89 protein-coding genes and 5 tRNA genes (2 of these 94 running past the window's edge) are annotated in these 115,343 nt (G+C 42.4%); 43 read left to right on the forward strand and 51 right to left on the reverse strand.

From position 1 onward, the window contains the following. The 3 genes from QUD85_RS06505 to QUD85_RS06515 all read left to right on the forward strand — a co-directional run. Positions 1–7,094, forward strand: the 3' portion of a protein-coding gene (locus QUD85_RS06505) for a carbohydrate binding domain-containing protein (protein ID WP_286219637.1). 604 nt of this gene lie to the left of the window's left edge; only the last 7,094 of its 7,698 coding nucleotides appear in the window; its start codon lies beyond the left edge, outside the window; it ends in the stop codon at positions 7,092–7,094. Positions 7,095–7,209: 115 nt separating this feature from the next. Next, entirely contained in the window at positions 7,210–10,215 is a 3,006-nt protein-coding gene (locus QUD85_RS06510; protein ID WP_093329089.1) for a TonB-dependent receptor, read from the forward strand. A 100-nt stretch (positions 10,216–10,315) separates the two neighbouring features. Continuing rightward, positions 10,316–13,624 (forward strand): di-heme oxidoredictase family protein, encoded by a 3,309-nt coding sequence (locus QUD85_RS06515; protein ID WP_093329087.1) that lies wholly within the window; start codon positions 10,316–10,318, stop codon positions 13,622–13,624. 63 nt (positions 13,625–13,687) lie between these two features. Here the strand turns inward: QUD85_RS06515 and QUD85_RS06520 are convergent, their stop codons facing one another. The 4 genes from QUD85_RS06520 to QUD85_RS06535 are packed head-to-tail and all read right to left on the reverse strand — an operon-like array spanning position 13,688 to position 20,441. Continuing rightward, positions 13,688–14,608: a glycoside hydrolase family 17 protein gene (locus QUD85_RS06520; RefSeq protein WP_093329085.1), complete on the reverse strand. Its 921-nt coding sequence runs from the start codon at positions 14,606–14,608 to the stop codon at positions 13,688–13,690. A 40-nt stretch (positions 14,609–14,648) separates the two neighbouring features. Then, entirely contained in the window at positions 14,649–15,536 is an 888-nt protein-coding gene (locus tag QUD85_RS06525) for a glycoside hydrolase family 17 protein (RefSeq protein ID WP_093329084.1), read from the reverse strand. An 8-nt stretch (positions 15,537–15,544) separates the two neighbouring features. Continuing rightward, on the reverse strand, positions 15,545–18,988 hold the full coding sequence (locus QUD85_RS06530) for a hypothetical protein (protein WP_093329083.1): 3,444 nt from the start codon (positions 18,986–18,988) through the stop codon (positions 15,545–15,547). Between the two features lie 46 nt (positions 18,989–19,034). After that, the gene (locus QUD85_RS06535) at positions 19,035–20,441 is read right to left on the reverse strand and encodes a family 16 glycosylhydrolase (RefSeq protein ID WP_245732102.1); all 1,407 of its coding nucleotides are present in this window, start codon (positions 20,439–20,441) and stop codon (positions 19,035–19,037) included. A gap of 346 nt (positions 20,442–20,787) precedes the next feature. On the opposite strand from QUD85_RS06535, the gene QUD85_RS06540 reads away from it, so the two are divergent. Beyond that, positions 20,788–22,251 carry an MFS transporter gene (locus QUD85_RS06540; RefSeq protein WP_093329081.1) on the forward strand — a complete coding sequence of 488 codons (1,464 nt, stop codon included), beginning with the start codon at positions 20,788–20,790 and terminating at the stop codon, positions 22,249–22,251. 47 nt (positions 22,252–22,298) lie between these two features. Here the strand turns inward: QUD85_RS06540 and QUD85_RS06545 are convergent, their stop codons facing one another. Next, positions 22,299–23,942 (reverse strand): amidohydrolase family protein, encoded by a 1,644-nt coding sequence (locus QUD85_RS06545; RefSeq protein ID WP_093329080.1) that lies wholly within the window; start codon positions 23,940–23,942, stop codon positions 22,299–22,301. Between the two features lie 230 nt (positions 23,943–24,172). Between QUD85_RS06545 and QUD85_RS06550 the strand changes: the two genes are divergently transcribed. Both QUD85_RS06550 and QUD85_RS06555 read left to right on the forward strand, forming a co-directional pair. Then, the gene (locus tag QUD85_RS06550; RefSeq protein WP_093329079.1) at positions 24,173–25,774 is read left to right on the forward strand and encodes a beta-N-acetylhexosaminidase; all 1,602 of its coding nucleotides are present in this window, start codon (positions 24,173–24,175) and stop codon (positions 25,772–25,774) included. A 195-nt stretch (positions 25,775–25,969) separates the two neighbouring features. Further along, positions 25,970–28,309: a TonB-dependent receptor gene (locus QUD85_RS06555; RefSeq protein ID WP_177168877.1), complete on the forward strand. Its 2,340-nt coding sequence runs from the start codon at positions 25,970–25,972 to the stop codon at positions 28,307–28,309. Between the two features lie 6 nt (positions 28,310–28,315). Here the strand turns inward: QUD85_RS06555 and QUD85_RS06560 are convergent, their stop codons facing one another. Further along, on the reverse strand, positions 28,316–28,888 hold the full coding sequence (locus tag QUD85_RS06560; protein ID WP_093329076.1) for an aspartyl/asparaginyl beta-hydroxylase domain-containing protein: 573 nt from the start codon (positions 28,886–28,888) through the stop codon (positions 28,316–28,318). 222 nt (positions 28,889–29,110) lie between these two features. On the opposite strand from QUD85_RS06560, the gene QUD85_RS06565 reads away from it, so the two are divergent. The 4 genes from QUD85_RS06565 (at position 29,111) to QUD85_RS06580 (ending at position 35,279) form a co-directional block, all read left to right on the forward strand. After that, complete coding sequence (locus QUD85_RS06565) at positions 29,111–31,612, forward strand: TonB-dependent receptor (RefSeq protein WP_093329075.1); 2,502 nt, start codon at positions 29,111–29,113, stop codon at positions 31,610–31,612. 184 nt (positions 31,613–31,796) lie between these two features. Then, positions 31,797–32,717: a hypothetical protein gene (locus QUD85_RS06570; RefSeq protein ID WP_093329073.1), complete on the forward strand. Its 921-nt coding sequence runs from the start codon at positions 31,797–31,799 to the stop codon at positions 32,715–32,717. Continuing rightward, complete coding sequence (locus tag QUD85_RS06575; protein ID WP_093329072.1) at positions 32,705–33,598, forward strand: alpha/beta hydrolase; 894 nt, start codon at positions 32,705–32,707, stop codon at positions 33,596–33,598. Before QUD85_RS06570 ends, QUD85_RS06575 begins: the two co-directional genes overlap by 13 nt. Positions 33,599–33,734: 136 nt before the next feature. Next, a complete protein-coding gene (locus tag QUD85_RS06580) occupies positions 33,735–35,279 on the forward strand; it encodes a GDSL-type esterase/lipase family protein (RefSeq protein ID WP_093329070.1) in 1,545 nt (514 codons plus the stop codon). 59 nt (positions 35,280–35,338) lie between these two features. Here QUD85_RS06580 and QUD85_RS06585 read toward each other — a convergent pair whose 3' ends face one another. The 10 genes from QUD85_RS06585 to QUD85_RS06630 all read right to left on the reverse strand — a co-directional run bounded on the left by QUD85_RS06585 (position 35,339) and on the right by QUD85_RS06630 (position 53,696). Then, positions 35,339–37,162 (reverse strand): CocE/NonD family hydrolase, encoded by a 1,824-nt coding sequence (locus tag QUD85_RS06585; RefSeq protein WP_093329069.1) that lies wholly within the window; start codon positions 37,160–37,162, stop codon positions 35,339–35,341. A 49-nt stretch (positions 37,163–37,211) separates the two neighbouring features. Next, entirely contained in the window at positions 37,212–40,367 is a 3,156-nt protein-coding gene (locus QUD85_RS06590) for a glycoside hydrolase family 2 TIM barrel-domain containing protein (protein WP_093329068.1), read from the reverse strand. A 9-nt stretch (positions 40,368–40,376) separates the two neighbouring features. Continuing rightward, on the reverse strand, positions 40,377–42,401 hold the full coding sequence (locus QUD85_RS06595) for a tetratricopeptide repeat-containing sulfotransferase family protein (RefSeq protein WP_093329066.1): 2,025 nt from the start codon (positions 42,399–42,401) through the stop codon (positions 40,377–40,379). A 2-nt stretch (positions 42,402–42,403) separates the two neighbouring features. Beyond that, on the reverse strand, positions 42,404–43,924 hold the full coding sequence (locus QUD85_RS06600; RefSeq protein ID WP_093329065.1) for a GDSL-type esterase/lipase family protein: 1,521 nt from the start codon (positions 43,922–43,924) through the stop codon (positions 42,404–42,406). A 231-nt stretch (positions 43,925–44,155) separates the two neighbouring features. Further along, a complete protein-coding gene (locus QUD85_RS06605) occupies positions 44,156–45,694 on the reverse strand; it encodes a BCCT family transporter (protein ID WP_093329064.1) in 1,539 nt (512 codons plus the stop codon). Between the two features lie 27 nt (positions 45,695–45,721). After that, entirely contained in the window at positions 45,722–47,278 is a 1,557-nt protein-coding gene (locus QUD85_RS06610) for a carboxylesterase/lipase family protein (protein WP_093329062.1), read from the reverse strand. Between the two features lie 20 nt (positions 47,279–47,298). Next, entirely contained in the window at positions 47,299–48,285 is a 987-nt protein-coding gene (locus QUD85_RS06615) for an NADPH:quinone reductase (RefSeq protein ID WP_093329060.1), read from the reverse strand. A 23-nt stretch (positions 48,286–48,308) separates the two neighbouring features. Beyond that, the gene (locus QUD85_RS06620; RefSeq protein WP_093329058.1) at positions 48,309–49,106 is read right to left on the reverse strand and encodes an SDR family oxidoreductase; all 798 of its coding nucleotides are present in this window, start codon (positions 49,104–49,106) and stop codon (positions 48,309–48,311) included. A 63-nt stretch (positions 49,107–49,169) separates the two neighbouring features. Then, complete coding sequence (locus QUD85_RS06625; protein WP_093329057.1) at positions 49,170–51,572, reverse strand: TonB-dependent receptor; 2,403 nt, start codon at positions 51,570–51,572, stop codon at positions 49,170–49,172. A 153-nt stretch (positions 51,573–51,725) separates the two neighbouring features. After that, positions 51,726–53,696 carry a tetratricopeptide repeat-containing sulfotransferase family protein gene (locus tag QUD85_RS06630; RefSeq protein ID WP_093329055.1) on the reverse strand — a complete coding sequence of 657 codons (1,971 nt, stop codon included), beginning with the start codon at positions 53,694–53,696 and terminating at the stop codon, positions 51,726–51,728. A gap of 126 nt (positions 53,697–53,822) precedes the next feature. On the opposite strand from QUD85_RS06630, the gene gcvA reads away from it, so the two are divergent. The 3 genes from gcvA to QUD85_RS06645 all read left to right on the forward strand — a co-directional run bounded on the left by gcvA (position 53,823) and on the right by QUD85_RS06645 (position 56,201). Next, complete coding sequence (gcvA, locus tag QUD85_RS06635) at positions 53,823–54,740, forward strand: transcriptional regulator GcvA (protein WP_093329054.1); 918 nt, start codon at positions 53,823–53,825, stop codon at positions 54,738–54,740. Positions 54,741–54,833: 93 nt separating this feature from the next. Then, positions 54,834–55,535: a CoA transferase subunit A gene (locus QUD85_RS06640; protein WP_093329053.1), complete on the forward strand. Its 702-nt coding sequence runs from the start codon at positions 54,834–54,836 to the stop codon at positions 55,533–55,535. Between the two features lie 9 nt (positions 55,536–55,544). After that, positions 55,545–56,201, forward strand: a complete 657-nt coding sequence (locus QUD85_RS06645) for a 3-oxoacid CoA-transferase subunit B (protein WP_093329051.1) — start codon at positions 55,545–55,547, stop codon at positions 56,199–56,201. 885 nt (positions 56,202–57,086) lie between these two features. On the opposite strand, the gene QUD85_RS06650 is transcribed toward QUD85_RS06645, so the two are convergent. The 3 genes from QUD85_RS06650 to QUD85_RS06660 all read right to left on the reverse strand — a co-directional run bounded on the left by QUD85_RS06650 (position 57,087) and on the right by QUD85_RS06660 (position 59,744). Beyond that, positions 57,087–58,208: a DUF805 domain-containing protein gene (locus tag QUD85_RS06650; RefSeq protein WP_143047943.1), complete on the reverse strand. Its 1,122-nt coding sequence runs from the start codon at positions 58,206–58,208 to the stop codon at positions 57,087–57,089. 196 nt (positions 58,209–58,404) lie between these two features. Beyond that, complete coding sequence (locus QUD85_RS06655; protein ID WP_093329047.1) at positions 58,405–58,710, reverse strand: DUF3301 domain-containing protein; 306 nt, start codon at positions 58,708–58,710, stop codon at positions 58,405–58,407. 2 nt (positions 58,711–58,712) lie between these two features. Further along, complete coding sequence (locus QUD85_RS06660; protein WP_093329045.1) at positions 58,713–59,744, reverse strand: DUF3549 family protein; 1,032 nt, start codon at positions 59,742–59,744, stop codon at positions 58,713–58,715. Positions 59,745–59,878: 134 nt separating this feature from the next. Here QUD85_RS06660 and QUD85_RS06665 point away from each other — a divergent pair, with 134 nt between their 5' ends. Both QUD85_RS06665 and truC read left to right on the forward strand, forming a co-directional pair. After that, the gene (locus tag QUD85_RS06665; RefSeq protein WP_093329043.1) at positions 59,879–60,211 is read left to right on the forward strand and encodes a YqcC family protein; all 333 of its coding nucleotides are present in this window, start codon (positions 59,879–59,881) and stop codon (positions 60,209–60,211) included. Positions 60,212–60,215: 4 nt separating this feature from the next. Beyond that, the gene (gene truC / locus QUD85_RS06670; protein WP_407705094.1) at positions 60,216–60,959 is read left to right on the forward strand and encodes a tRNA pseudouridine(65) synthase TruC; all 744 of its coding nucleotides are present in this window, start codon (positions 60,216–60,218) and stop codon (positions 60,957–60,959) included. A gap of 48 nt (positions 60,960–61,007) precedes the next feature. Here the strand turns inward: truC and dapD are convergent, their stop codons facing one another. From dapD to QUD85_RS06690, 4 genes are read right to left on the reverse strand one after another with little or no spacing between them, the layout of a single operon-like run. Then, positions 61,008–61,832 carry a 2,3,4,5-tetrahydropyridine-2,6-dicarboxylate N-succinyltransferase gene (dapD, locus tag QUD85_RS06675; RefSeq protein ID WP_093329039.1) on the reverse strand — a complete coding sequence of 275 codons (825 nt, stop codon included), beginning with the start codon at positions 61,830–61,832 and terminating at the stop codon, positions 61,008–61,010. 12 nt (positions 61,833–61,844) lie between these two features. Then, positions 61,845–64,475: a [protein-PII] uridylyltransferase gene (gene glnD, locus QUD85_RS06680; protein WP_245732101.1), complete on the reverse strand. Its 2,631-nt coding sequence runs from the start codon at positions 64,473–64,475 to the stop codon at positions 61,845–61,847. 48 nt (positions 64,476–64,523) lie between these two features. Continuing rightward, positions 64,524–65,315 carry a type I methionyl aminopeptidase gene (map, locus tag QUD85_RS06685; protein ID WP_093329035.1) on the reverse strand — a complete coding sequence of 264 codons (792 nt, stop codon included), beginning with the start codon at positions 65,313–65,315 and terminating at the stop codon, positions 64,524–64,526. Between the two features lie 18 nt (positions 65,316–65,333). After that, positions 65,334–65,939, reverse strand: a complete 606-nt coding sequence (locus QUD85_RS06690; protein WP_093329033.1) for a hypothetical protein — start codon at positions 65,937–65,939, stop codon at positions 65,334–65,336. A 480-nt stretch (positions 65,940–66,419) separates the two neighbouring features. On the opposite strand from QUD85_RS06690, the gene QUD85_RS06695 reads away from it, so the two are divergent. Genes QUD85_RS06695 through QUD85_RS06720 form a run of 6 tightly spaced genes read left to right on the forward strand, consistent with a single transcriptional unit; the run spans position 66,420 to position 71,367 of the window. After that, positions 66,420–67,190 (forward strand): DUF3450 domain-containing protein, encoded by a 771-nt coding sequence (locus QUD85_RS06695; RefSeq protein ID WP_093329031.1) that lies wholly within the window; start codon positions 66,420–66,422, stop codon positions 67,188–67,190. Further along, positions 67,190–68,539 (forward strand): MotA/TolQ/ExbB proton channel family protein, encoded by a 1,350-nt coding sequence (locus QUD85_RS06700; RefSeq protein ID WP_093329029.1) that lies wholly within the window; start codon positions 67,190–67,192, stop codon positions 68,537–68,539. The genes QUD85_RS06695 and QUD85_RS06700 overlap by 1 nt, the downstream gene beginning before the upstream one ends. Next, positions 68,539–69,063 carry a MotA/TolQ/ExbB proton channel family protein gene (locus QUD85_RS06705; protein ID WP_093329028.1) on the forward strand — a complete coding sequence of 175 codons (525 nt, stop codon included), beginning with the start codon at positions 68,539–68,541 and terminating at the stop codon, positions 69,061–69,063. The genes QUD85_RS06700 and QUD85_RS06705 overlap by 1 nt, the downstream gene beginning before the upstream one ends. Before the next feature lie 12 nt (positions 69,064–69,075). After that, positions 69,076–69,477 carry an ExbD/TolR family protein gene (locus tag QUD85_RS06710; RefSeq protein WP_093329026.1) on the forward strand — a complete coding sequence of 134 codons (402 nt, stop codon included), beginning with the start codon at positions 69,076–69,078 and terminating at the stop codon, positions 69,475–69,477. A 4-nt stretch (positions 69,478–69,481) separates the two neighbouring features. After that, positions 69,482–70,099: an energy transducer TonB gene (locus tag QUD85_RS06715; protein WP_093329025.1), complete on the forward strand. Its 618-nt coding sequence runs from the start codon at positions 69,482–69,484 to the stop codon at positions 70,097–70,099. Between the two features lie 5 nt (positions 70,100–70,104). Then, a complete protein-coding gene (locus QUD85_RS06720; RefSeq protein ID WP_093329024.1) occupies positions 70,105–71,367 on the forward strand; it encodes a tetratricopeptide repeat protein in 1,263 nt (420 codons plus the stop codon). Positions 71,368–71,435: 68 nt separating this feature from the next. Here QUD85_RS06720 and QUD85_RS06725 read toward each other — a convergent pair whose 3' ends face one another. After that, entirely contained in the window at positions 71,436–71,891 is a 456-nt protein-coding gene (locus tag QUD85_RS06725) for a methylglyoxal synthase (RefSeq protein WP_093329022.1), read from the reverse strand. A gap of 133 nt (positions 71,892–72,024) precedes the next feature. Here QUD85_RS06725 and QUD85_RS06730 point away from each other — a divergent pair, with 133 nt between their 5' ends. The 3 genes from QUD85_RS06730 (at position 72,025) to QUD85_RS06740 (ending at position 74,508) form a co-directional block, all read left to right on the forward strand. Further along, complete coding sequence (locus tag QUD85_RS06730; protein WP_245732100.1) at positions 72,025–72,942, forward strand: glucosaminidase domain-containing protein; 918 nt, start codon at positions 72,025–72,027, stop codon at positions 72,940–72,942. A 63-nt stretch (positions 72,943–73,005) separates the two neighbouring features. Then, positions 73,006–74,049, forward strand: a complete 1,044-nt coding sequence (locus QUD85_RS06735; RefSeq protein ID WP_143047942.1) for a zinc-binding dehydrogenase — start codon at positions 73,006–73,008, stop codon at positions 74,047–74,049. 204 nt (positions 74,050–74,253) lie between these two features. After that, complete coding sequence (locus QUD85_RS06740) at positions 74,254–74,508, forward strand: hypothetical protein (protein ID WP_093329018.1); 255 nt, start codon at positions 74,254–74,256, stop codon at positions 74,506–74,508. 46 nt (positions 74,509–74,554) lie between these two features. On the opposite strand, the gene QUD85_RS06745 is transcribed toward QUD85_RS06740, so the two are convergent. The 6 genes from QUD85_RS06745 to metG form a co-directional block, all read right to left on the reverse strand. Then, positions 74,555–74,926, reverse strand: coding sequence for a VOC family protein (locus QUD85_RS06745; RefSeq protein ID WP_093329016.1), 372 nt, complete (start codon positions 74,924–74,926; stop codon positions 74,555–74,557). Between the two features lie 44 nt (positions 74,927–74,970). After that, positions 74,971–75,855 (reverse strand): DMT family transporter, encoded by an 885-nt coding sequence (locus QUD85_RS06750; RefSeq protein ID WP_093329015.1) that lies wholly within the window; start codon positions 75,853–75,855, stop codon positions 74,971–74,973. Continuing rightward, a complete protein-coding gene (gene tsaA, locus QUD85_RS06755) occupies positions 75,845–76,558 on the reverse strand; it encodes a tRNA (N6-threonylcarbamoyladenosine(37)-N6)-methyltransferase TrmO (RefSeq protein WP_093329013.1) in 714 nt (237 codons plus the stop codon). The genes QUD85_RS06750 and tsaA overlap by 11 nt, the downstream gene beginning before the upstream one ends. Before the next feature lie 9 nt (positions 76,559–76,567). After that, positions 76,568–76,945, reverse strand: coding sequence for an Rcs stress response system protein RcsF (rcsF, locus tag QUD85_RS06760; protein ID WP_093329011.1), 378 nt, complete (start codon positions 76,943–76,945; stop codon positions 76,568–76,570). Next, positions 76,945–79,068, reverse strand: coding sequence for a cation:dicarboxylate symporter family transporter (locus tag QUD85_RS06765; protein ID WP_093329010.1), 2,124 nt, complete (start codon positions 79,066–79,068; stop codon positions 76,945–76,947). The genes rcsF and QUD85_RS06765 overlap by 1 nt, the downstream gene beginning before the upstream one ends. A gap of 81 nt (positions 79,069–79,149) precedes the next feature. Then, the gene (metG, locus tag QUD85_RS06770; RefSeq protein ID WP_093329008.1) at positions 79,150–81,189 is read right to left on the reverse strand and encodes a methionine--tRNA ligase; all 2,040 of its coding nucleotides are present in this window, start codon (positions 81,187–81,189) and stop codon (positions 79,150–79,152) included. A 153-nt stretch (positions 81,190–81,342) separates the two neighbouring features. Here metG and apbC point away from each other — a divergent pair, with 153 nt between their 5' ends. Together apbC and dcd are read left to right on the forward strand one after the other, a co-directional pair. Then, positions 81,343–82,410, forward strand: coding sequence for an iron-sulfur cluster carrier protein ApbC (gene apbC / locus QUD85_RS06775; protein WP_093329006.1), 1,068 nt, complete (start codon positions 81,343–81,345; stop codon positions 82,408–82,410). A 13-nt stretch (positions 82,411–82,423) separates the two neighbouring features. Further along, positions 82,424–83,008 (forward strand): dCTP deaminase, encoded by a 585-nt coding sequence (dcd, locus tag QUD85_RS06780; protein WP_093329005.1) that lies wholly within the window; start codon positions 82,424–82,426, stop codon positions 83,006–83,008. A 47-nt stretch (positions 83,009–83,055) separates the two neighbouring features. Here the strand turns inward: dcd and QUD85_RS06785 are convergent, their stop codons facing one another. Next, complete coding sequence (locus QUD85_RS06785; RefSeq protein ID WP_093329003.1) at positions 83,056–83,976, reverse strand: gluconeogenesis factor YvcK family protein; 921 nt, start codon at positions 83,974–83,976, stop codon at positions 83,056–83,058. 450 nt (positions 83,977–84,426) lie between these two features. Here QUD85_RS06785 and QUD85_RS06790 point away from each other — a divergent pair. The 5 genes from QUD85_RS06790 to QUD85_RS06810 all read left to right on the forward strand — a co-directional run bounded on the left by QUD85_RS06790 (position 84,427) and on the right by QUD85_RS06810 (position 85,971). Beyond that, positions 84,427–84,502: transfer RNA gene (locus QUD85_RS06790), tRNA-Ala, on the forward strand. A gap of 245 nt (positions 84,503–84,747) precedes the next feature. Next, a tRNA-Glu gene (locus QUD85_RS06795) sits at positions 84,748–84,823 on the forward strand. A 335-nt stretch (positions 84,824–85,158) separates the two neighbouring features. Next, a tRNA-Glu gene (locus QUD85_RS06800) sits at positions 85,159–85,234 on the forward strand. 335 nt (positions 85,235–85,569) lie between these two features. Beyond that, positions 85,570–85,645, forward strand: a tRNA-Glu gene (locus QUD85_RS06805). 250 nt (positions 85,646–85,895) lie between these two features. Further along, positions 85,896–85,971 (forward strand) — tRNA-Glu (locus QUD85_RS06810). A gap of 67 nt (positions 85,972–86,038) precedes the next feature. On the opposite strand, the gene QUD85_RS06815 is transcribed toward QUD85_RS06810, so the two are convergent. After that, positions 86,039–87,604 carry a cation:proton antiporter family protein gene (locus QUD85_RS06815; RefSeq protein ID WP_093329002.1) on the reverse strand — a complete coding sequence of 522 codons (1,566 nt, stop codon included), beginning with the start codon at positions 87,602–87,604 and terminating at the stop codon, positions 86,039–86,041. 5 nt (positions 87,605–87,609) lie between these two features. Beyond that, positions 87,610–88,233 (reverse strand): arylesterase, encoded by a 624-nt coding sequence (locus tag QUD85_RS06820; protein ID WP_093329001.1) that lies wholly within the window; start codon positions 88,231–88,233, stop codon positions 87,610–87,612. Between QUD85_RS06820 and QUD85_RS06825 the strand changes: the two genes are divergently transcribed. The 4 genes from QUD85_RS06825 to QUD85_RS06840 all read left to right on the forward strand — a co-directional run bounded on the left by QUD85_RS06825 (position 88,232) and on the right by QUD85_RS06840 (position 92,976). Continuing rightward, positions 88,232–88,924, forward strand: a complete 693-nt coding sequence (locus QUD85_RS06825; protein WP_093328999.1) for an ABC transporter ATP-binding protein — start codon at positions 88,232–88,234, stop codon at positions 88,922–88,924. The two genes, QUD85_RS06820 and QUD85_RS06825, sit on opposite strands and share 2 nt — an antisense overlap. Before the next feature lie 4 nt (positions 88,925–88,928). Next, positions 88,929–91,433 carry an ABC transporter permease gene (locus QUD85_RS06830; protein ID WP_093328997.1) on the forward strand — a complete coding sequence of 835 codons (2,505 nt, stop codon included), beginning with the start codon at positions 88,929–88,931 and terminating at the stop codon, positions 91,431–91,433. Between the two features lie 35 nt (positions 91,434–91,468). Continuing rightward, a complete protein-coding gene (locus QUD85_RS06835; RefSeq protein WP_093328995.1) occupies positions 91,469–92,491 on the forward strand; it encodes an AI-2E family transporter in 1,023 nt (340 codons plus the stop codon). A 113-nt stretch (positions 92,492–92,604) separates the two neighbouring features. Continuing rightward, positions 92,605–92,976: a hypothetical protein gene (locus QUD85_RS06840; protein WP_093328994.1), complete on the forward strand. Its 372-nt coding sequence runs from the start codon at positions 92,605–92,607 to the stop codon at positions 92,974–92,976. Positions 92,977–93,017: 41 nt separating this feature from the next. Here the strand turns inward: QUD85_RS06840 and bcp are convergent, their stop codons facing one another. Next, positions 93,018–93,491: a thioredoxin-dependent thiol peroxidase gene (bcp, locus tag QUD85_RS06845; protein WP_093328992.1), complete on the reverse strand. Its 474-nt coding sequence runs from the start codon at positions 93,489–93,491 to the stop codon at positions 93,018–93,020. Positions 93,492–93,845: 354 nt separating this feature from the next. On the opposite strand from bcp, the gene bamC reads away from it, so the two are divergent. Beyond that, positions 93,846–94,913, forward strand: a complete 1,068-nt coding sequence (gene bamC, locus QUD85_RS06850; RefSeq protein ID WP_093328990.1) for an outer membrane protein assembly factor BamC — start codon at positions 93,846–93,848, stop codon at positions 94,911–94,913. 14 nt (positions 94,914–94,927) lie between these two features. Here bamC and QUD85_RS06855 read toward each other — a convergent pair whose 3' ends face one another. The 7 genes from QUD85_RS06855 to QUD85_RS06885 form a co-directional block, all read right to left on the reverse strand. Then, entirely contained in the window at positions 94,928–95,116 is a 189-nt protein-coding gene (locus QUD85_RS06855; protein WP_093328988.1) for a hypothetical protein, read from the reverse strand. Positions 95,117–95,119: 3 nt separating this feature from the next. Then, positions 95,120–95,794: a M15 family metallopeptidase gene (locus QUD85_RS06860; protein ID WP_093328986.1), complete on the reverse strand. Its 675-nt coding sequence runs from the start codon at positions 95,792–95,794 to the stop codon at positions 95,120–95,122. 2 nt (positions 95,795–95,796) lie between these two features. Then, the gene (gene dapE, locus QUD85_RS06865; RefSeq protein ID WP_093328984.1) at positions 95,797–96,933 is read right to left on the reverse strand and encodes a succinyl-diaminopimelate desuccinylase; all 1,137 of its coding nucleotides are present in this window, start codon (positions 96,931–96,933) and stop codon (positions 95,797–95,799) included. After that, the gene (locus QUD85_RS06870) at positions 96,926–97,279 is read right to left on the reverse strand and encodes a Spx/MgsR family RNA polymerase-binding regulatory protein (RefSeq protein ID WP_093328983.1); all 354 of its coding nucleotides are present in this window, start codon (positions 97,277–97,279) and stop codon (positions 96,926–96,928) included. The genes dapE and QUD85_RS06870 overlap by 8 nt, the downstream gene beginning before the upstream one ends. A 5-nt stretch (positions 97,280–97,284) precedes the next feature. Beyond that, positions 97,285–97,668 (reverse strand): ACT domain-containing protein, encoded by a 384-nt coding sequence (locus tag QUD85_RS06875; protein ID WP_093328981.1) that lies wholly within the window; start codon positions 97,666–97,668, stop codon positions 97,285–97,287. Between the two features lie 118 nt (positions 97,669–97,786). Then, a complete protein-coding gene (pta, locus tag QUD85_RS06880; RefSeq protein ID WP_093328980.1) occupies positions 97,787–99,901 on the reverse strand; it encodes a phosphate acetyltransferase in 2,115 nt (704 codons plus the stop codon). Positions 99,902–99,904: 3 nt separating this feature from the next. Next, a complete protein-coding gene (locus QUD85_RS06885; protein ID WP_093328978.1) occupies positions 99,905–101,098 on the reverse strand; it encodes an acetate/propionate family kinase in 1,194 nt (397 codons plus the stop codon). 215 nt (positions 101,099–101,313) lie between these two features. Between QUD85_RS06885 and yfbV the strand changes: the two genes are divergently transcribed. Continuing rightward, positions 101,314–101,811 (forward strand): terminus macrodomain insulation protein YfbV, encoded by a 498-nt coding sequence (gene yfbV, locus QUD85_RS06890; RefSeq protein ID WP_245732099.1) that lies wholly within the window; start codon positions 101,314–101,316, stop codon positions 101,809–101,811. Positions 101,812–101,828: 17 nt separating this feature from the next. Here yfbV and rlmA read toward each other — a convergent pair whose 3' ends face one another. Together rlmA and asnB are read right to left on the reverse strand one after the other, a co-directional pair. Then, positions 101,829–102,638 (reverse strand): 23S rRNA (guanine(745)-N(1))-methyltransferase, encoded by an 810-nt coding sequence (gene rlmA / locus QUD85_RS06895; RefSeq protein ID WP_093328976.1) that lies wholly within the window; start codon positions 102,636–102,638, stop codon positions 101,829–101,831. An 82-nt stretch (positions 102,639–102,720) separates the two neighbouring features. Further along, the gene (gene asnB, locus QUD85_RS06900) at positions 102,721–104,385 is read right to left on the reverse strand and encodes an asparagine synthase B (RefSeq protein WP_093328975.1); all 1,665 of its coding nucleotides are present in this window, start codon (positions 104,383–104,385) and stop codon (positions 102,721–102,723) included. A gap of 379 nt (positions 104,386–104,764) precedes the next feature. Here asnB and QUD85_RS06905 point away from each other — a divergent pair, with 379 nt between their 5' ends. Genes QUD85_RS06905 through QUD85_RS06915 form a run of 3 tightly spaced genes read left to right on the forward strand, consistent with a single transcriptional unit; the run spans position 104,765 to position 107,952 of the window. Then, positions 104,765–105,565 (forward strand): ABC transporter ATP-binding protein, encoded by an 801-nt coding sequence (locus QUD85_RS06905; protein ID WP_093328973.1) that lies wholly within the window; start codon positions 104,765–104,767, stop codon positions 105,563–105,565. Positions 105,566–105,567: 2 nt separating this feature from the next. After that, a complete protein-coding gene (locus QUD85_RS06910) occupies positions 105,568–106,770 on the forward strand; it encodes an ABC transporter permease (RefSeq protein WP_093328971.1) in 1,203 nt (400 codons plus the stop codon). 9 nt (positions 106,771–106,779) lie between these two features. Further along, complete coding sequence (locus tag QUD85_RS06915) at positions 106,780–107,952, forward strand: C15 family peptidase (RefSeq protein ID WP_093328969.1); 1,173 nt, start codon at positions 106,780–106,782, stop codon at positions 107,950–107,952. Here the strand turns inward: QUD85_RS06915 and QUD85_RS06920 are convergent. Beyond that, complete coding sequence (locus QUD85_RS06920; protein ID WP_093328967.1) at positions 107,936–108,619, reverse strand: NAD-dependent epimerase/dehydratase family protein; 684 nt, start codon at positions 108,617–108,619, stop codon at positions 107,936–107,938. The two genes, QUD85_RS06915 and QUD85_RS06920, sit on opposite strands and share 17 nt — an antisense overlap. An 88-nt stretch (positions 108,620–108,707) precedes the next feature. On the opposite strand from QUD85_RS06920, the gene QUD85_RS06925 reads away from it, so the two are divergent. The 3 genes from QUD85_RS06925 to QUD85_RS06935 are packed head-to-tail and all read left to right on the forward strand — an operon-like array spanning position 108,708 to position 110,654. After that, positions 108,708–109,412 (forward strand): hypothetical protein, encoded by a 705-nt coding sequence (locus tag QUD85_RS06925; protein WP_093328964.1) that lies wholly within the window; start codon positions 108,708–108,710, stop codon positions 109,410–109,412. Between the two features lie 2 nt (positions 109,413–109,414). Beyond that, positions 109,415–110,239: a M48 family metallopeptidase gene (locus QUD85_RS06930; protein ID WP_093328962.1), complete on the forward strand. Its 825-nt coding sequence runs from the start codon at positions 109,415–109,417 to the stop codon at positions 110,237–110,239. Between the two features lie 10 nt (positions 110,240–110,249). After that, on the forward strand, positions 110,250–110,654 hold the full coding sequence (locus tag QUD85_RS06935) for an MAPEG family protein (protein WP_093328961.1): 405 nt from the start codon (positions 110,250–110,252) through the stop codon (positions 110,652–110,654). 25 nt (positions 110,655–110,679) lie between these two features. Here the strand turns inward: QUD85_RS06935 and QUD85_RS06940 are convergent, their stop codons facing one another. The 7 genes from QUD85_RS06940 to hisB all read right to left on the reverse strand — a co-directional run. Further along, a complete protein-coding gene (locus QUD85_RS06940; protein WP_177168875.1) occupies positions 110,680–111,129 on the reverse strand; it encodes a GNAT family N-acetyltransferase in 450 nt (149 codons plus the stop codon). Between the two features lie 83 nt (positions 111,130–111,212). Further along, the gene (locus QUD85_RS06945) at positions 111,213–111,512 is read right to left on the reverse strand and encodes a DUF6559 family protein (protein ID WP_093328958.1); all 300 of its coding nucleotides are present in this window, start codon (positions 111,510–111,512) and stop codon (positions 111,213–111,215) included. 101 nt (positions 111,513–111,613) lie between these two features. Beyond that, on the reverse strand, positions 111,614–112,231 hold the full coding sequence (hisIE, locus tag QUD85_RS06950) for a bifunctional phosphoribosyl-AMP cyclohydrolase/phosphoribosyl-ATP diphosphatase HisIE (protein ID WP_093328957.1): 618 nt from the start codon (positions 112,229–112,231) through the stop codon (positions 111,614–111,616). Then, positions 112,228–113,001 carry an imidazole glycerol phosphate synthase subunit HisF gene (hisF, locus tag QUD85_RS06955; RefSeq protein ID WP_093328955.1) on the reverse strand — a complete coding sequence of 258 codons (774 nt, stop codon included), beginning with the start codon at positions 112,999–113,001 and terminating at the stop codon, positions 112,228–112,230. Before hisF ends, hisIE begins: the two co-directional genes overlap by 4 nt. Beyond that, on the reverse strand, positions 112,983–113,720 hold the full coding sequence (gene hisA / locus QUD85_RS06960) for a 1-(5-phosphoribosyl)-5-[(5-phosphoribosylamino)methylideneamino]imidazole-4-carboxamide isomerase (RefSeq protein WP_093328954.1): 738 nt from the start codon (positions 113,718–113,720) through the stop codon (positions 112,983–112,985). Before hisA ends, hisF begins: the two co-directional genes overlap by 19 nt. Next, positions 113,717–114,361, reverse strand: coding sequence for an imidazole glycerol phosphate synthase subunit HisH (hisH, locus tag QUD85_RS06965; RefSeq protein ID WP_093328952.1), 645 nt, complete (start codon positions 114,359–114,361; stop codon positions 113,717–113,719). Before hisH ends, hisA begins: the two co-directional genes overlap by 4 nt. Next, positions 114,361–115,343: the 3' portion of a bifunctional histidinol-phosphatase/imidazoleglycerol-phosphate dehydratase HisB gene (gene hisB, locus QUD85_RS06970; RefSeq protein WP_093328951.1), read on the reverse strand. It continues 91 nt past the right edge of the window; the window shows 983 of its 1,074 coding nt (coding positions 92–1,074); its start codon lies beyond the right edge, outside the window — the gene reads right to left on this strand; the stop codon is at positions 114,361–114,363. Before hisB ends, hisH begins: the two co-directional genes overlap by 1 nt.

A 115,343-nucleotide genomic window follows, 5' to 3' on the forward strand; every position in this document is an offset into this window, starting at 1 on the left:
GTTTTACTGGTACTGAATACGCCTTACCTAATGCTTCTCCTGCTGACGAATTCCACGTTTATGCCATAGAGTGGGAAGAAGGCGAGATTCGTTGGTACATCGATGATGTACTTTATGCCTACCAACGTGATTCAAAAGTCACTTACAGAGCGTCAGACGGCGCAGCGGCTGGTTTAAGTGAAACTGGTTGGTACACACAAATTATCAATGAAGAAGATGAGTCGGAAATCGTTTATGAAAAAGCGCCGTATGATCAAGACTTCTTCATTATCTTAAACAACGCGGTTGGTGGTAACTGGGCCGGCCGTACTCACCAAGCAGCCAATTACACAGTAGGTGATGCAAACGGCACTATCGCACGCGGTGTTGACCCTGCGGCGTATGTTGATGGTAACGCTTACCAAGTGGACTATGTACGTGTATATGAATGTGCAAAAGACCCTGTAACAGGTAAAGGTTGTGCCACGATTAGTTCTGATTACTATGCCGATACATTTGTAACAGGTGCTGCGCCGGTTCCGATCCCGCCGGTTATTCCAGTACCTGTAGGTGTTGATTTATATACGGAAGAAAAGTCTGCTTGGGACCTAGTCGGTGCTGAGTACGCTGAACTTATTGATTCAGGCGACGAAGAATACGGCGAAGTGATTGAATTCACGGTTACCGACGATACCGGTGAAATCGGTTTGTCGGGCGCTGCGTATGACGCGACATTACTGCCAGATGACGCTTTAGTTGAATTTGACTTAAGAGTAGTTTCGCAGCCTACTGACACAACAGCAGAATGGCTATTCAAAGTAGAATACGAAATGGCTGAAGACAGCGGCGAAAAATCGTTAGGTGTTGATGCAAATGACGAAGAAGCCACTGAGCTTGGCGCAGTCGTGTTAACGCTTGCAGAGAGCCTTGAGGGCATGTCACCTGAAACAGGTGTGTGGCAGCACTACTCATTTGAACTTGGCCAATTAAGAGCGCTAGGTTTAAACAGTGAAAAAGTACGTTCTGTAAAAGTATTTCCTACTGTAGGCAAAGGTAGCGGCGCGGTTTTCCAAGTAGATAACGTAACGATTGGTGCGGCTTTTGAAGGTGCCGAGCTATTGTTATTTGCTGATGAAGAAAACCCAAATTGGCCTATGTGGGACGACCAGGTATCTAAAGGCATCAGCGATGTTCCGCCGGTTGTTGTGGTTGATGAAGACGCTACATATGGCAACGTTGCTGAGTTCTATATCTATGAAAATTCAGTAGTTGGTTTCACGGTTCGTCAAGACCAAGGCGGTTCAGGTTACCCGTTTGATGCAAGTTCTTTAGCGTTGACCGGTGCGATTGAATTCGACTTGAAACTTATCGACCCACCAGCAAATCCTAATGCGCCATGGTATTTAAAATTAGAATCTAATGGTGGTACTAACCTAGGTGGTACAGCGGTAGATTACCGTTTACCAGAGCCACCTGTACAAGGTGAGTGGACGCGTTATTCAGTATCGCTAAATTCGCTTTTACAAAAAGGCTTAGACATTTCAGCCATTGATATAGCACTAGTGTTCCCACAGTGGGGTCAAGGTAATGGTGCAAGATTCCGCATTGATAACATGATCATTCACTCAACTACGGTTGAAGATGGTGGTGGAAGCGATGTAAAAGGCCCAGATACAACGGTCTATCAAGAGCTGTTTACCTTATACGATGATGCCGTACGCAGCGGTTGGACGTTATGGGATTGTTGTGCATTCTTACCTCAAGTAGAAGTTGTAGACGACGAAGAGCATAACTATGCTGTTGAATTCACTATTGGTGCGGGCCCTGAAGGCGGCACAGTAGTAGGCTTCTGGGGCAGAAGCTCTGGTGAAAAACTAGACTTATCGCCGATTACAAGTAATGGTGTGCTGCGCTTTGACCTAAAAGTCATGACAATGCCAGAAGATGAAAACACTGCTTGGTTATTAAAAGTAGAAAGTTCTAATGCTACAGGTAATACTTTTGCAGAACTTAACCTAACAGATAGTAAGCAGGGTGTTGCACCAACTTTAGGCGAATGGCAAACCTATTCATTCCCATTAGTCGATTTAGCGGGCGCAGGTTTAAACCTGACAGAAGTTGACCTATTCATGATATTCCCTGAGTGGATTAAAGGTTTAGGCTCAGTTTATCGTATCGACAACGTGTTTATTGGTATCCCTGAAGGTGACGAAAATCCTTACGGTGAAGGCACTGGCGGCGGCACTGGTGGTGGCGACGATCAAGATGATGGTGGCGACACAGGCGGTGACGACGGTGGTAACCAAGAAATCGGCGTAGAGCTTATTGAAAACTCTGACTTTAGCAGCAGCAATGGTTGGGGTGGTACAGATGGCATGGTGGAAAGCATTGCTAATGGTATCTTCTCTGCAGATGTTGCAGTGGCAGGTAACCCTTGGGATGTTAGCTTGAAGCAAAACATGGCATTACTGGCTAACGCAACATACACATTAACATTTGATGCACGTTCAGATGACAGCCGTTCAATTATCGCTGGTCTTGGTTTAGACGAAGCACCTTGGACAAACGTTGCTGAAACGGTATCACTAACACCAGAGTGGACAACTTATACCTTCACCATGACTATCGCCGAATGGGGCATCAACAATAGCCGTGTATTCTTCGATATGGGTGCAGAAGCTGGTCAGGTTCAACTAGACAATGTCAGTGTTGTATTAGTTGAAGGCGGCACAGGCGGCGACGATAATTCTGGTGAAGATCCAGTTGCAGGTGAACTATTAACTAACTCTGCATTTGATAGCAGTGACGGTTGGGGCGGTACAGACGGCATGGTAGAAAGCATTGCCAACGGTATTTTCTCTGCCGACGTAGCAGTTGCTGGTAACCCATGGGATGTTAGCTTGAAACAAAACCTAACCTTGGTTGCTGACACGGACTACGTACTAACGTTCGATGCACGTTCAGACGATAGCCGTTCAATCATTGCAGGTCTTGGCTTAGACCAAGACCCATGGACTAACGTAACTGAAACCGTAAACCTAACCACAGAGTGGGCGACTTACACCGTTAACTTAACTACGACAGGCTTTGGTGGCGAAAATAACCGTGTCTTCTTCGACATGGGTGCAGAAGCTGGTCAAGTGCAGTTAGATAACGTGAGCCTAATGGTTGCATCAGGTGACGATAATTCAGACGACGAAGGTAACGGTGACGTAGTAGTAACAGTTGCTCCAGCGTCAATCTTTGAAGAAGCTATGTTAGCGAACTGGGCTGGTTGGGACTGCTGTGCAGGCTCAACACCAAGTATCGTTGCTGACGACGAAGCGCACGGCATGGTAACCGAGTTTATGGTAAACGGTGACACTGTGCTTGGTTTCAATGGTCGTGACAATGGAGGTGCATTAGACGCAAGCGGCGTATCAACCTTTAGTTTTGATATGAAAGTTACGTCTTTGCCAACGCAAAATGACGCCCCTTGGTTACTGAAAATCGAATCAGGTGACGCAACAAGCTATGTAGAAGTTAATTTAAGCACAAGCGCTGAAGGCGTGGTGCCAAGCGAAGGCGTATGGCAAACCTACACCTTTGCTATGGCAGATTTAGCTGCAGCAGGTGTTAACTTCAATGCAGCTAACATTGACATCGTAATGGTATTCCCAGCTTGGGGCCAAGGCGCTGGCGCGGTATACCGTATCGACAATGTAAGTTTCAGCGGTGAATCAAGCGGTGACGAAGGCGGTAATGATGAAGGTGGCGAAGATCCGGCACCTGAACCAGAGCCTTCAACAGAGCTAGTAGGTAACTCATCTTTCGATAGCAGTGAAGGTTGGGGTGGTACTGACGGCATGGCAGAAAGCATTGTTGACGGTATCTTCTCAGCGAACGTAGCAGTAGCAGGTAACCCTTGGGATGTTAGCTTGAAGCAAAACCTAACCTTGGTTGCTGATACAGATTATGTATTAACGTTTGATGCACGTTCAGACGATAGCCGTTCAATCATTGCCGGTCTTGGCTTAGACCAAGACCCTTGGACGAATGTTACTGAAACAGTCAACCTAACGACTGAGTGGACTACGTATACGCTTTACCTAACAACCACTGGCTTTGGCGGCGAAAACAACCGTGTTTTCTTTGACATGGGTGCAGAAGCAGGTCAAGTGCAGTTAGACAATGTAAGCCTAATGCTTGCATCAGGTGATGATTCAGGTGATGAAGGCGGCAGTGATGTTGTTGTAACCGTTGCTCCAGCGTCTTTATTTGAAGAAGCAGTGCTTGATAACTGGGCAAGTTGGGACTGCTGTGCAGGTTCAACGCCAACTGTTGTAGCTGATGATGAAGCACACGGTATGGTGACAGAGTTCACGGTAAATGGTGACACAGTATTAGGCTTTATGGGTCGTGACAACGGTGGTGCTTTAGACGCTAGCGGTGTATCAACCTTTAGCTTTGAAATGAAAGTTACCTCTCTCCCAACACAAACAGATGCGCCTTGGTTACTGAAAATAGAATCAGGTGATGCAGCAAGCTATGTTGAAGTAAACCTAAGCACGAGTGCTGAAGGTGTAGTACCAAGCGAAGGTGTATGGCAAACCTATACCTTTGCTGTGGCAGACCTAGTAGCCGCAGGTGTTAACTTCAATCCAGCGAACATTGATGTTGTGATGGTATTCCCAGCATGGGGTCAAGGTGCAGGTGCGGTATACCGTATCGACAACGTGACCTTTAGTGGTGAAGCAAGTAACGACGATGAAGGTGATGTAGGTGGCGAAGCAGGTGCAGAATTATTAGTTAATAATGGTTTTGATAGCGCCGACAACTGGGGTGGAACAGATGGCATGGCAGAAAGTATTGCTAATGGTATCTTCTCTGCTGATGTTGCAGTTGCAGGCAACGCTTGGGACGTTAGCTTGAAGCAAAATGTTGATCTAATGGTTGATACTGCTTATGTCCTTACCTTTGATGCACGTTCAGATGACAGTCGTTCAGTGATTGCAGGTCTGGGGTTAGATGAAGCGCCTTGGAATAATGTGATTGAAACGGTTGCACTAACTACTGAGTGGGTAACATATACAGTTAACCTAACTACGAATGGCTTTGGTGGCGCAAACAACCGTGTCTTCTTTGACATGGGCGCAGAAGCTGGCCAAGTTGAATTAGACAACGTGAGCTTAGTATTAGCAGACGCTGGTGAAGGTGATGGCGGCGTAGATCCAGGTAACGACGGTTTATCTGCATACTGTCACGCGCAAGTATTCCACTTTGGCAACTCAGATATTGCTAACTCAGCAGCGCTATTAACCATTGAAAATGTTGACGCAACTACTATGAAAATTACCGTTGCTCCAGCAACAGATGATTTGATTGATGTACTAGTAATTGCCGGTGCTCATGGTGGTACGCCTGGCGCACAAGACACGTCAGTGGCAGGTACAATCAGCCAAACACTATCTTGGGATAGTGCACCAACAGAGGTTAGCTTAAACATTCTTTGGAGCCATGAATCTTTCGAAGGTAACTGGCAACTAAGTGAGTCTGACGTAACTGTGCCATTCGCAGCAAGCTGTTCTGGCGGCGGTGACGAAGGCGGTAATGATGAAGGTGGCGAAGATCCGGCACCTGAACCAGAGCCATCAGCAGAGCTACTAGGTAACTCATCTTTCGATAGTAGTGAAGGTTGGGGTGGTACTGACGGCATGGCAGAAAGCATTGTTGACGGTATCTTCTCAGCAAACGTAGCAGTAGCAGGTAACCCTTGGGATGTTAGCTTGAAGCAAAACCTAACCTTGGTTGCTGATACAGATTATGTATTAACGTTTGATGCACGTTCAGACGATAGCCGTTCAATCATTGCCGGTCTTGGCTTAGACCAAGACCCTTGGACGAATGTTACTGAAACAGTCAACCTAACGACTGAGTGGACTACGTATACGCTTTACCTAACAACCACTGGCTTTGGCGGCGAAAACAACCGTGTTTTCTTTGACATGGGTGCAGAAGCAGGTCAAGTGCAGTTAGACAATGTAAGCCTAATGCTTGCATCAGGTGATGATTCAGGTGATGAAGGCGGCAGTGATGTTGTTGTAACCGTTGCTCCAGCGTCTTTATTTGAAGAAGCAGTGCTTGATAACTGGGCAAGTTGGGACTGCTGTGCAGGTTCAACGCCAACTGTTGTAGCTGATGATGAAGCACACGGTATGGTGACAGAGTTCACGGTAAATGGTGACACAGTATTAGGCTTTATGGGTCGTGACAACGGTGGTGCTTTAGACGCTAGCGGTGTATCAACCTTTAGCTTTGAAATGAAAGTTACCTCTCTCCCAACACAAACAGATGCGCCTTGGTTACTGAAAATAGAATCAGGTGATGCAGCAAGCTATGTTGAAGTAAACCTAAGCACGAGTGCTGAAGGTGTAGTACCAAGCGAAGGTGTATGGCAAACCTATACCTTTGCTGTGGCAGACCTAGTAGCCGCAGGTGTTAACTTCAATCCAGCGAACATTGATGTTGTGATGGTATTCCCAGCATGGGGTCAAGGTGCAGGTGCGGTATACCGTATCGACAACGTGACCTTTAGTGGTGAAGCAAGTAACGACGACGAAGGCGGCGATGTAAACCCTGCGCCTTCAGGTGCAGCTGCAATCGACTTTGAAACAGTAGGCAACGCGTTTACGTGGACTACTTTTGAAAACGATTCAAACCCAGCGTTAGAAATCGTTTCTAACCCTTCTTCAGACGGCGTTAATAGCTCAGCAAATGTCGCTAAAATCACAGCACTAGCAGCGGGTCAACCGTGGGTTGGCGTTGAATCTGCGCACGGTGATTTTGGCCCATTAACGTTAGATGCTAATAACAGCACGGTAAAAATAATGGTGTACAAGTCGGTGATCAGTGATGTCGGCATTAAGTTTGCTATCGCAAACGGTGGCGCACAGCCTGAAATTAAAGTGTCAAACACTGTGGTAAATCAGTGGGAAGAATTGACCTTTGATTTCTCGCCTTACATTGGATTAACCGAAGCGATTGATATTGACCAAATTATTATCTTCCCAGATTTTGATTTATCGGGTCGAGAGCAAGATAACGTTGTGTATTTCGACAACATTAGCTTTCAGTAATTGAGTCTAGGCAACACGCCTAATGTTAATTGAACTTTGATACAACCAAGCCCCTTTGCTGTCCCGTCGGGAGAGCAAAGGGCCAAAATAAAATAAGAAGGTCATTGTGAAAAAGATGAACTTAAAAATTAATAAAATATCGTTGTCAGTGCTGTTGGCTCTTGGCTCAACCATGTTAATGCCTAGTTATGCTTTTGCGCAGGAAGAAGACGCTGCGCAGGCAGAAAATCAAGAACCAGAACTAGAGGTTATTGAAATTAAGGGTATTCGCGGCAGTATGATCCGTTCGATGGATCTTAAACGTGACGCGTCAGGTATTGTCGATGCGATATCTGCAGAAGAAATGGGTAAATTCCCAGACACTAACTTAGCTGAATCGTTAGGACGTATTACCGGTGTATCTGTTAGTCGTCAAAACGGTGAAGGTAGCCAAATCACGGTACGTGGTTTTGGACCAGAATTTAACCTTGTGACGCTAAACGGCCGTCAAATGCCAGGTACCGGTTTTACGCGTTCATTTAGTTTTGAAAACTTATCGTCTGAAGGCGTAAGTGCTTTAGAAATTCAAAAATCGGCGCGCGCTGAAACACCAACGGGTGGTTTGGGTGCAACGGTTAATATCGTGACAACAAAACCTCTGTCTAATCCGGGCACGCAAGGCTCGTTTATGGCAAAAGGTATTTACGATGAATCAAACGTAAAATATGACGATATCACGCCAGAAATTGCTGGTGTGGTTAGTAGTACCATGTTTGACGATATGTTTGGTGTGTCGTTAAGTTTTTCACACCAACGCCGCGATTTTCGTAAGCAACAAGCTAATATTCAAGGTTGGCAATACGGTGAAGTCGTTTATGAAGAAAACGATGCGGGCGACATGGTACCGGTTGAAAAGGGTATAGGTCGTTTACCTACGCTAGATGAAAGCCGATTTGTTGACCCAAGAGCGGTTGACGGTAACGGTGAACGCGTTGGCGCACATTACTTTCCAAAGGATATGAACTTTGGTTATGAAGACGTGCGTCGCGAGCGTAACAATGGTCAGTTAACACTGCAATTTGAACCGTTTGAAGGATTACGTTTTACTGCCGATTACACAGCAACGCAGGCTACTACAGCGGTAGAGTCTTATGGTTGGGGTATTTGGAACAACTTTGGCTCAAACATCATAGGTTATGAGCTCGATGCAAACGGTACGGCTGTTTATGCTGATATTGCAGGTGACGATGGTTCATTTACGGCAAGTAAGGGCACTACAGAGGTAGATAATTCGTCGCTTGGTTTCAATATGGATTGGCAGCTTACCGACAACATCAATGTGGTACTAGACTACCATGACTCAAGCAGTAAAGTAGACAATGGCGCAGATAGCGGCAGTGGTAGCCAAGGCCAAGTGATTTTAGGATCGGACAAATTGACGTCTAAAATCTTCGATTATCGAAATGGCGATATTCCACATTACACCATTAATTGGGACAACGGCACCAATGAATTAATGGCAAGCGAGATAGATTCAAACTTTAGCCAGTTTATTCATTCGCCGGGTGAATCTGAAATCGAACAAGTACAGTTGCATTTTACTTGGGCAACAGACATGGAATACCTGACGGTTGTTAAGTTTGGTGCTGCGCGCACTGACCAATCACTAACTGCACGCAATGGCTGGAGTGGCCTGCGCGGTGGCCCAGGTTTTAATCCAAGTTTCACTGCGATTTTCCCTGATGACATGTTTATCCAACAAAGCACTAGTGGCTTTTTGGATCAATTCAAAAGTGGTGGCGACAACCTAGCGCCTCATTATTTCTATACCTTTGACTTTGACGAAGCGGTATCACGTCAATTAGCGGTACTAACAGAAGACCTTATGGGTGATAACGTATACACCACGGACCCATATTTTGCTCAAGATATCTCGAGTCGCGTAGACGAAGTTACAGATAGTTTTTATGTTCAAACCGATTTTGAATTTGAAATTGGTGAGATGTACTTAGGCGTTAATGCCGGTTTACGTTACGAAACAACTGACGTGAGCAGCCCGTCAGAGGACAATGTACCTCAGCAAGTTAATTGGGTATCAGCAGGTGAGTGGATTACCATTTACCAAGCAGATCCAGTGCCAAGCTCTAATTCATCATCGTATGACATCTTGTTGCCAATGATTGACTTCAAACTAGATGTTACCGACGACATTGTGGCGCGTTTATCATTAGGTAAAACCATGACGCGCTCTGGCTTAGGTAACTTGTTAGGCGGTACTTCTTATACGGGCAGCCCGAAGATTGGTGCGCGTACAGGCTCTCGTGGTAATACAGCGCTGAAGCCGTTTGTGTCGAACAACATCGATCTTTCATTTGAATATTACTATGAAGAGGGTAGCTACCTATCGATTGGTTTGTTTAAGAAAGACGTAGACGACTGGATAGCGAGCTCTACCTTAAACACAACCTTAGATGGCGTACATGACATCTATTTAGGTGAGCGTTGGAACCAAGCCGTTAACCAAATTGAACAACGTGGTGAAGTTGCCACTGATTCAGCTATTTTCCAACAATTTTTGGTGAATGGTTACGGTAACGCCGATGGAGCAATCGAAGCCGATCCTGCGACAGACCCACTCTTAGATTGGAGCATTAGCTCGCCAGAAAACGTCGATAAACGTTCAGTACAAGGTGCTGAATTTGCGATGCAACACCTTATCGGTGATACAGGTTTTGGTTTTGCTGTGAATGCAACATTTGTTAATGGTGACGTTGAATATGACCCATATATCAATGCCGAGCAGCCAGTTCTGCCAGGTTTAAGTGATTCAGCTAACTTACAGCTGTTTTACGACCTAGACGGACTATCTGTGAAAGCAACTTACTCTTGGCGTGATAAGTACCTGATTGGTTTAGGCCAAGCACAAGGTACAACGGAGGATTCACCGCCGCAATACGCTAAGCAATATGGTCAATGGGACATCAGTGTTAACTATGACGTTACAGAAAATATCACCGTATTCTTAGAGGGCGTGAACATTAATAACGAAACGGAAGTAGGTTATGGCCGTTTTGAGAATCAGTTCTTGTACGCACGCCAATATGGACCTCGTTACGCTCTAGGCGGTAGATTCAAGTTTTAACCGTCTCTCTCACAGCCATCGCTTTGCGATGGCTTTTTTTTAACGAATATTAGCGACCAGCCAAAACAACTATGGCTGATCGCCGAAATTAGGTATTCGCATGATGTTTAAAAGCAAAGCACGAGATTTTGTGTGCATGGCAACAATTGTATTGCTATCTGGGTGTGGTGGTGGCAGTGATTCACCGCAACAAGAGGTTGAGCCAACACCAACGGTATCGCCCGATACCTTAGCTCCTGTCATTATTTTAAATGGTGATGAATATATTGAAATTACCCAAGGGGATGTATTTGAAGACCCTGGGGCAACGGTATCTGATAACCGCGATACCAATGTAACTTTAGTTGTTTCAGGGAGTGTAGACACTGATGTCGTGGGGCAGTATCAACTAACCTATAGCGCCGAAGATAGTGCCGGTAACAAGACTGAAAAAGTGCGCACTGTCGAGGTAATGGCTGCGCCAGAACCTGAACCAGAACCGGAGCCAGAACCAGAAATAGTCAATGTTATTGTGCAAGCACAAGACTATATTAACTATTCAGATTCAGATGCTGGCAATAATGGCGGTCAGTATCGCAATGATGACGTTGATATAGAAGCCACCACTGATACCAATGGTGAATACAATGTCGGTTGGACGGTAAGAGATGAATGGCTTGAATATTCTCTTGAAACCTCAAAAGCAAGCTATCAAGTGAGTGCACGAGTGGCCTCGCTTGTTGGTGGTGGTCAGTTTCGGTTAAGCATTAATGGTAAACAAATAACTTCGGAGATATTGCCTAATACTGGTGCATGGCAAACTTACCAAACGGTGCAAGTGGGCGCGTTTGCACTAGAAGAGGGTACACATACCTTAAGGCTTACCGTGATTACCGGTGATTTTAATTTAAACTGGCTAGCATTTGATGTAGTTGCAGACCAAGATGCAGATGGCGTTGCAGATACTAATGATAGTTGTCCTGATACGCAAGCAGGCGCTGATGTTAATGACATCGGTTGCCCAGATTCTGATGGTGACGGCGTTGATGATAGTGTTGATATTTGCCCTGACACTCCAGCAGACGATATCGTAGATGCCGAGGGGTGCACAGTGGTGCAACCGCAAGATGAAGTTGCTGCGCAAAACAATATATTAGTCGGCGGTGAAGATACCTCTAAACCGGGCTATAGCTTGTATGTGTTTGATAATGACTTGGGTCAAAGTGGCAGTACTTGTACTGGAGCGTGCCAGCAAAATTGGCCGCCACTATTGCTTGTAGATGACGCCCCTTCTGGTGTTAGTCAGCTTAATACGATCACCCGTAGCGATGGTTCGAAACAAGTCACTTATGACGGTAGGCCGCTATATTTTTACATTGGTGATGATAATCCCGGTGACACTAACGGTAACAGTGGCCCATGGCATATTGTTGAGCTTGGCCTAGTGGGGGATTTTGTTGCCCTATTTAATAGTGCCACCAAACTTGCCCCTGTCGCTTCATTTATGCGAGAAGACGGCGTTGCTGTTACTCGTTTAGCCGATAGAGGCCGCGATCGTCATGCCAAAGACATTACTTTCCAAGATCATTATGACCACTTTCTAGCTCATTATTGGGAGTATCGTACAGCCCGTATTCAACTGGAAGATTATACGCCGCTGGGGCAAAGTCTAATTCGCGTTACTTGGATTACCGAAGCAGAGCTTGGTGCTAGAGAATTTAGGGTATGGTACAACGGCTTAACGGCGACAGGTCAGTTTAACTTCAACCCTCAAAAAGAAGAGGAGAAAGTTAATCCGGCAGAAACTGGCACTGTGTATGTTGGACGTGGCACATGGGACGAAAACTTTGTCAAAGTGAGTGAAGAGGGGCATCAGTTTAAATACACGTTAGATATTGTTGACGAGTGGCAGTCAAATGGTCCGATTATTCCTCTGACAACTGGCAGAAGAATGGAGTTTGAAGCGAGTCAGTTCCTACTCGCACCGCCGGCAGGTACGCGTTTAAACTATTATGGTACAACGTTTTTGTACCTGACAGGTCAGCCTGGCGTACATCCGTTCGAATGGGATAGAAACGAATATGACGATAGTTACCCAATTCCAGAAAAAGGCTTATCAGGAGGCGGCACGACACTAGGTTACAACTATAGTGAAGAGCCAGCGGGTCGCTTTATGGGGATGGCGACGAATATGAGCGCGGAGAATGCTCAGCCATGGGTAGAAGGGCGCAGAGTGCATCATACTGATTTTGAAACCGGTGAGCACGATGAACGTTTAGATAACATCATTTGGACAGAGCAAATTGACAAAGCCGGTCCGCATTACATCAATCAAGCATGTGCTAATTGCCATATTCGTAATGGTCGCGCTTTAGTGGCTGATGTTGGTGGTAGTTTAGATAAATGGGTATTTAAAATTGGTGATGAAAATGGCGAGCCAGATCCTCTGAAGGGGCGCGTTCTTCAACCTGAAATAGCTGATGGCGTATCAGGCGTACCCAGTGAGGGCGATGTCACATTAGGTGCTTGGACCGAGCTTGAAAACGGCTTACGTTCGCCTAACTATGTGTTTACCGGCGGCACACCTGTTAAATTTTCTGCTCGTATCGCGCCACAACTGGTTGGTTTAGGCTTGTTGGAGGCAATTACAGAAACCGATATTTTGGCTTGGGAAGATGCTGATGATAGCGACAACGATGGTATATCTGGGCGCGTGTCTCAGGTAGCAGATCCGGTTACAGGTGATAAACGTGTTGGTCGCTTTGGTTACAAGGCAAGTACCGCAAGTTTGTTGCACCAAGTTGCTGCTGCCTTTAATACGGATATCGGTGTTATGACATCGGTTATGCCAACACCTGATTGTGGTGAAAACCAAGTGGGGTGCGGTACGGCAGGCGCAGAGCTAGACGATGAGAATCTCAACAAGCTTGTAAAATACGTGGCGTTACTTGGCGTGCCAGCAAGACGAAACTATGACGATGTGGCGGGTGAAAACCTGTTTAATCAAATAGGTTGTAATGACTGTCATCGCGCAAGCTTTACCACATCGCCTTATCATCCATTGGCAGAGTTACGCAGCCAGACAATTTATCCTTACACTGACATGTTGTTACATGACATGGGTGAAGGGTTAGCGGACAACCTTGCGGATGGCAGTGCAAGTGGCGCGGAATGGCGTACAGCACCGCTTTGGGGATTAGGTCACGCGGTTGATGTTATGGTACGAGACGACAAGGCGAACGATTCGGTGTCGTTGGCGCAAAGTGCTAGCGATATAAACCGTGTTGGCTTCTTGCATGATGGAAGAGCCAGAACTATCGAAGAAGCAATCTTATGGCATGGTGGCGAAGGTTTAGCGTCTAAACAGGCCTATGAAGCGCTGAATGATAGCGAAAAAGCTTCAGTGTTAGCGTTTTTAAACTCATTGTAATAGTAGTAGACACAAAAAAGGGAGTGCTTAGTTATCTAAGCACTCCCTTTTTTTATATTGGCGTTATGACTTTTCTCTTAATGCCAGTTTTGGTTGACGTTTTACGTCATAGATGCCCCAATGCTTCTCAGGCTCATTAACATCGTCAGAGCCTTTCCAAGGTTCATCAAATGCTTCAAAGATAAAGGTGGTAATTTGATTGTCCTTGCTCCACTGCAACAACTGCTGATAGTAGATAGATTGTAATTCTGGTGACGCATTCCATACATCGATACCACGGCCATTAGACGAGGTAGTCCAGCCAGCTTCGGTGATAACGATCTGTTTGCCTGGATACTGATTGGCGACACTTTGATAGTTTTCAATGGTGTAAGCTAACGCATTTTCTATTGTTTGATATTCCCAAGCTGGGTAGGTGTGAATAGAAATAAAATCGAGTACATCTGCAAGTGGTTGCAGCTTTTGGCACCAAGGCACGTAGTTTTCGCAAAAGGTTACGGGCTGTTTTACCTGTGATTTAACCTTTTGTGCGTAGTACACTAAGCGTTCAACTGGCACTAAATGATCTGTCCAATCAACACTTGCTTCGTTTCCAATAGACACAGCCGCAATAATGTCAGGGTAGTCATTGGCAAACATGATCAGTTTATCGATTTGCGCTTCATTGGCGGCTTGGTTGTTAGCAAGTTCATCTTCACTAAATACTGAGCCCCATGGGCAATTAGGATTGCTTTGCTCTGCACCAATGTCCGCACCTAGCATTAATTTAAAAGGTAGATTTTCTTGTTGAATCACATCGATAACGATTTGCGCGTGAGGGCCGCAATCATACAGTCTTAAGTAGCACCAATCGTTTTGTAGAATCAACAAGTCTTCTTTCACTTGTTGATATGTCGGGTAAATACCTTCTCTTGGGTTTTGACCGTCGCGATAGCCGGAGTAGCATATCGCTGACGCAAAAGGGAGTGTTGTATTGCTATTCATCTGTTGTGTACCAATATTATTATTTATTATGTTTTTTCGATTAAGCGAATTTATAGTTGCCTAGGGTATCCCATAGCCCCCAATGCGCGCCGACACCGCCTTCGTCTTCCACTTTCCAACTTTCGTTGAAAGAAGAAAAATAAAAGACATCAATATTGTCTTCGCCTGCCCATTGGTAAGTGCCAATAAAGTACTTCATCGCGTTGCTATAGCTGGGCACTGCACCCCATTCACTAGGGCCTTGATCAGGCCAACCAGTTTCAGTAATGATGACTTTTTTACCGTTAGCGATTCTTCTTGCGCGCCTGTACATGTCTTTCATGTATAAAATTGAATATTCAAGGGCGCAACCTTCCCAAAATGGGTAGCAATTTGCCAAAATAACATCGCAGTTCTTAGTAATTTCTGGATGATCTTCAAACTCATAATAGGCATCTACATAGCCTACCTCGATATCAGGTAAGGCAGCTTTAACGCGTTGAATATATTCAATAAGTTGGCTCTCAGACAGTTCTTCGCGCAGTAAAACTTCATTACCAACAGCTGCAATGTCAACGAGTCCTGCTTTTCCTAGCTTAATTAGATTGTCGATTTCTTTTTCGTTGTTTTCCAAATCATCGTCAAGCCAAGCTCCAACGAGTGTTTTTAAACCTATTTCCTTGGCAGCTTGCGGGATTAATTCGTTTCCTTTACTACAAGAAAAACTTCTAATCCACTTAACATTAGGCGCGATCATCGCCAAACGGGCTTCTATCTGCGCTTTATCTACTGGATCTCCCGGTTTTTGTTCAGGTCCGTAGGGGCTGAAAGAAATGCCGTGAATTTTCTCCTCAAGAATATCCTGAGTAAGATTTTTTAAGCGCTGCTCCGGTAGATCGATTACGTTCATTCCGGTCAGTGACATATATTTTTTCTTTTGCTTAGACATACGTATTCCTAAGGTAAAGTTAGCAAGTCTTGCTTATTAATGTGCAGCGTTACCGCGCTAATTGAACCGTCTCGTTGAAACAAGCTATGTGCTAGTTCTGTTGATAACTGTGCTTGCTCAAATGTCTGCTCGCTATTTTTGCTACTCACAATCAAACCTGATTTGTCAGTTAAGGTGTAAACAAAGGGTACTTGGCACCAAGTAAACGCCAGTGAGTGCGGTGGCAATTTGATTGTTTGCCATTGATCATTGACGTCTAGATAAGTAAATGACTGTGCCTCATCACAGAATTCACATGAACGAAGTAAAGAAGGTTCAAATGACACTGCTCCAGCGTTTACACGGATGCCGAGTTCACCAAATCGGGTGAGGACTTCTTCTTTCACTTGTCCTGTCATACCTGGTTGTTGAGCGCCGCTGTGTTTTGGCGTATGTGAATAAGGATCGACAGGGAAGGCACCATACTCTTGCGGTGTTTTGTTAAAGCCAATGCCTTCACGCACGCGATAATAATGGTTAGCAAGTTGCTGAATTTGATTACTGCTTTCATTGTGCTTAACTGCATCAAAGTAGCATTCTTGTACTGCAAGCAATAGCTTTGACACCATGTGCCAATAGATACTCCCTAAACCTTCAAATCCAAACATACCGCCTGATCGGCCGGTAAATGCCTTATGATTAAATACCTCTTCGTATAAGCTCAATAACGCGGATTTGTGTGCGTCAATTAGTGGCGCATAAGAGCTCGGCAACGCATCAAGAGCGGCTATCAAATGATCTTTATTCACTAGCGTGCTATTAAAGCGAAAATCACCATTGTCATCTTGTGCGATAACGCTCGTATTACTTGCCGAAACAAGTGCATGCACTAGTGGATTGGCCTTTGCCTTTGCTTCGTCAACCACGTTTTTGTTTAAAAATGATGGTAGCTGTCTATCTGGGTAGAGCATAAAGGTTTGTTGGTCGACGCGGTAAATATCGCTAGCAAAGAGCGCGTTTAGTACATTTGTCGCTTGCGCGGCGGATAGATAGCCGGAGCTTAGCGCTGCTACTTGACCCTCTAGCATAGGGTATAGGTTGTCGACACTAATGCTGTCGTCATCTAACGACAATAAGTTGTATGCGTGATACATACCACTTGCCATTTCATTTTCAGACAAGGTGTAGTCAATCACTTTTTGGGCGTGTTGCAACATGTCCACAATAGCGTCAACGGATACATTTGATTTACCTGAAAAGCCTTGTTTTGCGTATACCGTTTGGCGATACCAACTAGACAATTCGCCTAATTGGTTACTGATCAGCAATTGCGTTTGTGCGGTAACTATGCCCGACTGAATGTACATTGCAGCGTTAGACAAAATATCACTGGTACCTGCAATCCAAGTCGCGACTTCGTCTGACAATGCAACATCACCTTGCTCGTTTGCGAGCAAGTCTATTAAAAATGCGGTATAGCGTCGCATATAACATAAGGTAACGACCGAAATACCTTGTCCTACTAATGCATTATTGGCGTCGTTCCATTCAGGCCTTTGGGTATTTAACCAAATACCACCTCCTAAAATCAGGTTGCCAAGTTTCGCAAGCAGGCTTACACAAAGCTTTTCTAATAGGTTTACATGGTATACAGATCCGGTTGTATCTAGCACCAACTTGCCATCTGCGCCGAGCGATTCAACCTGCGTCTCAATCGTTTGAGCGAGTTCTTGGTCATAACGCACTGTGCTTTTTGCATTTTGTTTGATTTCTTCAAACGATTTAATGCGGTAGGGGACATTGGCATAACAAAATATGTCCTTGCGTAGCATTTGCGTTAACTTGTTCGGGTGAAATTGATGGCTTAACTCAAGCAATTTCAACAAGTAAATAATTTGATGATCGCCCCAGTAACCAATGTAGCTCCATGGGTCGTCTAGATCCTCTACCTCCCAGTCGATACCTTCTTTAGTAATTCTATAGGGGTTGTATCCGTCAATCGTTGAGGCGTTCACAAACTTGGAAATTACCGATTCAATATACTGTGGGTAGCTATAGGTAAGCGCCTCCCAGTTTTGGAAAATATCGCGCCAGTTGCCTTGGTATGACAAGATTTTCTCGTTGTTTTCGTCGCGCAGTTTAATTTCAAACTGGTTCCAAGGTCGGCTTGGATCGCCGTGTCGTCTACCAAATGTAATTGGTAGGTACTCCATGGTTAAACGTTCGAGTTGATAGCACTTTTGGGCGTTAACTTGATGCTGTAATTCTGACAACTCGATGCGCGCTGGTAGCGTGTTCAGCCAACGGCTGTGTTTGTAGTAAGTCGCCGAGTTAAAATGTTTTATTGTTTTAACATAGTCCTTACTATCAATATGATACTGATCGTCAAATATGCCGCCGCGTAACACGTTAAAAAGTACATTGGCATAATGGTGTGCAGACACCTGTTCTTCGTTGGTTTGTTGAAAACCATCGGCCGCAGCCATTTTGCGGGCTAGGTTATCATCGCCTGAAGCAACCGACTTATCGATCGCGCGCGCCAAAGCTTGGCTTTGTGTAAGCGCATTTAACAAGCTAACTACTTGGTTTTGGCTTTGTTCAATGTTGGTCACAAATTGCCAGGTTTTTTGGCTTGAAGGTTTCAGCGATAACTTAGTGTTGACCAAGTAAGCACCTCTAATACCTTTAATTAACGTTTCTTGTTGCAGTGTTTGCCCTTGTTTAAACGCATCGATTTGATTGGTTGACAGCAACACTCGCTTATCTTCTAATCCCAAACAAAACACAGTATTAGCATTGAGTGATTCACATGGCTCTGCGCGATCGGTGATAGCAGAAAATAAACTAAAGATGCCTAAACCAGATGTTTGTTCTAACTCTGTCCATTTATAAGCATCAACCAAGTTACTTGAATTTGTTTGCGTAAAACGCGGCGTGCCCGCAGGTAAAACGTTTTGAAAACCATCGATAAGTTCGACGTCAATGCGAGCATCTGTGGTGTTTTCGAGTTCGCAAAAGCGCACAAAGCCATATTCATCACTACTCGCCCACGTATAGCGATAGGTTAACCCTAAGGTGTGATTCACTTCTTCAAAACAAATTTTGCTACCTAATACATTCTTGTATAGGTTACGACTTAGATGAAAGCGACCATCATGCTCTTGGTTAAAAGGGTCCCAACACACAGGACTGCCATCAAGAGATGTTCTGATCAGGGTTTTACAGCCAGTATGCAGGTGACTGTCATGAATGCGGTCGACTGTTTCATAAGTAAACAGAGCGGTAGCGGGTGAAACTCGGCCAGCCGTTAGGCCTGTGCTTGATGAAATAAACATCCAGTGGTCGCTTTCTGACACTAAGGTCATGAAAAATGGCGGCATTTGATCAACATTATTTATGGCATAAAAGCGTTCACCATTAAGGTTAATAAACTCGCCATGAATCTGCGTGTGTGCCTGTGCAACTGTTTGCATGATATTCTCCGAAATTCTGGTTTTGTTCTCTAGCGCAATGCGTACGTTAGCTATTGCTGTACATGCGTACGTAATCTATTTCCATTTTGACTGGAAAAATGGTGTTATCTATCGGGCCGCCAGCGCGTCCCCACATGCCACCAATGGCTAGATTTATAATTAAGTGATAAGGGTGATCGAAAGGCCATGCTTGCCACCCTTGATGTTCGTTTTTGTAAGAAAAATAGGGGGTGCCATCCATTAGCATGGTAATGTGCTCGGGTGACCACTCTACGCTGTAAATATGAAATTCTTTGTCGGCATTAGTCGCTTGTACGGCGCCCTTGCGTTGTTCCCAATTGATCCAATAGTAGGCTTTGTTGTGCACTGTCGCGTGCACATTGTGCATATCGAAACCAACGTGTTCCATTATGTCTATTTCGCCTGAATTCGGCCAAGCGTCACAGGTCGTGCTGCCTTGCCAGTCTTCGTTTGGTTTGCAAGTGCTTGAGTATTTATAAGGGTCTGACGGTAGCATCCAGATTGCCGCCCAGGTACCTCGGCCTGCAGGCAATTTAGCTTTTACGTCAATACGGCCATAAAGCATGTCGGCTTTATCTAGGGTATGAATTCTGCCTGAGGTATATTCGCCGTTGTCATATTGTTCTTTGTGGGCTTCAATGATCAGTGTGCCATTTTCAACGCGCACGTTTTTTTGTCTGTTGGTATAGACTTGGTCTTCATCATTGACCTTACGTGCTGGCCATTGGTCGAAGTTCCACTTGCTGCTGTCTGGCGAACCTTCGTAGTCAAATTCATCTTGCCATACTAACTGCCATTGCTGAGCGTTAGCGTGATGCTTGCGGACGATTAATCCGGACACTATAGGGACACCTTTAGTTGCTTGCAGCTTAATCGACAAACTACCGTTGTTGACTTCAATCTTGCTAAACGTCTTGTCGAGCGCGCTGAATGCTTTACCGTCGCGCATACCACGTACATCAACATTTTTTAGTACGGTTTCGTTGTTGATAATCACGTCAAACACGCGCTCGCCAACGGGGGTGTCGTATGGTTCTGCAAACAACAAGGTTACGTCATAAGTGCCGTTTTCTAGTGTTCTTTCAAAATTAAAATCACCTTCAGCAAAGGTTTGATAAAGGGCTTTATCTTGTGAACCAAGCACGGTATCTGTGTGGCCTACGAGGGTTGTGAAATCTGGATTGTATGGAGAAAACAAGACACCATTAGTGGCCGTGTAAGATTCGCCACCAATATTAAACGCCCAAACGATATTGTCATGAAAGACATTATCAAAATTATCTAAGCTGGAGACCATACGACCTTTATGGCTTTTACTCATACTGTAATCCTTGTACTGCGCTACGGATGTTTGGCCTTGGTTTTGACAACCACTCAAACTCGCTGAAGACAGCACACTTAACATCACTAGTGTTGTTGTTTTAATCGACATTACTGGTTTACCTTATGCTTTATTGCAGGTACTGGCAGACCTACAAATAGATGCAATATCGCCACAATAAATTGCTGAGAAGAGATAGCAATTGAAAAAAGCTAAAGTGGACTAACACCGAGTTTAAGCGGTCTAGTTTTTGTGCAATTGCTGTTGTTTAGCTTTGGTTACAGTTATCTTGCGAGCTTTTGTGAAACGCTTCTAACGGAGGCGTATATAGAGTTGCTTTAAGATAACTTTGTCCGTGTTATCGCGCTAAAAGGGACAGGTCGGCTCATTTTTATCGAATAAATGTTTAATTGTCATACAGTAGGGAGCGATAAAAATAATGGTGTAGGGACTACGTATGACGCAAATCGAACTGTCGGCAAATGACAACGTGTTATCTGGCCAAGATAGCGTAAGGGGGAAAGTACCTCTCGCGCAAAAAACTGCTTATGGCACAGGCACGTTAGTACTTAATTTGTTACCCGCTTCTTTGGGTATTTTTGCTTTTTTCTTAATAACTGCTTTTGGTATCGACCCAGTGCTTGCAGGTTTGTTGAGTGGTTTACCTAGACTATTCGATGCGATTACCGATCCTATAATGGGCTTTATTACCGACAATACGAAATCTCGTTGGGGCAGAAGAAGACCATATATCGTGATTGGCGCAATCTTAAGTGGTACCTTTTTTGCGTTGATGTGGCAGTTAAACCCTGAATGGTCACAAGACTACACCTTTTGGTATTTTTTACTTTTCTCGCTCGCCTTCACCATAGGCAACACCATGTACGCAACGCCTTTTGTTGGCTTGGGTTATGAAATCACCTCCGATTACAATGAACGCACGCGTCTAATGGCTTATGCGCAAGTGATGGGTCAAATTGCCTGGATGATCGTGCCTTGGTTTTGGGTGTTAATAGCAAACCCAAATCTCTTCGAAAGCCAAGCTGAAGGCGTACAAACGTTGTCGCTATATGTTGCAGGTGGCTGCATGATTTTAGGTTTGATGCCGGGGTTATTTTGTAAAGGCATCGACAGCGATAATATAGAAAACCGAGCTGAAATTTCGTTTGCTACCTTATGGTCGAATTTAGTTGGTGTTGGCCGAAGCATAATACAAACCTTTAAAAACAAATCATTTGTAAGACTGTGTGCAGCGACCTTTTTAGTGTTTAATGGCTTCCAATTAGTGTCGTCGTTTAGCTACTTCATTATTGTATTTCATATGTTCGACGGAGACTACGGCGCAACAGGCACATGGCCTGCATGGTTTGCTACGCTAAGTGCATTAACTACTGCGGTATTAGTGATTCCGGTCGTCGCATGGATGGCAAATCGCTGGGGCAAGAAAAATGCGTTTATTATTGCAACCTTCTTGTCAGTAGGCGGCTATCTACTGAAGTGGTATGGCTTCAATCCAGACAACCCGTGGATGATATTTATGCCAATTCCATTGATGTCATTTGGCATTGGAGGCCTGTTTACCTTAATGTTGAGTATGACAGCTGACGTTTGCGACTTAGACGAGCTAAACAATGGTATGCCGCGAAAAGAAGGTACATTTGGCGCAATATATTGGTTGATGGTGAAACTTGGTATGGCGTTGGCTATGGTGCTTGGTGGTGTCGTATTGAAAATGGTTGGCTTTGATGCCGGCGCTGCATCTCAAACTGTAGAAACGATGACGAATTTACGTATTGTCGATATTGTGATTCCTGCTAGCACGGCTCTGCTTGCCGTTGTGGTGATGTGGCGTTACGATATTAGTGAAGAAAAAGCGCATCAAATTAAACAAGAACTGGTGCGAAGACGCGGCGAAATATAATCAAAAAGCCCAGCTTATTAGCTGGGCTTTTTTTCATCTGTTAGACGTTATAATTTGGCGATACATTCAACTTCTATTTTCGCGTTTAATGCCAAGCCAGATGCGGCAAAGGCACTACGCGCTGGAAATGCGTTCTCTTTAAAATACTTAACATAAACCTTGTTTGCCGCAGGCCAATCTTTAATATCTGCGAGCATTAAAGTGCACTTAGTGACATCGTCATAAGTGAGATTGTATTCTTGCAATACATCACCAATATTTTCCATGGTTTGCACCATTTGTTGCTCAAGTGTTGAACCAGCTAGTGTCATTGTAGAAGGTAAGTTACCTAAATTGCCCGACATCCATAGCATACCTGAAGCTTCTCTCGCGGCAGAAAAGGGCAGATTTTTGTCATTACCTCGATAGATAAATTGACCGTTTTTAATCACATGAGCAATGTCTTTACTATGGGCAATATCTATAGTTGGATCTTGATTAAGTACAACAAGGTTTGCTTTTTTGTTTGCGCTGATACTGCCAGTTGTGTCTTCAATTCCTATTACTTCAGCGCTGTTGATAGTCGCCGCTTGTATCGCTTCAATTGGTGTCATATCAGCATGCGCCACTAGCAGTGCCATTTCTTTGTGCACTAACGGATAATCAATACCATACAAATCACTCGCGCCATCTGTTCCAGTCGCAATTTTAATACCATAATTATGGGCTTCTTTAGTGAACATTTTGCCCCATTGCCACATAAGATCCGCTCGTTCATTTTGGCCTTCTCGCATACCAAATATCGTTAATGTGGGATCAAAAATGGAGCCTTGTTGCTTCATCGCTTGGAATAAGTCTTGGTAACGTTGCAGCTCTAATGACATGACTTTTTGCTGTTCGCTGATGTGCTTGTTTTGGCGGCGCAATTGATAAAAGTTCTCTACGGTATGCGCTGAAATATCAGGTGCGTGTGAAATTGTTTCTACCCCTGCATTTACAGTATCTATTGGGCGAGCAGGCCCGATAAAGACATGCGACCATACTTTTAACCCATGCTTTTTAGCCGCAGCGGTTAGTTTAGCTACTACATCAGCAGGAACTTTTGCATAAATTTTTATCCCTGTTGCGCCAGTGCCTGCTGCTCTGAGCATTACTTCGTCAAAATTGGAGTCGATATCTACTGCGCGCATCCAATCAACTTGACCTGGTACTCTTCCTTTAGCTGAAGATACGGTTCTTGGGTCGCTAAAAAACTCCTGTCCACCGATGATAACAGAATAGTAAATATCGGGTGATTGGATAACATCTATCTCAGCATTGCGTTTCATAAAAGCTAATGCTCTGTTGTCGCCACCCATGTCTCTCACACTGGTTACACCGCCTCTTAATAAGCCTTGCAGGCGCATTTTTGTTGCAGTTGCATTATCCCAAGCATCAGGGTCGGTCGCATGATGAACATGCGTGTCAATTAACCCAGGTATCGCATATTTCCCTTTCATATCTACAATAATGGCATCACTGTTTTGTTTAATCGTTCTCATTTTGCCAACAGAAACAATAAGGTCATCTTTTATTGTTATGAGTTGATTTTTTTGCAGCTGAAGTGTTTCAACATCAACCACGTTAACATTGGTTAAATAAAGTGTTTTAGCTTTGACTGGTATTAGCGTTGCAACCATTGTCATTGCAAAGAAAAGTAGCGTGTTTTTCATTATTACTTGTTGCTTGGATTAATAGTATTTGCCTAAGTGTATCTTAAAACGTGAGCTTAGCTTTAAAAATACTATCAACGGGGTTAAACGTACGTTGAAGGAACATATAAAAAAGTTAAATGTTTCATTGGTATACAGATAGTTGTGCTAGGCTAGTGAATGCGAGAAATATGATAAAGCGCACACAACAACAATAAATTAATTCAGCCATACAATAAACGAGAAACACTATGCTAAGAGTTGTAACTCACCTAACCTTGTTTTTAAGCTGTTTGACATTGCTTACAGCTTGCAGTCAGCAAGATACACAAAATGAAGCTAAGCAAGTAGATAAAGCCATTCATGTTATGCCACTCCCAGTTAGCGTTATGAAACAAGAGGGAACATTGGCGCTTGCTAACATCTCTACTATATACGTTGCAGATGAGCAGCTGACCGACATTGCAACGCAGGTTAGCGATATAGTGACGCCACTAACTAATCAGCCACTAAACATTAAAAAAAGTAGCGCTAGTTCATTAAGTGATTTGGCAGGTGCGTTGGTATTGTCGATAGATAGCGATTTAAGTGGAGGGGTGGAAGCATATAAGCTGTCGGCTAATTCACAAGGCGTAGTGATCGTTGGTGGCAGCGCCAAAGGCGTTTATTGGGGCGTCCAAACGTTTAAGCAATTATTTTTAGAACATACTTCCTTTCACAGCGATGCGCCGTTAAAGCAGGGCAGTAATGTAATGCTACCTGCAGTTTCCATTAGTGATCACCCAAGGTTTGCCCATCGTGGTTTTATGTTAGATGTCTCTCGGCAGTTTTTTACAGTGGAAGAAGTGAAGCAGGTAATTGACTATCTGGCTATGTATAAATTTAACGTACTTCATTTGCATTTAACTGATGATCAAGGGTGGCGTATCGATATTCCAAGTTGGCCAAAGCTTACAGAAATTGGTAGCAATGCTGCGGTAGGACAGACAAGCTGCAAGAACTGCTTTTATACATTAGAAGACTATGAGGAACTTGTGCATTACGCCGATTCGCGTTTTGTTACCATTATTCCTGAGATTGACGTACCGGGCCATGTTCGAGCCGCGCAAGCATCTTATCCCGATGAGCTTTATTGCGATGGTGATGCGCCAGAGTGGCCTTATACTGGGATAAAGGTAAAAATTAGCTCGTTGTGCTTTAAAAATGAAGCGACTTATCAGTTTTTTGATGATGTGGTAAAGGCTGTAGCTGCTCGTACAACGGGTGATTTTATCCATATCGGCGGTGATGAAACGCCCGACTGGGTTGCCCATGAAGACTATACCACCTTTATGCTTCGAGCCGAGCAGATTGTAAATTCACATGGCAAGACCATGATAGGTTGGACCGATGACCTAGGTAGTGTTCACGGATTAAGTGCGAATACGCTGGGGCAGCATTGGACTACGGAAACGTCCTGCTGTGAAACCACGCTTAACATGGCAAGTCGTGGTAGTCGAATCATTATGTCACACGCAAATAAAGCCTATTTAGATATTAAATATGATGAAAACGAAACATTAGGACAAGATTGGGCAGGACTAAACAGTATTCAAAATTCTTATCAATGGGACCCACAGGCGATCATACCTGGCCTTAACCCTGATGCCGTGTATGGGGTTGAAGCTGCGCTTTGGACAGAGACCATTGATTCAATGTCAGATGCTCAATATATGATGTTCCCGCGTTTGATAGGCTTAGCCGAGGTGGCATGGACGCAACAATCACAAAGGGATTGGCAAAGTTATGTGGAGCGTTTAGATGCCCAGCTTAACTTTCTATCGCGTCAGGGTATAAACTTTAAAGCGCCTTAGGGAATACATAATTAAATGAGCAACGTACGCACACGGCAATAACATTGATCGTAAATATTGCTGAGTGCGTATAAGAACTAACTGAAATTTATGCGTTTATACTTATTTACAAACGCATCTAAACGCTTACAAAGGAATTAATAGATGGCGTCCTCCTGGGTCAAACACCTGCTTAGCATATGCATTTTGATGCTCATGACATCATTCTCAACCCATGCAGAAGAAACCTCTGGTGGTATCGTTATTGAAGTGACAGATGCCAAAACAAATCGCCCCCTAAAAAATGCCTCAGTTAGTTTATCGTTGGAACAAAACGATGAGATAAAACGCGCAACTAATGAGTTAGGCAACGCGACATTTACCGATATTTTGACAGGCTTGTATCAACTTAGCGTGAACAGCGATGGCTATGTTAGCGCCATTGAAAGCAACATTCGTGTTAGCCCAAATAAAGTGACCACCTATCAAGTGAGATTGATACCCACTGATGACATCGAAGTGGTTTCCGTATTTGGTAATAATCGTAGCTACCAAACTGAAGGTGCGGTATCAAATTCTTACATGAATAGAGAGCAGCTTCGCAGTGCTGTCGGTGGTGGTAGTGATATTTTACGAGCCCTAGATGGCATGCCGGGCTTAACGTCGACAGGTGAATTTGCCAGTTTTACTGTGCGCGGCCGAGGCCCAAGAGACAATCTCATTTATGTCGACAATATGCCATTTGACAAAGTGGTGCACTTTGACGCTTCAATAGGGGAATTAGAGGATGTTGGCGGCGGCGGTCGATTTTCAATTTTTGCACCAAATTTGATTGCCGGCGCAGAGTTTTCGCCAGGTGGTTGGAATGCCGCTTATGGTGGTAAATCAGGCTCGCTTCTGCAGCTTAATGTCGCTGAAGGTAAAAGTTCACCGACAGCAAGTTTACGCGTTGATATTGCCGGCGTAGAAGTAGGTTATGAGGGGCCGAGTGGCATACACAAGGATACCACCGTTTTGTTCAATGCTCGTCAATTAGATTTTGGCCGACTGTTCGACATTATTGGTGAAAATGACATAGGTACGCCGGTATTAACCGACGTTATTTTAAAGACGGTGACTCAAATTGATGACAACAATAAGCTGTCGTTTTTAGCGCTTTATACGCCTGAAGATTATGATCGCGATATTGAAAATGTATTGGAATCAGAAGAGTTTCAGGATGTAGCTATTACCAGTGCTACACAAGATAGCGCGCTGTACGGTTTAACATGGGCAAGTTTTATTGGCGAAAAAAGCGAGGTATCAACAAACGTATACTACAGAACGAGCGATAAACTCAGTGTTGAAGGGGAAGCTTATCCTGATTTAGTACCGCCTGAAACGCCAATAGAAGATATTCCTGTTCGTGAAGGCCTGTTAACGCTTAGCGAAGTAGAAGAAGAATTCGGTTTACGCTTAGATTTTCAGTATTTTAACGATTGGGGCACGTTCACTTCGGGTGTCGAACTAAGCCGCATAGATTTATCATTTGGCCAAACACTGACCGAAGATTGGTTGCAATTCATTTATAGCGTTGACGACTTTAGACCGGATCCCACACAGCGTTATATTGTGTTAACACCTGATGAAATGAATGCTGCCTATGATGTCGATACAACAAGAGCAGCATTGTTTGCAGACCAGTTGTTTGAGTTAGATGCTTGGTCATTTAACATAGGCGTTCGTTATGAATACGATGAGCTCTCTGACCAGCACATGTATTCGCCACGCGTAGGTGCAAATTGGCTGTTTTCTGATGATTTACGTTTTAGCGCTAATGCGGGTGTTTATTATCAAGCACCGCGATTCCTTGATCAAACCTTTGCCTTAGCTGGTGAGCCACTGCAATATGAAAAAATCACTCATGTGAGCCTTGGAGGTAACTACGATTTTGCCGACAACTGGAATGTTTTGGGCGAATTTTACTACCAAGATCTTAGCGACTTAGTGGTGGGTGATACGCGTAATGAAAATGCGTTAACCAATGCCGGTACAGGGGAAGGCTATGGCTTTGATGCCGTACTAACAAGATATTTACTCGCGGGTTGGACGTTAAATGCGACTTACTCATATAACAACGGAACTAGGGACGATAACGACGGCGTTGGTGAATACGATGCTGACTTTAATCGTCCACATGTCATCACACTGGGTGCTCAGTGGGATATAAACGAACACTGGAAAGTAGGTGCGAGATGGAAGTATTTAACGGGTAATCCAACAGATTCTTATACTATCTATAGTGACGTCTTAGCGCCAAATGAACCGCTGAGGTTTTCTCAAGAATATTTTGGTCGTAACGATTTAAGAAACGATAATTTTCACCAGTTAAATGTTCGTGTTGATTACCAGAACAACATAGGGCCAGTATTGGTTATCGCATTTGTCGATATCGTAAACTTGCTCGGTACTTCTTCAAACGGTATTGCTGATTTTAACCCGAGAACGGGCAGCATTGAAGTAGAAGAGGGCGAAGCTGTACCTATCATAGGTTTGAAATTTGAAACCTCTTGGTAAGCGATATTAGTCGATAAGATTGATGCTACTCATATTTTCAGGTGGGATATAGTCGAAGATAAGGGTCACGCGTGCAGAGTTTCCCTTGTTCATTACACTATGTTTTTTTAAATTGTTTACTTCAAAAACATTGCCCACATTTAAGTGGTGAGGTTTACCATCTATCGTAAATCTCACTTTATCATTGGTTGTTATCGGCACGTGAATGCGGTGTCCGATAGCAAAAGAAGGATGTGCGTCGACATGTGGTTTTATAATCCCGCCTTGATCAAGCCTTGCAAGTACGCAACGTAATATCGTGCCGCCGGCAGGGTAGTGTTTGCTAAGTACTTCATCCATTATAGGCTTAGCTAAATGCGCGTATTTATCCCAGGCATGTTCTTTATTAATTCTAACATTTGGCCAAGCGTCGAGATCACAAAAAAGCAGTAACAGTGATTGCGTTTGATAATGTACTTCAAACTGTTGTTGCCTTAACAGATTTTCTTGCCACTCCTGTTCAGAGCATTGTTCAATCACTTCTTTCAGTTGAGATATGTCTATCTCTCCTAAGTTTTTTAGTGTCCCTGAAAAGTTCATGTTTTGTACCGTTCATTTATTGTTTTTTCTCATCCTATGGCGATTATGTTAAAAAATCTAGTGACTAGAATTAAATTAGATTTTCTCAACAGTCAGTGAGAAATTGTCACTTTATCTTTTGTTAACACTTCGTAACTATGGTATGAGAGATGTAGAGTGCCCATCGTTCGAACATCGGGCACAAGCATCCAAATAAAATAAAAATAACTATTGGAGAGCGATATGAAGAGCAAACGAAATTGGCGTTTGAGTCCAATTGCGACGGCAATTGGATTAGCGACAATGGCGTCTATGACTCCCGTCCATGCATTCGCACAAGAACAACAAGCAGCAGAAGTAGAGGCACAAGAAGCAGAAAATGCTGCAGAGCAGCAGCCAGAAGAAGAAGGCTCTTCTGGCGTTGAGCGAATCACTGTAACAGCAAACAAACGTGAACAAGATATGCAAGATGTCGCTCAAAGTGTTATGGCACTTGACGGCGATCAACTTGAAAGAATGGGTGTAAATAGCTTTGAAGATTATGCCAAGGCAATTCCTAGCTTGTCATTTGTCAGCACAACACCTGGTCGAAATGAAGTGGTGTTTAGGGGGATTAGTACGGGTAGTCAAGAATGGCGAACCGATTCTTCTACAGCCGTGTATTTAGACGACATTCCAATGACGTCGGCGGCGCAACAAGTTGACCCTCGCATGGTGGATATTCAGCGCGTAGAAGCGCTGCCAGGGCCGCAAGGCACGATTATGGGCTCAAGCTCACAGTCAGGTGCATTGCGCATTATCACCAATAAGCCGGAAGTAGACGGTGGTATTTTTGGTGCTATTGAGGCTGAGTACTCACAGGTTCAAGAAGGCGACTCTAGTCACCGTCTTGAAGGCCATATAAACATTCCTATTATTGAAGATGTATTTGCGATTCGTGTTGCCGGATTTACGGTAGAAGAAGGCGGCTACATTGACAATGTCGTTGGTGAAGATTTGTTTTTGGGCCGAACTAACGAAGATGTAGCACGTGATGATTTTAACACCTGGGGTATTGATGGTGGTCGTATTATTGCTCTTTGGCAGGTGAACGACGATTGGGATGTGCAAGCAACCTATTTGAACCAAAGTTCAAAAACTACGGGTGATTGGAAATCAGATGCAGCGTTAGATGAATTGCAAATTGTCCGCTTTCATGAAGACGTGCGTGAAGATGATTGGTGGGCAACTGCATTAACCATTACAGGTGATTTAGGCTTTGGTGTGGTGACTTATACAACGTCGCACTTAGAGCGTGAAATCTTTTACGAATTTGATGCTATGGTAAGTGACCAACTGCGTACAGCATATACATCCGTGTATAACGGCGCAGCGTATGATCTTGCCTATAACTTTGGTACAACCATCAACGATCAAATAGGTCGCCGAACAACGCATGAGCTTCGATTAGCTTCAAAAGGTGAAAATGATTTACAGTGGCTTGTGGGTGCGTTTTACGAAACAACGTTCGATGCATGGGATTGGTATTGGCAAGTGCCTAACTTAACATCAACGCCGGCCTGGACAGCGTTGAACTACTGGGCATACACCGTTCAAAATTACTACAACGTACCCAACGTATATCCAATTCCAGATACAGATAACTATTTTGGTGAAGACTTTGAACGTCAAACTGACCAAACGGCTGTGTTTGGTGAAATTGATTACAGTCTAACGGAAAAACTGTCTGTTGGTGTCGGTGTCCGTTGGTTTAAGTACGAACGAGAGCGCACAGAAATTAGTTACTGGCCAGAAGGCGTGCCGTGGGGCAACTTTGATACAGGTGGCGTCGATTATTACAAAGGCAGTGATAGCGACGTAGTTAAGAAGTTTAGCTTGAAATACAATGTCGACGACGACCGTATGGTTTATTTCACATACAGTGAGGGCTTTAGGCTAGGTGGAGATAATAATACGAGACCAGCTTCTGTTCTTCCTGACAGATACGAACCGGACAAATTGTTTAACTATGAAACGGGTCTTAAGAGTACCTGGTTAGACAACAAAATTCGTTTCAATATGGCGGTTTACTATATGTCTTGGGAAGACATGCAGCGAGAAGTGTGGGATCCAAACCTGCCGAACTCTCGAGGTCATGCCAATACTGGCGATGTAGAAACCTTGGGTACTGAGATTTCTTTTACCGCGCAGGTAACAGACAACTTCAAAATCGATTTAACGATGTTTAAAAACAATACTGAAGCGAAAGAAGATGTATGGTTTAGTGAAGTGGTACCGGATGCTGGTATTGATCCTCAAGGACCCGATGATTGGCGCATTGCCACCAAAGGTCAAGAACTCGCGATAGCACCAAGTGAGAAGGCGTGGATTGGCCTCGAATATACTTTCCCAGGAGAATTCTTAGGGGCAAATTGGTGGACGCGATATGATCACAACTATTACGGTGAACAATATCAAGATTGGGGTAGTGCACAGCTTGCAGCTGAAGGACAAGATCCACTTGTGCTAGAGGCATACCAAAATGCAAGTTTCCAGATTGGCGCATGGATAGATAACAGCTGGGAAGTCACTTTCAGTGTATGGAATGTTTGGGATGAACGCGGCGCTAGCTGGATTGATTCCGGCAATGCTTTTACGCTGCAATACTTGAACGACATAGGCACATTAAATGATAACAGATATCAATATATGCCTAACTACATTAGGCCAAGGGAAATTGGCGTAACGTTTAAGTATCACTTCTAATCTTAACTCCCAAGGTAGATGGCCCGCAGTCGAGCAAATTGATTGCCGGCCATCGTTTTTTTTATGTGCAACATGTCGATGATTTAGTCTGTTTTAGCTTACTTTTAGCTGGACATATTCGTTTGTGCTATGCACTCTAGTAGTTTACTTAGCTAAACGCAGACAAGCAAAAAGAGCAGTAATAATGACAAAAATAATAGCAACTTCTGTAGTACGTGGCTCAGAACAGGGACATAGCCACGGTGGTTTGTTTTTAATTGATCTCGAAAACCAAGCGGTTAATCAAAAATTGGATTGGAATAAAATTGACATTGATTGGCAAGGTCGAGGCTGGGACCGTGGTCTGCGAGGTATGGCGATTCACAATGATACGCTTTACGTTGTTGCCAGTGATGAACTGTTTGCCTATGACCCAGACTTCAAGCTGATCAACAGTTGGAAGAATCCTTTCTTAAAGCATTGCCATGAAATTTGTGTCTATCAGGGTAGCCTATTTATAACCTCTACCGGCTTTGACAGTATTTTGGCCTTTGACTTAACAAAACAGGCATTTCATTGGGCACTACATATCAAGACAAATGGTCATCAATTTGCCCCTGTTAGTTTTGATCCATTAGGTGATAAAGGGCCAATGTTACTCAATAAATTGCATATTAATAATGTGCATTGTAATAAAAATGGTATGTACATTAGTGGCTTAAATACAGGAGGCTTACTGCATTTTAGTGGTAAAGAAGTCAATATGAGTGTGACCTTGCCTGCTGGAACGCACAATGCTCAGCCGTTTAAAAACGGCGTGTTGTTTAACGACACTAAAGCAAATGCCGTGCGTTATATCTCACGTAACGAAGAGGAAGACGTAAGTTTTGCGGTACCACAGTTTGATTTGGCAGACCTTACAGCAACAGATCTCGATGCAACGCAAGTAGCAAGAGCTGGTTTTGGCCGAGGCTTATGTATGCTCGATGGCGATATTATTATTGCCGGTAGCTCTCCTTCAACAATCGCGTTGCACGACTTGAATCAAAAAATTACCGGGATGACAGTTACATTAACAAAAGATGTTCGACATGCCATTCATGGATTAGAAATATGGCCTTACTAGACAGTCGTCGCCTTATCTTTGGCGTGATTTTTATCTTGTCTGTGCAGCTTCCGGTATATGCTGCAGATCAATACAAATTGTGGCAAACAGGTGATATACCGCACGAAAAGCCTCACAACGTTAACGAGTATGAAGGCGTCGCGTGGGGAACGAAGGTCGTTTACAAGGTCACTGATCCCACGTTAACTGTGTATCAGGCTGAACGTAACTCGGGCATTATGGTGCTCATTATGCCTGGCGGCGGTTATAGCTTGGAAGCTATCTATCACGAAGGGCAAGATGTTGCTTTAGCACTTAATAAACAAGGCATAAATGCCGCTGTTTTAAAATACCGCATTCCTAATCCAAAGACTTCATATAAACCAGAATTAGCGCCGATAACGGATGCAAGACAGGCGTTGTCTATGCTGCATCAAATGGCGGATAAATACGACGTAAACCCAGATAAAATTGGTGTGATGGGTTTTTCGGCAGGTAGCCATTTGGCGACTGTAGCTAGCGTATGGCCTACAGAACACCAAAGCGAAAGACCGGATTTTTCCGCACTAATTTACGGTGTAAGCAGGTTGACAAAGGAAAACCAGGATTGGTTAGAAAAGGCGCTTTATTTTAGGCCTATGACGCCACAAGAAGTTAAACAAAATACATTGTTAGCACAAGTTAACAAAGCGACACCTCCAGCGTTTCTAGTACATTCTTATGATGATGATGTCTGTCATGTGAAAGAATCAACTGAATATGCAGAGCAGTTGTTTACACATCAAGTACCTGTAGAAATGCACCTTTATCAGAAAGGTGGACATGGATATGGTTTAGGCCGAAAAGAAGATGGAACCGATACTTGGCTCGCATTGTTTTCTACATGGGTAAAAAATCTGTAATATATTGATTTTAAGCCCCTTATATTTGTTCAACACAGGTTGAGTTATTTGTGTTTGTGCATTGTACCTAGCTCTTCTACGCTCAATATGTAGTTTCACTACACAGTATGAAGAATAATAAAAAGGTACAATCATAATGAAAAAAACCTATTTACAACTAGTGTCTGCGGCGTTGCTTTTGGGCGCGTCGTTTAGTTCGTTAGGACAGACATTTTCACCTGCGAGTTCGGAAATTCGCTACACGGGACGCTGGAATTTTGATAACCCAGCAAGACCATGGGTCGGGTGGCAAGGAAGTACCATGACGGTGAAGTTCACTGGCTCGTCACTTACCCTTGATTTGGACACCGGTGATACCTACGATTACTTTCAAGTGATAGTAGATGGCGTACCTCAAAATGCACCTATTCGTATAAATAAAGGCAGAAAACAAGTTCAAATCGTTTCTGGTTTAAGTACAACTGAGCCACATACAGTTACTTTTATGAAAGAAACTTTTTATGGTAGCAATTTAACTATTTATGGTTTAACCATTCCAAACGGACAACTACATAGCCTGCCTGCTCGTCCAAATATGCGTATTAGCTTCTTTGGTGACTCAAACATGGATGGAACCTCGCTATATAGTGAAAAAGACCAAGTAGGTAATGAAACCCTGTCTAAAGAGTCTGGTACCTACTATGGTTACCCAGCAACAGTAACGCGCATGTTAGGCGCAGAAATGAACTTGCAAGCGATCGGCGGTGCGACATTAACCGGAAATGGCGACAACACTGTAGCCAACTTTATTTTCTCTGAAGATTATTACACGCAAAACAGTAACTATCGTGATGGTTTTAACCCGCATGTGATTGTTGTTAATGCTGGTGCCAATGACATAAGTTCAGTTAAGGGAAAGCGTAAAACGAATAAGATGAAAAATCGTTTTAAGCAAGTGGTTAATTCTCTTCGCCAAGTATACGGTAACAGTACGCATATTGTGTTGCACAATGGCTATGGTTGGGATAGCGAAGAGCCTGCTAATTACACGCATGCATTAGCAGCTGAAATAGGCGGTAATATCTCGGCAGTGCATTACCCTTGGATGTGGGAACAATGGCATGGCTCTATGGTAGAACAAGCCGGTCAAGCCCGTTTATTGGCGCAGCATATAGCCAATTTAAATATTGGTTTCAATATTGTCCAAGACGCTGAAGTATTTGATGGCTTTGGTCGTAACTTTAACGTAGCCAATGGTAGCTTTGAAGAACAAGCTAAGAACGGCTTTAACGCTTTTGGTTGGCGTTATGTAGCCGATGGCGTGGAGCGCATTCGAAATGCAAATCAAGCTGCAGACGGTGAGTACTACATCGCATTAGATGCCGGTGAAGAAGTGCATCAAGGTACTGATGCAACGGGTGACTTTGAGCGTGGCGCAACATCTGGTAATCAAACATATGTTGTGCGTGCAATGATCAGAGCGAAAAATGGTAATGGCACAGCAACAATTAGTGCTGATTACGAAGGTCAGGGTCTATACAATCGTGGCGATAAAGAAACAGAAGTTTTCGCTGTTGAAGGCCAGTGGAAAGAGTATGTAGCAACGTTTACGGCGCCTAATGGTACCTGGAAAACCTATATTTCACTAGGTTCAAACAGCGGTACTGTAGAGTTTGATAATGTGCGAATGAGTGAAAACTAAGCATTGATAGCTATAAAAAACGGCACTAGAGTGCCGTTTTTTATTTGCTATCTATTCCACTATCTAGGAATTACAGGTAATTGGATGTATGACAAGTACTTACCACCGTGTAACACCTCGTTATTCGCTTTGATGAATTTTGTACCAAGCGCGTTGTTTTCGCCTGTGTTTAAGTTGCGTTCAAGGCGAGGGAAGTTAGAGCTTGTAATTTCAATTCTAATTTTATGTCCCTTTGCAAAGTAATTACTGCTCGCATTCAGGTCTATCTCCACTTCATAAACTTTGCCAAGTTTTATTAACGTAGCTTTGCGTAAGGAATCTTTGTAGCGCATTCTAATTGCACCTTCTTGCACGTTATAGGCACTACCATCAGGGTATACGTCAACGAGTTTCACCATAAAGTCTGTATCGCGTGCAGAGCTTCGCACAAAAAGTTTGGCCTTAATTTCGCCTGTCACTTCTATGCCTTGCTGCAGCGTTGCACTGGTATAAACAAGCACATCTTCTCTTTGTTCAATTGCTGATTGGTCGTAGCCACCAGCTTCAGTGTCCGTGCCTGTGCAGCAGGTATGTCCACCTAAAGAAGGTACTGGGTTTGCAGGGTTATATACAAAACTATCAAGCTTTTCAGTGTTAGGTGGAGCTACTTGCAATAAGCCACCGCCATTTTTGCTATTGGCATTGCTTTGGTTGGTCAAATACCACTTTTGATAGTCCGTATTGGCTAGCGGCCATTGATCAGCAGTTTTCCATTTATTCTCACCAAGTACGAAGTATGTTAAAAATGGGCGGTCTAAACTTCCATTTTTCTCATCTTTTAACCAGTAATTAAACCAGTCTAATTGCGCTTGTTGATAGGCAAACGTCGCGTTGCTGACAGGGCGGTCGCCCACGCTGACATCTTTGTCTTGCTCGGCAAAATTACAATGTGTACCTGGGCCGATAACTACATACTGATGTTGCTGGGCTGCTTTAGTTTTACCTGTTTTCCTAAATTGTTCCGCCATCATGAGCGTTTCGCGTGCGCCATAGTCATACCAATTATCAAAGAACAAGTGCGGTATAGAGACAGCGTCATTTTTGGTAACAAAATCCATTGATCTAAAGTATTCACCATCGGGCTCGCTGCCACGCCACAAGTGAAATTCATTTGGGTGCGTTTTACTACGTTCAAGTAGCGTTAATATAGGCAAGGTATTAATGTTTTTTAGGTACTCTTCAAATGGATACTCTTTAAGTAATGTCTGGCTTTTACCTACTTTACTGTTAAAGTAATCACTTCGAGCTTTACCTGTTAAATCTGGCGTATTGAATTCGCTTGAGCCGCTGCCAGCAAACCAGCCTGCTGTTTGCCCTAATTCAAAGACGCCACCGCTAAATGACTGCCATGCGCGCCCTGGGCGGTAATATCCAGATGCAGGCGCTTGTGGTTGCGCAGCAACTAGTGCAGGGTGATTCGTTGCCGATAAAATAACCTGTGTTTCACCTAAATAAGAGCAGCCACTTAAGCCCACTTTGCCATTTGACCATGCTTGGTTTGTGATCCAATCAAGCGTATCTTCGCCGTCATTACGTCTGTTATGGCCAACTTTATAGATACCTTCTGACTCATAGCGACCTCGAATATCCTGAATCACAACAGCATAGCCACTTTCGACCAATGTTTTCCATGTCGCATCCCAGACAAAAGCGTCATTTTTATTGTATACGGTTCTTACAAGCACGGTTGGTCTAGGCGTTGTTAAATCGCCTTGATAGTAGATATCCGTTGCTAAATGAACACCGTCACTCATTTCAATCATTTGGCTTCTTAAACGCTCTGTCGCTGTTGCTAGTGGTGAAACGGTCAGCGCCATTAAGCTACCTAGTATGAACTTTTTCATTTTTATTTCCTTAAAAAAGGCGCCATTTAGGCGCCTTTAATAGCTTTTATTATTCAACAATAATTTTGTAGCTATAGTGATAGTCTAACCACGGTAGTGTGTACTTAAATAGTGGTGGGCTACCCCATGAATCTGTACCGCCAACGCCTCTTTGTTTGTAATCAATATTGACCAGTATTTTGTCTTGTCTTGGCAACTGATGAGGGTGTCTATCGCGATGTGCAGCTTCCCATTTAGAATTGTCATAGTCATCTGTTGAATAAAACTGTGCACCAAAGCCAAGTAGCGGTGCACCAGCAAATGTTACTTTGTGACTACTGTTTTTATTACTAAAAGTGACATATCTCACGTCTGTACGGTAACCGTTTTCTTGAGGCCTTACATATGGCACATACATATCATCTACGGTGCTCTGGTATTGGCCAACGTGAGCAGATGTTTTTCTATCCCAATAGTTTTCGTGCGGGCCACGGCCATACCATTGAACTTGGTCTAATGATTTGTCCAAGCTAAATAAGGTACCGATACGCGGGAACTCGCCCTGTTTTTGGTGCGGCGCAGCGTAGAAGTAGATATTGACGTCAATTTGACCATTACCATTGACAACATAAGTGGTTTTTAACGTGCTTCCTATGCTACCCAGCGACTGCTCTACATGAACTTGTACTTGATTACGATTAAGTTGCTTATACGTCATGCTGTCCAACGTAGCGTTTTTACCTACCCACTGCCATGTTTTTAAGCTGTCTTGGTATTTAGCGATATCAAAGTCGTTGTCTATAGGTGCGCGCCAAAATTCAGGGTGTGCTTGACCGGCCATTAATGGAAAGTCGTCTTGATACAATTGAGTTAGCTGACCTGTTTTTCGGTCAAACACCAACTTGAAATCATCACCTGTTAGTGACAAAGCACTATCACTTTTCTTAATACGAACTCGTTTGCTTTCTTTGGCAGCAACAATATACTCCCCTGATAGTGCAACCTGATCCCAAGCAACAACGTGATCTTTTGCAAGCATTGGCTGTGCACTCGCTAGCACTACTTCAATGTTAACAAAGTATTCAGCGCCGTCTCTAAATGTTGTTTTAGGCGCGAAGCTAAAATCAGCTGACGTTTGCGGCGCAATCGCTAAACTAACATCGCTTGACGTTTCCACCACTTTTCCATTTTCAGTTATCGTCCAACGAAGAATATGGTCGTCTATTGTTTTAAAGAAGTTTTGGTTAGTCACTTGTATTGATTTACCATCTTGTGAAAGTGCGAAATCAATGTTTTGATGGACCTTTTTAACTTCCCAAAGGTACGGGTAGGGTGTGCGGTCAGCAAACACTAAGCCATTGGCTGCAAAACTATTAGATGTATCCATTGCGGGTGGCTCTAGGTCTCCACCGTAGCCCCAAAACTTCACACCGTCTTCAGTTTCCATTAAGAAGGTTTGGTCAACCCAATCCCAAATAAAACCACCTTGCGCAATTGGGTACTTTTTAAAGATATCCCAATACTCTTTGAAGTTACCTAACGAGTTACCCATTGCGTGTTCATATTCAATAAGAATAATTGGGCGGTTTTCCATGCCAAGTTCTGCTAAGTGAACAATATTCTCAATAGGCGCATACATTTGACCGTAGGCGTCTGTATGGCGACGAAGCTGTGCTTGCTCGGAAATAACTGGTTCTCCACTTTCTGCCTTTAACCAGTCATACACATATTCCAAGTTTGCGCCGTCACCCGATTCGTTTCCTAAAGAACGCATAATAACTGACGGGTTATTTTTACTGCGTTCAAACATGTTCTTAGTACGATCTAAATAAGCTGCTTTCCAGTTTGGCTTATTCACTAGGTGATGGTCTGGATTGTAGCCAGCGCCCTGATTTGCTGCGCCCATACCATGAGATTCTATGTTCGCCTCATCCATAACATACAAACCATATTTGTCTGTTAAGTAATAGAAGTAAGGATCGTTAGGGTAGTGCGCTGTGCGAACAGAGTTAATATTAAACTCCTTCATCAACTGAACGTCTTTTTCCATCGACTCACGTGATACTACATGGCCTGTAATTGGGTCATGCTCATGGCGGTTTACGCCTTTAAACAACACGGGTTGGCCGTTGACTAAGATGTTTCCGTTTTTAAGCTCAGTTGAACGGAAGCCTATTTCACGGCCTACTTGCTCGATCACGTCACCTTGCTTATTCGTTAGGGTTAACTGAAGCTTATACAGGTTAGGTGTTTCCGCGCTCCAAAACATTACATTGTCGAATACTTTCGATACGTTAAACGACTTTGTGCTTTGTTTTTTAATGCTGCCAAGCTTAACGCTATCACTATAAATGGGTTGGTCTTCTTGCGTCTTAAGTGCAATGTTTAATGTTAATCCGCTATTTGATTGCTTGCTTAAATTGCGAATATCCGCTGTTAGCTCAAGTTTACCTTTGCTGTAATTATCGACAAGCGATGTTTTTGCGCCAAAATCTTGAATGTGTGTATTGTCAGTGCTGTATAGGTACACATCACGCTCTATACCACTTAAACGCCACATATCCTGACATTCAAAATATGAGCCATCTGAATAGCGGTAAACCTCCATCGCTAATAGGTTTTCGCCTTTTTGTAGATAAGGTGTTAGGTTAAATTCTGCTGCTGTTTTTGAGTCTTGAGAATAACCAACTTTTTTACCGTTAACCCATAAATAAAATGCTGACTTTACCGCGCCAAAGTGGACAAATACTTGTTTGTTATCCCAACTTTCTGGGACCTCAAAGGATTTTCTATAACTACCAACAGGGTTATACGTCGTTGGCATTTCGCCTGAAATGGATTGCGGCTTAAAGCAGTGATGAGAGTGATAAAATGGGTCGCCATAACCTTCCACTTCCCAGTTTGCTGGGACGGGAATCGTTGACCATTTACTGTCGTCATAACCTGGTTGTTCAAAACCGGTAGGTTTGCGGCGCACTGAATTTACCCAGTTGAATGTCCATTCGCCGTTTAGCAATTTATGATTATCAAATTGCCAAGGTGTTTGCGTGAATGGGTCTTCATTTGCAGGTGTAGAAAAGAAGAAACTGCGTGCTTCCTCTTTGTTTACTCGAAAAACTTCTGGGTTTTTCCACTCATTGTTAGCAAAAGTGTTGCCACTTAATGCTACAAGTGAGCTTGTAGCGATCGCAATTACTGTTGAGCGAAACTTTTTCGCAGACGTCATTGTATATCCTTAACTGTTTATAATTTTTATGACTTCAGGAGGTAATTTATCAATTACAGGAGCAAGTTCTTGGTGCCAAAGTGAGAGTGCGTCGCCATACTGCTGAGACAAATTGAGCGCGCTTTTGTAGATAGGCTTTCTCACTTGTTCTGAGCTGGCTGTTTTTACTTGACGTTTGTTCTTATAAAATTCTACGCAGCCTTGTTCAAATTCAAGGCCGCAAAACTCCAATATACGTGAGACTTGACTTGGTAAGTCGTCGACTGTTTGTTCGTAATGTACGTCCAATATTTCACCGGGAAAGAGTGCATGCCAATGATCCATAATATCGACATAGTTTTTATAGTATTCAGCTAGCTCCAACATGTCATAGGAGAAATTCTGACCTTGTGCAAAGAGCTGTTTATACACGCCCAAACAGCTATCGATAGGGTAGCGCCTAGTATTGATAATTTTGGCATTGGGCAGAATCATTTTGATCCAACCTATGTGCATAAAATTGTTAGGCATTTTGTCGATGAAATACCGCTTGTTTAACACACGATGATGTTTTGTTTGCGAAATGTATTCGCGGCCATACGCGCCCCAATCGCGTTTGTTCGCGTCCAGTAATGCTTCTGGATAACCTTTTTGGTCACGGCGATATTTTCCCGTACTGGCCGCTATTGCGCCAATATTTGGCAACTCTGCGGTGCCTTCTACTTGGCTGTGGCTTGCGATAATTTGCTCTACAAGGGTGGAACCTGTTCTCGGCAACCCTAAAACAAAAATAGGAGCGGGATCGTCATGGCCATGGCCACCATGCTGTGCGACGAACTGCTCATTGAATACAGATTTAATCGCATCTAAATTGAGTTCAAATTCTACTGGATCATAATCCAGCAATTGACGTTGTTGTTGGTTACCCTGGTGGTAGTGATGCCAGGCCTTTTCGTATTGTTTTTTGTCCTCAAAAGCCTTTCCTAAGGAAAAATTAAAGTGAACGCGTGCTTGCGCCGATAAATCATCTGACGCTAGTTGATTTTCCATATGCGCCACTTCATCAGGCTCAAATGAAAACATTTTTAAGTTCGCCATACTCCAAAAGGCTTCGCCTAAATCAGGTTTTTGTGCGATCGATAGCCTGTATTCTTCTAGGGCTTGTGCCTGTTCGCCAACTGTTTTTAACATATGTGCATAAGCCATATGAACACCGGGAGCATTATGTCTTAGTTTAAGTGCTTTTTGGTACGCTTCTATAGAAGCTTCAGTATCACCCTCATGAGCTTTGGCGTTAGCATAACCAAGCCACGCTTGGTGATCATCTGTAGAAATATCTAACAGCTTTTTATAAGTGTTTGCAGCCTCTTGCCATTTACTTTGTTCATGCAAAATAGACCCTAGTGTATGTAGCCCTTGCTTGAAGTCTGGCGCTATTTGGAGCGCTCTTCTTAGTAACGCTTCAGCATCAGACATATTGGTGCCTTTATCAAAGTGGCAAAGCGCCATAAAACGCATCGCATCGACATTGTCTGGAAATTCAGCTAACACCTCGCGGAGGATTACCATGGCTTCGTCAAGTTGACCTTTTTTCCAAAGCTCTGCACCTTTAGCTACTTTGCCTATTGTGTCATCTCTATCTGTTAATTCACTAAAATGTTTACTCGCTTCCTCAACCTTACCCAAGGCTGTTAACGCTTGTGCCAGTTTTTGCCGGCACAGCTTTAAGTTAGGTTGGAGTTGCAACGCTTTTTCGAACATGGTGACAGCTGGCGCAAACTGTCCTTGCATCGCCAATAAACTGCCCATATCTTCGTAGGCAGGCGCATAATCTGGAGCTAAGCCAATGAGCAACTCTACTTGTTTTTGCGCTTCGCTGTAGCGCTTTTGCCTAGATAGCGCGTGTCCCAATACTTGTAACAATGGCAAACTAGACGGGGTCGATAGAAGTTGCAGACTAGCAATTTTTTCAGCGCGCGCAGGATCGCCATTTTTCATCGCTTGTATAGCTTGTTGCATGGCGTGTTGTTCAGCGGAATTACTTTCGATGTTCATATTTATTTTTCTTCTTTTTGGCTAACGCGGACATTATCAAAATCCACTATACCGCGAGTGGTGCGTAAACCGAAATAGGATTTCCAGCTGCCTGCCGGAATCAAGAATGTATGTTTAACGGTTTGCCATTCTTTAGTGGGTTGCACGGGTAAAGTCGCTATGTTTTTGCGTTGATAAAGTGCTTGAGCTTCAGCGTCAGCAAATAATTCAGCTTCTGATCCAGGCGCTGCTGCTCTAACATCGACAATGACTTCAACCAGCGTATCTTTAGTTAATTTACCGCGCTTAAAATCGCCAGTGGCATCCGTTCCTTGATGGACTTCCTGTTTTTCGCTCAATTGGATATAGTATTCGCCGTGAGGGGCGGTGCCATCTTTGATACGTTTGACGCCATCGTCGGCATAACGCCAACCAAAAGCATTGAAATTGCCAGGCGCTTTAGATTCAAAACTGCCGTTAGCAACGTCTCCATTCTCGCCAAAACCGTTAAACACGTCCGCGTCTGCAATGATAGGTAAGTCGTTAAATAGCTTAGAAATATGTTGTGCGATTAGTCGGGCTTGACCGCCATGTTCTACCATCGAACCGTGCCACTGTTCCCATATCCAAGGGTAATGTAATGCTGATACTCTATCGTCACCCAACGATTGCACAAAAGACTTAGTATAATTAGCGGGCTCGTTGTCGTTCCAACCGTATGCGTTGTACAAAACAATATAAGGCTTTGAACCGTATCTAGTGCGCAATTTGGCAACAACATCGCCAAACCGTTCTTCCATTGCCGCTTGCAACGACGCACCACTTTTACCAATTTTATATATATCGTTAGCACCGGAATTAACCACAATAACATCTGGCTGAACAACATCCTGATATCGCTCATCGTTAGTAGACTTGTCAGCTTTATCGATAAAATTAAGTACGTTATTAAAACCATTTTCGTCTAATGTTGCGCCGCCAAGTGCTTGCACTTGTACATTGGCATTCAACATTCGACCAACCATGTGCGGGTAAGCGTAATAGGCACCAGATTCACCTGAGTCTTTCTCGCTGTACAGTGACGTACCGTCCATGTTGGAATCACCGAAGTAAAAAATTGTTTTCGATTTAGGTTGCGGAGCAGGGTGAATATCGCCACCTTCAATAAAGAAGCCGTAAATGGTTGATAGGTCGCCGTAAAAAGTTTCTTTGACAAGTGTGACTTGGTGAATACGATTTCTGGGTAAATTTTCAACCAATAAAATGCGTTGCTTGCCTGGGTTTACTTTGAATGGTTCACCCACGTACTGTTGATTGAGTACAAGCCTAAAGTATTCATAATGATCGCCAGTATCTATTTCCAAAAATAGCTTTGAGCCAGTAAATTTTATATCTAGGGTACTACCAGCCCAACCAATTTGCTTTGCCGTTTTGCCCGAATCTAACCAACGTCCTTGCTCGGCTATTAACTCATGTTGAGCGGGAATATATATGCTGTTTTGTTCGTCTACTTGGGCCCCTTTGACGGTTGTTTGGCATGACATCTGCGAGAAACTGAATATGAGAACTAGTACTGGAAAAAATAAAAAACGCACGAATACGGCACCATTATTATTAGTATTTTATACGTTATAAAAGTAGGTGGTTTTAACCGACAAAACAAATCATATATTTTTAAGTATCGTTTAGTTTTTTTTAACAGAACAAGTTGTCTAGGTGAATTTTCATCAGGCCATAGCTAGGTTAGCTATGGCCTGGTAGATAGATTGTTGGTTCTACCGTTTTATTTTTGGGTTGTCCTGTTGAATCATTTTCAAGAGGGAATAACTCATTAAAGCGCCTACAATAAGCAGCGGTAAGGACACTACTATCGTCGTTGATAAAATTACTTTTATACCGCCATCTACTGACATGAGTGCGATTGGTACCACACCCAATGCACATGCCCAAAATAGCCTGTTCCAGCGCTGCGGGTTTTCGCCTTCTCGCAATGACTTTGTGGTTACGGAAGCCAATGTGTAGGAAGCAGAATCATATGTTGTCACCAAGAAAACAATCGATACGACAGCAAACAAAAACACGGCAAATTTACCAAAAGGTAACGCTAGCAATATTTGCGTAATGGCTGTAGCTTCGCCGGCTTGCGCAATAATTGTATTGATATCGAGCATCCCTGAAAGTTGCAGATTAAGCGCATAGTTGCCGAAAACAACGAAAAACAACCATGCACCTAAGCTGCCAAAACAAAGCATACCCAATATCAGTTGTTTTATTGTACGCCCTCTCGATATGCGAGTAACAAACAAACCAACAAACGGTCCATAGGCAACCCACCACGCCCAATAAAATACGGTCCAATTTTCGACAAAACTCCCTTTGTCTATGGGATCAGTCCAAAAACTCATGGCAAAAAAGTTTTGCACCATGATGCCAATACTATTGGTGCCAGTTTTTAAGATGAATAATGTAGGGCCGACGGCTAACACGAAAAAGAGTAGGGCAAACGTAATAATAAGATTGAATTCCGACAAACTTTTGAAGCCTCTATCTAGACCCAAGTAGGCACTAGTACCAAAAATGGCAACACAGAGTAATACAACGCTAATCTCTAGAATTATATCGTGATGAACACCAAGTAATTCAGCTATGTTCGCTGCTATCATGGGCGTAGACAAGCCAAGTGACGTACCGGCACCGCCAATCAGACTGAGCATATATAAGAAATCGATAATACGGCCTTTAGTGCCACCTGCTTGCTTGGCTTGTTGTTCTGTATAGAAATAACCACAGCTTGTGCTTAGACGTAAAAAAGGAACTTGGCGTTTGTAAAAGGGATAAGCGATAGCTATTGCTGGTAAACAATAGATTGCCCAAGCACTCACACCCCAGTGAAATAGCGGGTAGGTCGCTGCCCATTCTTTTGCTTTTGCAGATTCTGGATCCAAACCCATAGGTGGTGTTTTTAAATAATAAGACCATTCGATAACTGCCCAATATAGAAGGCCTGCACCAACCCCAGCGCAAAATATCATGGTGATCCATGTCAATGTACTGTAATCGGGAGTATCAGTGTCTTTGCTACTCAGTTTAATTGCGCCATATCGACTAAATGCCAGCCACAGTAAAAAGCCTAGGGCAAGCACAGCATACCATTGATAAAGCCAGCCAAATTTATTGGTTAAGCTATTGAATAAATTGGTAATAACCGGGCCTGCGGTTTCTCTAAAGATAAAAATAGGTAAGGTCACGAGTAGGATAACTCCTATCGTGGTTAAAAACATAGGACGGTCTAATTGAGAGAGATTTTTTATCATTATTATAATCCGATACTGCTGGTGTTTTTAGTTGAGATAAATGGGTTCTAATTGCTGACACAAGTTGCTGTCAGCATAGCCTGATAGTACAGATTTTTCATCAAATACGAACATGCTTGGCTGTTCAAATGTGTATGGCAACCAATCGCTCATTAATGGCATTGACTGAGGAGATCCTGTCTTTGCAAACGTAACCCACGCCTTCATCATGATATCCGTAAGAGTAGTATCTGCTTTGTTTGTTGGCAGCCAACTATCGTGGCTATCAAAAACATAGGGGATTTCAGCACCGTGATAAGCTTTAATCGCTTCGCCACCTTCGCGCACGCGATCAAATCGATACAACCAGGCTTTACCACCTTGCTGATTAACTGCGTTTGCCAAGATAGCGCTAGAGCATGCCATGTATTGAAAGTTATCAAACCAATCCAAAGCTAAACGCTTATCTTTAATCTTATTAAATTTTTCTAGTATCAGTGCTTGTGCTGTTTTACTGGATATTTTACTGTCGAACACAGGTGCTGTATCACCTGCTTCTTGATACATTAGAAATTCATTTAAGTTTGTCCCAATCAGAAGTGACTGAGAAGATTGATTAGCAAACTGCTTTTGCGGTGTATCGACAAATAACTCGTTATCGACGATCGCTCGGTAGTCATAATCTGGTGCGATCTGCTTCATTGCCTGCCAAACTGTTTCTGCAGGAACCGTTCTTAAATGCTCTATACTTGGGCTACTTAGTTGTTTAGAAAGTTTGTTACCCACGCTTTGTGCTTCACGTAAATCACTGTTCGCTAGTAATTGAAAAGCACCACTTTGGCTTATTGCTTTGTTGAATAGTTGGTTAGCTGAAGGTATTGCCATCAGATAACCTATGTTTGCAGCGCCTGCACTTTCTCCAAATAGGGTGATATTGTTGGCGTCGCCACCAAAAGCTGAAATGTTTTGTTTTATCCAATGCAGCGCTGCAATTTGATCATGCAAGGCAAAATTTGCTTTGCCATCAGACTGATTAAACTGCGAATGGGCGAGGAAACCAAATACGCCTAACCTGTAGGCAACACTAATTACGATGACATTCCCTTTTTCCGCAAGATTGTGCCCTAGGTAATTAGGTTCATAAGACCAACCAGCCTTGTTGCTACCACCGTGTATCCATACCATAACAGGTAGAGGCGAAAGGTTTGTATTAAGGGGCTTCCAAATATTTAAATACAAACAGTCTTCGCTCACGTTAGGCATCGACATAACCAGATCATTTTTACCAAAACGACTAGCAACATCCTTGTACCAATCAATATTGTAATCGTCTTGATAACATGCGCTTTTAAAGGTATCTGCTAACGTTACCTTAGGGTACTGAGAAATGGGTTGTGGCTTTTTCCAACGCAAAGGGCCAACAGGAGGCTTTGCATAAGCAATACCTTTGAAACTGATTACATTGGTATTTTGATTACTTACTTTGCCTTCATATAGGGTGTGAGCGGTGGCAACTTGTGTTTGATTTTTTTGAAGCGATTCTTGTGGAAAAACTATAGCACTAAAACATAAACCGGAAATGAGGAAAAAAGTTTTAAGTGCCATAGTTATATTACCTTTATGGATTAGTCGATGTTAACGACAACGCAGCCACCAAAACCACCGGCTTCGATTAGCTCATGTGATTTAACAATATCGTCTAAGCTCACTTCGTGAGCGATACGATGACTAAATTCATCGTTGGTCAATACTGCGTCTATATCGGCTATTGCGTCTTGTTTCGCTGATTCTGGCATTGCATACACAATCACTAAACGCAATGTTAAATCCATAAACATCATATGCTTAAATGGTAGTTGCGGTTCAGGTACTACAACAGAAGAGTAGGTCGCAATAACGCCACCAACGCGAATACAGTTGAGTACTTCTGGCAAGTTTTGACCAAATTCAACTTCAACTACGCGATCGATTTTATCACCGCCATTTGCTGTAACTACGTCAGCCGACCAGTTTTCTGAACGGTGGTTAACAACGTGGTCTGCACCTAAAGAAAGGCATAATTCTTTGTCAGCGTCGTTACTTGCTGTAGCGATAACAGTCGCTCCAGCGCGTTTTGCCCATTGAATAGCGTAGTATCCAACGCGGCCTGCACCGCCGGTAACGAGTATTGTTTGACCTTTAACATCACCATCAGCAAATACACATCGGTGTGCTGTCATTACAGGAATGCCCAATACTGCGCCTACAGCAAAAGACGCTTGCTCTGGAAGTTTTGGTGCTCTGCTAGCATCAATAGCAACATACTGCGCCGCCGTGCCTAAGCGACGGCCAAATTGGGCCTGATAAAGCCAGACGCGTTCGCCGATTCGGCCAGTATCAACGCCTTCACCGACCGCTTCAATGATACCAGCGCCATCGCTATGTGGGATCACCAATCCACCGTCTAAAAGGTTAGGGAAAGCACCATCGCGCTTTTTAGTATCTGATGGGTTTACACCTGACGTGTGCATGCGCACTAGAACTTCACCAGGGCCGGCTGTTGGCGTGTCTATTTCGCCAATGATTAGTGAATCAGCTGGTTTGCCAAAGGATTCGAACCAAGCAGCTTTCATTTTTATCTCCTACTGTGTGGTCATTAAATATTGTTAGATAAACTTTCAGTATGACCGTCAAGCCCAATCGCTTGACCTGAAATACATGCCCCTAAAGGTGATGCTAAAAATGCAATCATGTTTGCTACATCTTCAGGGCCTACAAACAATCGCATCGAGCTTTGCAATTGATAAATGTGTCTTACTTCTTCCGCCGTAGCGCCGCGCTCTTTAGCATCGCGCTCAATAACGCCATCAATTCTTGGGCCTTTTACGCTACCTGGACATACAGCATTGACTCTGATGTTGTCAGGACCAAGTTCCATCGCCCATGTTTTCGTTAGGCCAATAAGTGCCCATTTGGACGCTGTGTATGGCGAGCGCAATGGAAAACCAAAGAAGGCTGCATTAGACGAAACGTTGATAATGCTGCCACTGCCGTTTTGTTTTAACATCGGCACAGCCAGCTTAGTGAAATAAAATTGCGCATTCAAATCAACATCAATCGTTTGTTGCCAATTATCAACGTCGATATCTTCCACTTTCGCGGTAGGGCCTGCGATACCAGCATTGTTTACAAGTAAATCTAGCTTGCCATATTTGTCGTTTAAATCTCTATATACAGCTTCTACCTGTTTAAAATCAGCAACATCGCATAATGTTGCTGATGCATCAGGGTTTTTAGCTAAGAACGATTCAATAGCTTCTGCGCTTATATCGCATATATGGACGCGAGCACCCATAGATAACAAGGTTTCTGCAACAACTTTGCCAATTCCACTAGCACCAGCAGAAATTAATGCAACAAAATCTTGTTCAAATTTAATCGATGTTTCTAACATAGATTATCCTTAGAAAACTGCCACAGCGAGGGGGAGACCTCGCCGCAGCGACTACTTAACAGCTTATTCAAATAAATAACTAAACGTAACGCCAATGGTACGCGGTCGATTGACAGTAATTGTCGAATCCCAGCTCGCACCACCTTTGGTTAGTTCAGCTCGTTCATCTGTTAGGTTGTTTACATAAAGAGACGCCTTCCATGCATCTTTTTCAAAGCCCACACTTAGGTTAACTAAGTTGTATGCAGCTAACGTATCTCGGACATCGGTACTTGTGTCGCCGCCGGTATACTTAAAGATGTCATCTTGTCGTTCACCAATATGAGCAACAACAAATTGCGCATGTCCTAAATAGCTTGCTAGTTCAAAATTGTAACGACCAGTTACGTTAGCTTTAAACTCAGGCACATTAGGTAATGCGGTTCCTTTTGGTGATATATTGCTTCCTACTACAAGATCTTCTGTCAGTTCTGCTTGGTTGTAATTAGCCGCAAAACTCAACTGGAAGTCATCAGTTAATAGGTAGGTTATATCTGTTTCTATACCAAGTATGTTCGCATTTGATACATTTATTGTTAGTCCTACAGGTGAACCAAATGACGAATCAAACTTAGTTAATTGCATATCAGTCCAGTCCATTGAATAGACTGCACCGTTAAATTTCAGACGTTGATCATCGGTCATGGCTTTCCAACCAAATTCGATATTTTCAACAAAATCAGAATTGTAAACACGAGGCACGACGTTAGTTTCGTCTCGGTTCAGTCCGCCCGGGCGATAGCCCTCTGAATAAGTGAGATAAATTAATTTTCTATCGTCTAACTGATAGCTTGCATTTGCTTTTAATGTGCTGCCGCTATCATCAACGCTGCTGTCGACGGAAATGATAGGGAATCCAGGGGCAATAGCGCCATAACCGGAGACACCTGCAAGTGAACTATCATTTTTGAAGTAACGGCCACCCAAGGTGATAGATAATGCGTCTGTGACGTCATAACTTAGCTCACCAAAAATCGCGACTTGATTGTCTTCACGAACTTGATCGGTAAGATACCAAAGATCTGGCACGCCAAATTGTTCAAAGTCTGGCCCTTTTGCCATGCCTTCCATCACCCATTCTTGGCGATAGGTGTGGCTTGAATCTTCAGAGTAAAGACCAACAATGTACTGTAATGCACCTTCATAGGTGCTTTGAATACGAAGCTCATGAGTATTTCGCTTGTATTTATTATCGTCGTTGTAGGCAATCATCATATTGGTACAATCTTGCGTCGCTGTACCGTAATATTCACAGCCGTAGTATTGAATCCAGCTTGTTGAGTAGTAATCTGAGTAGTCAGAATAGTCGCTGTAGTACTCTACGTCTCGGTCCATAAATGAACCGGCATAAATTACCTCGGCACTGCCTAAATCACCAGTTACGTTGATTGACGTCTGTAAAAACTCATCTTTCATGCTATCGGGATTGAAGCGCTGTACTTCTAAATCGCCAATTTCTCCGTTAGGGTTTTCTGGATCGTGAAACCAAACACCACTTGTCTCTTGGTTTTGATAGATCGCGCCTAGGATAACTTCCCAATCGTCGGTTAGCTGTGTTTTAAACGCAGCGCGACCACCTAGATTATCCAAATCATTAAAGTCTTCTTCTACCAAAGCATCATTGGTATTTGTTGCTAGTTCAAAATTTCCGCCATTTACAAACAAACCGGACGTATGCGTGCCAGGCACGTTGTCAATAAAACCACCTTCGTGTTTGTTCCAAGCGACTAGTCTTAGTGCGGAATCTTCACCCAAAGGCAGGTTAACAAAACCCTCTACTGTGTGACTTATTTCGCCATTTGAGGTTGAACCAACATCGAGATTTGCGCCACCTTCGAAATCGTCCGCGGTTGGCTTGTTTGTAATGATACGCAATGTACCTGACTGAGAACTAGCACCAAATAGGGTACTTTGCGGGCCAGCAAGTGCTTCGACACGTTCAATGTCATAGACATGCAAATCTAGATTACGTCCAATTGCTGTAACGGGTTGCTCATCAAGATATATGGCAACACTCGGTTGCGACCCCGATGCATTGCCATCGCCACCATCAGATGCTCCGCGCATATATACTTGCGCTAAACCCGGACCTCCACTGCTATAAGATAAACTTGGTAGCATGGTTGCATAGTCTTCAAAACTTTGAATACCTAATTGTTCAAGTTGTGTCGAAGACAACGCTTGAACGCTTGTTGGTACACTTTGAATACTCTCTGAACGCTTGCGAGAGGTTACTTCGATTACTTCAATACCGTTGGTATCTTCATTCTGTACTTCTGTTTCCTGTGCAAACGAATTGGACACGGGCGCAAAAGCCATACCACCGACTAACAACGTTGAAATGGCTTTGTTGTTAAAGGATGACTTTATCGCCTGTGACAAACGGCTTTTTTCAAGCCTTTGTGCTTTGTTAAGATTGCTTTGCATGTAGCTAGCTCCCCGCGATTATTATTTTTTTTGTTGTAATATGTGCTCAGTTATTGTTTTTGTTTAAGCACAACGGTGTTTTACCGACTATAGAGACTAGCAAGATGTCGCTACTAAACAATTTCTGATTTTGCGGTGTGCGTTTAGTTTTTTTTAAGGCGATTGAATATCAATAATCTCTGACAAGAAAGGTTTGAATGGTAGCCAGGCATTCAGCCCTTTAGTATTAATAGGTTGGCGAACCTGCTCTGAACTAGCAGTGGCGACAGCACGTTTGTTTTTATGAAAATCTAAACACTGTTGTTCAAACGGCAAACCAATAAACTTGAGTATTTCTTTGATGCTTTGTTCGGTATTTTCTACAACATTTTCATATTGCACTGTTAAGACGTCTTGAGGGTATTTTTCCTGCCAAAATGCCATTAACTCCAGATAATCTTGATAATATTTCTTAAGGTCAGAAAGATCATTTGTATAAGCTTGCCCTGTTGCAAACAACTGTTTGAAGCAGCTAAAACAGGTAGCCGTTGGATCTCGCCTTGCATCAATGATTTTTGCGTTGGGCAAAATCGTTTTTATCAGACCGATGTGAAGAAAATTATTGGGCATTTTGTCAATAAAAAATGGTGCATTATTGCGATGTGGCAACGTACCATCTAAGTATGTGCTTCCTAATTCAGCTAATGCTTGCAAGGACAATGTGCCAAGGGCAGTAGGGTACATATCTTGGTCATGTTTCTTCACTCTATTACCGAGTTGGCGAGCAATAGCCATGATATCGGGCAACTCTTTAGTTCCATCTACAAGGGAATGGGAAGAGATTACTTGTTCTAACAAGGTCGACCCGGAACGAGGTAAACCAACTATAAATATTGGCGTTACCTGATTTTCTTGTTGGCTTTGCTTAGCAAAATCAGAGAAAAAAGTTTTGTTACGAGAAACCAACGATGTCGTTTGATTGGCATTATAAGGTTCAGTTTTGCGCTTGAGTGCATTGCCTTGTTGATAGTGGTAAAAAGCATCATCAATAGCTTTCTTGTTTTCCAACGCTTTACCCAAAGAAAAATGAATATGTGCTTTATCGTCTATTTGCTCGGCGTTAAGGCGCCTTAAACAGTCTTTCATTTGCGCTATTTCTTGCTCGTCAAAAACGTAAGTCTTTAAATTAGCTAGACTCCAATACGGCTCCCCATAAAGTGGATTAAGTGCAATTGCCTTTTGATATGCGGCAATGGCTTTTTCTTGATTGCCTAGGGTTTTTTCTGCGTGCCCACTGGAGCTCCATAGAGCGGGATTGCTTGGTTGCTTTTGCAATATTTCATCATATAGCTGAGCTGCTTCCCTGTAGTCGCCTAATTTGATCAATACTGCGGCTTTAACTGTCATCACAGGTAAATGATTTGGCTGATGCTTTTCGAGAATAGCTATTTGTTTGAGCGCTAGTGCACTTTTTTCACGTTTATTAAGCGTATGTGCATAGTTTAGCCTTGCTAAGTGATAGCTCGGCGCTATGGTCAAGGCGCGCTCAAGCAAGGTTTGCGCTTCACCTAATATGCCTAAGTTAATGGCTATTTCTGCTAACAAGCGTATTGCACTCACATCTTTGGGGTGTTTAACTAAATATTCCCTGACTAAACGCTCCGATTTGGCTAATTCGTTGTCAAAAAAAGCGGCTAAACTCTGTTTGAGAAGAGGGTGAGATGCGCTATGAAGTAAATAATTTTTATACGCATTGTCTGCTTTTTCATGAGCATTAGTGTGTTGTAGTGCCTTGCTAAGTTCCAACCATAATGTAGGGTGCTGTGGTGCATATTTTAAAGCTGACTGAGCGATACGTGCTGCGCTTTCATAGGCTTGATGCCTCGCATCAATTTGAATTAACAAAATGTACGCGGCAATAAAAGAGGGTTGAGTTTTTATAATCGATGCCAACGCTTTGGCAGCACTTTGGCTATCACCTTGTTTATCAAGGCAAATTGCTAAAAGCATTGTTGCGTCGATGTTACTTTTATCGTGAGTTAGCACCTCCTTTGCCTGCTCTATAGCCTCTTTATAACGCTTTTCCATAGCAAATGATTGTGCGCGTTTAAGGAGAGTATTGAGTTGGTTTGAAGATGTATTCATAGCGACTAGGCAAGATTTTTATTGTTATGATTTCTTCATATTGTCATTAGATTTTTGTTTTGACAATTCAAAATTTCACCATTACATTGAGATTTACTCAACAGTTAGGGGATTTAAAATAACAATATGCGTAAGATCCCACCTTTAAACGCACTCAAATATTTTGAAGCAACAGCAAGAAATGGCTCGTTTCACGGCGCTGCAGAGGAACTCTGTGTATCAGTGTCGGCAATTAGCCACCAGATAAAACAGCTTGAGTCATATATGAACGTTGAACTCTTTCATCGTCATGCTAGGACGATAGAGCTAACGGAAACGTCAAAGAAGTACTATCCCATTATTCGAGATGCGCTTGATAGAATTTCTGATGGCACATTGGCTATTCTTAAGCCTCAAGATTCTAACAATATTACTGTTCAACTTTACTCAACAATTGCCATTCGTTGGCTGATTCCTCGTCTGCCAGATTTTCAGCAAAAACACCCTGAAATTAACGTACGCTTGCACACTTCACATGAGGATGTGGATTTTATGCATAGCGACGTGGATGCGTGTATTAAGATAGGCGGTAACACATTACCAGAACTTGACTATTGTTATTTATTTACTAGTGAATTGTTCCCTGTTTGTAGTCCAAGGTTACTTGAAGAAAAGCCAGAACTTAAACAGGTAGAAGAACTTAAAAATGAGACTATATTGCAAGTCTATCCTTCTAAACACGATTGGCCCATATGGCTTGAAAATGCGGGGATAGAAGGCATAGACCCAGATTCAGGTTTACAGTTTGACAGCTATGATCACGCGTTAACAACGGCATTGCAAGGTATGGGGGTCTCAATGGGAATGCAGCCTTATATCGCTAATGAAATAGCTTCTGGCATGTTGGTTGAGTTGTACCCCGAGCTTAGAACAATGCACACGTCTGCATGGTATTTCGTTTGTCGCAAAGAAAAATCACATTTAAAGAAAATTAAAGTGTTTCAACAATGGCTGATTGAACAAGTCACCAATGACCCTCAGTTATCGCCGCTGCGCAACCCCTAATTGAGATTTTCTTAACAATACCTCCAAAATAATCAATTGAAGCCCCCTAGGTTAATCGCAATACTGAGTCGCGAATTACTAGGGGAGGGCGATATGTCCGGTTTCAATAAAGTAGTAAAAAACTACCAAGATGCACTATCTGGGCTAGAAGACGGTATGACTATTGTCGCTGGTGGCTTCGGCTTATGTGGCATTCCAGAAAATCTCATTAAAGAAGTTAAACGCAAAGGTACTTCTGGGCTTACTGTTGTGTCTAATAATTGCGGTACACAGGAATATGGCCTGGGTATTTTGTTGCAACAAAAACAAATAAAGAAAATGGTTGCTTCATACGTTGGGGAAAACGCAGAGTTTGAACGACAAATGATGAGCGGAGAATTAGACGTAGAGTTAACACCACAAGGAACGCTGGCTGAAAAAATGCGTGCTGGTGGCGCAGGTATCCCGGCGTTTTATACGGCAACAGGGTACGGAACGCTTGTAGCGGAAGGAAAAGAAACAAAAGTTTTTAACGGCAAACACTACGTGTTGGAAGAGAGTATCGTGGGAGATTTTGCTTTAGTAAAAGCATGGAAGGCCGATACCAACGGTAACTTGGTGTTTCGTAAAACGGCAAGAAATTTTAATCCGTTGGCGGCAATGGCTGGAAAGGTTACGGTGGTAGAGGTAGAAGAAATCGTTCCTGTTGGCAGCTTAGATCCTGATGAAATACATACCCCGGGTATTTATGTTAATCGATTAATTAAAGGCTCTTTTGAAAAAGTGATTGAGCAAAGAACAATTCGCGAAGCGTAGGAGTAATAAATGGCTTTAACAAGAGAGCAAATGGCGCAACGTGTTGCACAAGAAATTGAAGATGGCTACTACGTAAATCTGGGGATAGGCATACCAACTTTAGTTGCAAATTTTGTTCCCGAAGGTATGGAAGTTATGCTTCAGTCAGAAAATGGTTTACTCGGTATGGGGCAGTTTCCGTTGGATGAGGAAGTAGATGCTGATTTAATCAATGCAGGTAAACAGACCGTTACCATGGTTTCTGGTGCAGCCTTGTTTGACTCTGCAGAGTCATTTGCAATGATTCGTGGTGGTCACGTAGATTTAACGGTGCTTGGCGCTTTTGAAGTTGATGTTGAGGGCAATATTGCTTCCTACATGATACCGGGCAAGTTAATAAAGGGTATGGGTGGTGCTATGGACTTAGTTGCAGGAGCAGATAATATTATTGTGACCATGACACATGCATCAAAACATGGCGAATCTAAGCTATTGTCCTCTTGCTCTTTGCCGCTAACTGGTAAAGGGTGCATTAGTAAAGTTTTAACAGACCTAGCTTACCTGGAAATTAAAGGAGGCAAGTTTCATCTGTTAGAACGAGCGCCAGGCGTCTCTGTATCGGAAATTGAGGCTTTGACCGCAGGGGAGCTTATAGTACCTGAGTTCGTTCCTGAAATGCGACTATAGAAAAGGGGAAGTTCCCCTTTTTTAACTTCTACACTTGTAACGTTGCTTATGTGGTACTGAATAATCTTCATAGCTCATGGCACAATGACTAAAAAACCAATTCCCTCCTTTTAAAACATTGCTAATTTCTTAGAACAATAACCCCAATTTAAATGCGTTGCCTAATTCAACACTACAGCTGCTGTGTTGTGGAAATCGGCTCATTTCCCCTAATCGACAATAACTGATAGTTTGTAACAAAACTGTAAACAAGGTTTGTTAAAGTTAGCGTTAACGCAAAATTGTTGAATATTTCATCGGCTTTAAATATCGCTGGGTTACAAAAAAGAAAGGTGTTTGTGAGACATGTCTTACACGGGTGTAAGAAATAACGTTTATTTACCGTAGTCTGAAAATATGAAAAACCTTCTTTTCTATTGATTTTAAAGGGGTTCAGCTTATTTTCAGGTTTGTAAGGCTTATAAAGTTGAGAATTTTTTTGAAAACATATCTTAGCAAAATCGAGTAAACACGTAATATAACAACTGTCAGGAAGACATTGCTCAGGATGAGTTGGCACAACGGAATACGCCAAGGAGGCTATTGGAATAGCAGGTGACAAGAATGTCGCGTATATGGATAGGTTTAGGGATCAAACTGTTAAGGATTCATCGTAGGATACGTAGCTAAAGGATTACTAGGAAACCAAGGTTGGTGATAGAAGGATCAAGGAATCGTTTAAGGGATTACCAAGGACGTCGCTACGGATTGCGCGGGAATCAATATAATTGCCGGATGCAAATATAATTTAAGCTAGTTATAAAATGCGACCTTCGGGTCGCGTTTTTTTTACCTAAAAAAGGCGCTTTTAAAGCGCCTTTTTGTTTATCTAAGTCTTTAGGGAAGCTAGTACTCAATGAAGTTGTTATAACTTGGGTTTTTACCAAGCGCTTTTTGACTACCTTTAAGTGAGAACTTGTAACCACACAATTCGAAACGCCCTCTAAATGCCAAGCTTTGTAATATTGGCTGTGTATCAATAGGTGAGAAGACTGCGTAGTAATTGATGCCATTCTCAACGCTTACGGTTAATGGACGATACTTCTCTTTGTTTTGGAAGTTGAGCTCTGTACATTCCTCATCACCCAAACCAGTTGCTAGCGTCCAATACTCGGCGTTGCTTGCTGTTTCACCTTGCCAATGGAATATCAAACCTTGATGCTCAGAAAAATACAGTGTGTAGTCGTCTGGCATCGCCAATGGGTTGTCTCTGATCATGGCGACTTGCGTTACAACTTGTTCAACATTGCTTTCATTGTTTTCTGTTGGTGTTGCATCACCCGATACGGCGGCAGCGATAGACGTAATAATAACACCGGCAACAATCAACCCGGCAACAACAATAATCGTAAAGGCTGCATTCTTGTTACCCAGTAATTTTGTTCTGACCAATTCGCCAAAATCTGGATTAGTGGTGGCTTGCTGACTTTCTTTGCTTTGCAAATAAGCGTCGGCTTGTGAGAGTCTGTTTTCAAAAGAGGTCTCTAACAACGTAGTGTCATTTGATTGCGTCGCTAAACTTGGTTCAACGCGACTGGCATGTCGTTTACTTTGCTTGGCTTGATGATCAAAGGCAGACATATCTACAGGGCCGTTGTAACCTTGCACGTAATGACGATTACGTTTGCTAGGGTAGGTTAATAACACGCTAGAGAGCACAATAGGGAAGAACAACAACCAATACACGCTATGATGTTCTGCAAAAGCAATAATAACCCCAGCGACAAAAAACGATACAGTAGGGGCAAAGATCCACTTTTGATTGAGCTCTGCATCATTTAAACGGCGTTTTGTAGAACACGCCAACGGAACAAGTGCGAACAAGAGTATCCAAATAGGAATAAGAGTACTGTTAGGAAATAGTGCGGTTAATACTATAAAACCAACGTAGACACAGCTACTGATGGTAAAAAATCGACTTCTGTTATCGAAACCTTTAATACAGAACAATGAAAGTAAGGGGTTCACATTTCCTCCAAAATACTACAACGTTTACCGAACTTTGTGTTTTTACACATCCTGATATGCGCTTATTCTTCGCGGTAAATTCAGGTGAAGAGGCCACAGATTACCGAATAATTTGTGGCTTGTCAGTGGCAAATTTAGATTTTGTGCCAATCTATGTTGAATAATATGTGTCTAGCGTTTAAAGCAATGAATGAAATTAATGAATTTTATATGCAGGCAATTGAAAATCTTTCAATTTTTGCCCTTTTAAAATCATGGTACCTGTAAAGCTAGATTCGCCATCACCACTCATCTCAACGTCAAAAATACTACGCCAATAGAGGCCATCTTGCTTAGTAAAGGTTAAACGACTTTTTCTTCTGGCAATGGAAATAAACTGCAGCTTATTCATTTGACAGTATCGAATGCCATGTTTACGGCCTGCTTCAGCGACTTGGCGCATGTAGATAAAGTACCAACAAACAATGAATATAAATAACAACAAATAGACATTTGATAGCATAACTACGTTCCTTGATTAAACAGCTGACCAATGGCTTTGCTTAGCTCTTGAGAGCGGTTTTCACTGCGCATGCAAGAAAATACATGTGCGCGAGTTGCTGGAATGGCGACTAAATCTTTATAAATTGCTGGAAAGAGATCAGCTGCTTTGCCTAGCAACACATGTTGGAAAAGCTTGGCAATTTTCTCACCAGAATCAAGCGACAACCACAAGCGGCTAGATAGCGTAATAATGATTTCTTCGTTTAGGCTAGGTAAATTCAGCAGATTATCTACAAGTGATGTCACATGCATATGTGTTGCACTTGCCGACAGCGCTCTTAACAAATGAATCGCTTTCTCTTGTTCCTCGGTTAAATCGCATTGCTCAATTTGTAATGCAATCGCTTGAATAAGCGTTAACGGCAATGTTTGGTTTTCCATTGCACTACATAGCGGATAGAGCACTTGTTTGGGCAAATGTGGTAACGATACTTCAAGCGTCGAGGCAAGGTTCTCATCGTCAATACGCGCGACATAATCGGCAATGCCTTGAACACCTATGTTGTGCCAATTTGGCCAGTCTTTATTCTGTAAATACTCTTGGCAGTGCTCAAAATAGACGGACGCATTCTTCTTCAAGGCGATAGAAATTAGGCTATTTAACGACGCAAGTTTGTATTGCGCTGGCGTAAAGTGGTATGGATTAGCATTCAACAATTCTTGTTGGTGCTCTGTAGGATCTTTAGTTAAATCACTACCCAGCGCTTCAAGTATGATGGCTAAAAAGTGGTTGCGAGACGCTTGTACCAGCAAACTACGCTCATCTAAAGGAAGCTTTACGAACCAAATGTAAAGCTGCACAGATTGCTTTTGCCAAAACGCGATGGCTAAATGAGCATGTCCTTGCATGGGATATGGGTAGGGCACTTGATTGTGCTCTAACTTTTCAAATTGCTCTTTTGTTATTTTATTAATATTGCGGCCGATATCGTACACGCGGTATTGGCAGTTTGATAATTGCAAAAGCTCTGTGATTGTTTCTATGGAGTTCATGACTATGCGCAGCGCACTTAAAATTTTGCAGAGTATATCATGAAGCGTCGCAAATTAAGCTACAAATACTGTGTAAACTACGAGATAATATTAATGCGACAACTCAAACGTACAGGGCAACACAAACGCTCGCTATGCAGACTTTACACCAACAGCTTTTAACTGACTTAGCACGGCTTGAAACAACGCTAAAACAGGCCGACTTGTGGGCAGATATAGCGCCGACGCCGCAGCAACTTGCAAGCCAACAACCCTTTTGCATCGACACCATGACATTGCAGCAATGGCTGCAGTTTGTGTTTATCGAAAAATTGACTGTTTTGGCGCTTAACGAGCAACCTTTACCAATGAATATTGCGGTATCGCCCATTGCCGAACAAGTTTTCAAAGATCACAAAGCAGGTGCAAAACTAGTGGCTGATATTACCGCCATTGATAGCTTGTTATCGGGGCAAGCGCATGACTGATGTGATCACAGAAAAGCCCGATATCTCCATTCTCTATCAAGATGAACATATTGTGGCGGTAAATAAACCGTCAGGTATCTTTGTTCATCGCAGCTTTTTAGATAAAGCAGAATGCTTTTTTATGGTTCAGCTGGTGCGAGATTTAATCGGACAATATGTTTATCCTGTGCATCGTTTAGATAGAGCTACATCTGGCATCCTGGTGTTCGCTTTATCGCCTGAGGTAGCCAGGGATTTGAACGAACAATTTACTGATAGACGGATAAAAAAGCATTACATTGCTATGGTAAGAGGTCACCTGTTAGGCGAGGACATTGTTGATTACGCATTAAAAGAAAAGCTCGATAAAATTGGTGACAAATATGTCAGCGAAGATAAAGCGCCCCAAGAAGCGCAAACGGAATATAAAAACTTGGCAACAGCGGTTATTGATAAACCACTAGGCAAATACCAAACGGTGCGCTATAGCCTTATGGCAATGTATCCTAAAACAGGCCGTCGACATCAAATAAGACGACATTTAGCGCATTTAAGATATCCGATTATTGGCGATGTAAATTATGGCGACAACAAACACAACCCGTTTTTCGCGCAGCAGTTTGGTTTTAGACGATTAATGCTACATGCATTATCGTTGTCGTTTGTTCATCCTGTAGCGCAGCGAGAGATATCTATAACAGCGCCGCTTGACCAACAGTGGCTTGATGTTATGCGCCAATTAGATTGGCCTCAATCACTGATTGAGTAAGAAAAAAAGCGCCGTAGGGGCGCTTTTTTGTATAACAGTAAACTGAACTTATTCTACTGAACGAAGTAGTTCGTTAATACCTGTTTTTGCTAATGTTTTAGCATCTACTTTTTTAACGATAATGGCAGCGTACAAGCTATATGTACCACATTTTGAAGGAATATTGCCCGGTACAACAACTGAACCAGCTGGCACGCGGCCATAGTGAACTTCACCGGTTTCACGATCAAAAATCTTTGTGCTTTGACCAATGTAAACACCCATCGAAATAACACTGCCTTCTTCAACAACAACGCCTTCTACGATTTCAGAACGAGCACCGATAAAACAGTTGTCTTCAATGATTGTTGGGCCAGCTTGAAGTGGCTCTAAAACACCACCAATTCCAACACCACCAGATAAATGGACATTTTTACCTATCTGAGCACATGAGCCAACAGTTGCCCACGTATCTACCATAGTGCCTTCATCAACGTAAGCACCTATGTTGACGTAACTTGGCATAACAACCACATTATTACCTACAAAGCTGCCGGTGCGAACTGTCGCAGGCGGCACGATGCGAGCGCCATCTTTTTCAAAGTCTGCTTGGCTGTAGTTGCTGTATTTTAGTGGCACTTTGTCAAAATACTTACTTTCAGCACCTTCAACCACTTCGTTGTCCCAAATACGAAATGACAATAGTACGGCTTTTTTCAACCACTGGTGCACAACCCAGTCACCGTCGATTTTTTCTGCAACACGTGCGCTACCGTTATTGAGCATGTCTAATGCGTCTAAAATCGCTTGCTTCACGTCAGGGCTTACCGACGACGGGGTAATTGACATACGTTGTTCAAACGCATCTTCAATAATGTTTTGTAGAGATGACATATTCTTTCCTATTTATGCGTGTATCACGTCATTTGATAATAATTCGGTTAATTCTTGTTTTTCGTGCTCAGAAAGCGGCTGGTTTTGGGCATTCGATATCATAAACATATCTTCTGCTTTTTCACCAAACGTTGTTATTTTCGCGCTGTGAATGTGAATATTACAGCGTTGGAACACACTCGCAAATCCGGCCAATAAGCCTGGGTGATCAAGCGCGACAATTTCTAACATCGTTTGGCTCGCTTCAGGCTTATCAATAAAGGTGGTGCGGGTTTTTACATTGAATGGCTTCAAATGCTTTGGCATAGCACTGCTGCGCTGCGATACAGCTTTGTCACGACTCAAACATTCTGTCAACGCGTTGGCGATTTCTAACGCTCGATAGTTGTCATCAATCGGCTTATTACGCTGATCGAGGATAACAAATGTGTTGACGGTGAACCCGGTTTTACTAGTAATGATTTTAGCGTCATGAATGGATAGCCTTTTACTACCCAAGGTCATCACGGTATTTGCAAAGATGTTTTCTTTTTCTTTGGTAAAAACAAACACCTCTGTGCCACCTCGATAGGGTTTAGGGCTGATAAGCACTAAAGGTTTTGATCTATCGTGGTTTAAAATATGGCGCGTATGCCACGCAATTTGCTCTGGCGAGTAGCGTAGAAAATAGTCTTCTTTAAACTCTTGCCACAGCAGCTCGACAGCATCACTATCGACCTTGAAATCCACCAATAATGTTTGAGCTTGTTCTTTGTTTTCATTTATTTTTTCGCTCAAATCAACCGGTTTTTCTAGGCCACGTCTAAAGGCCTGCTTGGTTGAGTAGTATAGTTCTTCAAGTAAATTCGCTTTCCAGCTATTCCAAAGGCTTTCATTGGTTGCGCGCATATCCGCAACAGTTAAGCAATACAATAGGTCGAGACGTTGTTCATCACTTACAATGTCTGCAAACTCTTTTATCACTTGTTCATCAGATATATCGCGGCGCTGCGCGGTAATTGACATCGTTAGATGTTGTTCAACTAACCAAGCTATCATGCGCGTGTCGTGATCATTTAATTTGTGACGTTTACCAAAACTTAGCGCATCTTGCGCACCTAAAATGGCATGATCGCCGCCACGACCTTTAGCTATATCATGGAAAACGCCCGCTAAATACAACACTTCTGGCTTACGCATGCGTTGCACGATTTTACTACACAGCGGAAACTCGTCATTGTGCTCAGTCTGACTAAAGCGATAGAGATTTTTGATCAACCGATAACTATGTTCATCAACAGAGTAGGCATGGAATAAGTCAAATTGCATTTGACCAACAATACTGCGCCACTCTGGTAAATACGCGCCTAAAATACTGTGGCGATGCATAAGATTGAACGCAAGGCCTAAACCTCGCGGGTGTCTAAACAACTCAATAAATATGCGTCGGCATTCAGCGTAGTCTTGTAATCCGGATACAAGACGCCTTCTTGCATTTCGCATTAAACGTAACGTTTCTGAATGCAGGCCAGTAATGTTTTCGTGTTGCGCGATTATCAAAAACATTTCCATGATTTTAACTGAGCGCATGAAAACGCGTTCGTTGGTGGCTTTAATTAGCCCATCTACAACGATGAAATCGCGATTTATGGTGTCAACTTCAAGCTTGTCACCTTGCTTAAGAATGTCGTATTCAAAATGTTGAAGTAGCATTTTGTTTAGTTCAGCGATACGACCTATAATTCTAAAAAAGCGCTTCATCATACGCTCAACAGCCGCCTTTCCTTCATCACCAAAACCGAGCAATTTAGCTACGTCTGATTGGTAATCAAACAATAGGCGGTTTTCACTGCGATTAGCGGTTAAATGCAAGGCAAAGCGCATACGCCATAAATAATCTTGGCATTCTAAAAGCTCAAAATATTCGTTGCGCGTTAAATAGTTGTGCTGAACCAGCTCTTCCAATGAATCTGCAACAAAATGGCGTTTTGCCACCCAGCCAATGGTTTGAATGTCACGAAGGCCGCCTGGGTTTGCTTTCAGGTTCGGTTCTAGCGTGTATGCCGCGCCATGATATTGCGAATGTCTTTTTTGTTGTTCGTCTCTTTTAGCAATGAAAAACTTTTTAGATGTCCAAAATACATCTTCTTGCAAAAGGGGGAATAGTTGATCGGCTAGCGTGGTATTACCGCAAATCAAACGGCTTTCCATTAGGTTGGTTGCTACCGTTACATCATTTACTGCTTGCTTTAAACATTCTTTAATGCTGCGCACGCTTTGACCTACATCGAGCCTTACATCCCAAAGTTGGGTGATAAACATCGATATTTTTTCTTCAAGCGCTTTGTCGATTTTATTCTGGGTAAGGATAAGTAAATCAACATCAGAGTAGGGGTGAAGTTCACCTCTACCGTATCCACCTACGGCGATTAGACTAATTTGATCTTCGTCGAGCTGATGTTGACACCAAAGTTTGGAGAGCAATTGGTCGACATAATAGGCGCGAGCGCTTACCAGCTCAGTGATGTCATATTCACTAAAGGCGTCTTTTAGCCATTGTTTAAATTGCTCGGAAAGTGCGACGATTTCAGCACTTGTTAAAGGGTCTTGAGTCAACCCAAATGGCTCTAACAAATGCTGTGGAATATAACTTGCTGCGTTCACGTCTATTAGCTTTATTTTAAAAGGAACAAGATTATGCAGTAAAACTGATTAGTTATGCAATATCCTTGGTAGTGTTTCTTCAGAACGTAACGTTAGGATCTCACATCCAGTTTTTGTTACTACGATGGTGTGTTCCCACTGAGCTGAATTTTTACCATCAACTGTAGTCACAGTCCAACCATCTGCTTTATCTAAAATAGTACCAGCTCGGCCCAGATTTATCATAGGTTCGATGGTAAAACACATACCTTCTTGCATCTTGGTTTTGTCATTGTTCTTGTAATGAACAATTTGTGGCTCTTCGTGGAATACCGCACCAATGCCATGACCACAATATTCTTTCACGATAGAGTAGCGGCCAGATTTCTTGATAAATTTTTGAATGGTAGTACCAATTTCACCAAAGGTTGCGCCTGGCTTAACCTTCTTTAGTGCAAGGTAAAGTGCTTCTTGTGTTAAACGTACTAAACGTTTGTTCTCAGGGGTTACATCTCCTAACAAAAACATTTTACTGGTATCGCCATGGTAACCATCTTTGATAACTGTAACGTCGATATTCAAGATATCGCCGTCTTTTAACGGCGTATCGTCAGGAATACCATGACACACAACCTCGTTAACGGAAGTACAAACAGATTTAGGAAAACCGTGATAATTAAGTGGTGCTGAAATCGCCAACTGCACTTCTTCAGTGTACTTGGCGCAAATGTCATTCAATTCCCCGGTGGTAACACCGACTTTGACATGCTCGCCTATCATTTCAAGTACTTCGGCAGCGAGGCGTCCGGCGACGCGCATTTTTTCAATTTCTTCAGCTGTTTTGATTGTAATGTCAGACATGTTTTCCTCAAACAATCCTTACTCTTTAATTTCTAACTTCACGGCATCTACTATGGCCGATGGTTGTTTCAAATACAGGTTATGATTTAACAAGATTAAATTGTCATTTACTGCAAGCATTAACGCAGGGATTGCGTTAGTGCCAATAATCTCTCTAAATTCATCGATATCAAACAACACGCTTTCTGCGTCTTTTGACAACTTATCAAACGCTAACGCTTTCTTCGGTGGCGACAATTTTAGCTGCTCGCAAATAGCCATCACATCGTCTGCACTAGTTAGCGGATTACCTTGTTCAAAGTGCGCTTTTTGCAGGGCATTTAGCAATGCTAAGGCGTGCTGTGGTTGTTTGTTACTTGCCCACGCCATAAGGTTTGCTATCAGTGTTGAATCTCTATACTCAGACAAACTTTCTTTGTATTGCGCTGTAAACGTGAGATCACTATCTTTTTCAACGTTGTCAATTTGCTGGGTTGTCATCATGTCCTCACCATCGAAATGGGCGTCATGAAGCAAATAGAGCGGCATTTTTGGAAATGCGGCATGTACCTGATTGACCAGTGCTGTAGAGACATAGCTCCACGGACAGTGACTGTCGTATATAAAAAATAATGATGTTTGCATTTAGCGTTTTAACCAATTGAACTTGGCGCTAATTTTAACGTAACTTCTATGCAATAGCGATAACAAAAACTTATTCAAAAGAATAATCGCTTATAAGCCGAACTTTTGTACAATTTTTGAGTCATAATGGTTATTAAAGTGTAATAAAGTTTGACTTGCTTCTCTTATCTTTGTAAAACGTAGCAAGCAATATTCTGTATACCATATTGAGGAGTACAAAAAACGACCAGTTTGATGTGCCGCAGAGGTACAAAAAAAGCATTGTGATGTGCTGATTGAGCAACATTTAGAACTTATTTGTTATTTTTTGAGCAAATAGGTGCTTTTTTTGTGTCTCTGGTTGACACTGGTTGAGTCGTTTGGGAATATTGACGAGTTTTATTCTAGAGAAACTAAAACTTATTCATTTTTGGCAGATTATTAAATTTGCGTTAACAAGCATTTTTGTTATCAGAATTCAATAACTATTGGTTGGGAACTATGTCCAAATTAAGCAAGAAAAGCCTTATCGCAGCAGCGATTGTAGGTACGCTAACATTTACTGCATCTGCAGATAAGTTAGACAACTTACAAAAAGAAGAAGCACGTAAATTCGCTGCTTCAGCTAAATCACAAAACAAGATCAACAACATTTACGAGCAGACTCAAGAGTTACTTGCTGACTACCGTAATACAGTTGACGAAGCAGAAGTATTAGCTGCGTACAATGATCACGTTCAACGTATGGTTGATGATCAAAAAGCAAATATCCAATCATTAGAGAATCAAATTGCTGGTATCGATAAGATCAAGCAAGGTGTTGTTCCTCTAATGTACAAAATGATTGAGACGCTAGAAACGTTTGTTAACTTAGACGTTCCTGTAAACTTAGACAGCCGTCAAAATCGTATCGAAAACTTAAAAGACGTAATGAACGATTCTAACGTTACTACGTCAGAGCAATTCCGCTTAGTACTTGAAGCTTACCAAATCGAAGCTAGCTACGGCACAATCTTCGACGCTTACCAAGGTGAGTTAGACTTAGGTGACGGTAACCCAATTACTGTTGACTTCGTTCACATGGGTCGTGTTGCTCTTGTCGCTCAGTCTTTAGACTACAAGCGTGCTTGGGTTTGGAACAACGAATCTCGTTCATGGGAAGAGTTAGGTGACGAATATGCTTCAGATATCACTGACACTATTCGTATGGCACGTAAGCAATTGCCAATGGACTTAACTAAACTACCAATCTTCGCAGCGGGAGCAAAATAATGAAAAACGTTATTAATTTTGTATTAGCTGCTGCAGTAGCAACAGCAACTCTTGCGACAACTGCGCAAGCAAACGATTTAGATGCGTTACTTAAAGACGTAAAAGCTAATCGTATTTCTCAAGCGTCAATCGACAAGAAACGTGAAGCTGAGTTCTTATCAGAGCGTGCTGACAAGCAAGCACTTTTAAACAAAGCAAAAGCACAGCTTAAAGCTGAACAAGACCGTAACAAGCGTCTTACTAAAGAGTACGCTGACAACGAAATCACTTTAGCGCAAAAAGAGCAAGAGCTTGACAACGCTAAAGGTACGTTGGGTGAAATGTTCGGTGTAAGCCGTAGTGCTGCTGCTGACGCATACGGTATGATCTCTGCATCTATCGTAAGTGCACAATACCCTAACCGCGGTGAAGAACTTAACCGCATGGCAAATGCAACTGAAATCCCAGCACTTGAAGATTTAGAAGAGCTTTGGATTGCATTACAAACTGAAATGACTGAGTCAGGTAAAGTTGAAGCGTTTGACGTTGAAGTTGTAAACCTAGACGGTGTTAAGTCTACTGAAAACGTTACGCGTATCGGTAACTTCAACCTTGTATATAACCAAGGTTACCTAACTTACAACGATGAATTAGGTCAAGTTCAGCCGCTAGCTAAGCAACCAGCTGGTTATATCTCTGGTACAGCTTCAGGCTTCTCAGGTGAGTCTTCAGGTTACCATGCACTATATGTTGACCCTTCACGTGGTGCTATCCTTGCGCTAGAAACACGTAAGCGTACAATCATGGAATTCTACCACCAAGGTAAAGAAGTAGGTTACTTAATCACAGTATTACTTGTAATCGGTCTTCTTATCTTCTTAGAGCGTATGCTTGTACTTTCTTCAATGAGTGCAAAAATCAAAGCGCAAACTAAAGATCTTTCTAACCCTAACGAAAACAACCCACTTGGTCGTTTGTTAGCGGTTTACCAAGAAAACAAATCTGCTGATGCTGAAACACTAGAGCTTAAGTTAGATGAAGCTATTTTACGCGAAACACCTAAAGTTGAACGTGGTATCAACTTAATCAAGATGTTCGCTGCTATCGCTCCTCTAATGGGTCTACTAGGTACAGTTATCGGTATGATCTTAACGTTCCAAACAATTACATTGTACGGTACAGGTGACCCGAAATTAATGGCTGGTAACATCTCACTAGCACTTGTAACAACAGCATTAGGTCTAATTGCTGCTCTGCCATTAATCCTTGTTCACTCTATTGTAGCTGGTAAAGCTAAATCTGTACTTCACAAGTTAGATGAGCAATCTGCTGGTCTAATCGCTGCGATTGCAGAGAAGGAGTCTAAATAATGTTATTCCTGATAGAGCTTTTAGATTCTGTCAGGAGTTTTATCGCAACTGGCGGTGATGTACTTTACATTGTTGCCTTTGCACTCTTTTTGATGTGGCTACTTATGATTGAACGCTACTGGTTTTTGGGTGGTGTTTATCCAAAAATCCGTGACGGCATCATAGGTAACTGGGATGCGCGTGCTGACACGACATCATGGTATGCCCATCGAATTAGAGAACAATGGATCTCCGAAGCGACAGAATTACTTGAGCGTAATTTGATTACAATAAAGACCTTAGTGGCAATGTGTCCACTGATCGGCCTTTTAGGTACGGTAACAGGTATGATTGGTGTGTTTGAAACAATGGCACAACAAGGTACAGGTAACCCGCGTCTAATGGCTGCTGGTATCTCGCAAGCAACAATCCCTACAATGGCAGGTATGGTTGCAGCGTTATCAGGCGTGTTCTTCAGCTCAAGACTTGAAGCAAAGATTAAACTAGCTAAGGCTAAGCTTGTAGATAGCTTGCCTCATCACTAGAGAGAGTTTCGAATGGCACGTAATCGTATTCGTGAAGAAGAGGAAGCAGCAATTGATATGACACCGATGCTAGACATCGTGTTTATCATGCTTATTTTCTTCATCGTTACCACGTCTTTCATTAAGGAAGCGGGTATCGAAGTTAGTAAGCCGAACGCTGCTAACCAAATTAAGTTTAAGAACGCAAACATCTTTATAGCTGTGCGTGATTCTGGCGAAGTTTGGATGGATAAAAAACGCGTCGACGTAGAGCGTATCAAAGTAAACTTGGAAAAGTTACTTACTGAGCAACCTACAGATGTCATTTTCATCCAGGCTGACAAAGGCGCGAAACACAGCGTAGTTGTTAAAGTAATGGATGCAATTAAGGAAGCGGGCGTAGATAGAATCTCTATTGCTGCTGCGAAAGGGTAGTACTATGGTTAGATTTATAGTTTCTATTTTCGTAGGCGCCGGTATCACTTTTGGTCTATTTGCTGTCATGGCATTCTTAGTTCAGGGTGGTAAAGGCCCTAATGAAGAAAAACTAGACAACATCGTTGTTGAAATTAATACAACGCCGCCGGAGTCGGCTGCAGAAACACGTCGTCGTGTTCCGCCACCCGCGCCACCGCCGCCGCCTAAAACGCCACCTAAGCCTCAAGCTCCAGAGCCTGAGACAAATAGTGCACAAGGTGGTATGAACTTTAACATGCCTAGCTTAGACCTAGGTGGTGCGTCAACTGGTCTTGGTGACCCATCTGCAGGCTTCGGTCGCGATGGTGAAGCAACTCCGATGGTACGTATCGAACCTAAATACCCACCGCAAGCTGCGCGTGATGGTAAAGAAGGCTGGGTTAAGCTTTCATTTACAATCAACGAAGTGGGTGGTGTAGAAGATGTTAAAGTTATTGACGCTAAGCCAAAGCGTATTTTCGACAAGGAAGCGCGTAGAGCTCTTCGTAAGTGGAAATACAAACCTAAAGTTGTTGACGGTAAACCGCAAAAACAATTTGGCTTAACAGTTCAGCTAGACTTTAAAATGGATGGAGGTTAATTATTATGTTTAAAAAGTTATCAACCTCAGTTCTTATTGCTTCAGCAATGGCAGTGGCTACACTGCCAGTTGCTACGCCAAATGCTTTTGCAGCTGGCGCAGAGCAAGAAGAAAAGAAAAAGCGTCCTACGCGTCTTGCTAGCCCAAGTGTAGGTAAGAAGATTGCCAAAGCATTCGATCTTTATAACGAAGATGATATCGATGGCGCTTTAGCAATCGTTTTAGACATTGATGCGTCTAAAGAATATGACCAAGCTTATGTTGCTCGTTTTATCGGTACGTTCTACGCGATGAAAGGCGACGAAGAAAAAGCGTTAGGTTATATGAAAAAGGCCGTTGAGCCAGACATTCTAAATGCCGCTGATCACGGTGCTGCGTTAAAACTTTTGGCTGATCTTCAGATCATGACAAAAGACTACCGCGGTGCGATCAAAACGTATAAAGATTGGATGGACTTTACTGGTCAAGAAGATGCTCAAGCATGGGTGCGTATTGCAAGTGCACACAATGAACTTAAAGAGTTTGCCCAGGTAATTAAACCTGCGGACAGCGCGATTAAGGCATTTGGTGACAAGCAAAACCAGAACCCATATGTACTAAAAATTACCTCGTACTATGAGCGTAAGATGTACTCAGAAGCAATTGACGTACTTGAGACAACTGTTCAACTATTCCCAGAAAACAAACTGTGGTGGTTACAGTTAGGTCAGTTCTATCAATTAACGGAAGATTATCCAAAAGCATTGGCGACATTTGATATGGCGTATCAACAAGGCTTTTTAGATAAAGAATCACACATCAAAGCTCTAGCGAGCTTGTATCAAGTGCGTGAGATTCCGATTGAAGCTGCTAAATTATATGAAAAGCACTTAGCATCAGGCTTATTGAAGCGTGATGAAGCAAACTTGTTTGCTATTGCTAACGCTTATCATGCAGCTATGCAAATTGATAAAGCGGCTCAGTATTACGGTGAACTTGCTACGCTTACCAGTGATGCAAAGCATTTCCGTAAGCAAGGTATGTTGTTGAAACAAGACGAGCAATTCAAAGGCGCAATTGTTGCCTTGAACAAAGCGCTTGAACTTGGTGCAGACGATACCGGTAGAATTCACATGAGCTTAGCAGAGTCGCATTTCTACTTAGGCCAATACAAGAGTGCCTATGCAGCGATTCAAAAAGCGTCAAAAGACCCGAGAACACGTAAAGTGGCTCGAGGTTGGGTGAGCTTTATTAAAGATACAGCGCAACGTAAAGGCGTATCTATCTAGTCTTCATAAGACAAAGAAAAAAGCCGGCATTTATGCCGGCTTTTTTGTTTTTAGCGTTTTGATAACGGTTACGTGCGCAGTGACAAATAACTATCGTAGTCGGGTACCGTCTTTAAGTAGGCATTCTCAAACAAAGAAGATTTGATTAGAAAGTCTGCGGTTGCGCTATTACAAGCTACCGGAATATTCCACACTGCGGCTAAGCGTAATAGTGCTTTGACATCAGGATCGTGTGGCTGCGCTTCTAATGGATCCCAGAAAAAAATCATCATATCGATTTTTTGTTCAGTAATGAGTGCGCCTATCTGCTGGTCGCCTCCAAGTGGACCACTAATCAAGGTATCGATTGTTAAACCTGTTTTAGCGGCTATCATATGGCCAGTAGTACCTGTGGCAAAGAGTTGATGATTACTCAGTTTACGCTCGTACGTTGTGCACCATTTAAGTAACTCATTTTTCATATTATCATGCGCGACAAGCGCAATAGACTTTTTCGCGGCGGCATCAATTTGTTTGTATTTCATGGTCATTGCATCTTGGTTTTTTCACTATAGTAACGCTGAAATTAACGACTAATCAATAGCTGTTGTTATAGCAAAATTAGCAAAACTTAATAAAGTTTATATACTTATGGTGAGTATGTATTGGGATTTTATTATGAAAAACGTTCTTCATTTTGCCAAGGCGGCATGCCTTTTTCTTATTATTTTATCGTTTAATCAACTGGCTTTAGCCAGTCAAAATGCAAACCAGGATAATGCTAGTAGCAAGCAAATCAAAATTGCAGATTTACACCATTTAATGGAGGTTTTTCAAGAACATAACTACACAACTAAAAGCTGGCAAGAAGGTAATAAGGAAGTGCCTCGTTTTATGTTTAACCATGTCAGTGCGAATTGGAGCAAAACTTCTAGCCACATTCCTGTGAAGCAGAAAAAGGGCGTATTTTTTAGACTTATGGCGCCGTTAATATTGTTGTCAAACGAAGCTATTTTAGAGGAACGAAAAGTTGCAGAAACAGCGGATGTAACCTCGCAAACATTCCAAAGTCTTGCACAAAAATACCGTCTGCAACCGTCTGGCCATTTTTACAGTGAACAAGACAGAGCAGCATTGTTGCAACGAATAGATATCATTCCACCGTCACTAGCACTTGCACAATCAGCAGAAGAGAGTGGTTGGGCAACATCCCGCTTTACCATAGAAGGAAATGCATTTTTCGGACAATGGGATTTTTCAGGGAAAGGTATGGTACCCAAAAACCAGCGCAAGGAGCTTGGTAATTACGGACTAAAGCGATTTGATAGCCCATATGCTTCGGTACAAGGTTATATGCTTAATATTAATACAGGCAATGCATATCACAAACTCCGCGACTTAAGGGCGCAACTACGCGCCGAAAATAAAACCATCACTGGCATGGAGCTTGCCACTACATTAGACAAATACTCAGAACGTGGACAAGACTACATAGACGGCATTCAAGCGATGATTCGTTACAATAAGCTGCAAGGCGTTGATCAAGCTTACCTAGCGGAAGAAGAGGTAATCCATTTAATTACAGATAGTGAGTAACAACAATTTAAACACATGTTTTAATATGGTAGCCTTACACAAAAACAAACAAGGCATATCGTTTTGACTATCCAGTATCCTCTAGCAAATACAGGTTTTGCTCTAGCGATGAAGGAAGACCAAGAGCTTCCTTCATCATCTCGCATTGAACTACAAACACATCAAATATCTGCACTTAAACCAGGTGAAGTGTTGATTAAGGTTTTAGCGTCACCTGTTAACCCATCAGACCTTGTATATTTACTTGGCAAATATGGCCTGCCGCCAGAAAATGGTAAGTTCGTAGGCTTTGAAGCTAGTGGCATTGTTGTTGATGCCAACGCAGGGTTTTACGGTAAATATCTTAAAGGAAAGCGCGTTGCTTTTTCAGCAACGCCCGGATTAGATGGCGTTTGGTCTCAATATGCCGTAACTAAAGCTAATTTCTGTTTACCCGTTCGCAAAGAGTTAACGGACGAACAAGCTGCGACTTTGATTGTTAATCCTTGCACGTCTGTTTGCCTAGTTGATAGAGCGAAGGGGCTAGGCGCAAAGGCTATTGTACTAAATGCTGCAGCAAGCCAAGTCGGAAAGGGCGTGATTAGATACGCTAATATGCTGGGTATCAAGACTATAGCAACAGTGCGCAGCGAGGCTAATGTAAGCGTGTTGAAGCAAGTAGGGGCAACGGAGGTGTTACTCACCACAGCGACAGATTATCGTAAAACGCTAAAGGACGCCTGTCACCAGCATAAAGCGACTGTACTGTTAGATGCTGTAGCAGACAAAGATACACCAGAGGTAATGAGTTGTATGCCAAATGGCGCAACCGCTATTGTATATGGCAGGTTGACTGAAACTCATGATCCAGTTGGTGGTCAATTTGCAGTCGCTGATTTAATTTTCAGACGAGCGAAAGTTGAAGGATTCTGGCTTGCTACTTACATAGCTAAAGCATCGCCTCTGTCTGTATTAAGGCTGAGTAAAAAGGTACAAAAACTGTTTGCAGATGGCGTTTTTCAAACTGATGTTAAAGCAAATGTAACCTTTGAACAATTTGCACAAGCGCTAGATTATTACGCTGACAATAAAAGCAGTGGTAAGGTAATATTGACACCCAATGGTTAACTGGTAACAGCGTTTTGCTACACGGGTGTGTAACGCTTGTGTAGCTTTTTCGCTGTTTTCAGCGTTTCAAGCCGAAATTAGACGGCCCTATTTACAATAAATAACAAATGCTATTAACAGCTTTACAGTTTTTATTTTTCAAATGCCTACAATAGCCTCACTGAAACACGAAATGTGTTTTTAAACAACGTGAGGATTTAACAAATGAAAAAATTATCGTTAGCAGTATTACTTTCTTTATTCGCTGTAAATGCATCAGCTCTTGAGTCAGAAATTGATAGCGTTCAAGTTACGCCTGACCAACGCGTTGCAGCTAAACAACTAGACAGAAGCATTGAGCGCGAAGTTGACGAAGTCATTGCTGAAATGCGTGTACAAGACGAGAAAGAAATTCTTGTAGAAGCTGACCTAGAAATTGAGCAAGAAGAAGCAGAGCTTGAAGCTCAACTAGCGGACTAATTCGCTGTCATCCATTCAGAGAAAACGCGCCTATGGGCGCGTTTTTTTATGCGTTGCTTTGGCTGTGCAGGGCTATTCTGTTGCCTTCACTGTCATGGATAACACTGCGAAAACCATAAGGTCCAATTGCATGAATGGGCTCTAGTACCTCGCCACCATTATCTTTTGCCCATTGCTCAGCCTCTACAATGCGTCCGTCTACGTTGAAGTAAATCAGTGCGCCTCGTTTTAATATGTCTTCTTCTGTACCTGGAATTAAACAGCCCGACACAGATTTCTCAGCGTCTGGAAACATTGCGAATTCCATTCCGTCCATTTCTTGGTATTGCACAGGAGCCCCTAGCAGGCCAGTATAAAATTTTGATGCGCGAGCTAGGTCTGTTGTTGGCATATCTAGCCATACGATTTGATCAGCCATATTGTTGTCCTTTAATGTTGTTTTTACTGAGTATAGACAACTTTTTACGACTTCTTAAAACGCTTGAAAAACCCTGTTGTTAAACCAACACCCAGCAGTATGAGTAAGCAACCTAAAATAACACCGCTTGTCACTTTTTCGTTGAGAAAAGCGGCGCCCCACATTAATCCAAACGCAGGGATTAAATAAGTGACAGAAATTGCATTGGTAGGGCCTGCATCTACTATCAGCCTAAAAAACAAGATATATGCAAAGCCAGTGCATACAACACCGATGATTAGCGCTGCATTAATCGCCTCAAAAGAGGGCATTTGTGATGGCAAAAAGAACAAAGAAAGCGGAATGAGCACAAGACTTGCGGCAATTTGACTTGCGGTAGCAAGTAACAAGGGTGAGTGTTCGCCAAGATACTTCTTTGTATAATTAGCTGATACACCATAATTTAGCGTTGCTAACATAATGGCGAGTGTTGGTAATACTACATCTTGCTCCGTTATCTGCATCGAGTCATAAACCAAGGCATAAACACCTATAAACCCGATGATCAGGCCTAAAATAGAGGACTTAGGCAAAGATTCTTTTAACCAAAAGTAGGCGACTAAAGCGCCAAACATTGGCGTAGTTGCATTTAAAATTGATGCCATACCAGCGTTAAGCGTCAGCGTGGCATAGCCAAACAAGACAAAAGGAATGGCTGTATTAAGCAAACCACACACTAATAACTTTGTTTTATCGCGTTTTATAAGTTGCCAATTTACTGTGTGTTTACCTACATAAAACAGGGCTATAAGAAAGATCGCTGCAATACCTGTGCGCGCAGCCATAAATAGAAAAGGTCCAAACTCAGGTACGCCTATGCGCATAAACATGAAGGACGCGCCCCATATGGCGGCAAGCAGGATGAGTTCGAAATAGGATTTATTGGTCATTGTTTTTTTCTATTGTTACCACTTCAATGGTGGTGGCATTAACAAGTTGCCAGCGAATATTAAAACAATACAGCGCCATGCCATAGCACTTTTTGTCTATTGTTTGCTGTTTATACGCCGGCCTTGGGTCTTGGCTAAGGACTTCTTCTATCAGCGTTTTTAAATGCGGATAAGCATCTTTTACTTGTGTCAATGTTGTCATAGCGCTTGATGAGTAGTGCACCTCTAAGCGCGCCTCGGGCGCATTGGTAGCAAATCCTGCATTAGCATCTGGTACACTATCACTATATGGAATGTAAGGCTTTATATCGAGAATTGGCGTGCCATCTACCAAATCGAGTTGCGCAACGTCGATTCGCACTTGATTTCCTTTCATTGTAACGCCGCTAAGCGGTAATACACTCATGCCTATACCATTTGGCCTGTAAGTGGAACGTGTAGCGAAAACACCGGCTTTAGCGTTTCCACCTAAACGGGGTGGTCTTACTAACGCTTTCCATCCCTTGTCATCGTTTTCATGAAAGTGAAACAGCACCCAAATATGGCTAAAAGCGCTTAAATCACGCACTGCGTCTTGTGTAAACTCAGGCGAAAGCAAAATACTACCAAAAGCATGCTTGGCAAGGCCAGGTTGCCTAGGAATGGCAAACTTTTCTTTGTAAGGCGACTCAACTACACCTACGGCTTTATAATGAAATGACATAACGATGAATTACTTTTCTATTACTTGGAATGCTTGCCCGTAACAAACAATTGCGGCAACACATTGGTTGCTTGGTATATCAGCACAGCCAGAAAACACAATGGCATTAGCGCCTAGTGCGTGTGCTTTGGACCTTGCGTCTGTTCTCGCACGCGATGCTTCTGGTTTAGCTAAATGTGCTTTCTTTTGACAATCTTCCCCTTCAACAATACCAAGCTGTTTGTAACTAAACTTGGGATCAGACGTATCGGTAAGCACTTGTACTTTGCCCGGAGCAAAGTAATTGTCGAAATTCTCTTTGTCTAGGTTGGTTTTTACGTTGTAATTATTAGTACAAGCAATAAGACTTGCTAGCAACGCTGCAGTATAGGTGTGTCGACACTTCATTAATTCGTCTTCCTAAAGGATTGTGGTTGTTTACCTTCGATCCAATACATAAACAAACGTTCAATATCTTTACTACGTACTTTCATCGTAATCCAGTTACGCATATAAAGCTCAAACGCGCTGTCATCTTTGTTGATCGGAAACGCCATCATAATGGCAGGTAACTTAGGTTTCGGTACAACGACCGTATATTCTGGGTTCAACAGCGTCCAACCAGAAGCGGCTGCCGCGCCAAAAAACATCGCGTCTATATGTTGGTATTCTTCTCTAAAGAATAACCTAGGTGTCGATATTTCCCAGGCTTTCGGTTTTCTAAAGGTTTTACGGATCGCTTCTTTATAAAAGAAAGTTTCAGGAATACCTATAGTTAGATCTTCGCGCTCAATTACATCGGCAAAACGCGTGAATTCTCTTCGTCGCTCGTCTTTAACAATAAAGGCAAGCTCTTGGCGACTGTACTCTATGGTCATCGTATATTTTTGAAGGTTGTCAGGTATCACAGGTATTCCTGAGGTAATATCCAAATAACCGGAGGCTAATAGCGGCTGAGCATCATCATGAAAGATACGAACAAATTCGATGCCAACACCTAGATCAGAAGCTAATTGGTGAAAAATTTCAATATCAAAGCCAACAAGTTTGCCTTGCTTGTTGTGGAAAGAGTAGGGTAAATCATCTCTAAAGTACCCGACGCGCAAGAACCCTCTTTGCTTAACTCTATCGAGCACGCTCGAATAGGGAGATTGGTTAGTACTATTTTGCTGCGGCGCTTTTAGGAATTTCGCTTCAACGGGTTCAAACAAAAAGTCTCTGTCGATAAATTTTTCATAGCCTTGGTAGTTGTAGTCGATATTATTGAGGGCGTAACGTAAACCCAGCAAGCACAGCAAGCTGATTAGCGGTATTACCATCAAATTCACCACAAACTTTCGAACATTTAAAGTTAAACGTTTGGCTGATAATGTTGCGATTAGGAGTACCAAACAGGTAGAAAACATAACCGATAGCAAAGCGCCTAGTCGGCTAACGATGAGGTTTTCAGAAACAATAAAAAATTCAAACATCGCGCCAGATACATTGAAGATATCTAGCATATGCGGAATAGCTATAGTAGATGTGCCAAACAGCTGCGGCAAACCTTTGGTCACTAGATTGACGTAGTCAGAAAACGAAACATAGGCGCCTGAAAACCACGCAGCGAATAGCGTAAACAGTATGGCGATAAGTTTGCCACCGACTGGCAGACTGTAGCTGATAGGTACAACAATGCCGGGCATAGACTGCGCTTCTCTATCAGCTGGTGATATTTTTGCGACTAGTGTTTTAGATTTTTCTACAATAATTGGAATCACGACGAAAAAGCTGCCTGTGGCAAATGCCGTAACCAAGGCTTCACGCGAAACTCTAATAATTTCTTTGTATCTAAACGGGGTAAATATAGCAATCAACGCGGGTAACACGACGAACGATAGCAGTACAACCACGGTTAGCGCTGACAGCATATAAACAGCCATGCCATCGATTGCTTCAGGGTTAAGCGTATTCACAGCCCGCAGTGCAATACAAAAGACGCCTAGCGGAGCAAACTTCATAACTAAGGTATTCACGTTGGCAACTGCCTGTTGCAGGCTATCTAGAATGACTAATGTTCTGCGTTTTTGACGCGCGGTAATTAATCCGATACCAAGTAGTACACTAAATAGCACCACTGCAGGAATTGCGGTATTGGCCATTGCATTAAATGGGTTTGCTGAAATAAATAGATCAACTAGTCTAAATTCTTCGACTGTTTTTACCGTATGTGCACTGTAAAAATCAGCGGTTTGCCATTGCGGAAAAGCAATAGGCGCTGCGAACACATAAACTAGCGACACACAAAGTAAAATAATTAAACTAATAATACTGATTTTAAACACAGCTTTTGCGTTCGTGCTGCTTAATGTACCTATGCCTGCAACCAACGAGAGAAAGATATAAGGAAGGGCAGTCATTTGCAGTGCCATGATAAAACCATCTGCCAAATCATTGATTGCAGCGGGATACCAGTCGGTATATATACCAACCAGTATGCCAATAATCATGGTGATGACGATACGAGCAGATTGCGGAATGTGTTTTAGCACAGTGACGTTTTTATTGTTGCATTTGTCTTAAGTATAGGATCAAAAAAAAGGCCATAAAACGATAATTTTATGGCCTTTTCGTTATTTAACTCGCATTCCCGGTTGCGCACCTTCTTCCGGATTCAAAATCCACAGGTCTTTGCCACCTGGCCCCGCTGCGAGCACCATGCCTTCCGACATGCCAAAACGCATTTTCCTTGGTGCTAAATTAGCAACCATTACAGTATGTTTACCGATCAAGTCTTCTGGTTGGTAGGCAGATTTAATACCAGCAAATACTTGGCGAGTTTCACCGCCAATATCAAGCTCCAAACGCAGCAGTTTGTCTGCTTTTTCTACGTGCTCTGCATTAACAATTTTGGCAACGCGTAAATCGATTTTCGCAAAATCATCAAATTGTATTTCATCGCTAATAGGGTCATCAGCTAATGGCCCTGTCACAGGTGCTTTTGTTTCTGCTACTAAGCTTTCTTTAGACGCTTCTACCATGGCTTCAACTTTATCCATATCGACGCGTTGCAACAACGCTTTAAACTTATTAATTTTGTGGTTGGTCAACAATACTTTGTGACCTTCCCACGTAAGCGAGTCATTTAAAAATGCTTCTGTGCTCTCGGCCAGTTTAGGTAATACAGGCTTCAAGTAGATCATTAATGTTCTAAATAGGTTGATACCCAATGAACAAATGTCATGCACTTCTTGCGCCTTATCTGCATTTTTAATTAGCTGCCATGGTTCTTTTACCGCGATATACTCATTTACTTTATCTGCCAATGCCATGATTTCGCGCATTGCACGACCAAACTCGCGCTTTTCGTAAAGTGCAGCGATAGCATCACCTGCAGAGGTCACTTCATCTGCCAATGCTTGATCAGCGATATTGGCTGAAAGCACACCGTCAAACTTTTTGGTCACGAAACTTGCACATCGAGACGCAATGTTAACCACTTTACCGACTAAGTCAGAGTTTACACGTTGTGCAAAATCTTCAAGGTTTAGATCAAGATCATCAATGCGGCTAGTCAATTTAGCAGCGTAGTAATAACGCAGGTATTCAGGATTAAGATGCTCTAGATAGGTTCTACCTTTGATAAAAGTACCTTTCGATTTAGACATCTTGGCGCCATTTACGGTCACAAAGCCATGTGCGTAAACAGAAGTAGGTTGTCTATATCCTGCACCATCAAGCATTGCTGGCCAGAATAGGCTGTGGAAATAGATAATATCTTTACCAATAAAGTGGTAAAGCTCAGCGTCAGAATCTTTTTGCCAAAATGAATCGAAATCGACACCACTTTTATCACAGAAGTTTTTGAAACTTCCCATATAACCAATCGGCGCGTCTAACCAAACGTAAAAATATTTACCTGGCGCGTTTGGAATTTCAAAGCCAAAGTAAGGTGCGTCACGGCTTATATCCCATTGTTGTAGGCCTTGTTCAAACCATTCGGCTAATTTGTTTGCCATTTCATCTTGAAGCGAACCGCTGCGTGTCCACTCTTTAAGCATGCCTTCAAACGCTGGTAAATCGAAGAAATAGTGTTCAGAATCTCTCAATTCTGGCGTTGCGCCCGACACAACAGAGCGAGGGTTGATAAGCTCTGTAGGCGAATATGTTGCACCGCAATTGTCACAACTGTCGCCATTTTGGTCTTCACTTTTACAGCTAGGGCATGTTCCTTTAACGAACCTGTCTGGTAAGAACATGCCTTTTTCTGGATCGTATAACTGGGAGATTGTACGCGTTTTAATGTGGCCCGCTTGGTTCAACTTATTGTAGATATCATGAGCAAAGCGCTCATTTTCTTCGCTGTGTGTTGAATGGTAGTTGTCAAAGCTAATTAAAAAGTCTTCAAAATCTGCCATATGTTCCTTTTGAACATCGGCAATCATTTGTTCTGGCGTTACACCTAACTGCTGTGCTTTAAGCATAATAGGCGTGCCGTGCGCATCATCGGCACAAACAAAATAGGTTTCATTGCCACGCATACGCTGAAATCGTACCCAAATATCGGTTTGGATATGTTCTAGGAGGTGCCCTAAATGTATAGAACCATTGGCATAAGGCAGTGCACAAGTCACAAGGATTTTACGTGCATTTGAAGACGTTTCTGTAGTCATTCTCAGTTTACTAAAATATAGATGGTAATAATGCAGGGAATAGTACAAAATTTGAGGCTGATTTTCATTATAATTCATCAGCTAATACGAATTTTTTGATATATCGCCTACATTTTTAACATTTATGCAACGCACTAGGACGTAAACTCAACAGTGGCTAATCTAAATCAGGAACAATTGACGGACTATATTCGGTTGTTTGATCATCCAGAACTACAGCCAAATGCTACCGATCAGTGGTATATTTCAGCGTTAAGCGAGCATGATGCAGGTCTCAATATTACGCTGCATAGCCCATTTCCTTGTAAAGCGCTGACGCATGATATAACCCAGTATATTAGCCAGTATGTTCAAAAAGACGTTTACCTGACCATCGAAGCGAATGTGTCCGCAGTGCGTCAACATGCGATTAGTAACGTGAAAAATATTGTGGCGATAGCATCAGGGAAAGGTGGCGTAGGTAAATCAACTACAGCCGTTAACGTTGCACAAGGGCTCATAGCACAGGGAGCTCGTGTTGGTATATTAGATGCTGATATCTATGGACCATCGATTCCTCACTTGCTTGGTATTGAAGACACGCAAATACAGACAACGCAACAAGGGAAGTTTGTGCCAGTAAAAGTTGGACAGCTTCATGCGATGTCAATTGGCTTGCTGGTTGATAAAAATGATGCAACGGTATGGCGAGGGCCGATGGCAAGCAGGGCGTTTATGCAACTGTTAAATGATACTCAATGGCCAGCTCTAGATTATTTGATTATTGATATGCCACCGGGTACAGGCGACATTCAGTTGACGCTGGCGCAGCAGGTACCCGTTGCCGCAGCAGTTATCGTCACAACCCCACAAAACCTTGCCTTGGCTGATGCCATAAAGGGCATAGCGATGTTTGATAAAGTGTCTGTACCTGTATTAGGGGTAATTGAGAATATGAGTTATCACCTTTGCGAGGCATGCGGTCACACCTCACACATTTTTGGCGAAGGTGCAGCGAATGTGTTAGCAGATGACTATCAGACGCCAATACTAGGGCACTTGCCACTTGATGCATCGATTCAACAGTTAAATGCTCAAGGCACATTGTTGAATGCAGAAAATAGCAGTGGCGATATTGCCCAACTTTACCGTAGAATAGCAATCAAAATTGCATCCCAGTTATATTTAGATCTTGATATGGCAAGCAGTCATACGCCAGATTTAACCATACGTAATAAATAGGCAGTGAGCTAACATGAGACTATGTGATACAGATATCGAAACATATCTGGATGAAGAAAAAATTGTCATTGTGCCAAAACCTGACACAAGTATGATTTCAGGAGTAAGTGTCGACATTCGTTTGGGTAATGAGTTTAGAGTGTTTAAAGATCATACTGCGCCATATATTGATCTCAGTGGTCCTAAAGAAGAAGTACAAGCGGCCATGAATAACGTAATGGGTGAAGAAGTCTTTATCGAAGATGGTGAAGCCTTTTTTCTTCATCCAGGCGAATTGGCGCTGGGCGTTACTTATGAAAGTGTCACTTTACCAGCAGATGTTGTAGGCTGGCTTGATGGTAGATCATCGCTAGCCCGCTTAGGCTTAATGGTTCATGTAACAGCACACAGAATTGATCCAGGTTGGTCTGGTCAAATTGTTTTAGAGTTTTACAATAGTGGTAAATTGCCACTAGCATTGCGCCCTAAAATGAAGATAGCTGCACTTAATTTTGAAGCGATGTCAGGCAAAGCAGCAAGACCATATAACAAACGTGTCGACGCTAAATATAAAGGGCAGCAGGGCGCTGTAGCAAGTAGAATTAGTCAAGATGACTAGCTGTTAAGTAGAGTGAAATGATTAAAAAAGGCGCATTAGCGCCTTTTTTATTCGTTCATCGCAACAGCGGATGTTTTTTCTTTGGTGATAAGCGAAATAACTTCTTGAATTGCTGTTGTTAATTTAGCTTCGTCATGGCGATGGGGGATATCATCAGCGCTTAAATCAAAACTAAACACATCAACTTTACTCGATTTAGCGTTGGGCTCTTGTGTAATCAAACAATCAACAATTTGATGACCCGCATTTTTCTCTATCCAATCGATCTTGTCATCCAAACTCATCATTGCAGCAGGGCTATGCTCCGGCACAAGATTATCAATGAAAATACAGATCGCATCACTTTGCGCTATCGCTTGTGCAATATCTCGAACTAATAGAGGTGGAATGATACTTGTCAGAAAACTACCCGGACCAAGAATGACAATATCCGCATTTGCAATCGCTTCAACACACATACTTGGTGCCTTTACCAGCGGAGCTAACATTAGGTTTTCAGGCATGATAGGCATATCATCCACCGACAGTTCACCAACACGACATCTACCGGTAGGGTAGAATGCCATTAAGTCCGTTGGCGTTTCAGACATTGGCAATACACGCGTCTTAACCCTAAGTAGACGCCTTACAATTTCAATAGACTCAATTGGGCTCGACTGTATGCGCTCTAGCCCATATAAAATAAGGTTGCCCAGGTTATGTCCGCTGAGTTCATCTTGCCCTTGAAAGCGAAAGTTGAAGAGTTGGTTTGCAATGGATTGTTCATCAACTAACTGAGTTAAACAGTTGCGTAAATCTCCCCACGCGATAGAACTACTTCTTTTGCGTAAGCGTCCGGTAGAACCACCGTTATCTGTCGTTGTGACAATACCGGTTAGACGATCTCCCATAAAGGATAACGTTGACAAAACTCTACCTAATCCATGGCCTCCACCAATAGCTACAGCGTTTAATTCTTTTAGTTTCATTCAATACTACTAATGTTGATACCTATAATAACCATAACTGCTATTGATAAAATTTCAAAATTATTCTGTAGTCAAATTGTTGCTAGACTTATTCGCTAAGCGTTGACAGTAGGGAAGTTGCAGACCACTTGGCACCAATAATAGGAGATTTTGCTGTCTATGTTACCTGGTAGCCTTGTTGCAGTATAACCAGTGGAATGTAATTTACCGGCGCGAAAGTAGGGCAGCGATAAAAATCAATTTTGTGTTTAACAACAGCGAAATAAGTCAAAAAACAGGCAACTAGATCGTTTAATAAACAGAATGTAAGAAAGTTGCAAAAAATTACCCTTTTTCTTAAATAAATAGTTGACACTTTTTTAGTGGATGCCTACAATGCGCCTCGCTTTCAACGAGTACGTAGTTTTAGTTGTTAGCCGAAATGTTAGTAACCAAAAAGTTATCGACATTGGGGCTATAGCTCAGCTGGGAGAGCGCCTCGCTGGCAGCGAGGAGGTCTGCGGTTCGATCCCGCATAGCTCCACCAATTTTAGTGTGATTATTGCAAAATATATTACACTAAAACATCAAAGCAGTGCTTTGATAACTAGTTTTAGAAGATGTAATAGGCGCTCGTAAAATCATAGATTTTATCTCGTCTTTACACAAAAACATCAAAACAGTGTTTTGATAACACAAATACCTTGTGTAGGAAAAAGGTCGCTCAGATAAACGTAGTGTATCTTCGCCTTACACAAAGTTAGAGAAATATATTTCTCTATCAAACTTTGTGTCCCTATCGTCTAGAGGCCTAGGACACCGCCCTTTCACGGCGGTAACAGGGGTTCGAATCCCCTTAGGGATGCCACTATTTAGATATTGGCGGATTCGCGAATATCAGTTGGCTAACACCAACACGATTAAACACAAGCCCTAGGCAAATTGCTTGTGTTGATACGATAACGTAAAGGTTGAGAGTATCTCGGCTTTGCGTTTTATCAGAGCTTAGCTTTGATAACCAGTTTTAGCAGATGTATTAGGCGCTCATAAAATCATAGATTTTATCTCGTCTTTACACTAAAACATCAAAACAGTGTTTTGATAACACAAATACCTTGTGTAGGAAAAAGGTCGCTCAGATAAACGTAGTGTATCTTCGCCTTACACAAAGTTAGAGAAATATATTTCTCTATCAAACTTTGTGTCCCTATCGTCTAGAGGCCTAGGACACCGCCCTTTCACGGCGGTAACAGGGGTTCGAATCCCCTTAGGGATGCCACTATTTAGATATTGGCGGATTCGCGAATATCAGTTGGCTAACACCAACACGATTAAACACAAGCCCTAGGCAAATTGCTTGTGTTGATACGATAACGTAAAGGTTGAGAGTATCTCGGCTTTGCGTTTTATCAGAGCTTAGCTTTGATAACCAGTTTTAGCAGATGTATTAGGCGCTCATAAAATCATAGATTTTATCTCGTCTTTACACTAAAACATCAAAACAGTGTTTTGATAACACAAATACCTTGTGTAGGAAAAAGGTCGCTCAGATAAACGTAGTGTATCTTCGCCTTACACAAAGTTAGAGAAATATATTTCTCTATCAAACTTTGTGTCCCTATCGTCTAGAGGCCTAGGACACCGCCCTTTCACGGCGGTAACAGGGGTTCGAATCCCCTTAGGGATGCCACTATTTAGATATTGGCGGATTCGCGAATATCAGTTGGCTAACACCAACACGTTTAAACACAAGCCCTAGGCAAATTGCTTGTGTTGATACGATAACGTAAAGGTTTAGAGAGTTTCTCGGCTTTGCGTTTTATTAGAGCTTAGCTTTGATAACCAGTTTTAGCAGATGTATTAGGCGCTCATAAAATCATAGATTTTATTTCGTCTTTACACAAAATTGTCAAAACAGTGTTTTGACAGACAAATTTTGTGTCCCTATCGTCTAGAGGCCTAGGACACCGCCCTTTCACGGCGGTAACAGGGGTTCGAATCCCCTTAGGGATGCCACTTATTAAAAAGCCGACGTAATGTCGGCTTTTTTGTTTGCGTTATTCACCATCATACTAGCGAAACATCATGGTTTGATTAATGCCGTACTTTCTTCCGCAAAACCTACGCCCGCTTCATTATAAAAGTTAAATACTTTATCTATCCCAGTTTCCATCAATGCTTCGCGTTCGTCATCATATCTGGCAATAGCGGCAATTTTACCTTGATATCCGGCATCTCGCAGAATCTCAGTAATAATGATGCAATCGTTAGCAAATGGTACAGCTAGCAGAACCAACTTAAGCTTCTCTAAATTTAAGCTTTCCCAAAAATCGACGTCTTCACCGTCGCCTACATGTGTTCTTATGCCTTGCTGGTTGAGCCATTCAACTTTTGCTGCGTCAGGGTCAACACCCCAAGCTTGGCCAGGATGGCTAGCATTCAACGCTTTACAAGCACCCATGCCAACACGCCCCATGCCGATAACCAATATAGGAGAGTCACAAGGTTGATCAATAACATCTTCCGCCAAACGATTGCTCGATTCAAAGCGTTTGAGTAATCCATTGTGTTTGGCATATAAAGCATGTGCGAAACGATAGATAACGTTTGTGATAATGAATGATATTGATACGGTAAGGCTCAAGATTACAAGCCAATCGGCAGACAACCAGTTTTCTTTGACGCTAATTGCCGAAACGATCAATCCGAATTCACTAAAATTAGCCAGTGACAGTGCCGATAAAAATGACGTACGACTTTTAAGTTTGAAGCGACTGAACATGAAAAAGAACATCACAAACTTAATAGGAACAAATAAGCATAATAGCAGCGCGATGTAGGCCATTTCCCATGTCGGCAGGGCTGTAAATCCAATAGACAAAAAGAAACCAATCAAAAAGATATCTTTAAAACTCATCAGCGATTTAGTGATTTCAGACGCCTTCGCATGATTGGCTAACAACATACCTATTAAAAGGGCGCCGAGATCGCCTTTTATATTGAGTAGGTCGAACAATTGATATGCACCAATAGCTAAGAAAAATCCTGCTAAAGGAATGAGTTCGCCATGGCCGACAAAATTAATAAACTTATCTATTGCAGGTTTTATTAAGAAAACCAAAGGCAAGGCTAACGCGTAATAGCTCGGAATTTTTCCTGTAGCTGCAACTAAAAAAAGCACGGCGAAGATGTCTTGCATAACTAATATGCCAATCGCCAATTTACCGTGTCGAGTGCGCATTTCACCGTTTTCTTCCATGAGTTTAACGACACACACGGTACTACTGAAACTTAATGCGAATGAGATAAGTAAGCTTGTTTCAAGCGATAGATTTGTAAAATAGCTGATCGATAAAGTTGCAAATAGCTTTATTGCAACAACAAAGAGCACGATCCATGCTGTAGCGTGGGTGATGCTCCCTAACCAAACTTCCGCTTTTGTCAGATCGCGAACCCTTAACTTCAAGCCGATCATAAACAACATAAGCGTTATACCAAGATCGGCAATAGTATTGAGCGCCTCATTTCCTTGGTAACCCATAAAATGGAGCACGAAGCCAGCGACAAGATAGCCAACGGAAGGCGGTAAATTTACGCCTTTAGCGGCAACACCAAGGACAAAAGCAACGGTTAACCAAATAAACTCCATAACGCTTACTGACCTTTAGCAAGTAACGACGTAAATTCAACGTGCATGATCTGAGCGATTTTGGGCTGCGCTTCTACATTGGGGTGAATGCCATCATTTTGCATTAATGCGGAATCTATCGCGATACTCTCCATGAAAAACGGGACCAGAGTGATGTCATTTTTTTCTGCAACGTTTGAAAATACTGAACTAAACATGGTGTTATATCGTTGACCATAGTTTGGCGGGATTCTAATATCCATGATCCAAACATTGATGTTTTTCGTTTTAGCTAACGCAACGATTTGATTCAGGTTTTTCTCGATGACATTAGGTGGGAAACCTCGCAAACCATCGTTACCGCCTAGTTCAATGAGTAGGTGGTCGACGTTGTTTTGAGCCAATATTTTTGGCAATCGAGCAAGGCCTCCAGCGGTGGTTTCACCACTGATACTGGCATTTACGATGGTATAAGCAGGTGAGGATGACTCAGCTTTTTTATTAAGAATACTGACCCAACCTTGCTCAGCTTTCATACCGTAACTAGCACTTAAACTATCACCAAGTAGTAAAATAGATTGATCAGCATGGGCTTGGTTTAATAGACTTGTATAGATTAAGGCAATAACAACTAAACATTTTTTTATCATGACGGCAAATTCCGAAACTATCCTTAAAGTGAATGCATTAACAAAGTCATTCCAATTACCAGACCATCAACTGACGTTATTGAAGCCAACGAGCTTTGACGTAAACAAAGGCGAAACAGTTGCTATTGTTGGCGCATCAGGCTCTGGTAAAACGACACTACTCTCTTTGCTAGCTGGTTTAGATTTACCAACTACAGGGGAAGTGTATCTCAAAGAACACCCATTGCACCAGTCTGATGAAGAGGAAAGAACTGCGATAAGAGCGAAACATGTAGGATTTATTTTCCAACAATTTCTGTTAGTTAACAGTTTAACAGCGCTTGAAAATGTGATGTTGCCTGCAGAACTAGCCAATATGGAAGATGCGTCTGAAAAAGCGAAAGCATTGTTAAGCCAAGTCTCTTTAGGTGAAAGATTTGACCATTATCCATCGCAGCTTTCTGGCGGTGAACAACAACGTGTAGCCATAGCACGCGCTTTTATTACGCAACCGGAAATCTTATTTGCTGACGAGCCAACAGGTAACTTAGATACCAATACCGGTGAGCACGTTACAGAGCTGTTGTTTGAACTAAACAAGCAACATGGTACAACGCTTGTGCTCGTTACCCATGATATGAAGTTAGCACAACGCTGTGAGCGCCAGTTAAAAATGGAAGCAGGGCAACTAGTCGAAGTAACGGGAGCTTAGGCCGATGAAAATTTGGCAACTACAGTCGTTGCGGCTTCTTAAACATGAACTTCGTCGTGGAGAATTGACGATAGTCTTCCTCGCGATAGTATTAGCTGTCGCATCAATATTTTCTTTGTCAGCTATTTCTAACCATATTCGCGATGGATTATTGAGCAACAGTACGTCGTTTATCGCCTCAGATAGAGTATTGCGCTCGTCGAGACAGATAAGTGATGACATTCCAACGTATGCGACTGAACTAGGTTTGGCTAGCGCGCAGTTGACGGAAATGTCTTCTATGGTGTTTTCAACAGAGCAAATGTTGTTAGCACAGCTTAAAGTCGTCACCGAAGGATATCCGCTGCGTGGAGAGCTCTTAGTTTCAACGCAAGGGCAGGCGAGTAAAGCATTAAATGCGCCGAAAGCAGGTGAAGTATGGGTAGAGCGTAAGCTACTTCGAAGCTTGCAAGTTGATGTGGGTGACAAAATTGAAATTGGTGCTGCTAGTTTTGTCATCGCAGGTGTAGCCACTCAAATTCCAGATGCCTCGTTTAGCGTGTTTACGCAAGGCCCAACGGTCATTTTAAATCAACAAGATTTAGCCGCTACTAAACTAATCCAACCGGGCAGCCGTGTAACTTACAAGTATTTGTTTGCCGGAGCCAACAGTGACATTGAATCGTTCGAAGAGTGGGTAAAACCGCAACTTAACGATGCGCAACGTTTTTATGATGTTAAATCACGACAATCACCCCTCGCCAATGCATTAACCCGCGCAGAGCAATATTTGTCTTTGTCGAGCATGTTGGGTGTTATGCTTGCCGCGGTAGCCGTTGCGGTAGCAAGCCGTCGCTACGGACATCGCAATCAACCTATTGTTGCCGTTTATAAAGCAATGGGTGCGCCGCAATCATTTTTGTCGAAAATGTATGTGCTCCATTGGTCATTATTGTCGTTATGTGCACTGCTGGTTGGCCTGCTGATAGGTTATATACTCTATTACATTGGCGCTTCAGCAATGGAAGAGCAGCTTGGCCATAGCGTGAATCCATTGCCGTTAAAAGCAATTTCTATGTCCGTTTTTACCGGTATCGTCTGTGCTGTTGCTTTTGCATGGACACCGCTTAAAACATTGGTTTCAACGTCTCCTTTGTTTGTCATCCGAGGCAAAGATGATAGTTTTTGGGCCGTTACAAAGTGGCAACGTGTTTTACCGCTAGGGGCACTTTTTGCGTTGCTCGTGTTATTTTCAAACAGTGTGGCATTGAGTGTTGCTTTGTTGTTAGGTGGCCTATTGGTTTCCGCTTTATTGATATTTGTTGGCCGTATATTTATGGGCGCAGGTCGTAAAGCGGGTAGTCAGGCAGGAAAGGCTTGGCGTTTGGCGATGGCAAATTTGCAGCGCCGCGCTGGCGAAAACAGTGTTCAATTAGTGAGCTTTACCATAGCGATTAAATTATTGTTGCTGATTTTGGTAGTAAAGAACGCTTTAATTCAAGAATGGCAAGAACAGTTACCTGAAGACGCGCCAAATCGTTTCCTTATTAATATCGCTCAAGAGCAAACAGATGCCGTTAATCAGTTTGTTGAACAAAATAAGTTGGACACCAGTGGAGTATATCCTGTCGTAAGAGGTCGATTGACTGCGATAAATGAAGAGCAAGTGCGCCGCAGAGTGACTAAAGAAGAGGATGCGGAAACAGATACTGACCAGGGCAGGCAAGGTATCGGCCGAGAGCTTAATTTAACTTGGCGAGAAGCACTGCCAAATGAAAACACCATCGTTGAAGGTCAATGGTGGGAATCAGATGCCGTTGAAGGGGTTTCGATAGAGCAATCTTTAGCGATGAGACTAAATATCGGACTGGGAGATACCTTAAGCTTCCAGCTAGGTAGCGAACAGTTTAGTGTGCCTGTCACCAGTGTACGAGAAGTTAACTGGCAAAGCATGCAACCTAACTTTTACATGATTTTTAGTCCTAGCGTATTGTCGGATTTTCCTGCGACTTACATCATGTCATTACATGTTGAAGAAAATCAGAAACTTGCCTTTGATGACTTTTTAGGACAATACCCAACAATATCAATGATAGACGTCGATGCAATGATAGCGCAGCTAAGAGATGTTATTGATCAGGTTTCGGTAGCGGTAGAGTTTGTACTCATACTTGTTGTGCTAGCAGGCAGTTTAGTCCTTATTGCGCAAGTTCAGGCAAGCATGGAAGAAAGAGAGCGAGAACTTGCAATACTAAAAACCTTAGGTGCAAATGGTCATCTTTTACGTAACAGTGTATTGTATGAGTTTGTTGCACTTGGCGCGATTGCCGGTTTAATGGCCAGTATGGCGATGGAACTCGCGGTCTACATATTGCAACAACGGGTATTTGATATGGAACCAGGCTGGCATCTAACGTATTGGGTCATAGGTATTGTGTGTGGCGCAGTATTCGTTGGAGCTATGGGATTATTAAGCTGTTGGCGCCTATTAAAATTACCAAGCATGACTCTCATTAGAAGAACAATGTAAGAAGGGACACACCTGTGAGTAATATTAATTTGGGGATGCTCAAAGGCGTCCTTATTTTGGCGAGTATCTTTGTTATATTTGCCGGAATTCAAGCGGCATCAAATATGTTGGTGCCTCTGCTTCTCTCAATTTTCATCGCGATTATTTGCCAACCGTTAGTTAATTTGGCGGCTCGCTATAAAATGCCTAAATTTATTGCAATCACTGCCGTTGTGGCAATTTTTGTGGCGATAGCGCTAAGTTTAGCGGCGTTAGTAGGGCGTTCATTAACAGAATTGTCAAAGCAGTTACCTGTCTACAGAAGCCAGTTAAATGAACAGTTTTCATGGGTGATTAATAAACTGGCAGAATATGACATACAGTTTACGAGTCTGCTTAGTGAATACGTAGATCCAGCGGCCGCTCTTGGTTTGGCAACTGACATGCTTAGTGGCTTGGGCGGCGTTATGGCCAATCTCTTTTTGATTATATTAACTGTCGTTTTTATTCTATTTGAAGCTGATTCTTTTCCTAAAAAGCTACATATCGCACTCGATGACCCTAGCATGCGAGAAAAACAAATTGATAAATTTTTGCATTCGGTCAACAACTATCTAGCCATTAAAACCTTGGTCAGTATTGCAACAGGTTTGTTGGTCACAGTCATGTTATGGGCATTCGGTTTAGATTTTTATCTTCTTTGGGGCGTATTGGCCTTTTTACTGAACTATATTCCTAATATAGGCTCTATAATTGCAGCGGTACCAGCAATGAGTTTAGCAGTATTGCAGTTGGGACCAGGAGCGGCGGGCGCCATTGGCCTCGGTTACTTGGGTATCAATACGATAATGGGCAACATTGTAGAGCCAAAATTCTTAGGCAAAGGGCTAGGTCTATCTACTCTCGTTGTGTTTCTTTCTTTAGTGTTTTGGGGCTGGATGTTGGGCAGCGTTGGTATGCTGTTATCTGTGCCACTGACTATGGTGATTAAGATAGGCCTTGAAAATAGTGAAGATGGACGTTGGTTAGCTGTTTTACTTTCTGGTGAAGATATCGAAGAGGAATCGTCAGCCAACTAATCAGGCACTTCTTGTAAAAACGCCGCGCAAAGACATACCACCGCGGCGTTTTGCTATCTTGATAAATTGTTGGTATTTTATTGTTTTATAATGCTTTTTCAGATGGAGTTGATATGAGTAGACTATTGTCTTTAGTTTTTTTTACCACCTTGTTTTTGGTGGGTTGCAGCAACACAACCTTGTATACCAATGGGCCTAAGTATATGGAAAGCCAGGCAAGAAATAGTGTGGTAGACACCTATACCAACTATCAAGTCTGGGAATTAGGTGGCAAACAATTGCGCTATGTTGAAACTAGGCATTGCCAACATGATTTTCGTCAAGAAATGCCCAGTAAATCAGCAATGATTGATAGTCTTAAAGAGCAAACTCAAAAACTGGGTGGCAACGCCCTAGTGGTTGATTCCTGTGATTATGCCGATACAGCAACCTGTGACGTCGAAATGTTATGTAAGGGTTTCGCTTACCACATCGACTATCAATAGACGGCGAAAAAAAGCTCCTATATGGAGCTTTTTTTGACGTTTTAGTTAAGTTCGTTAAGCACGTCAAGCACCACTTCGTGGTGATTTTTAGTTTTGAACTTATCAAACACATGACGGATATTGCCGTCTAAGCCGATTAAGAAGCTTAATCTGTGAATACCGTCATATTCTCTACCCATGAACTTCTTTAGGCCCCACACGCCAAAATCATCTGCTACTTTATGATCAACATCTGAAAGTAGCGTAAAATTTAATGCATCTCGTTCACAGAATTTAGCCAATCGTTTGCTTTCATCAGGGCTAATGCCAAACACAACCGTGTTCTTTGCTTCGAGTGCCGACTTGCTGTCTCGTAAACCTTGCGCTTGTATAGTGCACCCTGGCGTCATCGCCTTTGGATAGAAATAGACCAGAACCTGCTTTTTACCGATAAAATCGGCCAAAGCGACTGTATTGCCGTTTTCATCTGGCAATTCAAATAGTGGAGCTTTATCACCTACAGTAAGCGTTTTCATTTGATTTCCTTTATTTTTTAATCGCTTTTCATGCGAAACATTGGCAAATGCGATAAAAGCACGTATCGCAATTGCTGAAGTATTTGGCGTACATTTTAAAATAAACTATTAAAATTTAGTATCCATCAATATGCTGATATCAATCCATTAACAAAAATGGTAACAATTCTAGCCAATTATTGCCTATGTTAGCTTGTTTTTGCATACGTCTGAAAGTAACATTAAGCCCACTTTTATTTTTAACTGTGTAGAAGCGCTATTCAAAATGAACTTATCAATAAAAGCGCACTCATATATAAGCAGTCAGTAGTACACATAGGTGTTATCAAACTTAACGGTTTGATTGGAGTTTTAATGAATCGTCAATTAATCGCAATGTCGGTATTGTTGTCTTTAGCGGCATGTTCAACAGGTGGTCACAAGCAGGCTGGTGGCAGCTTCGATTACGCAGAGGCTGATGAAAGCCAACCTCTTATTATCCCAGAAGGTCTTAAAACGCCAAAATATAGCGAAGAGTTTTATGTGTCCAACCAGATCAATCAAGAAGGTCCTGTTGGTAAATCAGTTGATATTAGAGCGCCGAGCTTAACACTGCCGGTTGCTACATCATCTCGTGTAGAGCCAAAGGCGCAACAAGCGACAATTTGGTTTGACCAAGTACTTGATGACAAGAATTTAACGGATTTTATTAAAAACGCCATTGCTAAGCAGTTGGAAAAAGACAACGTGCAAGAGCAAGCATTGTCTAGCAATGTCATCGAATCTGGCTGGTATGACATAGAGCAAATTTCTGGCCCATGGCTATTTGAATCTATCGAAGTTGTTGAGAGCATGCGTTATAAGTATGAGCTAGCACCTAAGCCTCACGGACGTAGTGTTGCATTAACAGTCTCTTTGGTTGATTACAAAAGTGATGCCAATCAAAAAATGGACCCTATCGACAAACAACGCGCAGAAGTAGCAATGCTAAATGAGATCGTTGCACAGGTTGATTACCAGTATAGGGTTTACAAGCGCGATCAGCGTTTACTGCGCTCTAGTCAACAGCTAGTTAGCTTAGGAGCCAACCCTGAAGGTGAAGCATCTTATATTGTCGAAATGGAAGCCGATTCGCTATGGCTTAATATGCCAATTTTCTTTGAAGATTATGGCTTTAGCGTTACCGATCTAAACGAAACCAAGCAAATCTATTATGTCGATTTTGTGAAGCCGGATAACTCATTCTGGCAAACACTATGGGGTGATGACGTACCAGTGATTGAAGTTGAAGATGCGAGTTATCAGTTCGTGTTAAAAGATTTGGGCGATGAGTCGACATCTGTAACGATTTACAATTCGCAAGGAGAGCCATTACCAGTGGAAACATTGGAGCGTATCTACCCTGTGATGGAACCCGCGCTATCGTTTAGAAATGTATTCTAAAGTAAAAAAAGCTTCTAATTAGAAGCTTTTTTTTCGTCTGAATCTGATGTTTTGTCCTTACTATTTCTTGGTAAGGTTTCTTTAAGGTCATTCAAGCTTTTTTTTCTCAGCGGTTGGCTCGCACTTTTATGCACCGTACTGAGCGCACCTATGATCATTAAAAACACCACGATGGCGATGATAATGCCGATTTCTTTACCCATAATTTATCCTACATTAACTACATACTGATCATACAGTGCTGGCAAACTATCAAGCAAGGCTTGTTTACCCATTATATTGCTTGCAGCAATACACTGAGCGAGCACATCTAGGGTAAGTTGGCTCAAAAATGGTTTGGATAATGCTCCAAACGAGAGATGCCAAGGCTCTGCTGCAACGCCGCCTCTGTATTTGTCGTAGGGCCAATAGTAGCCGTATTTAGATGCGTTATTAGTGAGCCATTGGGTTAACGGGTAAAAATAGCCATCTTGCTCGTATTCCCAAGGTGCTAATTGTAATGCTTGATTACTTGGTAGCAATGAAGGAGAGTATAGATCAATGTCTGTACCCCAATGATGTCTGCTAGCACCTGGTAAGGCTGAATAGAGCATTATTGCCTGTATTCGTTCAATGTCAGGTAGTTGGGTAATGTCGACTTTTTCATCTTTTTCGTTAAAGACAGGCTTTGCGCCACTAAATTTGGCATTCCATATCGCTAACTGCTGCTCAAAACTTCTAAAGCTACTGGCAATGGCAATGTCGATACCATCCTTTTGAGCATCATGCTGCATTAGCTTAAAACTTTGCACTGCGTCCTTGTGAAGCAAAACCGACGGGCTTATCTCAACAAGATGCGTTGAGGTTTTTCCCGTCAGTATAGCGTCAGCAGTGCTTGTCACGATTAACTCGCCAACACGTCTACCAACACCTGATAGTAGATGTCGGTCAGCTTATCAAGATCGGCGATAGAAACGCATTCATTGATCTGATGTATGGTTTTATTGCTGGGGCCGAGCTCAACAACTTGTGCACCGGTAGGTGCAATGAAACGACCATCAGATGTACCACCGGAGGTAGATAGTGTTGTGGTGATATCGGTCACTTGCTTAATTGCATGCTCACATGCATATACAAGTGTGCCAGGCTCAGTGATAAAAGGTTTACCGTTGTATGTCCATTTTATATCAAAATCTACGCCATGTTCTGCCAGCGTACTTTCAACTTTTTCTACAATGATTTCATCTGACAGTTCAGTACTGTAACGCAGATTAAATAGGGTAGTGACATGTCCTGGTACAACATTGGTCGCGCCAGTACCGCCATTAATGTTGGTTATTTGAAAGCTTGTTGGTGGAAAATACTCATTGCCATCATCCCAATGGATTTGACTAAGCTGCGCTAATACTGGCATCGCAAAATGAATGGGATTTTTAACATGGTCAGGGTAGGCAACATGCCCTTGATGTCCTTTTATATCAAGATCAGCCGAAATAGAGCCTCTGCGTCCATTTTTGATCACATCACCGACTTTGTCTGTGCTTGATGGCTCGCCAACAATACAGTAATCAATCTTCTCATTTCTAGCTTCCAGCGTATCAATAACACGCGTTGTACCATTGATAAATGGGCCTTCCTCGTCACTGGTGATCAAAAAAGCGATTGAACCTTTATGATCTGGATAGTCTTTTACAAATCGCTCTGTTGCCACCAACATCGCTGCTAAGCTACCTTTCATGTCTGCAGCGCCACGTCCATAAAGCATGCCATCCTTTTCTGTCGGCACAAACGGGTCGGTATGCCATAGATCTAGATTACCAGCAGGCACGACATCAGTGTGTCCGGCAAAGCAAAAGACAGGCGCTTGCGTGCCTCGGCGAGCCCAAAGGTTTGTGGTATCTTCAAATACCATCGTTTCTTCCAAAAAGCCGACGCTGCCTAAAGTTTCCATCATTAATGGCTGACAGCCTTCATCTTCTGGCGTAACAGACTTACGCGCGATAAGTGCTTTTGCTAACTCAAGCGTCTTGGGATTATGCATTGTCAAAATACTCTTGATAATCGGCCGCTTTAAAGCCAACTTTGTAGTTGCCATTCATGTGCATTATTGGGCGCTTTAATAACGTAGGTTGTGCAAGTACTTCAGGCGTAATCGTGGATAATGAAAACTGTGCTTTAACGTCGTCGCTCAAGTTACGGTATGTTGTACTGCGTTTATTAATTAACACATCTAAAGCGATATTTGACGCAAACTCATCGAACAAGGATTCAGACAAGCCGGCTTTTTTATAATCATGAAAGGTGTATTCAATACCCGCGTTATCTAGCCATTTCATGGCTTTTTTGACAGTATCGCAATTGTTAATACCGTATAAAGTGATGGTCATAGTTACTACTCAATTATGTCGTATTGGTTCGCTTTCAGCGCGTTAATCGCACTTTGCATATTATTCTGTTTTACCAAAATGTAATCTGTATCAAAGGTAGAAATGGCGAAGATGCTAATTTTAACGTCAGCAAGTACAGATGAAATTCTCGCAAGAATACCGGTTAAGGAAAAATCAAGTGGACCCACGACTTCTAATGCCTGCCAATCTCTTTCTACATCGTCACTTATTATCTCGATTTCTTGCGGGAGTACAATAGATACTTCTTCATAAGTTTTAGCAATAAAATATATTGGTGCATCGAAGACGTGCTCGGGTATGTGGCTATTCACCGCTAAACTATGAATGGCAAAGGTATCTTCTAATCGTTTTAAGGTCAGTTTTTTCATGTGTAATCCAAAAAAAGGATATCCACAAAAGTTGTGGATATCTTTGTTAGTATGCTCTGGGAAGTAATCTAATTATATGATTTTAATTGATTTTTTAAGTAGATCAAAAAACTATCAGTTAGGGTTTTGCTTGTATTGCCGTTAACGCAATAGTATAAACAATATCGTCAACTAGTGCGCCACGAGATAAGTCATTTACCGGCTTTCTCATGCCTTGTAGCATAGGCCCAATACTGACCAATTCCGCACTTCGTTGTACCGCTTTATACGTTGTATTACCGGTATTGAGATCTGGAAATACAAAAACTGTAGCCTTACCAGCAACAGGGCTATCTGGCGCTTTTTTAAGGGCAACATTTTCCATAATTGCAGCGTCATATTGAAGCGGCCCATCAATAATTAAATCAGGACGTTTTTGTTTAGCAATATCGGTCGCTTGTTTTACTTTTTCTACATCTTCGCCGGTACCTGACGAGCCAGTACTGTAACTTATCATGGCAACACGAGGTTCAATGCCGAACTGCAATGCTGAATCAGCCGATTGAATCGCTATGTCAGCGAGTTGCTGTGCATTGGGTTCTGGGTTAATTGCACAGTCGCCATAAACAAGTACCTGATCTGGCATTAACATGAAGAATATTGAGGAAACTAAAGAACTACCTTCAGCCGTTTTAATCAATTGAAGGGCAGGCCTAATGGTATTTGCTGTAGTGCCAACAGCACCAGAGACCAGCCCATCAACTTGTCCCATTTGAAGCATCATGGTGCCTAGCACATTATTGTCTTTCAACTCTTCACGGGCGACGACATCGGTTAGGCCTTTGTGTTTTCTCAGTTCCACCATTGGCGCCACATAGTTGTCGCGAATGACTGCAGGGTCGGTGATCAGTAACCCCTCTGGCAGGTTAATACCTTGTTGTTCAGCTGTACGTAATATTTCTTCTTTATCACCCAATAATTGGCAACGCGCTATGCCACGTTCTACACAAATAGAGGCGGCTTTGAGTGTCCGAATTTCGTTGCCCTCGGGCAAAACGATAAGTTTATTGGCTTGTCGTGCTAGTTCAGTCAGCTTGTGTCTAAAGGCAGGTGGCGACAGCAAGTTGTTAGAACCACTTGTTTCCGTTAAATGTGAAATCCAATCTTGGTTTAGATTATCAGCAACATATTGTTGAACTTTCTCGATTCGTTGCTCATCGTCTGCAGGAATTTCTGGATTAAAATTCATCAAATGACGAGACGTTTGCCATGTATCCCAAGGTACGGAAAGCACAGGTAGACCGGCTTCTAATGCTTGATTACACAGAGTGAGTACCTGTTCATTTGGCTTAATGCCATTGGTCAATAACAAAGCGCCTACTTTAGTACCGTTCAAAGAAGACAAACAGGTTGCAATGATAATATCGCTGCGATCACCTGGTGTGACAATGAGTCTGCTTGGTTGAAGATGGCTCACCATATTACTGACGGTACGAGCGCAAAAGCTGATGCTTCGAATACGTCTATGGTCCATGTCGCCATCATTGATAATTTCCGCCCCTAAGTAATGAGCGACATCGCGCACACGTGGCGCAATCAAATCGATTTCCCAAGGAATCATGCCTAGCATGTCGAAGTTGCGGTTGTTAAAAATCGAAAGCGAACGCCATTGTTCAAACGATTGAGTGCTATCTTCGTCTTCTTTTGGCAGTAAGCCATGCTCATCGGTATCAGGCGCATTTATTTTGTTAATAATGCAGCCAAGAACTTTCTTGCTTTTAATGCCACCGTAGGTTTCGGCACTTACTTCAACTCTGTCTTCGAATGCTTCTGGTTTGTCGTTATCTGGAGAAGCAACAAGCACAATTTCAGCCGATAGAGCGCTTGCAACACTGGCGTTTATCCGTCCTGCATAAGGTTGTCTTTGGGTTGGTACTAAGCCCTCGATGATAGTCACTTCATGGTCACTGGAGTACTTGTTAAAATTACCAACGATTTGTTCAAGGATGATGTCTTGGTCGCCATCACCCATTTTTTCTTCAACATAGGTCAGTGGTATGGCTTCGTTGTCTGCAAGTTGGATAGCTGCAGCAGGTGCACGTTCAGTTTGCAAAACATTTCGCGAAGCTTGACTGATCGGTTTGAAGTAGCCCGCATCGATACCACTTCGGCGGCATGCATGCACTAAACCTAATGCAACGCTGGTGAGACCAACGCCAAATCCGACGGGAATAAGCATAATTCGTCTAGGCATTTTTTACTCCTGTAATAGCTGGTAGGTTTGCTTCGCAATAACCCATTCTTCATTAGTAGGAATAACCCAAGCGGCAACTCCTTGATCTGATGTAATACGTCCACTTTTACCAAAACACGTGTCATTGTTTCTACTTTCATCGAGCTGCACACCTATTAGGTGCAGCTGTTTTAGAATTTTAGATCTTACCAAGGCTGAATTCTCGCCAATACCGCCAGTAAAAATTACGCCATCTAAAGAGGGCAGTGCGGCGCAATAACTCGCGATAGATTTAGCAATGCGATAACAGAACATATCAAGCGCCAGTGCCGCTTGTTCGTTGCCTTTATCAACCGCTTCTTCTATGGTTCTGCAATCATTACTTAGTTGTGAAACACCTAATAAGCCACTTTGCTTATTGAAAATGTCATTTATCTCGCCAATGCTATATCCAAGTTGGTCTACCATATGGAAGATAACACCAGGGTCGACGTCACCGCTACGAGTACCCATCATCACTCCCTCTAATGGTGTTAAGCCGAGTGAGGTGTCAACGCTCTGCCCATTTTTTATTGCACATACGCTACAGCCGTTACCTAAGTGAGCACTAATGACATTAAGCTGATCTACCGATTTGTTTGCAAATTCTGCCGCTTGTCTCGATACAAAGTAGTGGCTAGTACCGTGAAATCCGTAACGTCTAATCGCATGCTCCTGATAGAGCTCATAGGGTAAACCATACAAAAACGCTGTTTTAGGCATGGTCTGATGAAAGGCTGTATCAAAAACCGCGGTTTGTGGAAGGTCACTGAAGATGTTTTGGCAGACTTCAATGCCGGTTAGATTTGCACGGTTATGAAGCGGGGCCAGTTTAGCTAGATCTGCTATTGCATTGGCGACTGTTTGATCAACAATGCAAGGAGCGGCATATCGCTCACCACCATGAACAATACGATGCCCGACGGCAGAAATAGTGTTGGTTAGAGCAAGTGCGTTCAACTTTTCTACTAACGCGCGAATTGCCTCGCTGTGATCTTTTTTATCACACAGTCCCACGGTAGATTTTTCACCATCATGTTTGAATGTGATGCAAGCTTCATTATCACCTAAGCGTTCAGCGAGTCCACTGAGCAATAAGTCGCCGGAATTGGGTTCAATAACAGAAAATTTAACGGATGAGCTACCACAATTAATTACCAGAATATTTTTATTGGACATAGTATCTTGTGCGTTAGTGTGAAGGTTTAAGTTCAAATTATAGAACGACTTTTAACATTTTTGTTGTTTTATTATAGGTTTATCTCTTTTTTTACAAAAATGAATTTTATTGCACTATAGAAATGAATAGCGTGCGTGAGTCGAGGGCTAATAATCATTGAAAGTTGATGCGGTGTGATTAAAGCCAGCCATCCTTTCATGATCTAAGACACCTGGTGTTTACGTATAAATTTGGTAACAATTATTACGTTTATATTCTGCATTATCGATTAATGCTTGTTATACTCAGCGATATGGAAAAACTGAATTTACTGCAACTGATTAAGCTTGGCCGCGAATACTTAGCGTTATGGCCCAATAGAAGAGAACTTCGCCAATATTTTGCGGAATATAATGGTGTGGAAGTTGCTCGCTTTGTTGAGCGTTATTTCCCAGGGATTGCGGTATTCATTTTCGCTATGCAGTTATATTTCGCTGGTATAAGTTATCTACCTAATGCCCTTGTTTATCTACTTTTCTTTTTAAGCTTACCGTTTCAAAGCTGGATAATGATGGGACTGAAAGCTGACAAATTTTTACCGCCTTCTTTAGCGTCTTGGTACAAAGAAGGTGTCGCTAAATTTAATGAGCAGGGTGGGGATATCAAACTATCGGTGAGTAAACCCCGTTACCTTGATTTAGCCAAGTTATTGAATTTAAGCTACAGCAAGTAGCGCAAACAACTCACTCACTAACAGTCTTTTTGATACAACCGGATCAGAAAATCTACCTCACATTCAAATGAAGATAACCCTTGTATATGAGTTGTTAGGGCATCTGTTACTTTAAAAGCAAACGGTGTCATTGATAGCAAGTTGAGAATATCTTCGCTGTTATCAAAGTGCAGTGTATAGCTTAACGTTTCTTGATGAACCAAAGTTAAATTATCGATTGGTTGTTTGCTTTCATCGTGCGGTTGCGCGTCGCGGTAGATTAACTGTTTTAGCTGCGCAAGATGATTCTTCGCTGGGGTTACGGTGAGTAAATGTCCTTTGTCTCGCAACACCCGCGTAAACTCTTGCTCCAAAATAGGGGCGTAAATTGAATAAATCCAATCAAAATGTTCAGCTTCAAACGGTAACTGCGATAGCGTACCTACGCTAAAGTGACAGGTTTTGTGGGTTTTTGCCGCTAGCTTTATTGCCTCTTTGGCAATGTCTACACCGTAAACGTGTTCCGCTAATGCTTGATGCCTTTGGGTATAATAACCCTCGCCACACCCCGCATCTAATACATTGGTTAAAGGCCCATGCTGACTGGCTATTTGTGTAATTTTATCCGCTAGTGGTTGATAATATCCGTTACCTAAAAAAGCACGTCTTGCCATCACCATAGCTTTGTTGTCACCTGGTGCTTTAGACTTTTTAAATTGCACCGGCAACAAGTTAACGTAACCTTCTTTAGCTCTGTCAAAACAGTGGTTTTGTTGGCACTTAAATGTAGTACCTTGAAGTGTTAATGGCTGTGCACAAAGCGGGCAGGAATAGTTGGCTGTAGACATAGGTAAGGAAAATATTAGATTTGTTGTTATTTTACCTAAAGCCAATAAAAAAGCGACCCTAAGGTCGCTTTATCAGCAGTGCCTAATAGGCATCATTATGGACAGACTGTACCGCTCTGCCTGAAGGATCTGCCATATTAGCAAATGCTTCATCCCAGGCTAATGCCTGCGGTGTAGAACAGGCGACCGATTTACCGCCTGGGACACATTCAGCGGCGCTCACTAATGGGAAGTGCTCTTCAAAAACACTACGATAGAAATACGCTTCTTTGGTATCAGGCGTATTGATCGGGAATTTGAATGCGGCATTTTCTAATTGTTGGTCGCTCACTTGTGCTTCGACAAACTCTTTTAAAGAATCGATCCATGAATAACCAACGCCATCAGAGAACTGCTCTTTTTGGCGCCACAATATCTCTTCTGGTAAATAACCTTCAAATGCACTTCGTAGAATGCCTTTTTCTATTTTTCCGTTGCCACACATTTTATCTGCTGGGTTCAATCGCATAGCCACATCCATGAAGTTTTTATCTAGGAAAGGCACACGAGCTTCTACACCCCAAGCGGACATTGCTTTGTTTGCGCGCAAGCAATCAAACATATGTAACTTACTTAACTTACGTAACGTTTCTTCATGAAACTCTTGAGCATTTGGCGCTTTGTGGAAATACAAATAACCACCAAAAATTTCATCAGCGCCTTCACCTGACAATACCATTTTGATGCCCATCGCTTTTATTTTACGCGCCATTAAGTACATTGGCGTGGAGGCACGAATCGTGGTCACATCATAGGTTTCTAGGTGATAAATAACCTCCTTTAAGGCATCTATACCTTCTTGCACCGTAAAGTGAATACTGTGATGTATAGTGCCAATAGAGTCGGCAACTTTTTGTGCTGCATCAAGATCCGGTGAGCCTTTCAAACCTACAGCAAAAGAATGCACTTTAGGCCACCACGCATCTGATAAATCATTTTCTTCAACACGACGTGCAGCAAACTTTTGTGTAATTGCCGATACCAATGATGAATCTAGACCACCTGATAACAGTACACCATAAGGCACGTCCGTCATTAAGTGGCTTTTAACTGAATCTTCAAGTGCAGTTTTTAATTCTGATTCACTCGAGGTATTGTTTTCCACTGCGCTAAATTCATGCCAGTCACGTTGATAGTATGGCTGCAGTTCGCCAATGCTTGAGTCTAGTACGTGGCCTGGAGGGAACTCTTCTACTGTTTTACAAATCGGCATAAGTGCTTTCATTTCTGAAGCAACATAAAAATTACCATCTTCGTCATAGCCAGTGTATAGCGGAATAATACCAATGTGGTCACGCGCTACGATATAACGATTGTATGTTTCATCGTATAAAACAAACGCAAACATGCCTTGTAAGTCGTCAACAAACTGCGCACCTTTTTCTTCGTATAATGGCAAAATAACTTCGCAATCAGAATGTGTCTGAAAGGCGTAATCAACCGTAAGTGCTTTAGCCAACGTTTTATGATTGTAGATTTCACCATTAACCGCGAGAATGTGATTTCGATTTTCATTATATAAAGGTTGAGCACCATTTTCGGTGTCTACAATAGCTAAACGTTCGTGAACTAATATGGCATTATCATTATGATAAACGCCTGACCAATCTGGGCCTCTATGGCGCAGTAAACGCGAATATTCGATGGCTTTCGGCCTTAACGCCAACGCATCACCTTTAATATCTAAAATACAGAATATTGAACACATTGATGTGTTACTCCTTTATACAATCTTATTTTTATCGAAATCGAGGGGCATTCTCACAACCCCATATACCAATCCTATTGGATTAGAGCCTTTACTCTGCACAGGTATAACTAAAAATTCAACGGTTTTTTTAAGTGCTTTAACAGCTCATTTAGAACATTTTGTAGCAACCATGACTAATTAGTTATACCGCACTAATGCTATATGCATGCGCATTGCTCCCTTTAAGGGAGCTAACCTATAGCAATAACAAATAAGCCTTTAACGTAGGAAACAGTTGCTTTTATCGCGGTAAATCAATTACTTTATGTTGATACACAACGATTAATCGTGCGCCACAGCGCAGGTTAATTGCACATGGTCATTTTTGGAAACGTGCATGATAGAAGTGAAAGGACTGAGTAAGTCATTTAAGTTAACCAAAGAAGCAAAAAAACAGTTAAAAAGTGAGCAGCAAGACCCTCGCCAAGAAGGCGATTTTTTTCACGCGTTAACCCGTGTCGATTTTGCCTGTAAACCAGGTCAAGTCCTTGGTTTGCTAGGCCCTAATGGTGCAGGAAAAACAACAACGCTACGCATTTTAGCTTCATCAATTAGGCCAGATCGCGGCGAAATATTGGTTAATAATGTCAATATTGTTAAAAACCCTGAACAGGCTAAGAAGAAAATAGGCTTTTTGTCGACAAACACGGGTTTATATCAACGTCTGACTGCAAAAGAAAACATCGAGTACTTTGCAAAATTGCATGGCATGTCTAGCAAGCAAATAAGCGAGCGAGCGCCTGTATTATATGAGGAACTGGGTATAACCGAGTTTTTACATCGTCGCGCTGAAACCCTATCTACGGGTATGAAACAAAAGGTATCGATAGCAAGGGCTGTTGTGCATCAACCGGATGTTCTAGTGTTAGATGAACCTACAACTGGCTTAGATATCATGGCGACAGAGACTGTTTTGTCTTTTATTGAAAACCAAAAGGCGAAAGGCACACCCATCATATTTTCTACACACCATTTAGAAGAAGTTACCATGTTAGCGGATGAAATCGTGGTGATTAATCACGGTAAGTCGTGTTTTAGAGGCACGGAAGAATCGTTAAAACAACAAATGGGCGTATCGAGTTTTAGAAAAGCATTTATGCACTTAGTGAATAAACCGAAAAAGGAAGAGGCGATATAACCATGTTTCAAGTGTATTTAAAAGAACTGCTAGAGCTTGTTCGTGATAGAAAAACCTTATTCTTTATCATTGCTTTACCGTTATTAATTTTCCCGGTTATTTTTGGCGTTATGGGCGCTATTGTTGCGAATGTAGTCATTGACGAACAAAAACGCGTGGTTGAATATGCCATTGTTAATGAAAAACAAGCACCAGAATTTGCAGAAAAGATGTTTTATCACCGCGATTTTACGCGAGTGGAAATGACCTTTGATACAACACAGCAAATGAAAGATGCGATTGTAAATGGACAGGTGGAATTAGTCATTGTGATCAGTGACGATCACAAAAGCAAACTAGATGCTAATGCCAAGGATGTTTGGCATATTTATTACAACAATGCCTCTCAAATCAACTCTATTAAGCAAAAAATAAACAAAGTATTAGCGCCATATCAAGACAAAGTAAGAAATGCCCGCTTGGAAAACCTCGGCATAACTATGCTCGAGTATGAACAGCTAGATACACCGGTTGCATTGAAAACTATCGATACGGCCGACAAAAGAGAAAGTGTTGGTGAAAAAATAGGGGGCATTATTCCTTATTTGCTGATTGTTTTGTGTCTAACAGGGGCAATGTATCCAGCCATTGATATTGGCGCAGGTGAAAAGGAAAGAGGGACCTTAGAAACACTACTATTAACGCCTATCTCTCGTCTTTCACTGGTCTTGGGTAAGTTTTTAACCATTATGACAACGGCGGTATTAACGGCGGTAATTACCGTGTTAAGTCTCGTGTTGTGGGGCTTTATTTTTGGAGAAATACTTGGCCTTGATACGGTTAAACAAGTTTTAGCGACTATTGGTACGGGTGATCTGCTGTTAATTCTACTTATGCTCATACCGGTGTCTTCTATTTTTGCTGCATTATTACTCGCGATATCGATTTATGCGCGAAGCTACAAGGAAGCGCAAAACTATATGGGACCAATGACTATTTTAGGCTTTTTCCCGGTAATGATAGCGATGTTGCCAGGCATTAAGCTCGAAGGCGTTTGGTCACTTGTGCCGATTACCAATGTCGCGTTAGCGATTAAAGAAATATTAAAAGGTACAATTGAAGCACCTATTTTCATCGCTATCTTTTTATCAACCTTTGTATTTGCAATGATTGCAATAGCATTTTGTGTACAATGGTTTAAAAAAGAAGCAGTGCTTTTTCGATAAGAGAATTTTATGGTAAACCGACGTAAATGTTTAACTTTGGCAGCATTACTATTTGTTTCAAATGTTGTATCCGCGTTAGATCTCACTGAGTTAACTGTTGAAGAGAAACGTATAGATAAAGCCATAGAGGCGATGCCAAAGGTAACGTCAAGGCTAGATAGTCGCGTCAAGCAATTTGAAACGCAAATAGTAAAAGCTAAAAACTATACTGCCTTAACGGAAATAGTGATACGGCACGGTTCGCGGCTTTGGACAGACGCGGTAATGGCGTTTTCAGAAGATGGTAATTACGAAGATCGCAGTTTATATTGGGCAAGATTGAAAATGGCCAAAGCATTGCGTCTGGCGCCGGCTTTTAAAGCGCTTTATCAAGTGCAACAGAGCAAACTTGTGACCAAGTTTGAGCTTCTGACCCGTGGTCAATCGGATATTGATTTTAATCGCAACGCTGACATTAAAATTCTGTTGACTGGATTTGACCCGTTTTTTCTCGATAGAGATATCAAACAAAGTAATCCTTCGGGCGTATCTGCGCTTTATTTTGACGATGTTTACATGAGCGTAGAAGGCATCACTATAGAAATAGAAACTGTGATCGTGCCGGTGCGTTTCGCTGATTTTAATCAGGGTATGATAGAAACTATCTTAACCCCTTATGTAAAGCGAGGCGGGGTAGACATGATAGCTACCGTGAGCATGGGGCGAGAGCAATTTGACTTAGAACATTTTCCGGGTCTGCGCAGGAGCGCTAAAGCCCCCGATAATCTTAATATTTACACGGGTGCAAATGATACAAATCCTTTAGTTCCGCAGCTGAATGACGCGCCTTTAAAAGGCCCTGAATTTTTGGCCTTTTCATTGCCATACAAAGCAATGATGGCAATTGATGAACCTTTTGCTGTTAACGACAGGCGCACAGTTACTACTTTATCTAAAGGCACATTTGATGCCCAAGCCTTATCTGACTTAGCCCAACAAACCTCTGTAGAAGGTAGTGGTGGAGGCTATTTGTCTAACGAAATTTCGTACCGAAGTATCTTGCTTCGTGATAAATATCGTCCAATATTGCCAGTAGGACACATTCACACGCCAAGAATTAAAGGTGTTGATAAAGAAACAAGCGCTGCTATCGCTAGGCAAATTAAGCAAATGTTGATTGCAGCAGCTAAAGTGATTCATTAGCAGATAAAGCAAGCGAGAGTAATTCGTTGTTTTCAGCGATCGTTACTTTGTTATCGTTTTCTTTAAGGGCAAGCGCCACCATGGCGCTTGCAACCTGTTTAGCATGGATAGGTTGAAATTTATCGAATGGCTTTATCCAAGGTTTGCTCGCCGCTGAGAAAAGTTTTTGTCCCATCCCTTCAGCAAAACGCTGCTCATTTCTGTTGCCTAATAGTAGGCTTGGACGACAAATAACAAGTTTGACATTGTGTTGCTTGCATAGCTCAATCAAACGTTGTTCAAGTTCGCCTTTACAGCGATTGTAAAAAATCCAAGAGCGAGCATTGGCTCCCATGGCGCTGATCAATATGATTTTCTTTACCCCGCGAGCGATTGCTTGCTTGAGCAAAAGATAGGGCAGTTCAACGTCGATGTGATAGAAGGCTGTTTTACTGCCGGCGACCTTTATCGTGGTGCCCAAACAACAAAAGGCGGTATCTAATTCAATATTCGGTATTGCTGAGGCTGGCTGAGAAAAATCCACCTGCTGATAGCTAGCTTTACTCTTTGCTATATCAGGTACGGTGCGCACGGGGCAATAAATGTTAGAAACACTGGGTACTAACGTTAATTCGTCGACTAATAACGTACCCGTTAATCCGGTTGCCCCAAGTACTAAACAGTTCATCTAACTCTCTTTTTTTATTGCGGTAGTTCTATGCTATACGGTATCTTAAGTATATCAAACGTCAAAGATGAACGTAGTGAGAAATAACATGGATACCTTGTTGAAGGCGGCAATAACGACACTTGCTTTGTCATGGTGTAGCTTTGTTTATGCTTTACACTCTGAGCAAGAAGCTGCGAAATCAGAATCTCAACCGGCAACAAGCAAAACAGCACAGCAACAAGCCAAAAATACACAACCTGGTGTTAGGGCATTAGCGCGATATGCAGAAGAAAAACAAATCGTAGAGCAGCAAGAATTACTGATGAAAACCTTACAGTTAACACCAAAGGAATTGGTGGATAATTTTGGTCAAAAATATATCGGCATGATCGTACCTCAACCGGTTTTGATTCCTTTTTTAGATCAGTTTAAATCACTAGAGCCTGATACCTATGCGGCACTTCGTCGCAATCAAATTGGGCGCGATCACAATCTTTTTCACGTAACACTGGTGACTCCGCCAGAATACAAACATATAGACAAAGCATTGTTACAATCGCTGCAGCAACAAGCGATTACCGTCAACTTAATTGGTCTTGGTAAAGTCGCGCAGGGTGCTAGTACGGCCTATTTTGTGGTAGCAGAATCGTCTGAAGGACAATTTTACCGTCAAAGTTTAGTGTTGGGACAGAAAGACTTTCATGTAACGCTAGGTTTTTCGCCACATGATATCTATAACACCGCAAAGAATCGAAGCACGTTGATTTTCACGCCGCCTCAATCTGACATCAATATTCCGAGTAGAAATTAACAATGAACATTAAAAGTATTGTTTTATTTATCATAGCAACGTGTTTCTTAACCGCTTGTCAAACGTCCTCGACAGGGCGAACACAAATTATGCTTTACTCTAAGCAAGAATTAGATGCGATGGGTGAGCAGTCTTTTGCAGAAATGAAAAAGTCGCAACCACAAAGCACGCACAAACCAACGATTGAGTTTGTTCAATGTGTTGCCGATGCGATAACCAAAAATGTGCCGAAAAGCGCACACTCTGGTGAATGGGAAGTGGTCGTATTTGACTCTCCACAAGTCAATGCCTTTGCCATGCCTGGCGGTAAAATTGGTGTCTATACTGGTATCTTGCATGTCACAGAAGATCAACATCAGTTAGCAGCAATAATGGGACATGAAGTAGCGCATGTTATTGAGCAACACTCAAATGAGCGACTGTCTTCGAATCAGTTGACCAGTATTGGTTTAGCGGCAGCTGACGCTTATATGACGGCAGATAATACCGAAAACAAAGAACTTTGGATGACTGCTTTTGGTGTTGGCGCCCAATATGGCTTGCTAATGCCTTATAGCCGCTCACATGAATCAGAAGCGGATATCGTTGGCCAAAACTTAATGGCGCAATCTGGTTTTGATCCAGAAGCCGCTATCAGTTTATGGCAAAACATGGCTAAATTGGGCGGTGCCGCACCGATGGAGTTTATGTCGACACACCCATCGAACCAAACACGTATCAGTGACTTACGATCACATTTACCTAAAGCTATGACGTTCTATCAGCCACATCAAGGGGCGTCTTGTACTAAACCTAAAGTGATTCCGAAATCTAAACAAAAACAATAAAGGGCTATTTATGTTAAACAACTTTTTAATTACGGGGTTTTACGCTGGCCTGCTTGTACTTTGGTACATGAAGCTGTCTTTCTCAGTGATCAAGCTTCGTAGACAGTTACAAGTAGGTATTGGCGATGGCGGTGAAAGCAAATTACAAAAGGCGATACGCGTACACGCCAACTTTTCAGAATACATCCCGTTTGCTTTATGTTTATTGGCGATTTACGAATTCAATGTAGGCAATGTATTAACGACACACATTTTTGGCGCAAGCTTACTGATCAGTCGAATCTTGCATGCGCAAGGTTTAATGCGAAGTAAAGGGCACTCAAATGGTCGGTTTATTGGCATGGCAATGCTGTACTTAACCATGTTGGTGTTGGCGGTGATCAATGTCGTCGTTTACATAAACGCCCAGTTTTAACAAAAAAGCCGCGTTAGCGGCTTTTTTATTGTTTAACCATGGCTATATGTGGGATGCCATCTTCTTGATATGGTTTTCCCTCAACATTAAATCCGCAACCTTGATAAAATGCTTGTAAATGTGATTGCGCTGATATCTTTATGCCAATAGGTCCGTAAGCGGATTCACAAAGCGCAATTGATTTTTCCATTAAAGGCTTTGCTATGCCGGTACCACGGTAGGCTTGCTCGATAATAACACGACCTATACTTGGGTAGTTTTCATAGCTTGTTCCCTTCGGCAATATGCGACTATATGCAATTAACGAATCCCCGTTATATAGCATTAAGTGAATAGCTTCAGGATGTTTGTCTACATCATCAGTATCAGGGTAATAACAGGTTTGCTCTACAATAAAAACCTTGTTCCTAAGCTGCAATATGTCGTAAAGCTCGTGTGTTGTTAGCTCAGCAAATGTTTTGTGTAACCAGATCACAATGGACTCGATAGAATGTAAAACGGCTATTTTTCACGAAATAGCCGTTAAATGCAATGCAGTGATTGTGCTAACGCGGTTGGTTAGTCTTGAATTAGGCGTGGTAGTTTGCCTTGGAAGTTTTTACTATTCAAAAACGACAAAATGTCTTGTTTGTAACTTCTCACACACAAAGTCGGATACTCAAGCCCAAGTACATTCTTTAATTCTTGATCTGATAAATGCAAGATGTAACCAAGCGGCAGATATTTTGGGTTAAAGTTGCAATGATAAACCGTGGAGCGCACCTGGCTTCCCGAGTAGTATTGTTTTTCACCATAGCGTTTTTTAAGCTTCTTCCTGAGCTTATTGGTGTACTTCTTAATCGCCCAATATTTGAACATCTGCGCTTCCCGTGCAAAATATATGTGTGAGTTAAATGGGTTAATAATTATGCAGTTAATTGCTCATAAATCAACCTATTTTTAACATTAATTTTACAATACTACTTGTGGCGTTCAATCAAAGTATTCATTACATCATTAAGCGTTAAGCCCCTAGCTTGCAACAATACAATCAAATGAAACAACAAGTCTGCGCTTTCGCCTAGTAATGCCGCGTCATCTTCGGCTACACCAGCTAACGCTACTTCTACGCCTTCTTCACCAACTTTTTGTGCAATTTTATTCATCCCTTTAGCAAATAATTGCGCAGTATAACTTTCGCTTGCATCAGCGTCTTTTCTACTGGCAATAACACTTTCAAGTATGCTGATAAAATGGCGTTGGTTGAAATTACTCTCAGGAAAGCAAGATGTAGTGCCTAGGTGACATGTAGGGCCGTTAGGTTGTGCTAAAGCAATTAATGAATCTTTATCGCAATCTGTGATCAACTGTTTAAGATCTAATGTATTGCCTGATGTTTCACCTTTTTGCCATAGCCTTGATTTTGAACGACTATAAAAGGTCACCTTTTCTTGCGTTAAAGTGACTTCAATCGCTTCTTTGTTCATAAATCCTTGCATAAGAATTTCACCGGTTAAATGGTGCTGAACAATTGCGGGAATAAGGTTGTCCATTTTTTCATAGGCAAGTTGTTGATAGTTTTCTTGAGTGATTATCATGGTCTTATTGATATCCCTGACTGCTTTAAAGATTGCTTTAATTCGCTCATGTCGATAACGCCTTTATGAAAAACACTAGCTGCTAAGGCGCCGTCAACGTCTGCTTGTTGAAATACATGACTAAAATCTTCGATTTTTCCTGCACCGCCAGAAGCGATAAGAGGCACCTTACAATGCTCTCGAGCTAACGTAAGTTGAGTAATATCATAACCTTGGCGAACGCCATCTTGGTTCATGCAATTCAACACGATTTCACCGGCACCGCGATTGACCACTTCTTGAATCCAGTCCATCGTTTGCCATGACGTTTTCTGCGTGCGGGTTTCATCACCCGTAAATTGATAGACCTGATAACGTCCAGTGCTTTCATCAAAATAGCTATCAATACCAACCACCACACATTGCTGGCCGAAATGTTCAGCGAGTCGAGTGATCAGGGATGGATCTAACAAAGCAGGGGAGTTAATAGAAATTTTATCAGCGCCCATCTTTAGAATTTGCTGTGCATCACTTTCTGATTTAATACCACCGGCGACACAAAAAGGAATATCAATCACTTGGGCAATTTTGCTGACCCAACTTTTATCAACGACGCGTCCATCGGAGCTCGCTGTAATATCATAAAAGACCAGTTCATCGGCACCTTCTTCTGCATATCGCTGCGCTAGAGGTACAATATCACCAATAATTTCGTGATTTCGAAACTTAACCCCTTTTACGACTTTGCCATCTTTTACATCCAGACAAGGAATTATGCGTTTTGCCAGCATGCGATAGCCTCTTCTAGGGTAAATTTTCCTTCCAATAACGAACGTCCTAATATTACTCCGGCAACACCCGTACCTTCTAAGCGTTTGATGTCTTCAATACTGCCGATGCCACCAGAAGCTTGCCATTGTATATTTGGGTATTTTCCACAAAGTTCTTGATAAAGCGCGACGTTTGAACCGGTAAGTGTGCCGTCTTTACTGATATCGGTACATAGTACGTGTTTGATTCCAACAGATTCATATTCTGCTAACAAGTCTTCTAAGTTTACGCCGCTATCTTCTATCCAACCATGTGTTGGCAAAAGCTTGTTGCCTTGCTCGTCGATGTTTACGTCAAGCGCTAATACGATTTTATCGCTTCCATACTTAAGCACCCAGTCTTTGACCAACTCGGGTTGTTTAATCGCTAGGCTACCAATGACAACACGGTCAGCACCTAGAGCCAGTAATTGCGACAAATCTTCTTCGTTGCGCACACCGCCACCTACTTGAATAGTCATAGTAGGGTGGTTGACAAGCGTTTTAAGTAAAGACAATTGTCTTTTAGTACTGTCTTTGGCACCGTCAAGGTCAACAAAATGCATCACTTTAGCGCCCTGTTCGGCATAAAGATCTTGTCTTTCTTTGGCGCTATCTTGGTAACGGGTCTTTTGGGCGTAGTCGCCTTGATACAAGCGAACAACTTCGCCATTAATGAGATCAATTGCTGGGATCATCATAACGAAAATGACTCCAAAGTAGATTTTTCCATGGTTAAAAAATTCTTAATGATTTTGCTACCGGCTTTGCCTGAGCGCTCAGGATGGAACTGACAACCAACAAAGTTTTTATATGCGATGGCAGCTGAAAAATATGAGCCGTATTGGCATTGAGCGATAGTGTACTGACTAACAGGTGCCGCAAAACTATGCACGAAGTAGACGTATTCATCTTCAGCTATATCGGCAAAAATAGGGTGGTTAGAAAGATTGACTAGGGTATTCCAACCCATGTGTGGTAGCCGCTCTCCATTTGAAGCGAGCGGCAAAACTTGAGTAGGAATAACACCTAAACAGTCCACCGTGTGATTATCACTTCCTTCGACACTAGAATCAGTCATTAACTGCATACCTAGACAAAAGCCAAGCACTGGCTGAGTCAGAGTAGGCAGTAATTTGTCTAGTCCTTTCGCCTTAATATTGGCCATTGCATGTTTTGCATTGCCAACACCAGGCAGAATCACGCGATCGGCGGCTGCAATAATGTTAAAATCGTCACTGATGGTAATCTCGAATCCGAGTCGCTCTATGGCAAACTTAACTGAAGATAAGTTTGCACAACCAGTGTCTACGATAACGAATGTTTCCTGCTTAGACGCCATTATAAAGCCCCTTTAGAGCTTGGCAGTTCATTACCTTCAATCTTGATAGCTTGGCGCAGAGCGCGTCCAAAGACTTTAAACAAACTTTCGACTTGGTGATGGCAATTGCCGTCTGTTGTTGAAAGGTGAAGCGTAATCGCCATAGCGTCACAAAGAGAGCGGAAAAAGTGTCCCACCATTTGCGTAGACATTCCACCAACACTGCGATCACTAAAGTTCGCATCGAAAACTAGGAATGGCCTTCCTGATAAATCAATGCTGCATTGCGCTTGGCATTCATCCATAGGTAGTACAAAGCCAAATCGGCCAATGCCGCGTTTATTGCCTAGCGCTTGCTTTAGCGCATCACCCAAAGCTAGCCCTGTGTCTTCTACACTGTGGTGATCATCAATGTGGTAATCACCAGTCACTTTAACATCGAGTGAAAAACCGCCGTGTGTCGCGATTTGATCAAGCATGTGGTCGAAAAAGCCCAAACCGGTATCAATAGAGGATTGCCCGCTTTGATCTAAATTAACAGATACACTAATGTCCGTTTCTTTTGTTTTTCTAACGACCGTTGCCGTGCGGTTTGCTCCTGTTAGCAATGACACGATATTCGACCAGTTCATGCTTTCTTTGTTATACAAGATACCCGTTATCGACATATTTTCGGCAAGCTGTATGTCCGTTTGGCGATCGCCGATAACATAACTTTTTTGAAAGTCTACAAGACCTTGTTGCAAATAGTCGCTAACCAGGCCGAGTTTAGGTTTGCGGCAATTACAGTTGTCTTCTTCAAAATGAGGACATAAGAGCACATCTTCAAAGTACACGCCTTGAGATTCGAACGTTTCCATCATTCTGTTATGAGGAATATCGAAATCTTCCTGAGGGTAACTGTCAGTACCTAAACCATCTTGGTTTGATACCATGACCAGTTTATATCCAGCTTCTTGTAAGCTTAGTAGCGCAGGAATAACGCCTTTTTCAAATACCAGCT

This window comes from Thalassotalea agarivorans (genome assembly GCF_030295955.1).
GTDB classification, from domain to species: domain Bacteria; phylum Pseudomonadota; class Gammaproteobacteria; order Enterobacterales; family Alteromonadaceae; genus Thalassotalea_D; species Thalassotalea_D agarivorans.

Coding starts and splice junctions, on each gene's coding strand:
- QUD85_RS06640 (WP_093329053.1), top strand. CDS start 54,834: ATGTCCGGTTTCAATAAAGTAGTAAAAAACTACCAAGATGCACTATCT.
- QUD85_RS06660 (WP_093329045.1), bottom strand. CDS start 59,744: ATGAACTCCATAGAAACAATCACAGAGCTTTTGCAATTATCAAACTGC.
- QUD85_RS06700 (WP_093329029.1), top strand. CDS start 67,190: ATGAAAAACGTTATTAATTTTGTATTAGCTGCTGCAGTAGCAACAGCA.
- hisIE (WP_093328957.1), bottom strand. CDS start 112,231: ATGATAATCACTCAAGAAAACTATCAACAACTTGCCTATGAAAAAATG.
- bcp (WP_093328992.1), bottom strand. CDS start 93,491: ATGAAAACGCTTACTGTAGGTGATAAAGCTCCACTATTTGAATTGCCA.
- QUD85_RS06750 (WP_093329015.1), bottom strand. CDS start 75,855: ATGACCAATAAATCCTATTTCGAACTCATCCTGCTTGCCGCCATATGG.
- QUD85_RS06605 (WP_093329064.1), bottom strand. CDS start 45,694: ATGATAAAAAATCTCTCTCAATTAGACCGTCCTATGTTTTTAACCACG.
- QUD85_RS06515 (WP_093329087.1), top strand. CDS start 10,316: ATGATGTTTAAAAGCAAAGCACGAGATTTTGTGTGCATGGCAACAATT.
- QUD85_RS06540 (WP_093329081.1), top strand. CDS start 20,788: ATGACGCAAATCGAACTGTCGGCAAATGACAACGTGTTATCTGGCCAA.
- QUD85_RS06730 (WP_245732100.1), top strand. CDS start 72,025: ATGAAAAACGTTCTTCATTTTGCCAAGGCGGCATGCCTTTTTCTTATT.
- hisF (WP_093328955.1), bottom strand. CDS start 113,001: ATGCTGGCAAAACGCATAATTCCTTGTCTGGATGTAAAAGATGGCAAA.
- QUD85_RS06885 (WP_093328978.1), bottom strand. CDS start 101,098: ATGTCCAATAAAAATATTCTGGTAATTAATTGTGGTAGCTCATCCGTT.
- metG (WP_093329008.1), bottom strand. CDS start 81,189: ATGACTACAGAAACGTCTTCAAATGCACGTAAAATCCTTGTGACTTGT.
- QUD85_RS06585 (WP_093329069.1), bottom strand. CDS start 37,162: ATGAAAAAGTTCATACTAGGTAGCTTAATGGCGCTGACCGTTTCACCA.
- QUD85_RS06930 (WP_093328962.1), top strand. CDS start 109,415: ATGAACATTAAAAGTATTGTTTTATTTATCATAGCAACGTGTTTCTTA.
- QUD85_RS06820 (WP_093329001.1), bottom strand. CDS start 88,233: ATGATAAAAAAATGTTTAGTTGTTATTGCCTTAATCTATACAAGTCTA.
- QUD85_RS06690 (WP_093329033.1), bottom strand. CDS start 65,939: ATGCAAACATCATTATTTTTTATATACGACAGTCACTGTCCGTGGAGC.
- QUD85_RS06785 (WP_093329003.1), bottom strand. CDS start 83,976: ATGAAACTAAAAGAATTAAACGCTGTAGCTATTGGTGGAGGCCATGGA.
- QUD85_RS06615 (WP_093329060.1), bottom strand. CDS start 48,285: ATGAAAGCTGCTTGGTTCGAATCCTTTGGCAAACCAGCTGATTCACTA.
- QUD85_RS06550 (WP_093329079.1), top strand. CDS start 24,173: ATGCTAAGAGTTGTAACTCACCTAACCTTGTTTTTAAGCTGTTTGACA.
- QUD85_RS06525 (WP_093329084.1), bottom strand. CDS start 15,536: ATGTCTAAGCAAAAGAAAAAATATATGTCACTGACCGGAATGAACGTA.
- QUD85_RS06910 (WP_093328971.1), top strand. CDS start 105,568: ATGTTTCAAGTGTATTTAAAAGAACTGCTAGAGCTTGTTCGTGATAGA.
- gcvA (WP_093329054.1), top strand. CDS start 53,823: ATGCGTAAGATCCCACCTTTAAACGCACTCAAATATTTTGAAGCAACA.
- QUD85_RS06905 (WP_093328973.1), top strand. CDS start 104,765: ATGATAGAAGTGAAAGGACTGAGTAAGTCATTTAAGTTAACCAAAGAA.
- QUD85_RS06875 (WP_093328981.1), bottom strand. CDS start 97,668: ATGAAAAAACTGACCTTAAAACGATTAGAAGATACCTTTGCCATTCAT.
- asnB (WP_093328975.1), bottom strand. CDS start 104,385: ATGTGTTCAATATTCTGTATTTTAGATATTAAAGGTGATGCGTTGGCG.
- dapE (WP_093328984.1), bottom strand. CDS start 96,933: ATGCATAATCCCAAGACGCTTGAGTTAGCAAAAGCACTTATCGCGCGT.
- QUD85_RS06935 (WP_093328961.1), top strand. CDS start 110,250: ATGTTAAACAACTTTTTAATTACGGGGTTTTACGCTGGCCTGCTTGTA.
- QUD85_RS06625 (WP_093329057.1), bottom strand. CDS start 51,572: ATGCAAAGCAATCTTAACAAAGCACAAAGGCTTGAAAAAAGCCGTTTG.
- QUD85_RS06915 (WP_093328969.1), top strand. CDS start 106,780: ATGGTAAACCGACGTAAATGTTTAACTTTGGCAGCATTACTATTTGTT.
- QUD85_RS06610 (WP_093329062.1), bottom strand. CDS start 47,278: ATGGCACTTAAAACTTTTTTCCTCATTTCCGGTTTATGTTTTAGTGCT.
- QUD85_RS06565 (WP_093329075.1), top strand. CDS start 29,111: ATGAAGAGCAAACGAAATTGGCGTTTGAGTCCAATTGCGACGGCAATT.
- QUD85_RS06835 (WP_093328995.1), top strand. CDS start 91,469: ATGCTCAAAGGCGTCCTTATTTTGGCGAGTATCTTTGTTATATTTGCC.
- QUD85_RS06920 (WP_093328967.1), bottom strand. CDS start 108,619: ATGAACTGTTTAGTACTTGGGGCAACCGGATTAACGGGTACGTTATTA.
- QUD85_RS06830 (WP_093328997.1), top strand. CDS start 88,929: ATGAAAATTTGGCAACTACAGTCGTTGCGGCTTCTTAAACATGAACTT.
- QUD85_RS06705 (WP_093329028.1), top strand. CDS start 68,539: ATGTTATTCCTGATAGAGCTTTTAGATTCTGTCAGGAGTTTTATCGCA.
- QUD85_RS06945 (WP_093328958.1), bottom strand. CDS start 111,512: ATGTTCAAATATTGGGCGATTAAGAAGTACACCAATAAGCTCAGGAAG.
- QUD85_RS06720 (WP_093329024.1), top strand. CDS start 70,105: ATGTTTAAAAAGTTATCAACCTCAGTTCTTATTGCTTCAGCAATGGCA.
- hisA (WP_093328954.1), bottom strand. CDS start 113,720: ATGATGATCCCAGCAATTGATCTCATTAATGGCGAAGTTGTTCGCTTG.
- QUD85_RS06545 (WP_093329080.1), bottom strand. CDS start 23,942: ATGAAAAACACGCTACTTTTCTTTGCAATGACAATGGTTGCAACGCTA.
- QUD85_RS06575 (WP_093329072.1), top strand. CDS start 32,705: ATGGCCTTACTAGACAGTCGTCGCCTTATCTTTGGCGTGATTTTTATC.
- QUD85_RS06655 (WP_093329047.1), bottom strand. CDS start 58,710: ATGCTATCAAATGTCTATTTGTTGTTATTTATATTCATTGTTTGTTGG.
- pta (WP_093328980.1), bottom strand. CDS start 99,901: ATGCCTAGACGAATTATGCTTATTCCCGTCGGATTTGGCGTTGGTCTC.
- QUD85_RS06715 (WP_093329025.1), top strand. CDS start 69,482: ATGGTTAGATTTATAGTTTCTATTTTCGTAGGCGCCGGTATCACTTTT.
- QUD85_RS06695 (WP_093329031.1), top strand. CDS start 66,420: ATGTCCAAATTAAGCAAGAAAAGCCTTATCGCAGCAGCGATTGTAGGT.
- QUD85_RS06740 (WP_093329018.1), top strand. CDS start 74,254: ATGAAAAAATTATCGTTAGCAGTATTACTTTCTTTATTCGCTGTAAAT.
- QUD85_RS06555 (WP_177168877.1), top strand. CDS start 25,970: ATGACATCATTCTCAACCCATGCAGAAGAAACCTCTGGTGGTATCGTT.
- hisH (WP_093328952.1), bottom strand. CDS start 114,361: ATGGCGTCTAAGCAGGAAACATTCGTTATCGTAGACACTGGTTGTGCA.
- QUD85_RS06510 (WP_093329089.1), top strand. CDS start 7,210: ATGAACTTAAAAATTAATAAAATATCGTTGTCAGTGCTGTTGGCTCTT.
- QUD85_RS06745 (WP_093329016.1), bottom strand. CDS start 74,926: ATGGCTGATCAAATCGTATGGCTAGATATGCCAACAACAGACCTAGCT.
- QUD85_RS06600 (WP_093329065.1), bottom strand. CDS start 43,924: ATGTCATGCCAAACAACCGTCAAAGGGGCCCAAGTAGACGAACAAAAC.
- QUD85_RS06620 (WP_093329058.1), bottom strand. CDS start 49,106: ATGTTAGAAACATCGATTAAATTTGAACAAGATTTTGTTGCATTAATT.
- rcsF (WP_093329011.1), bottom strand. CDS start 76,945: ATGAAGTGTCGACACACCTATACTGCAGCGTTGCTAGCAAGTCTTATT.
- QUD85_RS06530 (WP_093329083.1), bottom strand. CDS start 18,988: ATGCAAACAGTTGCACAGGCACACACGCAGATTCATGGCGAGTTTATT.
- QUD85_RS06560 (WP_093329076.1), bottom strand. CDS start 28,888: ATGAACTTTTCAGGGACACTAAAAAACTTAGGAGAGATAGACATATCT.
- QUD85_RS06665 (WP_093329043.1), top strand. CDS start 59,879: ATGCAGACTTTACACCAACAGCTTTTAACTGACTTAGCACGGCTTGAA.
- QUD85_RS06535 (WP_245732102.1), bottom strand. CDS start 20,441: ATGTCGATTAAAACAACAACACTAGTGATGTTAAGTGTGCTGTCTTCA.
- QUD85_RS06725 (WP_093329022.1), bottom strand. CDS start 71,891: ATGAAATACAAACAAATTGATGCCGCCGCGAAAAAGTCTATTGCGCTT.
- dcd (WP_093329005.1), top strand. CDS start 82,424: ATGAGACTATGTGATACAGATATCGAAACATATCTGGATGAAGAAAAA.
- QUD85_RS06590 (WP_093329068.1), bottom strand. CDS start 40,367: ATGACGTCTGCGAAAAAGTTTCGCTCAACAGTAATTGCGATCGCTACA.
- QUD85_RS06630 (WP_093329055.1), bottom strand. CDS start 53,696: ATGAATACATCTTCAAACCAACTCAATACTCTCCTTAAACGCGCACAA.
- QUD85_RS06815 (WP_093329002.1), bottom strand. CDS start 87,604: ATGGAGTTTATTTGGTTAACCGTTGCTTTTGTCCTTGGTGTTGCCGCT.
- map (WP_093329035.1), bottom strand. CDS start 65,315: ATGTCTGACATTACAATCAAAACAGCTGAAGAAATTGAAAAAATGCGC.
- QUD85_RS06580 (WP_093329070.1), top strand. CDS start 33,735: ATGAAAAAAACCTATTTACAACTAGTGTCTGCGGCGTTGCTTTTGGGC.
- QUD85_RS06855 (WP_093328988.1), bottom strand. CDS start 95,116: ATGGGTAAAGAAATCGGCATTATCATCGCCATCGTGGTGTTTTTAATG.
- QUD85_RS06825 (WP_093328999.1), top strand. CDS start 88,232: ATGACGGCAAATTCCGAAACTATCCTTAAAGTGAATGCATTAACAAAG.
- QUD85_RS06925 (WP_093328964.1), top strand. CDS start 108,708: ATGGATACCTTGTTGAAGGCGGCAATAACGACACTTGCTTTGTCATGG.
- QUD85_RS06840 (WP_093328994.1), top strand. CDS start 92,605: ATGAGTAGACTATTGTCTTTAGTTTTTTTTACCACCTTGTTTTTGGTG.
- QUD85_RS06645 (WP_093329051.1), top strand. CDS start 55,545: ATGGCTTTAACAAGAGAGCAAATGGCGCAACGTGTTGCACAAGAAATT.
- dapD (WP_093329039.1), bottom strand. CDS start 61,832: ATGTCATCTCTACAAAACATTATTGAAGATGCGTTTGAACAACGTATG.
- QUD85_RS06710 (WP_093329026.1), top strand. CDS start 69,076: ATGGCACGTAATCGTATTCGTGAAGAAGAGGAAGCAGCAATTGATATG.
- QUD85_RS06595 (WP_093329066.1), bottom strand. CDS start 42,401: ATGAACATCGAAAGTAATTCCGCTGAACAACACGCCATGCAACAAGCT.
- rlmA (WP_093328976.1), bottom strand. CDS start 102,638: ATGTCTACAGCCAACTATTCCTGCCCGCTTTGTGCACAGCCATTAACA.
- QUD85_RS06520 (WP_093329085.1), bottom strand. CDS start 14,608: ATGAATAGCAATACAACACTCCCTTTTGCGTCAGCGATATGCTACTCC.
- QUD85_RS06870 (WP_093328983.1), bottom strand. CDS start 97,279: ATGACCATCACTTTATACGGTATTAACAATTGCGATACTGTCAAAAAA.
- tsaA (WP_093329013.1), bottom strand. CDS start 76,558: ATGTCATTTCATTATAAAGCCGTAGGTGTAGTTGAGTCGCCTTACAAA.
- bamC (WP_093328990.1), top strand. CDS start 93,846: ATGAATCGTCAATTAATCGCAATGTCGGTATTGTTGTCTTTAGCGGCA.
- QUD85_RS06570 (WP_093329073.1), top strand. CDS start 31,797: ATGACAAAAATAATAGCAACTTCTGTAGTACGTGGCTCAGAACAGGGA.